The organism is Mycolicibacter nonchromogenicus (genome assembly GCF_002101775.1).
GTDB lineage: Bacteria > Actinomycetota > Actinomycetes > Mycobacteriales > Mycobacteriaceae > Mycobacterium > Mycobacterium nonchromogenicum.
Map to the genome: position 1 here is coordinate 1 of NZ_LQPI01000036.1, position 97,219 is coordinate 97,219.

The 97,219-nt window shown below is 67.9% G+C and carries 100 protein-coding genes and 1 pseudogene; 58 read left to right on the forward strand and 43 right to left on the reverse strand.

The features are described 5' to 3' along the window. Window positions 1-115 precede the first annotated feature (115 nt). The 10 genes from AWC18_RS07510 (at window position 116) to AWC18_RS07555 (ending at window position 9,814) form a co-directional block, all read left to right on the forward strand. Complete coding sequence (locus tag AWC18_RS07510) at window positions 116-544, forward strand: VOC family protein (protein WP_085138300.1); 429 nt, start codon at window positions 116-118, stop codon at window positions 542-544. Between the two features lie 44 nt (window positions 545-588). Then, window positions 589-1,041: a hypothetical protein gene (locus tag AWC18_RS07515; RefSeq protein ID WP_085138301.1), complete on the forward strand. Its 453-nt coding sequence runs from the start codon at window positions 589-591 to the stop codon at window positions 1,039-1,041. A gap of 10 nt (window positions 1,042-1,051) precedes the next feature. Continuing rightward, entirely contained in the window at window positions 1,052-2,584 is a 1,533-nt protein-coding gene (locus AWC18_RS07520; RefSeq protein ID WP_085138302.1) for a class I adenylate-forming enzyme family protein, read from the forward strand. A 36-nt stretch (window positions 2,585-2,620) separates the two neighbouring features. Then, complete coding sequence (locus AWC18_RS07525; RefSeq protein WP_085138303.1) at window positions 2,621-3,868, forward strand: DNA recombination protein RmuC; 1,248 nt, start codon at window positions 2,621-2,623, stop codon at window positions 3,866-3,868. Between the two features lie 9 nt (window positions 3,869-3,877). Next, window positions 3,878-4,534, forward strand: a complete 657-nt coding sequence (locus AWC18_RS07530) for a TetR/AcrR family transcriptional regulator (protein ID WP_085138304.1) — start codon at window positions 3,878-3,880, stop codon at window positions 4,532-4,534. A gap of 55 nt (window positions 4,535-4,589) precedes the next feature. Next, entirely contained in the window at window positions 4,590-5,411 is an 822-nt protein-coding gene (locus tag AWC18_RS07535; RefSeq protein WP_085138305.1) for an SDR family oxidoreductase, read from the forward strand. 13 nt (window positions 5,412-5,424) lie between these two features. Beyond that, complete coding sequence (locus AWC18_RS07540) at window positions 5,425-6,651, forward strand: acyl-CoA dehydrogenase family protein (RefSeq protein WP_085138306.1); 1,227 nt, start codon at window positions 5,425-5,427, stop codon at window positions 6,649-6,651. Beyond that, a complete protein-coding gene (locus AWC18_RS07545; protein ID WP_085138307.1) occupies window positions 6,648-7,433 on the forward strand; it encodes an SDR family oxidoreductase in 786 nt (261 codons plus the stop codon). Before AWC18_RS07540 ends, AWC18_RS07545 begins: the two co-directional genes overlap by 4 nt. Next, window positions 7,378-8,454 carry a phosphotransferase family protein gene (locus AWC18_RS07550; RefSeq protein WP_085138337.1) on the forward strand — a complete coding sequence of 359 codons (1,077 nt, stop codon included), beginning with the start codon at window positions 7,378-7,380 and terminating at the stop codon, window positions 8,452-8,454. The genes AWC18_RS07545 and AWC18_RS07550 overlap by 56 nt, the downstream gene beginning before the upstream one ends. 82 nt (window positions 8,455-8,536) lie before the next feature. Beyond that, a complete protein-coding gene (locus tag AWC18_RS07555) occupies window positions 8,537-9,814 on the forward strand; it encodes an MFS transporter (RefSeq protein WP_234806459.1) in 1,278 nt (425 codons plus the stop codon). A gap of 6 nt (window positions 9,815-9,820) precedes the next feature. On the opposite strand, the gene AWC18_RS07560 is transcribed toward AWC18_RS07555, so the two are convergent. Further along, the gene (locus AWC18_RS07560; protein WP_064996272.1) at window positions 9,821-10,558 is read right to left on the reverse strand and encodes an alpha/beta fold hydrolase; all 738 of its coding nucleotides are present in this window, start codon (window positions 10,556-10,558) and stop codon (window positions 9,821-9,823) included. A gap of 43 nt (window positions 10,559-10,601) precedes the next feature. On the opposite strand from AWC18_RS07560, the gene AWC18_RS07565 reads away from it, so the two are divergent. Genes AWC18_RS07565 through AWC18_RS07575 form a run of 3 tightly spaced genes read left to right on the forward strand, consistent with a single transcriptional unit; the run spans window position 10,602 to window position 13,101 of the window. Then, window positions 10,602-11,402 carry a thymidylate synthase gene (locus AWC18_RS07565; RefSeq protein WP_064996317.1) on the forward strand — a complete coding sequence of 267 codons (801 nt, stop codon included), beginning with the start codon at window positions 10,602-10,604 and terminating at the stop codon, window positions 11,400-11,402. Next, window positions 11,399-11,893 carry a dihydrofolate reductase gene (locus tag AWC18_RS07570; protein ID WP_085138309.1) on the forward strand — a complete coding sequence of 165 codons (495 nt, stop codon included), beginning with the start codon at window positions 11,399-11,401 and terminating at the stop codon, window positions 11,891-11,893. The genes AWC18_RS07565 and AWC18_RS07570 overlap by 4 nt, the downstream gene beginning before the upstream one ends. Next, on the forward strand, window positions 11,881-13,101 hold the full coding sequence (locus AWC18_RS07575; RefSeq protein ID WP_085138310.1) for a winged helix-turn-helix domain-containing protein: 1,221 nt from the start codon (window positions 11,881-11,883) through the stop codon (window positions 13,099-13,101). The genes AWC18_RS07570 and AWC18_RS07575 overlap by 13 nt, the downstream gene beginning before the upstream one ends. Here the strand turns inward: AWC18_RS07575 and AWC18_RS07580 are convergent. From AWC18_RS07580 to AWC18_RS07600, 5 genes are all read right to left on the reverse strand, one after another. Continuing rightward, window positions 13,088-13,870, reverse strand: coding sequence for a DoxX family protein (locus AWC18_RS07580; protein ID WP_085138311.1), 783 nt, complete (start codon window positions 13,868-13,870; stop codon window positions 13,088-13,090). The two genes, AWC18_RS07575 and AWC18_RS07580, sit on opposite strands and share 14 nt — an antisense overlap. Window positions 13,871-13,996: 126 nt before the next feature. Next, window positions 13,997-16,075, reverse strand: a complete 2,079-nt coding sequence (locus tag AWC18_RS07585; RefSeq protein ID WP_109560019.1) for an FAD-dependent oxidoreductase — start codon at window positions 16,073-16,075, stop codon at window positions 13,997-13,999. Beyond that, window positions 16,072-19,275, reverse strand: a complete 3,204-nt coding sequence (locus AWC18_RS07590; protein ID WP_085138312.1) for an adenylate/guanylate cyclase domain-containing protein — start codon at window positions 19,273-19,275, stop codon at window positions 16,072-16,074. Before AWC18_RS07590 ends, AWC18_RS07585 begins: the two co-directional genes overlap by 4 nt. After that, window positions 19,272-19,778 (reverse strand): hypothetical protein, encoded by a 507-nt coding sequence (locus AWC18_RS07595; RefSeq protein ID WP_085138313.1) that lies wholly within the window; start codon window positions 19,776-19,778, stop codon window positions 19,272-19,274. Before AWC18_RS07595 ends, AWC18_RS07590 begins: the two co-directional genes overlap by 4 nt. After that, the gene (locus tag AWC18_RS07600) at window positions 19,775-21,205 is read right to left on the reverse strand and encodes a hypothetical protein (RefSeq protein ID WP_133054987.1); all 1,431 of its coding nucleotides are present in this window, start codon (window positions 21,203-21,205) and stop codon (window positions 19,775-19,777) included. Before AWC18_RS07600 ends, AWC18_RS07595 begins: the two co-directional genes overlap by 4 nt. Window positions 21,206-21,320: 115 nt before the next feature. On the opposite strand from AWC18_RS07600, the gene AWC18_RS07605 reads away from it, so the two are divergent. Genes AWC18_RS07605 through AWC18_RS07625 form a run of 5 tightly spaced genes read left to right on the forward strand, consistent with a single transcriptional unit; the run spans window position 21,321 to window position 26,437 of the window. Next, window positions 21,321-21,989, forward strand: coding sequence for a hypothetical protein (locus AWC18_RS07605; RefSeq protein WP_085138315.1), 669 nt, complete (start codon window positions 21,321-21,323; stop codon window positions 21,987-21,989). Then, complete coding sequence (locus tag AWC18_RS07610; RefSeq protein ID WP_085138316.1) at window positions 21,986-23,035, forward strand: polyprenyl synthetase family protein; 1,050 nt, start codon at window positions 21,986-21,988, stop codon at window positions 23,033-23,035. The genes AWC18_RS07605 and AWC18_RS07610 overlap by 4 nt, the downstream gene beginning before the upstream one ends. 31 nt (window positions 23,036-23,066) lie before the next feature. Further along, a complete protein-coding gene (gene thyX / locus AWC18_RS07615; protein WP_085138317.1) occupies window positions 23,067-23,819 on the forward strand; it encodes an FAD-dependent thymidylate synthase in 753 nt (250 codons plus the stop codon). Between the two features lie 31 nt (window positions 23,820-23,850). Beyond that, a complete protein-coding gene (gene dapA, locus AWC18_RS07620; RefSeq protein ID WP_064996266.1) occupies window positions 23,851-24,753 on the forward strand; it encodes a 4-hydroxy-tetrahydrodipicolinate synthase in 903 nt (300 codons plus the stop codon). Window positions 24,754-24,760: 7 nt separating this feature from the next. Continuing rightward, entirely contained in the window at window positions 24,761-26,437 is a 1,677-nt protein-coding gene (locus tag AWC18_RS07625; protein WP_085138318.1) for a ribonuclease J, read from the forward strand. 149 nt (window positions 26,438-26,586) lie between these two features. On the opposite strand, the gene AWC18_RS07630 is transcribed toward AWC18_RS07625, so the two are convergent. Beyond that, on the reverse strand, window positions 26,587-27,420 hold the full coding sequence (locus tag AWC18_RS07630; protein ID WP_064996264.1) for a mycofactocin-coupled SDR family oxidoreductase: 834 nt from the start codon (window positions 27,418-27,420) through the stop codon (window positions 26,587-26,589). Beyond that, on the reverse strand, window positions 27,417-27,731 hold the full coding sequence (locus AWC18_RS07635) for a putative quinol monooxygenase (RefSeq protein WP_064996263.1): 315 nt from the start codon (window positions 27,729-27,731) through the stop codon (window positions 27,417-27,419). The genes AWC18_RS07630 and AWC18_RS07635 overlap by 4 nt, the downstream gene beginning before the upstream one ends. A 133-nt stretch (window positions 27,732-27,864) precedes the next feature. Here AWC18_RS07635 and AWC18_RS07640 point away from each other — a divergent pair, with 133 nt between their 5' ends. Next, window positions 27,865-30,453 carry an FtsK/SpoIIIE family DNA translocase gene (locus tag AWC18_RS07640; RefSeq protein ID WP_085138319.1) on the forward strand — a complete coding sequence of 863 codons (2,589 nt, stop codon included), beginning with the start codon at window positions 27,865-27,867 and terminating at the stop codon, window positions 30,451-30,453. A 31-nt stretch (window positions 30,454-30,484) separates the two neighbouring features. Here the strand turns inward: AWC18_RS07640 and AWC18_RS07645 are convergent, their stop codons facing one another. Further along, window positions 30,485-31,843 (reverse strand): wax ester/triacylglycerol synthase family O-acyltransferase, encoded by a 1,359-nt coding sequence (locus tag AWC18_RS07645; RefSeq protein WP_234806458.1) that lies wholly within the window; start codon window positions 31,841-31,843, stop codon window positions 30,485-30,487. Window positions 31,844-32,035: 192 nt separating this feature from the next. Between AWC18_RS07645 and AWC18_RS07650 the strand changes: the two genes are divergently transcribed. Further along, a complete protein-coding gene (locus AWC18_RS07650; protein ID WP_064996261.1) occupies window positions 32,036-32,545 on the forward strand; it encodes a DUF421 domain-containing protein in 510 nt (169 codons plus the stop codon). Here the strand turns inward: AWC18_RS07650 and AWC18_RS07655 are convergent. Beyond that, on the reverse strand, window positions 32,542-33,066 hold the full coding sequence (locus AWC18_RS07655) for an amino-acid N-acetyltransferase (RefSeq protein WP_109560020.1): 525 nt from the start codon (window positions 33,064-33,066) through the stop codon (window positions 32,542-32,544). The two genes, AWC18_RS07650 and AWC18_RS07655, sit on opposite strands and share 4 nt — an antisense overlap. 55 nt (window positions 33,067-33,121) lie before the next feature. On the opposite strand from AWC18_RS07655, the gene pgsA reads away from it, so the two are divergent. The 4 genes from pgsA to pspM all read left to right on the forward strand — a co-directional run bounded on the left by pgsA (window position 33,122) and on the right by pspM (window position 35,933). Further along, entirely contained in the window at window positions 33,122-33,718 is a 597-nt protein-coding gene (gene pgsA, locus AWC18_RS07660) for a CDP-diacylglycerol--glycerol-3-phosphate 3-phosphatidyltransferase (protein ID WP_085138320.1), read from the forward strand. Between the two features lie 98 nt (window positions 33,719-33,816). After that, window positions 33,817-34,167 (forward strand): transcriptional regulator ClgR, encoded by a 351-nt coding sequence (gene clgR / locus AWC18_RS07665; RefSeq protein ID WP_064996258.1) that lies wholly within the window; start codon window positions 33,817-33,819, stop codon window positions 34,165-34,167. A gap of 100 nt (window positions 34,168-34,267) precedes the next feature. Beyond that, entirely contained in the window at window positions 34,268-35,092 is an 825-nt protein-coding gene (gene pspA, locus AWC18_RS07670; protein ID WP_064996257.1) for a phage shock protein PspA, read from the forward strand. Window positions 35,093-35,096: 4 nt separating this feature from the next. Then, complete coding sequence (gene pspM / locus AWC18_RS07675) at window positions 35,097-35,933, forward strand: phage shock envelope stress response protein PspM (protein ID WP_085138321.1); 837 nt, start codon at window positions 35,097-35,099, stop codon at window positions 35,931-35,933. Here pspM and AWC18_RS07680 read toward each other — a convergent pair. Together AWC18_RS07680 and AWC18_RS07685 are read right to left on the reverse strand one after the other, a co-directional pair. Then, window positions 35,930-36,352, reverse strand: coding sequence for a DUF5313 domain-containing protein (locus tag AWC18_RS07680; protein ID WP_064996255.1), 423 nt, complete (start codon window positions 36,350-36,352; stop codon window positions 35,930-35,932). The two genes, pspM and AWC18_RS07680, sit on opposite strands and share 4 nt — an antisense overlap. A gap of 10 nt (window positions 36,353-36,362) precedes the next feature. After that, complete coding sequence (locus AWC18_RS07685) at window positions 36,363-36,809, reverse strand: limonene-1,2-epoxide hydrolase family protein (RefSeq protein ID WP_064996315.1); 447 nt, start codon at window positions 36,807-36,809, stop codon at window positions 36,363-36,365. A 42-nt stretch (window positions 36,810-36,851) separates the two neighbouring features. Between AWC18_RS07685 and AWC18_RS07690 the strand changes: the two genes are divergently transcribed. Further along, the gene (locus tag AWC18_RS07690) at window positions 36,852-38,024 is read left to right on the forward strand and encodes a glycosyltransferase (protein ID WP_085138322.1); all 1,173 of its coding nucleotides are present in this window, start codon (window positions 36,852-36,854) and stop codon (window positions 38,022-38,024) included. A gap of 9 nt (window positions 38,025-38,033) precedes the next feature. Further along, window positions 38,034-38,228, forward strand: coding sequence for a DUF3046 domain-containing protein (locus tag AWC18_RS07695; protein WP_064996253.1), 195 nt, complete (start codon window positions 38,034-38,036; stop codon window positions 38,226-38,228). Here AWC18_RS07695 and AWC18_RS07700 read toward each other — a convergent pair. Further along, entirely contained in the window at window positions 38,219-38,869 is a 651-nt protein-coding gene (locus AWC18_RS07700; protein ID WP_064996252.1) for a TetR/AcrR family transcriptional regulator, read from the reverse strand. The genes AWC18_RS07695 and AWC18_RS07700 overlap by 10 nt on opposite strands. 71 nt (window positions 38,870-38,940) lie before the next feature. On the opposite strand from AWC18_RS07700, the gene AWC18_RS07705 reads away from it, so the two are divergent. From AWC18_RS07705 to recX, 3 genes are all read left to right on the forward strand, one after another. Next, complete coding sequence (locus AWC18_RS07705) at window positions 38,941-40,167, forward strand: oxygenase MpaB family protein (RefSeq protein WP_085138323.1); 1,227 nt, start codon at window positions 38,941-38,943, stop codon at window positions 40,165-40,167. Between the two features lie 287 nt (window positions 40,168-40,454). Beyond that, complete coding sequence (recA, locus tag AWC18_RS07710; protein WP_208858337.1) at window positions 40,455-41,507, forward strand: recombinase RecA; 1,053 nt, start codon at window positions 40,455-40,457, stop codon at window positions 41,505-41,507. Next, window positions 41,476-42,012, forward strand: a complete 537-nt coding sequence (recX, locus tag AWC18_RS07715; RefSeq protein WP_085138325.1) for a recombination regulator RecX — start codon at window positions 41,476-41,478, stop codon at window positions 42,010-42,012. The genes recA and recX overlap by 32 nt, the downstream gene beginning before the upstream one ends. Window positions 42,013-42,021: 9 nt before the next feature. Here the strand turns inward: recX and AWC18_RS07720 are convergent, their stop codons facing one another. Beyond that, window positions 42,022-42,246 carry an Rv1893 family protein gene (locus tag AWC18_RS07720; RefSeq protein WP_064996248.1) on the reverse strand — a complete coding sequence of 75 codons (225 nt, stop codon included), beginning with the start codon at window positions 42,244-42,246 and terminating at the stop codon, window positions 42,022-42,024. 114 nt (window positions 42,247-42,360) lie between these two features. Here AWC18_RS07720 and miaB point away from each other — a divergent pair, with 114 nt between their 5' ends. Further along, window positions 42,361-43,851 (forward strand): tRNA (N6-isopentenyl adenosine(37)-C2)-methylthiotransferase MiaB, encoded by a 1,491-nt coding sequence (miaB, locus tag AWC18_RS07725; RefSeq protein WP_085138341.1) that lies wholly within the window; start codon window positions 42,361-42,363, stop codon window positions 43,849-43,851. Continuing rightward, window positions 43,848-44,441 (forward strand): Rv2732c family membrane protein, encoded by a 594-nt coding sequence (locus AWC18_RS07730; protein WP_085138326.1) that lies wholly within the window; start codon window positions 43,848-43,850, stop codon window positions 44,439-44,441. The genes miaB and AWC18_RS07730 overlap by 4 nt, the downstream gene beginning before the upstream one ends. On the opposite strand, the gene AWC18_RS07735 is transcribed toward AWC18_RS07730, so the two are convergent. The 3 genes from AWC18_RS07735 to AWC18_RS07745 all read right to left on the reverse strand — a co-directional run bounded on the left by AWC18_RS07735 (window position 44,407) and on the right by AWC18_RS07745 (window position 46,965). Further along, entirely contained in the window at window positions 44,407-45,108 is a 702-nt protein-coding gene (locus AWC18_RS07735; RefSeq protein WP_085138327.1) for a phosphodiesterase, read from the reverse strand. The genes AWC18_RS07730 and AWC18_RS07735 overlap by 35 nt on opposite strands. After that, the gene (locus AWC18_RS07740; protein WP_085138328.1) at window positions 45,105-45,560 is read right to left on the reverse strand and encodes an SRPBCC family protein; all 456 of its coding nucleotides are present in this window, start codon (window positions 45,558-45,560) and stop codon (window positions 45,105-45,107) included. Before AWC18_RS07740 ends, AWC18_RS07735 begins: the two co-directional genes overlap by 4 nt. A gap of 82 nt (window positions 45,561-45,642) precedes the next feature. Then, window positions 45,643-46,965, reverse strand: coding sequence for a DUF349 domain-containing protein (locus AWC18_RS07745; RefSeq protein ID WP_085138329.1), 1,323 nt, complete (start codon window positions 46,963-46,965; stop codon window positions 45,643-45,645). A gap of 190 nt (window positions 46,966-47,155) precedes the next feature. On the opposite strand from AWC18_RS07745, the gene AWC18_RS21630 reads away from it, so the two are divergent. The 9 genes from AWC18_RS21630 (at window position 47,156) to AWC18_RS07790 (ending at window position 57,966) form a co-directional block, all read left to right on the forward strand. Next, window positions 47,156-48,037, forward strand: coding sequence for a DMT family transporter (locus tag AWC18_RS21630; RefSeq protein WP_064996243.1), 882 nt, complete (start codon window positions 47,156-47,158; stop codon window positions 48,035-48,037). A gap of 83 nt (window positions 48,038-48,120) precedes the next feature. After that, a complete protein-coding gene (locus AWC18_RS07755; RefSeq protein WP_064996242.1) occupies window positions 48,121-49,038 on the forward strand; it encodes a DMT family transporter in 918 nt (305 codons plus the stop codon). Window positions 49,039-49,048: 10 nt separating this feature from the next. Next, window positions 49,049-49,717 (forward strand): class III extradiol ring-cleavage dioxygenase family protein, encoded by a 669-nt coding sequence (locus AWC18_RS07760; protein WP_064996241.1) that lies wholly within the window; start codon window positions 49,049-49,051, stop codon window positions 49,715-49,717. Further along, window positions 49,714-50,619 carry a tRNA (adenosine(37)-N6)-dimethylallyltransferase MiaA gene (gene miaA / locus AWC18_RS07765; protein ID WP_064996240.1) on the forward strand — a complete coding sequence of 302 codons (906 nt, stop codon included), beginning with the start codon at window positions 49,714-49,716 and terminating at the stop codon, window positions 50,617-50,619. The genes AWC18_RS07760 and miaA overlap by 4 nt, the downstream gene beginning before the upstream one ends. A gap of 4 nt (window positions 50,620-50,623) precedes the next feature. After that, window positions 50,624-51,502, forward strand: a complete 879-nt coding sequence (gene dapF, locus AWC18_RS07770; protein WP_064996313.1) for a diaminopimelate epimerase — start codon at window positions 50,624-50,626, stop codon at window positions 51,500-51,502. After that, window positions 51,499-52,920, forward strand: coding sequence for a GTPase HflX (gene hflX, locus AWC18_RS07775; RefSeq protein ID WP_207504672.1), 1,422 nt, complete (start codon window positions 51,499-51,501; stop codon window positions 52,918-52,920). The genes dapF and hflX overlap by 4 nt, the downstream gene beginning before the upstream one ends. Window positions 52,921-53,110: 190 nt before the next feature. After that, window positions 53,111-54,481, forward strand: a complete 1,371-nt coding sequence (locus AWC18_RS07780; RefSeq protein WP_064996238.1) for a DEAD/DEAH box helicase — start codon at window positions 53,111-53,113, stop codon at window positions 54,479-54,481. Window positions 54,482-54,562: 81 nt separating this feature from the next. After that, window positions 54,563-55,723, forward strand: coding sequence for an acyl-CoA dehydrogenase family protein (locus AWC18_RS07785; protein ID WP_064996237.1), 1,161 nt, complete (start codon window positions 54,563-54,565; stop codon window positions 55,721-55,723). Window positions 55,724-55,959: 236 nt separating this feature from the next. After that, entirely contained in the window at window positions 55,960-57,966 is a 2,007-nt protein-coding gene (locus tag AWC18_RS07790; protein ID WP_234784326.1) for an LGFP repeat-containing protein, read from the forward strand. Window positions 57,967-58,133: 167 nt separating this feature from the next. On the opposite strand, the gene lexA is transcribed toward AWC18_RS07790, so the two are convergent. Next, a complete protein-coding gene (gene lexA / locus AWC18_RS07795; RefSeq protein WP_064996235.1) occupies window positions 58,134-58,820 on the reverse strand; it encodes a transcriptional repressor LexA in 687 nt (228 codons plus the stop codon). A 213-nt stretch (window positions 58,821-59,033) separates the two neighbouring features. Here lexA and AWC18_RS07800 point away from each other — a divergent pair, with 213 nt between their 5' ends. From AWC18_RS07800 to AWC18_RS07810, 3 genes are all read left to right on the forward strand, one after another. Then, on the forward strand, window positions 59,034-59,534 hold the full coding sequence (locus tag AWC18_RS07800) for a LysM peptidoglycan-binding domain-containing protein (protein WP_064996312.1): 501 nt from the start codon (window positions 59,034-59,036) through the stop codon (window positions 59,532-59,534). 146 nt (window positions 59,535-59,680) lie between these two features. After that, complete coding sequence (gene nrdR / locus AWC18_RS07805; protein ID WP_064996311.1) at window positions 59,681-60,145, forward strand: transcriptional regulator NrdR; 465 nt, start codon at window positions 59,681-59,683, stop codon at window positions 60,143-60,145. Window positions 60,146-60,181: 36 nt separating this feature from the next. After that, window positions 60,182-60,676, forward strand: a complete 495-nt coding sequence (locus AWC18_RS07810; protein WP_064996234.1) for a peroxynitrite isomerase — start codon at window positions 60,182-60,184, stop codon at window positions 60,674-60,676. 9 nt (window positions 60,677-60,685) lie between these two features. Here AWC18_RS07810 and AWC18_RS07815 read toward each other — a convergent pair whose 3' ends face one another. Continuing rightward, window positions 60,686-61,663, reverse strand: coding sequence for a proteasome assembly chaperone family protein (locus AWC18_RS07815; RefSeq protein WP_064996310.1), 978 nt, complete (start codon window positions 61,661-61,663; stop codon window positions 60,686-60,688). Between the two features lie 187 nt (window positions 61,664-61,850). Beyond that, window positions 61,851-63,266, reverse strand: coding sequence for a Si-specific NAD(P)(+) transhydrogenase (gene sthA / locus AWC18_RS07820; RefSeq protein ID WP_064996233.1), 1,416 nt, complete (start codon window positions 63,264-63,266; stop codon window positions 61,851-61,853). A gap of 141 nt (window positions 63,267-63,407) precedes the next feature. Between sthA and AWC18_RS07825 the strand changes: the two genes are divergently transcribed. After that, complete coding sequence (locus AWC18_RS07825) at window positions 63,408-64,463, forward strand: DUF4192 domain-containing protein (protein WP_085138342.1); 1,056 nt, start codon at window positions 63,408-63,410, stop codon at window positions 64,461-64,463. Between the two features lie 10 nt (window positions 64,464-64,473). Here the strand turns inward: AWC18_RS07825 and AWC18_RS07830 are convergent, their stop codons facing one another. The 3 genes from AWC18_RS07830 to AWC18_RS07840 form a co-directional block, all read right to left on the reverse strand. Next, window positions 64,474-65,163, reverse strand: a complete 690-nt coding sequence (locus tag AWC18_RS07830; RefSeq protein ID WP_064996232.1) for an iron-dependent transcriptional repressor DtxR — start codon at window positions 65,161-65,163, stop codon at window positions 64,474-64,476. Between the two features lie 134 nt (window positions 65,164-65,297). After that, window positions 65,298-66,263: a sigma-70 family RNA polymerase sigma factor gene (locus AWC18_RS07835; RefSeq protein WP_064996231.1), complete on the reverse strand. Its 966-nt coding sequence runs from the start codon at window positions 66,261-66,263 to the stop codon at window positions 65,298-65,300. Window positions 66,264-66,391: 128 nt separating this feature from the next. After that, complete coding sequence (locus tag AWC18_RS07840) at window positions 66,392-66,817, reverse strand: DUF3099 domain-containing protein (protein ID WP_064996230.1); 426 nt, start codon at window positions 66,815-66,817, stop codon at window positions 66,392-66,394. A 65-nt stretch (window positions 66,818-66,882) separates the two neighbouring features. On the opposite strand from AWC18_RS07840, the gene AWC18_RS07845 reads away from it, so the two are divergent. Next, the gene (locus AWC18_RS07845; protein ID WP_064996308.1) at window positions 66,883-67,122 is read left to right on the forward strand and encodes a DUF3039 domain-containing protein; all 240 of its coding nucleotides are present in this window, start codon (window positions 66,883-66,885) and stop codon (window positions 67,120-67,122) included. Here the strand turns inward: AWC18_RS07845 and AWC18_RS07850 are convergent. Together AWC18_RS07850 and AWC18_RS07855 are read right to left on the reverse strand one after the other, a co-directional pair. Next, window positions 67,109-68,065 (reverse strand): YihY/virulence factor BrkB family protein, encoded by a 957-nt coding sequence (locus AWC18_RS07850; RefSeq protein ID WP_064996229.1) that lies wholly within the window; start codon window positions 68,063-68,065, stop codon window positions 67,109-67,111. The two genes, AWC18_RS07845 and AWC18_RS07850, sit on opposite strands and share 14 nt — an antisense overlap. Window positions 68,066-68,139: 74 nt before the next feature. Beyond that, complete coding sequence (locus tag AWC18_RS07855; RefSeq protein WP_046285837.1) at window positions 68,140-68,334, reverse strand: DUF7455 domain-containing protein; 195 nt, start codon at window positions 68,332-68,334, stop codon at window positions 68,140-68,142. A 119-nt stretch (window positions 68,335-68,453) separates the two neighbouring features. Between AWC18_RS07855 and AWC18_RS07860 the strand changes: the two genes are divergently transcribed. Continuing rightward, complete coding sequence (locus AWC18_RS07860) at window positions 68,454-68,819, forward strand: DUF952 domain-containing protein (RefSeq protein WP_064996307.1); 366 nt, start codon at window positions 68,454-68,456, stop codon at window positions 68,817-68,819. Here the strand turns inward: AWC18_RS07860 and AWC18_RS07865 are convergent. The 5 genes from AWC18_RS07865 to cei all read right to left on the reverse strand — a co-directional run bounded on the left by AWC18_RS07865 (window position 68,770) and on the right by cei (window position 73,369). Further along, window positions 68,770-69,057 (reverse strand): hypothetical protein, encoded by a 288-nt coding sequence (locus tag AWC18_RS07865; RefSeq protein ID WP_064996227.1) that lies wholly within the window; start codon window positions 69,055-69,057, stop codon window positions 68,770-68,772. The genes AWC18_RS07860 and AWC18_RS07865 overlap by 50 nt on opposite strands. Before the next feature lie 36 nt (window positions 69,058-69,093). After that, window positions 69,094-70,170: a methyltransferase gene (locus tag AWC18_RS07870; protein ID WP_064996226.1), complete on the reverse strand. Its 1,077-nt coding sequence runs from the start codon at window positions 70,168-70,170 to the stop codon at window positions 69,094-69,096. A gap of 9 nt (window positions 70,171-70,179) precedes the next feature. After that, the gene (locus AWC18_RS07875) at window positions 70,180-71,700 is read right to left on the reverse strand and encodes an RNA polymerase sigma factor (protein ID WP_064996306.1); all 1,521 of its coding nucleotides are present in this window, start codon (window positions 71,698-71,700) and stop codon (window positions 70,180-70,182) included. Window positions 71,701-71,885: 185 nt separating this feature from the next. After that, on the reverse strand, window positions 71,886-72,692 hold the full coding sequence (ppgK, locus tag AWC18_RS07880; protein WP_064996225.1) for a polyphosphate--glucose phosphotransferase: 807 nt from the start codon (window positions 72,690-72,692) through the stop codon (window positions 71,886-71,888). Between the two features lie 26 nt (window positions 72,693-72,718). Beyond that, on the reverse strand, window positions 72,719-73,369 hold the full coding sequence (gene cei / locus AWC18_RS07885; RefSeq protein ID WP_064996224.1) for an envelope integrity protein Cei: 651 nt from the start codon (window positions 73,367-73,369) through the stop codon (window positions 72,719-72,721). A gap of 170 nt (window positions 73,370-73,539) precedes the next feature. On the opposite strand from cei, the gene AWC18_RS07890 reads away from it, so the two are divergent. Further along, window positions 73,540-73,842, forward strand: coding sequence for a DUF4193 domain-containing protein (locus AWC18_RS07890; RefSeq protein ID WP_013829371.1), 303 nt, complete (start codon window positions 73,540-73,542; stop codon window positions 73,840-73,842). Window positions 73,843-73,912: 70 nt separating this feature from the next. Here AWC18_RS07890 and AWC18_RS07895 read toward each other — a convergent pair whose 3' ends face one another. After that, window positions 73,913-74,398 carry a DUF3093 domain-containing protein gene (locus AWC18_RS07895; protein WP_064996223.1) on the reverse strand — a complete coding sequence of 162 codons (486 nt, stop codon included), beginning with the start codon at window positions 74,396-74,398 and terminating at the stop codon, window positions 73,913-73,915. 25 nt (window positions 74,399-74,423) lie between these two features. Here AWC18_RS07895 and dut point away from each other — a divergent pair, with 25 nt between their 5' ends. Together dut and AWC18_RS07905 are read left to right on the forward strand one after the other, a co-directional pair. After that, a complete protein-coding gene (gene dut / locus AWC18_RS07900; protein WP_064996222.1) occupies window positions 74,424-74,888 on the forward strand; it encodes a dUTP diphosphatase in 465 nt (154 codons plus the stop codon). 36 nt (window positions 74,889-74,924) lie between these two features. Then, on the forward strand, window positions 74,925-75,746 hold the full coding sequence (locus tag AWC18_RS07905; RefSeq protein ID WP_474627598.1) for a DUF3710 domain-containing protein: 822 nt from the start codon (window positions 74,925-74,927) through the stop codon (window positions 75,744-75,746). Window positions 75,747-75,764: 18 nt separating this feature from the next. Here AWC18_RS07905 and AWC18_RS07910 read toward each other — a convergent pair whose 3' ends face one another. Continuing rightward, window positions 75,765-76,466, reverse strand: coding sequence for a serine aminopeptidase domain-containing protein (locus AWC18_RS07910; protein ID WP_085138330.1), 702 nt, complete (start codon window positions 76,464-76,466; stop codon window positions 75,765-75,767). 112 nt (window positions 76,467-76,578) lie between these two features. On the opposite strand from AWC18_RS07910, the gene AWC18_RS07915 reads away from it, so the two are divergent. After that, a complete protein-coding gene (locus AWC18_RS07915) occupies window positions 76,579-76,950 on the forward strand; it encodes an OB-fold nucleic acid binding domain-containing protein (protein WP_064996219.1) in 372 nt (123 codons plus the stop codon). Window positions 76,951-76,978: 28 nt separating this feature from the next. Then, a complete protein-coding gene (locus tag AWC18_RS07920; protein ID WP_064996218.1) occupies window positions 76,979-77,647 on the forward strand; it encodes a DUF3159 domain-containing protein in 669 nt (222 codons plus the stop codon). On the opposite strand, the gene AWC18_RS07925 is transcribed toward AWC18_RS07920, so the two are convergent. Further along, window positions 77,633-78,295: a potassium channel family protein gene (locus AWC18_RS07925; protein ID WP_064996217.1), complete on the reverse strand. Its 663-nt coding sequence runs from the start codon at window positions 78,293-78,295 to the stop codon at window positions 77,633-77,635. The two genes, AWC18_RS07920 and AWC18_RS07925, sit on opposite strands and share 15 nt — an antisense overlap. Further along, window positions 78,292-78,963, reverse strand: coding sequence for a potassium channel family protein (locus AWC18_RS07930; RefSeq protein WP_207504670.1), 672 nt, complete (start codon window positions 78,961-78,963; stop codon window positions 78,292-78,294). The genes AWC18_RS07925 and AWC18_RS07930 overlap by 4 nt, the downstream gene beginning before the upstream one ends. Window positions 78,964-79,066: 103 nt before the next feature. Here AWC18_RS07930 and AWC18_RS07935 point away from each other — a divergent pair, with 103 nt between their 5' ends. Both AWC18_RS07935 and AWC18_RS07940 read left to right on the forward strand, forming a co-directional pair. Further along, window positions 79,067-81,064, forward strand: a complete 1,998-nt coding sequence (locus AWC18_RS07935) for an APC family permease (RefSeq protein WP_085138331.1) — start codon at window positions 79,067-79,069, stop codon at window positions 81,062-81,064. Continuing rightward, the gene (locus AWC18_RS07940) at window positions 81,061-82,236 is read left to right on the forward strand and encodes a class I SAM-dependent RNA methyltransferase (protein WP_085138332.1); all 1,176 of its coding nucleotides are present in this window, start codon (window positions 81,061-81,063) and stop codon (window positions 82,234-82,236) included. Before AWC18_RS07935 ends, AWC18_RS07940 begins: the two co-directional genes overlap by 4 nt. Before the next feature lie 51 nt (window positions 82,237-82,287). On the opposite strand, the pseudogene AWC18_RS07945 reads toward AWC18_RS07940, so the two are convergent. After that, window positions 82,288-83,568, reverse strand: a pseudogene (locus AWC18_RS07945) (ArsB/NhaD family transporter); the annotation flags it as partial. 8 nt (window positions 83,569-83,576) lie between these two features. Next, complete coding sequence (locus AWC18_RS07950) at window positions 83,577-84,020, reverse strand: CBS domain-containing protein (RefSeq protein ID WP_085138333.1); 444 nt, start codon at window positions 84,018-84,020, stop codon at window positions 83,577-83,579. Window positions 84,021-84,068: 48 nt separating this feature from the next. Here AWC18_RS07950 and dxs point away from each other — a divergent pair, with 48 nt between their 5' ends. After that, complete coding sequence (gene dxs, locus AWC18_RS07955; RefSeq protein ID WP_085138334.1) at window positions 84,069-85,982, forward strand: 1-deoxy-D-xylulose-5-phosphate synthase; 1,914 nt, start codon at window positions 84,069-84,071, stop codon at window positions 85,980-85,982. 5 nt (window positions 85,983-85,987) lie between these two features. Here dxs and AWC18_RS07960 read toward each other — a convergent pair whose 3' ends face one another. From AWC18_RS07960 to AWC18_RS07970, 3 genes are all read right to left on the reverse strand, one after another. Beyond that, window positions 85,988-86,398 carry a PACE efflux transporter gene (locus AWC18_RS07960; RefSeq protein WP_064996212.1) on the reverse strand — a complete coding sequence of 137 codons (411 nt, stop codon included), beginning with the start codon at window positions 86,396-86,398 and terminating at the stop codon, window positions 85,988-85,990. A gap of 143 nt (window positions 86,399-86,541) precedes the next feature. After that, window positions 86,542-87,795 carry a ribonuclease D gene (locus tag AWC18_RS07965; protein ID WP_064996211.1) on the reverse strand — a complete coding sequence of 418 codons (1,254 nt, stop codon included), beginning with the start codon at window positions 87,793-87,795 and terminating at the stop codon, window positions 86,542-86,544. 1 nt (window position 87,796) lies between these two features. Further along, window positions 87,797-88,333: a DUF3000 domain-containing protein gene (locus AWC18_RS07970; protein ID WP_420093319.1), complete on the reverse strand. Its 537-nt coding sequence runs from the start codon at window positions 88,331-88,333 to the stop codon at window positions 87,797-87,799. 369 nt (window positions 88,334-88,702) lie between these two features. Between AWC18_RS07970 and hemE the strand changes: the two genes are divergently transcribed. The 3 genes from hemE to hemQ are packed head-to-tail and all read left to right on the forward strand — an operon-like array spanning window position 88,703 to window position 91,847. After that, window positions 88,703-89,752, forward strand: coding sequence for a uroporphyrinogen decarboxylase (gene hemE / locus AWC18_RS07975; RefSeq protein ID WP_064996209.1), 1,050 nt, complete (start codon window positions 88,703-88,705; stop codon window positions 89,750-89,752). Continuing rightward, window positions 89,749-91,110: a protoporphyrinogen oxidase gene (locus tag AWC18_RS07980; RefSeq protein WP_064996208.1), complete on the forward strand. Its 1,362-nt coding sequence runs from the start codon at window positions 89,749-89,751 to the stop codon at window positions 91,108-91,110. Before hemE ends, AWC18_RS07980 begins: the two co-directional genes overlap by 4 nt. Window positions 91,111-91,145: 35 nt before the next feature. Next, on the forward strand, window positions 91,146-91,847 hold the full coding sequence (gene hemQ / locus AWC18_RS07985; RefSeq protein ID WP_064996207.1) for a hydrogen peroxide-dependent heme synthase: 702 nt from the start codon (window positions 91,146-91,148) through the stop codon (window positions 91,845-91,847). Window positions 91,848-91,959: 112 nt separating this feature from the next. Here hemQ and msrB read toward each other — a convergent pair whose 3' ends face one another. From msrB to AWC18_RS08005, 4 genes are read right to left on the reverse strand one after another with little or no spacing between them, the layout of a single operon-like run. Continuing rightward, complete coding sequence (msrB, locus tag AWC18_RS07990; RefSeq protein WP_085138335.1) at window positions 91,960-92,367, reverse strand: peptide-methionine (R)-S-oxide reductase MsrB; 408 nt, start codon at window positions 92,365-92,367, stop codon at window positions 91,960-91,962. After that, the gene (gene aftC / locus AWC18_RS07995) at window positions 92,364-93,638 is read right to left on the reverse strand and encodes an arabinofuranan 3-O-arabinosyltransferase (protein ID WP_085138343.1); all 1,275 of its coding nucleotides are present in this window, start codon (window positions 93,636-93,638) and stop codon (window positions 92,364-92,366) included. The genes msrB and aftC overlap by 4 nt, the downstream gene beginning before the upstream one ends. A gap of 59 nt (window positions 93,639-93,697) precedes the next feature. Next, entirely contained in the window at window positions 93,698-95,281 is a 1,584-nt protein-coding gene (locus tag AWC18_RS08000) for an alpha/beta hydrolase (protein ID WP_420093318.1), read from the reverse strand. 10 nt (window positions 95,282-95,291) lie between these two features. Then, entirely contained in the window at window positions 95,292-96,074 is a 783-nt protein-coding gene (locus AWC18_RS08005; protein ID WP_064996205.1) for a pyrimidine reductase family protein, read from the reverse strand. Between AWC18_RS08005 and zapE the strand changes: the two genes are divergently transcribed. Then, entirely contained in the window at window positions 96,073-97,152 is a 1,080-nt protein-coding gene (gene zapE / locus AWC18_RS08010) for a cell division protein ZapE (RefSeq protein ID WP_085138336.1), read from the forward strand. The two genes, AWC18_RS08005 and zapE, sit on opposite strands and share 2 nt — an antisense overlap. The last annotated feature ends 67 nt before the right edge of the window (window positions 97,153-97,219 follow it).

Genomic DNA, 97,219 nt, shown 5'->3' on the forward strand with positions numbered 1-97,219 from the left:
CGCCGACCACACCCCCAAACAGGCCTACCTCAACCCGCCCACACCCCAAACCCTGCCAACTACTTGACTCAAGACACCTCTGTCCCGACAAGGCGCTGAGCCTAGGCTCGGCTGCATGGAGCAACAGGTGCACTTCGTCACCATCGCGGCAACCGATCTGGACGCGACCAGGTATTTCTACGGCGCATTGGGCTGGCAGTCATTGCTGGACGTCGAGGGTGAGATCGTCTTCTACCAGGCGGCGCCCGGTCAGGTGCTGGGCTTTTTCCAGGCCGACAAGTTCAACCAGGACCTGGCGCTGCCCGGCGATCATTCTCGGGTCTGCGGGGTCACCGTGGCACACAACGTCGACAGCCCCGACGCCGTCAGCGCGCTCGCCGATGCCATGGCCAACGCGGGCGGCATCGTGCTCAAGGCCCCCCAGCCCGGCCAGTTCGGTGGCGTGTTCCACGCCCACGTCCAAGACCCCAACGGACTGATCTGGGAGATCGCCCATAATCCCGGCTGGCGGATTGCGCCCGATGGCACGGTAAGTCTCGGCTGACGTCGTAGGGTGGCCGGGAATAACGGGAAAGGAACGGCACCACGATGCCCACACTGCTGAATGCGGCGCTGGGCGCGGCACCGATCTTCGGCGGAGCCCTGCTGACGGCGGCAGCCGGACAGCTCAGAGGCCCGGATGCACGCGCCCTGATCAAACAGGACCTCGACCTGCTCGACAGGCTTCCCGCCGAGCAGACGCAGCGCCGAGCAGATCTCCAGCGCACCATCAACGAACGCATCGACGACTTGGTGATGGCCTCCGATCGCACCAGAGCGCTGCGCGAGGCGGCGCTGTCCTACAAGGGCAACTGGCGCGACATCATCTTCTTCGTCTCCTCGGTGCTGTTCACCTACGTCTGGTGGCACATCAACCACGAGCGCGGCAATTGGCTGCCGATGTTCGTCGTGCTGATCCTCGCGTGCATCGTGTCGGCGATCTACGCCCTGCGCGGGACATTCCGGGTGGTGACTCACAGCTGGCGACGACGCCGGCGATGACGAGCCACTCATGACACACGTCGTTGAAATAGCGCGGCAGCACAACCCTTTTCCGGTGACCGGGGTGATCCGCGATCGCGACGGTGTCGCACACTACGAGCAGTTGCCGGCAACACTGCTCGATGTGCTGGCCGAGCAGGTCGAACAGCGACCGGACAGTGAAGCCGTGGTGGAACTGGGCGCCGACGGCCTGACCTACCGGCAGCTGTGGGAGCGTGCCGCCCGGGTGGCCGGTGGGCTGCGGGCAGGCGGACTGGCGCGCGGTGACCGGGTCGCGTTGCGCTACCCAGCCGGATTGGACTGGGTGCTGGGGTTCTGGGGCGCGTTGATGGCCGGTGGTATACCGGTGGCCGTCAACACCCGTTCGGCCGCACCGGAAGTCGACTTCGTGCTCACCGATGCCGGGGTGCAGGTGGACCTGGCGCCCGGTGCCGCGCTGCCCGATGGCCAACCCTATGTGGTGGACGGACTCGAGGCCGGCGACACCGCGGCGCTGTTCTACACCTCCGGCACCACCGGCAGTCCCAAGGGAGTGCCCACCAGCCACGAGGCGTTTGTGACCAACGCCGAGAACATGATGCGTGTCCTGGGCCAGTCACGGGCATTGGGCGAGCAATATCGCACGCTGATCACGGTGCCGCTGTTTCATGTGACGGGCTGCAACTCCCAACTGCTGGCCGCCGCGTACACCGGCGGCACGGCGGTGATCATGGGGGCGCTGGATCTTCCCGAGTTGATCGCAACGCTGCCCGCGCAACGGATCTCATCGATGGTGACGGTGCCGGCGATCTACGCGCTGCTGCTGCGGCATCCCGAGTTCGCCGGGGTCGACGTCAGCGGGGTGCGGTGGGTCGGCTACGGCGGGGCGCCGACAGCGCCTGCGCTGGTGCGCTCGCTGCGTGAGGCGTTCGGCGCGGCAACGGTGTTCAACGGTTACGGCATGACCGAGACCGCCTCGCTGATGACGGTGCTTCCGGACTCCGATGCGGTCGCGCATGCGGACTCGGTCGGCTATGCCGTGCCGTCGGGCGACATCGGCGTCGTCCCGCTCGGTGACGATCCCGGCACCGGCGAACTCGTGGTGCGCGGCGCGAATGTGATGCGCGGCTATTGGAACCGGCCCGAGGCGACCGCCGCCACGATCATCGACGGCTGGCTGCACACCGGCGATGTGGTGCGCGTCGACGACGCCGGCCGGGTGCACATCATCGACCGGCTCAAAGACATCATCAACCGCGGCGGCGAGAACGTCTCGAGCGTCGAGGTGGAAGCCGCCCTGCTGTCGGCTCCCGGCGTGACCGACGCATGCGTGCTCGCGGTGCCCGACGAAGTGATGGGGGAGAAGGTGGGCGCCGTCCTGTTCGGCGACCGCCACCAGATCGACGTGGCCGCCGTACTGAGTTACTGCCGCAGCCAACTGGCGGACTTCAAGGTGCCGCAGTACATCACCGTGGTGACCCAGGAGCTGCCGCGCACCGCCAGCGGCAAACTGCTCAAGGCGCAACTGCGCGAGCAGGTGCAATGGGGCTCGCCGCTGCGGTAACCCGGAGTTGTCGGTGGGGCGCGCTACCTTGCCGGCATGGACACAGCACTGCTGATCCTCCTCACCTCACTGGTACTGCTGGCGGTCATCCTGCAGGTGGTACTGCTCGTGCGCCCCGGCGGCGGGCCGCTCTCGCCGGAGCAGCTCGCCGCGCTGCGCGGCGACAGTGAGCGCGTGGAGCGAACCCTGCGCGAAGAGCAGCACGCCGGGCGAGCCGAACTCGCCCAGGCGTTTCACCAATGGCAGACGACCCTGCACCGGTTCGGATCGACCCTGCAGGCAACGCAGGACAGACTGGGCGCCACGCTGGATCACCAGCTCCGGAGCCTGCAGAGCGAGAACACCGCGCAACTGGAGAAGATGCGCGCCACGGTGGACGAAAAGCTGCAGGCAACGCTGGAAACCCGTCTGGCGCAGTCGTTCACACAGATCTCAGAGCGCCTGGAAGCGGTGCAGCGGGGTCTGGGGGAGATGCAGACACTGGCCACCGGGGTGGGTGATCTGAAGCGGGTGCTGACCAACGTCAAGACTCGCGGAATTTTCGGTGAGACACAGTTGGCCGCACTGCTGGCCGAGACGCTGACGCCTGAGCAGTACGCCACCAACGTCATCACCGTGCCGGGCTCGGCCGCCCGGGTGGAGTTCGCGATCCGACTGCCCGGCGCCACCGGCGCCCGTGAGGTGTTGTTGCCGATCGACGCCAAGTTCCCGCGGGAGGACTTCGAGCGCCTGCTCGACGCCCAGGAGCATGCCGACAGCGTGGGGGAGGCTGCTGCGCGCCAAGCGCTGGTTCGCCGGATCGAGGCTGAGGCCTGCGATATCCACGACAAGTACCTCGAGCCGCCGCACACCACGGACTTCGCCATCTTGTTCCTGGCCACCGAGAGTCTGTATGCCGAAGTGCTGCGCCAGCCGGGACTGTTCGAGCAGATTCAGGCCAAGTACAACGTCACCCTGGCCGGCCCGACCACACTGGCCGCACTGCTCAACAGTCTGCGCATGGGTTTTCGCACCCTGGCCATCGAACGGCGCAGCAGTGAGGTCTGGCAGGTGCTCGGTGCGGTCAAGGCCGAGTTCGGAAAGTTCGCGGCGGTGCTGGAGAAGACCCGCAAGCAACTCGACACCGCCCGCAACACCATCGATACCGCCGGCGTCCGCACCCGCGCCATCGAACGCAAGTTGCGGGCGGTGGAATCGCTGCCTGACACGGACGCTGACGACATGCTCGGCGAGTTCGGCGCCTGCGCCGACGAAGTCAGTGAAGTTGACATCGACTTCAGTTAGTCTGCCCGGATGGACGCCGTCCCGGCCGCGCCGGCCCGCCCGTTGCCGGCGACGGTTCGCGGGGCGCGTACCCGGGCGGGGCTGATCGCCGCAGCCCGCAAGGTGTTCGAACGTGACGGCTACCTCGACGCCAAGCTGACCGATATCACCAAGGCCGCCGGCTGTGCGACCGGATCGTTCTACACGTACTTCGCGAACAAAGAGGAGATCTTCGCCGCGGTCCTCGAACAGGCCCAGCAGGACATGATGCATCCGGGCATGGGCCGGGTCAGCGATTCCGAGGACCCGTATGCGGTGCTGGAGGCGAGCAATCGGGCCTACCTGGAGGCGTATCGGCGCAATGCCCAGTTGATGGGCCTGCTCGAACAGGTGGCCCAGATCGATCCGAAGTTCCGGGCTTTTCGTGCGCGACGAGCCGACGCGTTCGTGCAGCGCAATGCCGCCGGCATTGCTGATCTGCAGGCCCGCGGCATCGCCGGCGCCGATGTCGATCCGCTGCTGGCGTCGCGGGCGCTGTCGGGGATGGTCAGCAGACTCGCCTACGGCACCTTCGTCGGCGAGGAGGCCGCGCACGGCTCGGTCGCTGACTTCGAGAACCTGGTCGCCACGGTCACCCGGCTGTGGGCCAATGCACTGCAATTCCGCACCGTCAACAAACAAACATGAGATCGGATTCAAGAATGTCACTGGTGTCGCGTACTCAAGAACGGGGACGTTGCTGATGAAGGTTGCCGATCGGGTCGCGATCGTCACCGGTGGTGGTGGCGGCATCGGGGGAGCACTGGCCGCGGCGCTGGCCGAGGCCGGAGCCAAAGTGGTGGTGGCCGACCTCGACGCGCAGGCCGCGGCAGCGGTCGCCGAGCAGATCAACGCCGCGCAACCCGGCGCCGCGATCGGTCGCGGCGGCGACGTCTCTGACACCGCGACCATCGGAGAGCTGATCGCGCTGGCGCAGGAGCACTACGGCCCGGTCGACTTCTACTTCGCCAACGCCGGGACCGCCGGCGCCCTCGGACTGGCCAGCGACGCGGATTGGGATCAGGCCATCGACGTCAACCTGCGCTCGCACGTCCGCGCCGCACAGCTGTTGATTCCCGATTGGGTACAGCGCGGGGAGGGATATTTCGTCTCCACCGCATCCGCCGCCGGCCTGCTCACCCAACTCGGCGCCGCCGCCTACTCGGTCACCAAGCACGCGGCCGTCGGCTTCGCCGAGTGGCTCAACATCGCCTACGGCGACCAGGGCGTGCGGGTCAGCTGCCTGTGTCCGATGGGTGTCAACACCAAGTTGCTCTACGCCGGTGAGCAGTCCGGTGATCCGTTGGGCGATCTGGCGACCCGCGCGGTCACCACCGCCGGTGCGGTGCTGGAGCCCGCGGACGTCGCCGCGGAGGTGCTCGCCGCCGTCGATGAGGAGCGTTTCCTGATCCTGCCGCACCCGGCGGTGCTGGAGATGTTCCGGCACAAGGCAGGCGATTACGACCGCTGGCTGAGCGGCATGCGCCGTTACCAGCGCGGCCTGCGCGAATCCGAAGTGTCCTAGGTGAGGAGCCTGTATGTCCCTGTTTGAAATGTCCGAGCGCGCAAAGAAATACCAGACCGATCTGCTGGAGTTCATGGACGAGTGCGTCTATCCGGCCGAGGCGGTCTACGAGACACAGATGGCCGAATCCGGCAACCCACACTTCCAGCCCCCGATCCTGGAGGAGCTGAAAGCCCAGGCCCGTGAACGCGGATTGTGGAATCTGTTCCATCCCCATCCGGAGTGGGGCCCTGGGCTGACCAACCTCGAATATGCGCCGCTGGCCGAGATCATGGGCCGTAGCCCGCATCTGGCGCCGGAAGCCTGTAACTGTAGTGCGCCGGACACCGGCAACATGGAGGTGTTCACGCTGTTCGGCAGTGACGAACACAAGGAGAAATACCTCAAGCCACTGCTGGACGGCACCATCCGCTCGGCCTTCGCGATGACCGAGCCGCAGGTGGCCAGCTCCGATGCCACCAATGTGCAGCTGTCGATGGCGAAAGATGACGCAACCGGTGACTACATCCTCAATGGTCGGAAGTGGTTCGCCTCCAACGCTTTGCACCAGAACTGCAAGGTGATGATCGTGATGGGCAAGACCGATCCGAACACCGCCACCCACCGCCAGCAGTCGATGATGGTGGTCCCCATCGATGCCCCGGGCGTCACGGTCGTGCGCGGACTGCCGGTCTTCGGCTACCAGGACCGCGAGGGCCACGCCGAGATCGACTTCAAAGACGTCCGAGTGCCCGCCAAGGATGTGCTCAAGGGCGAAGGCGAGGGGTTCGCGATCGCCCAGGCCCGGCTCGGTCCCGGCCGCATCCACCACTGCATGCGGGCCATCGGCATGGCCGAGCGGGCCCTGGAGCTGCTGTGCAAGCGCGCCCAGTCGCGGGTCGCCTTCGGCCGTCCGGTCTCCGACAACGCCAATATCCGCGACTGGATCGCCGACGCGCGCATCGAGATCGAGATGATCCGGCTACTCACCCTCAAGACCGCTTACCTGATGGACACCGTCGGCAACAAGGCGGCGCAGGTCGAGATCGCGGCGATCAAGGTGGCAGCGCCCAACATTGCACTGAAGATCGTCGACCGGGCCATCCAGGTGCACGGCGCCGGCGGAGTCACCGAAGACTTCCCGTTGGCCGGCTTCTGGGCCCACCTGCGCACCCTGCGACTCGCCGACGGCCCCGACGAGGTGCACAAGCGTGCCATCGCCCGCCAGGAACTGCGTAAGTATCGCGAGCACGCCGGATGACCACACCGGACTTCACCGGGCGCACCGCGATCATCACCGGTGGGTCGCGGGGGATCGGGCTGGCGATCGGGCAGCGGCTGGCCGAAGCAGGCGCCAACGTGGTCCTGACCTCGCGAGACCAGGACAGTGCCGACGCGGCGGCGGCCCAGATCACGGGCAACGCGCTGGGCGTGGCGGCCCACGTAGCCGACGAAGACGCGGCCCAGCGCTGCATCGAGACCACGCTGGAACGGTTCGGCAGTATCGACATTCTGGTCAACAACGCCGGAACCAATCCCGCGTTCGGACCGCTGATCGACCAGGACCACGCCCGGTTCGCCAAGATCTTCGACGTCAACCTGTGGGGGCCGCTGCTGTGGACCTCCCGCGCGGTCAAGGCCGGGCTGGGGGAACGAGACGGACACAGCGGCGTGGTGGTCAACACCGCGTCCATCGGCGGAATGAGTTTTGCGCCGCGGATGGGCATGTACAACGCCACCAAGGCGGCGCTGATCCACATCACCAAACAGCTTGCGCTGGAACTGTCGCCGGGGATCCGGGTCAACGCGATCTGTCCCGGCGTGGTGCGCACCAAGCTCGCCGAGGTGCTGTGGAAGGAACACGAGCAGGGGCTGGCCGCGAAGTTGGCGCTGGGCCGAATCGGTGAACCGGTCGACGTGGCCGAGGCCGTGTTATTTCTCGCATCCGATGCGGCGAGCTGGATCACCGGGCAGACTCTGGTCATGGATGGAGGTCAGATCCTCGGTGACGCAACCGGATTCCGGGGAGGTTTCGGTGGCTGACGACCCGCTGGGTATCGACCCGGCGGCAGCGACCGCGTGGATCACCGAACTGGGCCTGCCCGTCCGCGGATCGCTGAGCTTCGAGCGAATCGGGCTGGGGCAGTCCAATCTGACCTACCGGGTGTTCGACGAGGCCGGCCACAGCTGGGTGCTGCGCCGGCCCCCGATGGGAACACTGCTGGCCTCGGCCCATGATGTGGCCCGGGAGGCGCGAATCCTTGCGGCGCTGGGCGACACCGACGTCCCCACCCCGAAGGTGTACGGGCTGACCCGCGACCACGAGCGCACCCCCCTGCTGTTGATGGAGTTCATCGACGGTGTGGTGGTAGACCGGATGCCGGTGGCGCAGTCGCTGTCGCCCGAGCGTCGCCGACAGATCGGGCTGTCAATGCCCAAGACCCTGGCCAAGATTCACGCCGTCGACATCACCTCGGCGCACCTTGACGATCTGGCCCGCCACCAGCCGTACGCCCAGCGTCAGCTCAAACGCTGGGCCGGGCAGTGGGAGAAGTCCAAGACTCGCGAGCTGCCCGCACTCGACGATCTGACCCGGCGCCTGACCGCCGCCGTGCCCAAGCAGCGGGAACTGACCCTGGTACACGGCGACTTCCACCTGCGCAACGTGATCACCTCACCGCAGAACGGCGAGGTGATCGCGGTACTGGATTGGGAGTTGTCCACCCTCGGCGATCCACTGGCCGACATGGGCAGCCTGCTCGCGTACTGGCCCGAAGCCGGGGAGGAGAACATCGCCGGGGAGTTCATCCTCAGCACCCTGGAGGGCTTCCCCGACCGGGCAGAATTGGCTCGGGTTTACCTGGAAGAAACCGGACGTGACGCGGCGTCACTGCAGTACTGGCATGCTCTCGGGCTATGGAAAGTCGCGATCATCGTCGAGGGCATCCTGCGGCGGGTAATGGACAACCCGGAGAACAGGGCAGCGGCAGGCGGCCCAGTTGCCGAGTGGGTCGATGCTCTGGTGGGCAAGGCGCGTGAGGTCGCCGACGAGGCGGGGATCTGAGCTGAGCACCGCATATCACCCCGGCGTGAACGACGCCGACCTTGTCGCCGGGGTTCCGCGCCGCAGGATCGCGGTAGCGGCGATGGTCGGCACCACGATCGAGTTCTACGACTTCTACGTGTATGCGGCCGCCGCGGTCACCGTCTTCCCACACCTGTTCTTCCCGACCGGCAACCCCACCGCGGCACTGTTGGCCTCGTTGGCAACGTTCGGCTTGGCATTCGTGGCCCGACCGCTGGGCTCGATCCTGTTCGGTCACTTCGGCGATCGGCTGGGCCGCAAATCCACCCTGGTGGCCTCCTTGTTGCTCATGGGTATCGCCACCTTCCTGATCGGGGTGCTGCCCACCTACCACCACATCGGCCTGCTCGCCCCCGTGCTGCTGGCCACCCTGCGGTTCTGCCAGGGACTGGCGATCGGCGGCGAATGGAGCGGTGCTGCGCTGCTGGCCACCGAAACCGCCAAGCCGGGCCGGCGTGCGACAGCGGGAATCTGGCCGCAATTGGGCGCGCCCCTGGGCTATCTGCTGGCCACCGCGATCTTCCTGATCCTGTTCGCCTGGCTGGGATCGGCGACCGCCGACGGGACCGGACCCTTTCTCGCCTGGGGGTGGCGGATTCCGTTCCTGCTGAGCGCCGTCATGGTGGTTGTCGGACTGTATGTCCGGCTGCGGCTCACCGAAACTCCGGTCTTCGCGCAGGCCAAGGCAACCGGTGCGCCGGTGAGCGCCCCCATCGCAGCGCTGCTGCGGGGAAGCTGGCGCCGGCTGATCATCGGCACGTTGGTGATGGTGGTGCCCTACACGCTCTTCTACACCGTGACGACCTGGAGTCTGAGCTACGGGACGGCGAAGGCTCCACCCGATGGCATCGGGCTGGGTTATGGCTACGCCGAGTTCCTCGGACTGCAGCTGGTCGCCGTGCTCTTCTTCATCGTTGTGCTGCCGGTCGTCGGCAGGCTGGCCGACCACTTCGGACGGCGCTCGCTGCTGCTGTTCTTCATCGCCGGAATCATGGTGTACGGCACCACCTTCGGCCTATTCCTGAAGCCGAGCGCCTCCGTGGGTTCGATGCTGGCCTTCCTGATCGTCGGGATGATATTGATGGGATTGGCGTTCGGGCCGATGAGCGCGGTGTTGCCCGAGCTGTTCCCCACCAATGTCCGCTACACCGGTTCGGGTGTCGCCTACAACGTGGCCAGCATCCTGGGAGCGGCAGTGGCGCCGTTCATCACCACGTGGCTGGTCACCAGCCACGGCGTGACGTGGGTGGGCGGCTATCTGTCGGTTGTGGCGGCGTGCTCGTTCGTGGCGCTGCTGGCGATGCACGAGACCCGCGACGCTGAACTCGTGGACGTCTGACCGGCACTAACCGAGCGCACTGCCGAAGACATCGCGCATCGCCGCCCAGTGCCGGGCCGCGGCGTCGGCGTCAAACGGCGCGTTGTCGGGCACTGCGAAGCCGTGCGCGGCCGGATAGAACTCGACGGTATGGCTGACGCCCGCGGTGCTCAGCGCCTCGTCCAGGGTCGCGGCATGCTCTTTCGTGAACGACGCGTCGTTCTCGGCGCCGGCCACATAGACGGTGGCCCTCATGCGATCGGCCAACAGATGGGGGCTGTCCGCGGAGTCGGCCACCAGCCCGCCGCCGTGGAACGAGGCCGCCGCTGCCACGCGCTCGGGCACCCGCCCCGCGAGAATGACCGAGGTGCGGCCACCCATGCAGTAGCCGCACACCCCGAAGGAGTCCCCGCGCACTTCGGGCCGGCCGGCCAGGTAGTCGAAGAACGCCTGGGCGTCGGTGGTCATCCGGTCCGGGGTCACGTCGCCGATCATCGAGAACAGCCGGTTGCGTTCCTTGGCGTCGCTGAACACGGTCGCCATCTCGAACGGCGCCCAGCCCGGCTGCCGGTAGTAGACGTCGGGAAGCAGCACGGCATAGCCGTAGCCGGCCAGTTGGGCGGCCATCTCGTCGAAGGTCGGTCGGACCCCGCCGGCGTCGGGATACATCACGATGCCGGGCCAGGGCCCGGAGCCCTCCGGCGTGAACAGGCGAACGGGGCAGTCGCCGTCGGGCGTGGCAATGGTGTCGGTGATCGTGGGCATGGCCTCCGTTGTACTACGCGGTGCGCGTCGTAAGCTGGGCGACGTGCCGATCGCGACCCCGTACGAGGACCTGTTGCGGCTGGTTTTGGCGGAAGGGACCCCGAAGTCGGACCGCACCGGTACCGGCACTCGCAGCCTGTTCGGCCACCAGCTGCGCTATGACCTGGCGGCCGGATTCCCGCTGATCACCACCAAGAAAGTGCACCTCAAGTCGGTGATCTACGAGCTGCTGTGGTTCCTGCGCGGTGACTCCAACATCGCCTGGCTCAACGAGCACGGTGTCACCATCTGGGATGAATGGGCTTCGGAAGAAGGAGATCTCGGTCCGGTCTACGGGGTGCAGTGGCGCTCATGGCCGACTCCGTCGGGCGAGCACATCGACCAGATCTCCGCGGCGCTGCACCTGCTGCGCACCGACCCTGACTCTCGCCGCATCATCGTTTCGGCCTGGAACGTCGGTCAGATCGGCCAGATGGCGCTGGCTCCCTGTCACGCGCTGTTCCAGTTCTACGTCGCCGACGGCAAGCTGTCCTGCCAGCTCTATCAGCGCAGCGCCGACCTTTTCCTCGGTGTGCCGTTCAACATCGCCAGCTACGCGCTGCTCACCCACATGATGGCGGCCCAGGCCGGGCTGGGTGTCGGAGAGTTCATCTGGACCGGCGGCGACTGCCACATCTATGACAATCACGTCGAGCAGGTCACCGAACAGCTGAGTCGCGATCCGCGGCCGTATCCGCATCTGGTTCTGGCGCCGCGTGAATCGATCTTCGACTACACCTACGAGGACATCGAGATTCGCGGCTACGACCCGCACCCGGCGATCAAGGCGCCCGTGGCGGTATGACGATCAGTCTGATCTGGGCGCAGTCGACGTCCGGGGTGATCGGCCGCGCCGGCGGCATCCCGTGGCGCGTGCCGGAGGATCAGGCCCGCTACAAGCAGCTCACCGTGGGCCACACCGTGGTGATGGGCCGGCTCACCTGGGAATCGCTGCCCGCCAGAGTCCGGCCGCTGCCGGACCGGCGCAATGTCGTGTTGACCCGGGACCCCGACTATGTCGCCGACGGCGCCATCGTCGTGGCGACCCTGGAGCAGGCCCTGCAGGGCGACGACATCTGGGTGGTCGGGGGATCGGAGATCTATGCGCTGGCGCTGCCGCTGGCCGATCGCTGTGAAGTGACCGAGGTCGACATCGACCTGCCGGTGCGCGACGGTGACGCCCTGGCGCCGGTGCTTGACCAGTCCTGGCAGGCCACTACGGGGGAGTGGCTGACCAGCCGAACCGGTCTGCGTTACCGCTATCTGACCTACCACCGGACTTCGTGCCAGCCCTGACCGCCGCGCAGGCGCGCCGGATCGCCGTTGCCGCACAGGGTTTCGCCGAGCCGAGACCCAGCGCCGCAGTCACAAGGGCACACCTGAGGCGGCTTATCTCCCGCATTCACGTGCTGCAGCTCGACTCGGTTTCGGTGGCGGTACGCGCCCATTACGCGCCAGTGTTCAGTCGGCTCGGACCGTATGACCGCACCGTGCTGGACCGAGCCGCGTGGAGCCACAGCGCCCGCTCGCCACGGTTGTTGGTCGAATACTGGGCGCACGAGGCCGCGCTGATGGCCGTGGAGGACTGGCCGCTGTTGCGCTGGCGGATGCGGCAGTGGCCCCACGGCCGGTGGGGCTCGGCCATTGTGCGGGCCAATCCCCAGCTGGTCACCGACGTCACCGCCGCGGTCGCCGAACTGGGCCCATCGACCGCCGGTGAGATCGAAGCGCACCTGGCGGCCGCGTCCGGGCGGGCCGGCAAGGGACCGTGGTGGAACCGCAGTGACACCAAATGGGTGGCCGAAGCACTGTTCGCCGCAGGGGTGCTGACCACCGCCACCCGGGTCGGGTTCGCCCGGCATTACGACCTGGTGGAGAACGTGCTGCCACCGCAGGTGCTGGCGGTCGAGGTCGACGACGACGAGGCGATCCGGCAGCTGGTCCTGCGGGCGGCAGGCGCCCTGGGCATCGCCACCGAAGCCGACCTGCGCGACTACTTCCGGCTCTCAGCCGGCCAGGTCAAACCGGCGATAGCCACCTTGGTGGCAGCCGGTGAGCTGGAACCGGTGACCGTCGACGGCTGGGACGCAGCCGCCTATCTTCGTGCCGGACAGTCGATTCCGCGAACCGATCGCGGCACCGCGCTCCTCTGCCCGTTCGACCCGCTGATCTTCTTCCGGCCGCGGGTGCAGCGGCTGTTCGACTTCCACTACCGCATCGAAATCTATACCCCGGCCGCCAAACGCCAATACGGCTACTACGTGTGGCCATTCCTGCTGGACGGGCAACTGGTCGGCCGGGTCGACCTCAAAGCCGACCGACAGCAGGGGGCATTGCACGTGGTGGGTGCGTTCGCCGAAGAAGGCCAGTCGCGAGGACGGGTGGCGCAGGCGCTGGCCGGCGAACTCCGCCTCATGGCGTCGTGGCTCGGGTTGAGCCAGGTCAGGGTCGGGCAGCGCGGGGATCTGGCGGCGCAACTGCGCCGGGTGCTCAGAGACTCCTGATCCGTCGGCGGGCACGTCCGGCGAGGGTGGTGGCGCCTTCCCGCGCCACCTGCGCCAGTTCGGTTCCGCGCTCAACGGCGACTTCCGCGAGCTGCGATCCGCGCTGGGCGGCGACTTCGGCCAGCTGTGCACCGCGTTCGCCGGCGACTTCGGCGAGTTGCGCGCCGCGTTCGCCGGCCGACTCCAGCAGCGGTCCGGCTTTTTCGCCCACCAACTCGGCCAGTTCGCGGCCGTGCTCGACGCCGGCCGACAGGCCCGTGCTCACCCGTTCGCCGACCGTCTCCAGTGCGCCGTTACTGGCCGTGGGCAGGGCGTCGGCGGCACGACGGTAGACGCGACGGGCCCGCCACCCCAGCGAGGGCCTTCCCTCGGTGTCAGCGGCGGCGATCAACAGTCCGCCGATCAGGCTCACGTCGGTCAGAAATGCTGCGCGCTTTTCGCTTCTGCGCTGCGGGTCGGGCTCCGTCCAGAACATGTGCGCCCCGGCGTTACCGGGGACGACTGTGCAGGCCAGTACGCCGGCCGCGACCCGTGGCAGCCTGCCGCTCGCCAGCAAGATGCCGCCACCGATCTGCGCCAGCGCGTTGGCCTTGGCGAATGATTCGACATCGGAGGGCACCTTGGCCGATATCTCATCGGGAAGCTGTTTGAGTCCGTCGAACGCCGGACGGGCCGCCTGCCCGGCTTGTTGCGGACGGCGCAATGCGTCCACACCTTGACCGATGAACGCTGCCGCGAGTAGCGGACGTGCGATCTTCCGTAATAACACTGGGCCCCCTAGCGCCGGGTCGGTTTTCTGTGCGGCCCGCTCTTTGCGTAGCGGCCTTGGCTCGGGAATACCCGCGGAGGATGACAACGCAAACGTTCGATTCGTCGTCGGCGCAGCGCAGGGGCGTCAGGGCAGGTACAGCCCGCGAATGCGGTGGAACCGGTGCCGTCCGGCCAGGGCGTTCGCCGCCTGCAGGCCCGATAAGACCGCTGCCTCGATGCAGCCGGCGTTCATTCCGGAGTCGGTCCAGTCGCCGGCCAGAACCAGATTGTCGTAGCCGCTTTCGTCGGCGCGCAACCGGTATCGGTCGGAGCCGGGAACCGACTGCACGTATCGGTCGGAGGGGTCGACATTGACGCTGATGTGCTGGGAATCCACTGCAGCACAGGTAGTTTCGCCGTCGGCTCCGCACAGCAGCCGCCAGTCGAACCCCGCTTCGCTGACGGCGCCGGGAAGGAACCGATACAGGTGCTGGTCGAGGTGCTCGACGACCTGCCGGCGAACCAACTGCTGGTGTCGGCGCAGGTAGCCGGGGCCCACCTCCTGCGTGGGCCAGGCCGCATCCAGGGTGCCGCAGAAATAGGCCACCGTGGCGGGGTCGTCGTGCTCGGGCCAGTCCTCAGCCCACAGCGTCTGCGGCATGGACGCCCAGGTCTCGAACGGCGGGACGTAGGCACTGAGGGTCACGCCCGGATCGTTCCAGCCCAGCGCCGGTTCATCCGGTCGCAACCAGATCTGGAAGGCCTGGGTGGCGACGGTACGCACCTGCGTGGTCATTCGGCGCCACTCGGGCCGGTCTTCGATCAGCTCGGCGGCGACCACCGGCAGCATGCCCAGGGAAACGGCCAGGACGACGTGGTCGAAGTCGACACCTCGGCGCAGCACCCGGGTCTCGGCGTCGGCGTAGTCCGCCCAATGCGTCTCCAGCGCATGCCAGCCCCCGTCGGGGACCTGGTCGGGTGCCGCCAATTGGTCGGTCAGCGGCGCGCTGGGGAATACCGGCAGGCCGTGCACCGTGGTCAACGGCTCGTAGCCGTCGCGGCCGTCGGCCAGGTGCACCTGCCGGCCCAGGGTGATGGCGTCGACAGCCTGCCGCGCGGCGTCCAGATGCAGAGCGTCGAGGCGGTGGAAGAACTCAAACGTGACACCGCGTCGCCGCAACACCTGGTAGAGCGGCGCGATGACGACGTCTCCCATACCCGCCGTCATCTTCCAGAAGATCGATCCGTGGTAGCCGAACAGCACCTGACCGGTGAGAAAGACCGCCAGTCCGGCGGCGAACGCCGGACGTTCGGGATCGCCGTCGCGATATCCGAACACCAAGTCGTACATGCCACGCACCAGCGCGAATCCGGTGACATCCGGGTGCGCGCCATGGCGCAGGATCCAGTCGTTGAAATCTTCGTCGTTGATCGCCCGCATTCCGCGCGGGTCGGTGACCAGCTGGTCGGCGAGAATCCCGCGGATCACCGCGGTCATCAGGGAGAGCAGCAGCCAGGACCGCCGGTGATCGGGCCGCCGCTCATAGTCCAGTGCGGCGCGCACCGCCGCCACCGCGCCGTCGATCACCGCGGGCAGGGCCGCGCCGACGGGATGCCGACCGCTCAGGACCAGCAGCACCGCCAGCGCCGCATCGATGACCGTGTCGATCCATCGCTGCGTGGGCGGCGGCTCTGGGTGCACGGACAGTGAGACTCCGGGTGGGGCGGCCCCGCGCAGAGATTCGGCGAAATCACGCACCAGGCGCAGCGCCCGGATGGTGAACTCCACGACGGTCATCTCCCGGCCTGCGCCCTCGGGATCGCCGGGCAGCCCGTCGGTCCGCGTGAAGGTGCCCAGCCAGACCAGCCAATCGTCGCCGAACCGGTCGGCCAGACCGACATTGTCAGCCGGAATCAACGCCTGCTCCCAGGTGGTGATCGGTGCTGCCGGATCGGTTGTGGCACGGTCGAGTTCGGCGTAGCACTCGCGCAGCAGAGCGAAGGCGTTCTGGTAGGAACCCAGCCAGATGTGCAGACCGTGCTCTTCGATGCGGCCGTACCGGCCACGGCTGGACGCCCCCTTTCCGCCGAGGCGCCAACCACGTTGATAGACGGTGATGGAGTCGAAGCGGTCTCGCCAGCCGGGCTCACTCAGCCGCCAGGCGGCGGTCAGTCCCGCCATGCCGCCGCCGACGATGGCCACCTTGCCGCCCGGCGGACTCACCCGAGCAGCGCCCTGGCTCGATCCAGCTCCGGCCAGTCGCCGTCGGCGTCGAAGTGCGTCATCGCAGCGGCCAACACCTCACGTGCGGAATCCCCCTGCAGGTCGACCAGATCCATCGCCGCGCGCAGTTCGTAGACGTGGGCCGCCTGCCGTCGCGCCGTGTCGATGGCACAACGCAGGTCGCTGTCGCGGTCCGCGGCATCACCGTGGGTGTGGGAGCGTATCCGCAGCAATTCGGCTCGGTAGAAGTTCACCGCGGTCTCATCGGCCAGCGCCAGTGCGCCGTCGAGGCATTCCTGGGCCGAAGCGGTGTCGCCTGCGGCGATCAGCAGCCGCGCCAGCATCCCGTCGTAGTAGGTGGAGAACAGCTTGACCTCGGCCGCCCGCAAGGTGGAACCGACCTCGGTCATCGCCGAGATGTGGGGTGCCAACCGGGCGGGGTCGGCGTCCTCGCTCGCCAGCGCCGCCAGCGCGTCGATCGCGCCGCGCTGAGTGGCCGCGATCATGGTCCAGTACTCGAAGCCGTGCCGCTCGGCCTGCGCGGCCAATGCTGTGACCATCCCGTCGGCGCGGTCGAGCAGTCCGGCCTCCATGCACATGAAGATCTCGGTGAATTGCTGGTAGCAGTGGCTGAAGGGGCCTTGTGGGAACCCGATATCTTTTGCCCGGCTGACCGTTTCGGCGAACTGCTCATCGGCGCCAGCGAGGTCGCCTTGGATGAATCGTGCCATCGCCAGATGCAGGTGCATGGACGCCAGCGCATCGCTGGGGATGTACCACAGCGATTCGAAATCGGGCAGGGGTGCTTCTGTCATCGCCGTGACTGCCTGCTCCAGCAGTGCGCGGGCCTTGCCGAAGTCACCGAGGAACCAGGCGACCATGCCGAACGCGGCGGCATTGGTCGGCCCGAACCACTTCTGCTCGTTGGGGCGTTTCGACCTGGCGTACTCGGCGACGCGAAGGGCGCGGCGCAGGTCGCCGCGCGGCAGGTAGTAGGCCCACAACGCCGTCATCGTCGACATGAAGCCGTCCTGGCGGGGATCGGTGGCCCCGAGCTTGAGACAGCGTTCGAAGTCCTTGGCCGCATTCGGGCTGGCAGTGCCCTCCACCGCCGAGGTGAGGAAGCCACGCCGAAGCCGGCACAGCACTTCGCGGCGATCGCGAGACGGCCCCTCCGGTGCCAGCCGGAGTTGTTCGATGGCCTGGGTGAGACAGACCCGGGCCTCATCGAGGGCACCTCGCTGGCGGGCGTCGTACGCCGCCTTCTGATGGGCCTCAGCGGCAGCCTCGAATCGCTCTGCGATGCGATAGTGCAGGGCGACCAGATGCCAATCCGGATTGTCTGAGTCGCTGACCAGGGTGTCGGCAACTCGACCGTGCAGCTGGCGCCGAACGCTGGGCGGCGGCAACTCGTAGGCGACTTCGCGGAGTAGCTCATGCCGGAACCGCCAGCGGTCCTTGGTCACCGGTTCGAAGACCCGAGCCGCAACCAGGGCGGCAACAGCATCCCCGAGATCACTCGCCGTCATGTCGAGGGCGGCGTCGAGCATGGGGCGATCGAACTCCCGGCCGATGGTGGCGGCAGCTTCGACCACCTGAATGGTGTTGCTGCTGGCGCGAAGCCGAGAGAACAGCGGCTCATACAGGGCGTCGGGCACCCGCGCCCACCCCACCGCATCCTGCGGCTGCTCATGCAGTTTGGCGACCACCTCTTCGATGTAGAGCGGCACGCCGTCGCAGCGCCGCCGAACATCGGAGCGTTCGGCGCCGGACAGGCCCGGATTCAGCGCCGCTATCAACTCATCGGTCTGCGCCGCCGTCAACGGTGCGAGCTCAAACACCTTGAGCTGGGGAAGATCCGGCAGCGATCTGAGCTCGCGGGCGGTCAACACCACCAGCAGTGTTCCCGGGGCGCTCGCCAGCAGCGACGTGACCACATCGCGCGTCGATGGATCGAACCACTGCAGATCTTCGGCCAACAGAACCGCCGGCGCCCCACCGGTACAGGCCAGCAGGTATTCGACGGCGGCCTCGATGACCTGCCGGTAGAGTTTGGCGCCCTCGGCTCGGGTGGGCTGATAGCCGCCTTCGGCCGGAATCTCCAATGCGGCCGCCAACAAGGGGACCATCGTGACCGGATCCAGGCCGTGGGCTGTGACCTCTTCTTCGAGCAGTCGCAGCCGATCGGACTGCGCGGTCGTCCGTTCGATCCCGGCGCGCTGCTCCAGCAAGGTGCGAATGGGGTAGAGGCCGGCATCGGCGTGAAACGGCGATCCGATTAGGGCGAGCACCGGCCTTCCGGCCTGCTCGGCCAATTCTGCTGCGGCGGTGGCCAGCCGGCTCTTGCCCATGCCCGCCTCGCCACTGAAACAGATCCCCGGAACACTCAGCGCACCCTGCCGGGCCTGACTCCAGGACTCCTGCAGGTAGGTGAGTTCGAGATCGCGTCCCACCAACCGGCCCAGCGCGACCCGGGAGCGCCCGAGTTGCTCCTTGACGACGAGGTAGTGCTCGACCGGCTCGTCGATGCCCTTGACCGGCTGGGCTGTTTGGGCCTCGAGTTCGAAATGGCCGGCCACCAGCGGTGCCACCGCCGCCGACACCACGACACCGCCGGGCGGCGCCAGGCCCGACACGCGTGAGGCCAGGTTGGCGCCCAGTCCGTAGACGTCGTCCTGTGCCACATCGAGATAGACCATGCCGCGATGGACGCCCACCCGCACTGCGATGTCGAAGCCGAACCGCGCGCGTACCCGATCGCTGAGCCGGTCCACTTCGCGGGTGATGTCGAGGCCCGCCTGTACCGCTCGCCGCACGTCGTTCTCGTGGGCGCTGGGGTGGCCGAACACGGCAAGCAGGCCGTCGCCCTTGGTGGAGAAGACGTGCCCCTCGTAGCGGTTGATGATCTCGTCGACCTGCTGTCGGTAGCGGCCGATCACCGTCCGGTAGATCTCCGGCTCGATGCGGGTCGACAGCGCGGTTGAATTCACCACATCAGCGAAAAGTATTGTCAGTCGCCGCAATTCACCCGAGCCCGCGCGCGGCGCGCAGAGCAGATCTTCGGCGTCCTGGTTCCCGTTGTCGACTGTGAGCACCTGCTCGGCGAGCGCGCTGGCGGTGGCACGGTCACCGCTGTTCGCTGCCGCGATCGCGTGATCCAGCAGTTTGTCGATCTCGTCGGGCTCGTCGGTTAGACTCATAGGTCGACGATGATGTCCAGATGCTGGTCCGGTGCGGTGGCGGGCGGCAAGCTGGTGAACCGAATCCGGCCGCGATAGGTGCCGCTGACGTAAGCCTGCCCACGTACCCCCACCCGGAATCGCGTGGCGAGGGGCTGCAGCGCTGCCGGCATCAACACCAGTGCCTGCGGTGGGATCGCATACGAGGTTCCCTCAGCGACCAAGGTTGCGGCCACCGACAACAGCCGCTCGCATCCGGAACTCGGCGGCGCCTCAAGATATTCGGAGAACTCGATGTCGTCGTCGCTCTGGGCGCCGCACTGCGCCATCAGGGCGTCGGACATGTCGTAACCTGCCGTGGCCACCAGGTTGATCACCTGGCGGGCCGATTGCGCCCACTGTTCCGAACCGAACGTGCCCTCGGCGCTTCGGTGGTCCGCGTCGAGGACGATGGCGCCGACATCATTCACCAGCTGCCGCGACCTCTGGGCGTACTGGAAAATGCCCTGGTTGAGGTCTTTCATGTGTCACCGTCCTGGGGGCGAGTGCGAATCCGCTGCAGGTAGCGCCATGGGTCGGTCGCCAATCGGGCGGTCAGGTCGGCGGCGAAACCGATCGACTCCTCGACCGGTATCACGCCGCTCGCGTATTTGGTGGCCAAGGCCGCGCTGCGCTGCGACATTTCGTCGATGCACTCGTTGAGCATCTCGATGGCCACGGTGATCGCCCGCTGTGTCGGGTCCGGCTCCACGGGCAGTGTCGGGCTGTCCTGCTTGCTGCCGGTCGGGGTGGACGGTTTCCACGGCGTCCAGCCTGTCCCGCCCTGCTGAGCCTGCTTGGCAACCCCGCCCTGCAGCATCTCGACGCTTTGGTCGGCGTAGCCCAGCACGCAGGCGAATAGGGCGGTGGGGAACCAGCTCAGGTTGCGGAAACTCACGACTTTCTTGGTGCGCACCCGCACGCCGTGCAGGTTCGCATCACCGACCGTGGACGTCATCCGGATGAAGCCTTCGTCGACCAGGACGGCGCCGTCGCCGTGCCCCCCGGGTGCCGGGTCGTCGTCGAGCAGGTAGTTGACCCATGCCGTGGGTTGGGGCGCCGGCGGGCCCGCCTCGGCGCCCTTCCAGTACTTCAGCGGCGTCCGCATCTGGGGCGTGCCCTTGATTCCGCAGGTGGTGCTGAAGCGTTCGAGTACGCGACTCCAGCCGTCCGGGCGGATGGGCATGGCCTCCATCGCACAGAAGAACGGCAGGCAGTGCGCCCAGTTCAGCGGATCGACAACGCCTTTCACCTCATCCAGTGACACCTTTGTGCTGGTGAATTCGGTGGTCAGCACCACGCACGGATAGCCTCGCACCCACTTGAATTTGGCCTGGCACAGCGGAACCACGGCGACGTCGGTTTTCAACGAACCGGACAGCACCACCTGTGTCCAGTCGTCGCGGCCGCCGAACTTGTCGCGCAGGGTTTCCAGCAGGTCGCCTCCGCCGCCGGCTGCGGCCAACGCGAGGGTCTCGGCGAATTGCGCGTCCCACTCACTCGGCCGGTAGTACGACGGCAGGTGACTCAGCGCACCGATCGCATAAACCATGCGGGACAACTGAACCGACGTCAGCTGCGCGGCCTGCGGCTCGTCGGCGGCGACGGAGTCGGCGTCGGTCATGTGCGCAGACGATGCTGTTGAGGTCACTTGGTTGCGCAAGACGGTCAATGCCTCGGCCAAATCGGGCACTACCGCCACATCGGGTCGTTCGGGATTGGGTTCGAGTGACTGGCCCAGGAAGCCGAGCAATTCCTCATACCATCCGGCATTAGCTCCCGTGCTGCCGGGAAGATAGCGCTCTACGGTCGCTTCGATATCGGGGTCGCGGGAGTTGATGACCGCTTGATCGAGAGCGCCGTAAAGCGCCAGCAGAGATTGAGCAGCAGTTCCCACATCGGTTGCCGCCATTGCGCCTCCGATCACCCAAGTAAGCAGGTAGTATACGGCGGCCGGGACGATTCTCGGCAGTCCCGAAAGAGAATTCTTTTACAGAAACCCAAATGATTTCCTAAGGACGGAATCGGTGGCTGACAAAGCGCTTGGTGACGGCACCATCGACGACTTACCGTGGGCGTCTATATTTGATCCCGCCGCGAATGCGCGAGCGCTCAATGCGATCCAGGCTGAGGGCTTCCGTGCCGCCCGCCGAATCATCGATGAATTCGCTCAAGCGGCGACCGCGGCGACCGCGGCGCCCGAGGGTGCCACCGCTGACGCGGCCGACTCCGCCGGCCCGCCGGACCTGGAACGGTTCACCCGGGCCTGGTGGTCGACGGCCGGACAATTCCTGCTTCGGTCGCGGCCGGCGACGCGACCGCACGACGACGGCGGGCCGGTGGCTCTGGACGTCAACGATCCGGCCTCCAAAGACGCCTTGACGCTGCGCGTCACCGGGCCGGGTTCGGCCGCCGGCGAGGTGTGGCTGCACAACCGGGAGGGCGAGGACCGCCCGGCAGTCCGGCTGCGCTGCAGCGCGTTGCTCGGTCACGGTGGCCAGGTGATCGATGCCGGCGCGGTGCGGATCGACCCCGTCACGGTGCCGATGCCGCGCCGGTCCAGCAGGGGCGTGCAGATCAGCGTCGACGTGGGCGCCGAGATCTGCCCGGGCACCTATCGCGGCACTCTGCTGGCCGACGATTGCCCGGATCTCTGGCTTCCGGTGGTGCTCACCGTCGCGGCGCAGGAGTCGTGACCGACACCGCCGACCGCGCCTCGGTGTCCGCGGTCGATGAACGCCTGGGCGAGGTCGCCCGGATTGTTCGACGGGCGATGCTCGACGCGCTGCCCGACGGTGAGCCCAGCAAGTGGCTCTATGCACCGCTGCGGGCGTATCCGCAGCGGCCGGGTAAGGCGCTGCGGCCCGCGCTGTGCCTGTCGGCCGGCCGGGCTTTTGGCGCCGACACCGATGCGTTACTCGGCATCGCCGTGGCGATCGAGTTGCTGCACAACGCCTTTCTGGTGCATGACGACGTCGCCGACGGCAGCGAGATGCGCCGGGGCAGACCGACTCTGGGCGCTATGTATGGGATGGCGACGGCTATCAACACCGGCGACGCGCTGGCATTGGTCGCCGGGCAGGTACTGCGCCGGGCGACCCGGCAGCTTGACCGTGATCTGGGCGAACTGGTCTGGTCGGAGTTCGACACCATGGCCCTGCGGACTCTGGAGGGCCAGGCGATCGAGGTGGGCTGGCAGGCCGACAACATCGACGACCTGGCGCCCGATGACTACCTGAATCTGATCCTGCACAAGACCTGCTGGTACACCACCATCCATCCGCTGCGCGTGGGGGCGATCGTGGGGTCGCACGGTACCGCGGAGCTGGGGTCGCTGGTCCGATTCGGTTTCCATTTCGGAGCGGCATTCCAGATCCGCGACGACCTGCTGAACCTGGTGGGCGACGAACGGATCTACGGCAAGGAGATCCTGGGCGATCTCTACGAAGGGAAGCGGACGCTGCCCCTGGTTCATCTGCTGTCCGTGGCGCGGCCATCCGACCGGGACCTGCTGGCGGACTATCTGCACCGCACGCGAGCGCAGCGCTCGGCTGCTCTGGTGCAGCGGGTGCGCACGATGATGGACGACTACGGCAGCATCGCGTTCACCCGCCACTACGCCGAGGGCATTCTGCTGGCGGCCGAGGAGTACTTCGAGCACGCGTTCGCCGACGCCCATCCCGGTCCTGATCTGGAGTTCCTGCGGTCGCTGGTGCCCTACGTGTGGGCGCGGTGGCGCTGACACCGGCCCGGCACGCCTTAAGGTGAGAGCCGTGGCCGAGACGGCGCCGCTGCGCGTGCAACTGATTGCCAAGACCGACTTCATCGCACCGCCGGACGTGCCGTGGAGCACCGACGCCGACGGCGGCCCGGCGCTGGTCGAGTTCGCCGGGCGGGCCTGCTATCAGAGCTGGTCGAAACCCAACCCGCGAACCGCCACCAACGCCACCTACCTGAAGCACATCATCGACGTCGGGCACTTCTCGGTGCTGGAGCACGCCTCGGTGACCTTCTACATCACCGGTGTCTCCCGGTCGGCCACCCATGAGCTGATCCGGCACCGCCACTTCTCGTTCTCGCAGCTGTCGCAGCGCTACGTCCCGGAACCTGACTCACGGATCGTGCTACCGCCCGGCGTCGAGGACGACCCGGAGCTGCAGCGGATCCTGACCGAGTCCGCCGATGCCAGTCGCGCCGCCTACGCCGAGCTGCTGGCCCGCCTCGAGGCCAAGTTCGCCGATCAGCCCAATGCGACACTGCGCCGCAAGCAGGCCCGGCAGGCCGCCCGTGCCGTGCTGCCCAACGCCACCGAGACCCGCATCGTGGTGACGGGCAACTACCGGGCGTGGCGGCACTTCATCGCGATGCGGGCCAGTGAGCACGCCGATGTCGAGATTCGCCGGCTGGCCGTCGAGTGCCTGCGACAGCTTGCCGACGTGGCTCCGGCGGCGTTCGGCGATTTCGAGATCAGCACGCTGGCCGACGGCACCGAAGTCGCGACCAGCCCGCTCGCCACCGAGGTCTGAGCAACTCCGGGGGCCAGGTAATCTTGGGGCCGTGAGCAGCAGCGGATTCGACGCCAAGGCGCAGTTCGGCACCGTGCTGACCGCCATGGTGACCCCCTTCGGCGCGGACGGCTCGGTGGACACCGACGCCGCCGTGCGCCTGGCCAATCGCCTCATCGACGCTGGTTGCGACGGTTTGGTGATCTCGGGAACCACTGGCGAGTCGCCGACCACCGCGGACTACGAGAAGCTCACGCTGCTGCGCGCGGTGGTGGAGGCGGTCGGCGACCGGGCCCGCATCATCGCCGGCGCCGGCAGCAACGACACCGAGCACAGTGTGCGGTTGGCCGAGGCCTGCGCCGGGGTCGGCGCACACGGCCTGCTGGTGGTGACGCCGTATTACTCCCGGCCCTCCCAGGCCGGCCTGTTGGCGCACTTCACCGCTGTCGCCGACGCCAGCGCACTGCCGGTGATGCTCTATGACATCCCGGCCCGCTCGGTGGTGCCGATCGCGCCGGACACCATCTTCGAGTTGGCCGAGCACCCCAACATCGTCGCGATCAAGGACGCCAAGGGGGATCTGCACGCCGGAGCGCAGATCATGGCCGAGACCGGACTGGCCTACTACTCCGGCGATGACGCCCTCAACCTGCCCTGGCTGGCCATGGGCGCCACCGGCTTCGTCAGCGTCATCTCGCACTTCGCGGCCTCCCAGTTGCGCGACATGCTGGCCGCCTTCACGTCCGGCGACGTCGAGACGGCCCGCAAGATCAATGTCTCGATCGCCTCGCTGTCCAACGCGATGGGTCGCGTCGGCGGGGTGACCTTCGTCAAGGCGGGCCTGCGGTTGCAGGGTTTCGAGGCGGGCGACCCCCGGTTGCCGATGGTGCCGGCTACCGCCGCCGAAGTCGACGAACTTGCCATCGACATGCGCGCCGCGTCCGTTCTCGGGTGAGGCGCACGTGACTGAGGATCTTTCCCCGCCGGGCCCGCTGACCGAAGGCGGGCTGCGCGTCACCGCGCTCGGCGGCATCAGCGAAATCGGCCGCAACATGACCGTTTTCGAGCACCTCGGCCGGCTGCTGATCATCGACTGCGGCGTGCTGTTCCCAGGCCACGACGAGCCCGGCGTCGACCTGATCCTGCCGGACATCCGCCACATCGCCGACCGGCTCGGCGACGTTGAGGCGCTGGTGCTGACCCACGCCCACGAGGACCACATCGGTGCCATCCCGTTCCTGCTCAAGCTGCGGGCGGACATCCCGGTGGTCGGGTCGAAGTTCACCCTGGCGCTGGTCGCGGCCAAGTGCCGGGAACACCGAATCAAGCCGGTCTTCGTTCAGGTGGCAGAAGGTCAGCGCAGCACCCACGGAGTGTTCGAGTGCGAGTACTTCGCGGTGAACCACTCCATCCCGGATGCGCTGGCGATCGCGGTACACACCGGCGCGGGCACCGTCTTGCACACCGGCGACATCAAGCTCGACCAGTTGCCCCCGGACGGGCGCCCCACCGACCTGCCCGGCATGTCGCGCCTGGGCGACAAGGGCGTGGACCTGTTCCTGTGCGACTCGACCAATGCCGAGATCCCCGGGGTGGGCCCGAGCGAGAGCGAAGTCGGCCCCACCCTGCACCGGCTGATCCGCGGCGCCGAGGGCCGGGTGATCGTGGCCTGCTTCGCCTCGAATGTGGATCGGGTGCAGCAGATCGTCGATGCCGCGGTGGCATTGGGCCGCCGGGTCGCGTTCGTCGGCCGGTCGATGGTCCGCAACATGGGCATCGCCAAAGACCTGGGCTTTTTGCGGGTGGCGGACTCAGATCTGGTGGACATCGGGGCCGCTGAGATGATGCCGCCGGAGAAGGTGGTGCTGGTCACCACCGGTACCCAGGGCGAACCGTTGTCGGCGCTGTCGCGGATGTCGCGGGGCGAGCACCGGTCCATCACACTGACCGCCGGCGATCTGGTGGTGTTGTCGTCGTCGCTGATTCCGGGCAACGAAGAGGCCGTCTTCGGCGTGATGGACGCCCTGGCCAAGATCGGCGCCCGGGTGGTCACCAACGCCGCCGCCCGCGTGCATGTGTCCGGGCACGCCTACTCCGGCGAACTGCTGTTCCTCTACAACGGGATTCGGCCGCGCAATGTGATGCCGGTGCACGGCACCTGGCGGATGTTGCGGGCCAACGCCGCCCTGGCCGCACGGACCGGAGTGCCGGAGGAGTCGATCCTGCTGGCCGAGAACGGGGTCAGCGTCGATCTGGTTGCCGGGCAAGCCCGCATCGCCGGCGCGGTGCCGGTCGGCAAGATGTTCGTCGACGGGCTCGTCGACGGCGATGTCGGCGACGCGACACTGGGGGAGCGGTTGATCCTGTCCAGTGGATTCGTCGCGATAACGGTGGTGGTGCGCCGCGGGACCGGCAAGCCGGTGGCCCCGCCGCACCTGCATTCGCGGGGCTTCTCCGAAGACCCGAAGGCCTTGGAGCCGGCTGCCCGAAAGGTCGAGGCGGAGCTGGAATCCCTTGTCGCAGAACAGGTCACCGATCCGGTCCGGATCGCTCAGGCAGTACGGCGCACGGTGGGCAAGTGGGTAGGCGAGGTCTACCGGCGTCAGCCGATGATCGTTCCGACGGTGATCGAGGTCTGAGCCTTCCCTGGCGCGACCAGACACGAAAGCCCCCGAAACTGGGTGTTTTTAGGGGCTTTCACGTCTGCTCGCGGTGGAAAAGTCACATCTTCTCGGCGTACACCGACCATTTCATAGGCCGTCTGAGCCACCGGGTTGCGTGCCGCGGGCTACCTCTTGTTGATGAACCCGGCGTCGACGGGCAACGTGATGCCGGTGATGTAGCGGGCCGCATCGGATACCAGCCACGCCACCGCATTGGCGATGTCCTCCGCTTCCAGCACCGCCACCGGCAGCGCATTGCCCATATCCGGCGGCGCGCCCGTCGCGGCGGTGAGCTCAGCCAGCCAACCCCGCACGTAGTCGTTGTTGATCATCGGGGTGTCCACCCCGGCCGGGTGCACCGAGTTCACCCGGATGCTGTGCGGCGCCAGTAGATTCGCGTAGACGCGCATCAGTCCGACCAGCCCGTGCTTGGCCGCGGTGTAACCGATGGCCCCGGCGTCGTGGCTGCCGATCCCGGCCAGGCCCGCGGCCGAACTGATCAGCACGATCGACCCTCCGTCGCCCTGGTCGATCATCGTCGGTATCGCCGCTTCGATGGTGTGGTAGGCCCCGGTCAGGTTGACATCGATGACGTCCTGCCAGCCGTCGGCGGCGGCCATCGGTGCGATGCCGGCATTGGCCACCACGATGTCGATCCGGCCCAGCTCGCGCAGACCGGCCTGCACCGCGGCGCCCAGCGCCGCCTGATCGCGCACGTCGGCCCGGTGGGCCACGATGCGCGCACCGGTGCGTTCGACCAATTCGACGGTCGTCGCCAAGTCCTCGGCGCCGGCCAGCGGATAGGGCACGCTGTCGATCTGTTCGCACAGGTCGACAGCGATGATGTCGGCGCCGTCGGCGGCCAAGCGCAGGGCATGGGCCCGGCCCTGGCCGCGGGCCGCGCCGGTGATCAGCGCGACCTTCCCGCGCTGGGCCCCGTCGGACGGTCGGGCCGTCACGGCCGCAGTTGGCCCTTAGCCGGGTCGCCGGCGGGGACAGCGTTGAGCAGCTTGATCTCGGGTGCGCCGGCCAGGTGCTCGCCGAGGCTGCCGAACAGCTCGCCGGAGGCCGGCGACGTCGAGTGTGCCTTGAGCGCCTCGTGGTCGGCCCACTGCTCGATGAAGACGAAGGAGCCGTCGGCTTCGTGCAGGGAGTACAGCTGGCAGCCCGGTTCTTCGTGGACCTGCGCCACCGCCTTGGTGCAGATTTCGCGGACGGTTTCGACCGATTCCGGCTTGACGGCGAAGGTGGCGATGACGACCACGGGCATGTGCGACTCCTTGGCAGGTAGGGGATTCACCGGTCACCCTACCCAGCGCTGCGCCGGACGTGCGGCAAACCCGTCCCACGGGGCCCGTGTGGCTTATGGTGCAGATGGGGTAGTTGCGACTAGGATTGCCGATATGGCTGGTAAGACCGCTAGTAGGGCCCCCGCGCGTTCCGGCACCCGGACTACCAGGGCTAAAGCCGGTTCTAAGGCGGCTCCCAAGGGGGGACCGCGCAACGCTCGGCCTCGCCCGGCAGCCAAGCCACGTCGGTCCGCGCGACAGCATTCGGGCCCGGTGGCGCTCGGGATGGCCTGCGGACGGCTCGCCCGCGCGACCTGGCTGATGGTCGCCAAGGGCGCCGGCAGCGCGGCACGCTCGGTGGGCCGGGCCCACGACATCGACCCGGGCCACCGCCGGGACGGCATCGCGCTGGCCCTGCTGGGATTTGCCGTGGTCACGGCCGCGAGTTGCTGGCTGGATGCCGCCCGTCCTGTCGGCGCCTGGATCGACACCGGTCTGCGCACCGTGGTCGGCGGGGCCGTGGTGCTGCTGCCCATCCTTGCCGCCGCCGGCGCGGTGTTGTTGATGCGCACCGAACCCGACCCGGAGAACCGTCCCCGGCTGGTCCTCGGATCGGCCATGATCGCGCTGCCCATTCTGGGCCTGTGGCATCTGTGGTCGGGCTCGCCGCAGACTCCCGACGGCCGCCTGTACGGCGCCGGCTTCGTGGGATTCGCGATCGGCGGGCCGCTGGCCGACGGACTCACCGCGTGGATCGCCGCGCCGTTGTTGTGCATCGGAGTGCTGTTCGGCGTGTTGTTGCTGACCGGGACCACCCTGCGGGAGGCGCCCGAGACCTTACGAACGTTGTTCCGCGGCGAGTACGACGACGGCTACTACGACGACGAGTACGACGGTTACGACGACTACGACGATTCGGACTACGACCAGGACTACGGCGACCAGGGCCACGGCGGCGTCGAAGACGATTCCTACGGCTCCACCGGCGTCAGCGCCCAGGCCGGCGGCACCAGCCGGTTCGGCGCGCTCGAGTCGGACCTCGCCGACGACACCCCGGACTGGCAGTCGCGCACCCCGCTGGACAACTACCCGCTCGATGAAGAGCCCGCCGCGGCGCCCCCGCCGGTCAAGCCCGCACGCCGCAAGGCGTCCAAGGCGGCCAAGCCCGCCGACACCGTCGTCCTGGACCGGGTGGTGGAGGGTCCCTACACGCTGCCCCCGCTGAGCCTGCTGGTCGCCGGGGATCCACCCAAGCGACGCACCGCCGCCAACGACCAGATGGCCGACGCGATCACCTCGGTGCTGGAGCAGTTCAAGGTCGACGCCGCCGTCACCGGCTGTACTCGCGGACCCACCGTCACCCGCTACGAGGTGGAACTGGGCCCCGGGGTGAAGGTCGAGAAGATCACCGCCCTGCAGCGCAACATCGCCTATGCGGTCGCCACCGAGAGCGTGCGGATGCTTGCCCCGATCCCGGGCAAGTCCGCCGTCGGCATCGAGGTGCCCAACACCGACCGTGAACTGGTGCGGCTGGCTGACGTGTTGACCGCCCCGTCGACCCGCGGCGACCACCACCCGCTGGTGATCGGGCTGGGCAAGGACATCGAAGGCGACTTCATCTCCGCCAACCTGGCCAAGATGCCGCACCTGCTGGTGGCGGGGTCCACCGGTTCGGGCAAGTCCAGCTTCGTCAACTCGATGCTGGTGTCCCTGTTGGCCCGCGCCACCCCCGAAGAGGTCAGGATGATCCTGATCGACCCGAAGATGGTGGAACTCACGCCGTACGAAGGCATCCCGCACCTGATCACGCCGATCATCACCGAACCCAAGAAGGCCGCCGCGGCGCTGGCCTGGTTGGTGGAGGAGATGGAGCAGCGCTACCAGGACATGAAGGCGTCCCGGGTGCGCCACATCAACGACTTCAACGACAAGGTCCGCTCCGGGGAGATCACCACGCCGCTGGGCAGCGAACGGGTCTACCGGCCCTACCCGTACATCCTCGCGGTCGTCGACGAGTTGGCCGACCTGATGATGACCGCGCCCCGCGACGTCGAGGACGCGATCGTGCGGATCACCCAGAAGGCCCGTGCCGCCGGCATCCACCTGGTGCTGGCCACCCAGCGGCCGTCGGTGGACGTCGTCACCGGCCTGATCAAGACCAACGTGCCGTCCCGACTGGCGTTCGCCACGTCCTCGCTCACCGATTCCCGGGTCATCCTGGATCAGCCGGGCGCCGAGAAGCTGATCGGCATGGGCGACGGGCTGTTCCTGCCGATGGGCGCCAACAAGCCGATCCGGCTGCAGGGCGCCTACATCTCCGACGAGGAGATCCAGGCCGTGGTCAGCGCCTGCAAGGACCAGGCCGAGCCCGAGTACACCGAGGGCGTGACCGCCGTGAAGCCCAGCGGCGATCGCGGCGACGTCGACCCCGACATCGGCGACGACATGGACGTCTTCCTGCAGGCTGTCGAACTGGTGGTGTCCAGCCAGTTCGGTTCCACCTCGATGTTGCAGCGCAAGCTGCGGGTGGGATTCGCCAAGGCCGGCCGGTTGATGGACCTGATGGAGACCCGCAGCATCGTCGGTCCCTCCGAGGGCTCCAAAGCCCGACAGGTGCTGGTCAAGCCCGACGAACTGGCCGCGACGCTGATGGCCATCCGCGGTGGCGGCCCCGACGACGACGGCGGCGGCGACGAGTTCTAGACGAGTTCTAGACGAGTTCTAGGCGCCGCCGCTACGCGCTGTGCACCAGAGCCAGACCATGCCAGTCGCGCAGCGGCCGGCGGCGTTTGCTGCGCGCGACCAGCCGGGCGACCGCGGCCTCCAAGCCGCGGGCCAGTTCGTCCACCGCGGCGAACTCGAAGTCGGCCAGCACTCCGATGAACAGTTCCCCGGCGTAGCTGAGGACCGACACACCGGTGCGCAGCTGCATGGCGATCGGCGGCACCGGCAGCACCGCAACCACATCGCATCCCATGATCTGCAACGGCTCTGACGGGCCGGGCACAGTGGTCGCCAACGCCGCCACGCCCCGCTGACGGAGTTGTCCGAGCAACCGCGCCGCCCAGGCCGACCACGCGACCGGCAGCAATCCCGCGGCCGACATGACTGCGCGTCCGGCGTCGCGCTGCCCGGATTTGGCCTCCGCCAGCCGGGAACGCACAGCCAGCAGCCGTTTCACCGGGTTGGACTCCTCGATCGGCAGCCGCGGCAACAGCAACGAAGCCCGGTCATCGGGGCGTGCCGGTGCATCCGCGGTCACGGGAGATCCCGGCACCAGGGTGCGCAGCGAATCGGGTTGGGGAACTTGACCACGACGGATCATGAAGTCGCGGTAGCTCTCGGTCAGCGCCGCCAGGACCACGTCATCGACGGTCACGTCGAAGACCCGACAGACCTGCTGGATATCGGCGAGCGGCACGCGGGCCGCGCTGTAGCGGCGGCGGCTGGTGATCGGACCGTTCAGCGCCGACGCGCCCGGTTGCAGCAAGCCGGTCGCGAGTTCCACGACACCGCGCAGGGCATCGATCCAATGCAGCGGGTTGAGGTCCACGGCGAGCCGGCCGTGCGGCGGCTGTGGTACTTCGTGTGGCGCAGCGGCGTGGGCCGCCAGCTGGGCGAATCCGTTGTCGGACAAGCCGGTCAGCATGTGTGCGGCCGCGGTGCCGTCGGCGATGCAGTGGTGGACCTTCATCAGCAGGGCCCACCGGTCGCCGCTGAGCCCGCTGATCACCCAGATCTCCCATAGCGGGCGGTCGCGATCCAGCCGCCAGGACATCACATCGGCGACCAGTGCGTGCAGCTCGGCGTCTGAGCCGGGGGAGGGCGCTGCGACCCGGCCGATGTGATGGGCCACGTCGAAGTGCGGGTCGTCCACCCATTCGGGTGCGCTCAGGGTCAAAGCGTGGCGCACCAGTCGCTGCCCGAACCTCGGGCATCCGCGCAGGCGTTCGGCGAGTGTTCTCTGCAGCGAGGCCTGGTCGGGAACCGGACCGTCGAGAACGGCCAGTGTCCCGGTGGCCATGCTGACGTTGTGGTCGGAATCCTCGACGCCCAGGAAACCGGCGTCCAGAGGGGTCAGGTGCTCGGCCACGGCTACCTCCAGTTGTCTGCAACTGTCAGTACCACTATCTCCTGTCCGGGTGGCATGCGGCAGGGCCGGAAGTCCCCAGTTCGGCCACCGGGAAACGTGCCCGACACGCGCCCGACACGCACAGGATACGGACCGGATACGGACCGGGAACCAGCGGTTTTCCAAACCGGGATAAGCGCGTAATCTCGCCACGTGGAGTGGGCCGGACTTTTCGCATTCGATACGCCGCCATCGGAGATTTTCATCCGGGGAACCGTGGTCTATATCGCGATCTATGCGCTGCTGCGGGTGGTGCTGAAACGCGAGGCGGGTACCAACGGAATCACCGATCTGATCGTCGTGGTGTTGATCGCCGACGCGGCGCAGAACGGCATGGCCGGTAGCTATCACTCGATCAGCGACGGTGTTCTGCTGGTGGGCGTGATCATCGGCTGGTCATACCTGCTGAACTGGGCGGGGCATCGTTGGCCGGCGGTGGCGCGGATCCTGCGGCCGGGGCCGTTGTTGGTGATCCACGAGGGCCAATTCCTCTACGCCAATATGCGCAAAGAGATGATCACCGAGGAGCAGGTCCGCGAGCAGGCGCGCAAGCAGGGAATCGCCGACCTGTCCGTGGTCCGGGAGGGCCGGATGGAATCCGACGGACAGTTCAGCTTTCTCGTCGGCGCGGTTCGCCGATCACGCGACCTGATCGTCGATTAGAGGATCAGCAACATCCTGGTGTTGCCCAATGTATTGGGCTTGACGTAGCTCAGATCCAAGAATTCGGCCACGCCGACGTCGTAGGAGCGTTGCATCTCCTCGAACACCTCGGCGGTCACCGGCGTTCCCTCGATCTCGGTGAAGCCGTGCCGGGCGAAGAACTCGGTCTCGAAGGTCAGCACGAACAGTCGCTCCAACTCCAATTCCCGCGCGACCTGCAGCAGGCGGTCGACGATGGCGTGTCCGATACCGCGACCGGTCAGGCGGGGGTCCACTGCGATGGTGCGCACCTCACCGAGGTCTGACCACAACACATGCAGGGCGCCACAGCCCACCACCTGGTGGTCGGCGTCTTCGGCAACCCAGAATTCCTGGACCGCCTCATACAGCGTCACCAGGTTCTTTTCCAGCAGGATCTTGCCGGCGTAGACGTCCACCAGCTTCTTGATCGCCGGGACGTCCGAGGTGCGGGCGCGCCGGACCACGGGCTGCCCGGCCGGTTGCTCCGCCGCAACATTCACAGCTGCACAGTATCGGTTTCTCGTTTCGGGGCAGGCAACAGATATTCTGACCTCCGTGTCGGGACAGCCAAAAACCGGTCCAACGGTGACGCATGTCCCCGTACTCAATCTTGCGAACGCGCTGACCGTCGTGCGGATGGGGCTGGTCCCCGTCTTCCTGCTGGCGCTGTTCGCCGAGGACGGCCACGATCCGAAGGCCCGCGTCGTGGCGTTCGTCATCTTCGCCGTGGCCATCATCACCGACCGACTTGACGGCACCCTGGCGCGCAATTACGGCATGGTGACCGAATTCGGGACACTGGCCGACCCGATCGCCGACAAGGCGCTGATCGGCGCGGCGCTGATCGGCCTGTCGATGCTGGGCGATCTGTGGTGGTGGGTGACGGTGCTGATTCTGGCCCGCGAAATCGGAATCACCCTGCTGAGGTTCGCGGTGCTGCACCGCGGGGTGATCCCGGCCAGCCGGGGCGGCAAACTCAAGACCCTGGTACAGGCGGTCGGCATCGGGCTGCTCATCCTGCCGCTGTCCGGCCCCTGGTTGGTGACGGCCTGGACGGTGATGACCGCGGCAGTGATCTTGACGGTGCTGACGGGCGTCGACTACGTCGTTTCGGCGGTCACCGACCTGCGCGGTGGCCCGGTTCGCACCTGATCCGAATCGCGCCGCCGAATCCGGGAACCCTTTGGGGCATCGCGTGCGTTGACCTTGGTGACTGTCGGTTTCCAAGGTTGAACCAAGGGGAGTGCACGATGACGACATTGCTGCGGGAGTCGGTGGGCGAGGTGCTGCGCCAAGCCCGGACCGCCCAGGGCCGCACGCTGCGCGAGGTTTCGGATGCGGCGCGGGTCAGTCTCGGCTACCTCTCGGAAGTCGAACGGGGCCGCAAGGAAGCCTCGAGCGAGCTGCTCAACGCGATCTGCGCGGCGTTGCAGATTCCGTTGTCCTCGGTTCTCTTCGACGCCGGAACCCGGCTGGAGCAGGCCGAGCGGGCCCAACTGAGTGCGCGGACCGCCCACAGCGGTGCGGTCACCCGCATTGACGTCGGCACCAAGGTCGTGATCCCGCCGATTCGGACGCTGGCATCGGTAGCCTCGGCATGACGCGCCCGGGCTGAAGACCCACCCGATACCCGCTGACCCGATAAATTGATCACCGGTGGTAGCGCGACAACACTGGAACCCAAGCAGACGGAGCTGACTGATGGCCAACCCGTTCGTCAAGGCGTGGAAGTACTTGATGGCGCTGTTCAACTCGAAGATCGACGAGCACGCCGATCCCAAGGTGCAGATCCAGCAGGCGATCGAAGAGGCGCAGCGTCAGCACCAGGCCCTGACCCAGCAGGCCGCGCAGGTGATCGGCAATCAGCGGCAGTTGGAGATGCGGCTCAACCGGCAACTCGCCGACATTGAGAAGCTCCAGGTCAATGTGCGCCAGGCTCTGACGCTGGCCGACCAGGCCGTGGCCGCCGGAGACGCCGCGAAGGCCACCGAGTACAACAACGCCGCGGAGGCGTTCGCGGCTCAGCTGGTCACCGCCGAACAGAACGTGGAAGACCTCAAGACCCTGCACGATCAGGCGCTGTCGGCGGCGATGCAGGCCAAGAAGGCCGTGGAGCAGAACGCCATGGTGTTGCAGCAGAAGATCGCCGAGCGAACCAAGCTGCTCAGCCAGCTCGAGCAGGCCAAGATGCAGGAACAGGTCAGCGCCTCGCTGCGTTCGATGAGCGAGATCGCCGCTCCGGGCACCACGCCGAGCCTCGACGAGGTGCGCGACAAGATCGAACGGCGCTATGCCAACGCGATCGGGGCAGCTGAGCTGGCGCAGGGCTCGGTACAGGGCCGAATGCTCGAGGTTGAGCAGGCCGGTGTGCAGATGGCCGGACACTCCCGCCTGGAGCAGATCCGGGCATCCATGCGGGGCGAGTCCCTACCTGCCGGTGGCGCTACCAACGCCCCCGGCCAGGCCACCCCGGCAAGCCCGCCGCCATCGGCCAACCCCACTCCCGAGAATCCGCTGGGGCGGTAGTCCGGTGGCCGCGACACTGACGGGCAGCGCGCGGCATCCCCTGCTGCAGCGTGCCGTTGACCGAGCCAGCGAGGTCGCTGACCTGCTCGCCGACAAGCTCGGCGCCATCGCCGACCCGAGGGCCAGGATGCTGCGCAAGCGCCGGTGGGCGTTGCGCCTGGGCCTGTTCTTCACTGCCACGTGCGGATTCTGGACCCTGGTGACCGCCGTGCTGGCGTCCTGGTCGACGCCGGTGTGGGTGTTGCTGATCACCGGGCTGGTGGCCGCAGGCGCGGCTGCCCCGGCGACGTTGTTGCTGATGCGCTATCGCTGGCTGCGCGCGGCGCCGCTGCCGGCCGCGCGCACCACCGCGGTGCGGCGCCTGCCACCGCCCGGGTCGGCGGCTCGGCCGGCGATGTACGCGCTGGGTGCCTCCGAGCGGGGGATGGTCTCGCTGCTGGCCGTACTCGAGCGGGGCCGGCTGCTGCCCGCCGATGAGATCAGCGAACTGACGGCCGCGGTCAACCGCGCCGCGTCGACCATGGCGGCCACCGCCGCCGAGGTGGTGTCCATGGAGCGTGCCGTGCAGACCAGCGCCCAGTCGCGCCAATACCTGGTGCCCACCATCAACGCGTTCACCGCACAGCTCAGCGCCGGTGTTCGCCAGTACAACGAGATGGTCACCGCCGCAGCGCAACTGGTGGCAGTGGCCAACGCCGGCTCGACGACGCCGGCCGGCGATCCGGCGAATTCCCCGATGTCCCAGCGGCGCTACCGCGAAGAACTGGCAGGTGCCACCGAAAAGATGCTGGGCTGGGCGCAGGCCTTCGACGAACTGGCCGAGTTGCCCCGGGTCGTCTAAATGTCGTCGCTGCGCTGATCCACCGATTCCGGCCGGGGACCGTAGCGTTCCTCGTAGGCCCGGTGAATGTGGGCCTCACGTGCGCGCTTGCGTGCGTTGGCGAGGTCGGGGTCCAGGCCGTGCATCCGCAACATGTGCGTGCGCCACACCTTGTTGAGCGCGTGCGCGAACAGAATCACCATGAACCAGATCGGAAACGTCATGGTGAAGTGCGTCATGAAGTCCGCCGGCAAGAACCAGAACGGGATCAGGATCAGCGTCGTCGGCACGACGGCGCGCATGATCATCCGGATGGTGGCCCCCCGACCCGCCAGGTCATTGCGGACCCAGTCCAGCAGCTCGGGCGGCAGGGGGCGCCCGTAGCAGTACCGGAGGTATTGGATCGGGTTCGGGCGGGCGGGCTTAGGACTTTGACGCACGGCGCAGACTCTAAAGCGTCGGCCGCAGCGCCGGGAACACGGTGGCCGCCACCGCGCGCAGCGTCGCCTTGAACATGTCCAGGAAGTCGAAGTAGTCGCGCCACAGCGTGATACGGCCGTGGTGCACCTCGAAGACGCCGCACACCCAGAACTGCAGGCGCAGCGGTCCGAACGTCAGGACATCGGTGCGTTCGGTGAGCACCGCCGGGCCCTCGGCGGCGATCCGGTGGATCTTCACGTCGAAGGCCCCACGGCCGGCCAACCGCCGGAACACCTTGATGGTGGCGCTGCGGCCGTAGATGGTCGGCAGCCCGACGTTTTGGTACACCACGTCCTCGGCGAGTGCCGCCGCCGCGGTGTCGAGGTCTTCGTCGCGCAGGGCATCGAGGAAGGTCTCGACGATGCCGATGTTGGTGGCGGACTCAACAGCGCTCGGCTGGCCAGTCAGTTCGGTCATGCCTGCCACCCTAAGCCTGCGGGGCTGTGGCACGGTAGGCCGATGCGAGTCGTAGTGGTAGCCGGCCCAGATCCCGGTCACGCGTTCCCGGCGATCGCGCTGTGCAAGCGCTTCGCGGCGGCCGGCGATACACCGACACTGCTGACCGGCGTGCAGTGGCTCGACGCCGCGCGCGGCGCCGGGGTGGACGCCGCGGAGCTGCTGGGACTCGATCCCACCGCCGCCGATGACGACGCCGACGACGGCGCCAAGCTGCATCACCGCGCGGCGCGGATGGCGGTGGAGAACCGCGATCAGCTGCGGGCTCTGGCACCGGATCTGGTGGTCTCCGACGTCATCACGGCCTGCGGGGGAATGGCCGCCGAACTGCTCGACATCGGGTGGGTCGAACTCAGTCCGCACCCGCTGTACCTGCCGTCGAAGGGACTGCCGCCGATCGGCAGCGGGCTGGCGCCGGGCACCGGGGTGCGCGGCCGGCTGCGGGATGCACTGATGCGCTCGTTGACGGCACGCTCGATACGCGCGGGCCTGCGGCAGCGCGCCGAGGCGCGGGTGGGTATCGGTCTGCCGGCCGACGATCCCGGGCCAATGCGACGGCTGATCGCCACGCTGCCCGCACTCGAGGTGCCCCGACCGGACTGGCCCGCTGAGGCAGTCGTGGTGGGACCACTGCACTTCGAGCCGACCGAGCAGGTGCTCGAGCTGCCGCCCGGGTCGGGCCCGCTGGTGGTGGTGGCGCCGTCCACCGCCGCCACCGGAGCCGCCGGGCTGGCCGAGCTCGCCCTGGAGCATCTGGTTCCCGGTGCTGGCCTTCCCGAGGGCGCCCGGCTGGCGGTTTCGCGGCTGGGCGGCCCGCCCCTGGAGCTGCCCCCGTGGGCCGTCGCCGGGCTGGGACGCCAGGACGAACTGCTGACACACGCCGACGTGGTTGTCTGCGGCGGCGGGCACGGCATGGTGGCCAAGACTCTGCTGGGTGGGGTGCCGCTGGTGGTGGTGCCCGGCGGGGGCGATCAGTGGGAGATCGCCAATCGTGTGGTGCGCCAAGGCAGTGGGCGCTTGATCCGGCCATTGAGCGGGCCGGCGTTGGCCGAGGCGGTAGGCTCGGTGTTGGCGTCGCCGAGCTTCCGCGACGCCGCGCGGCGGGCCGCTGACACCGCCACCGATGTCGCCGATCCGGTACGGGTGTGCCATGAAGCACTGTCCGGCACTCGGTAGGTTGGGTGTGTGCGGCTGACCGAATTCCATGAACGGGTCACGATGCGTTTTGGTGCCGCGTACGGCGCCTCGGTGCTGGCCGACCACGTGCTGGCCGCCGTCGGCGGACGGACCGCGGTGCAGGCCATCGAGGACGGTGTGGAGCCGCGTGACGTGTGGTGGGCGCTGTGCTCGGACTTCGACGTGCCGCGCGATCAGTGGTGAAGCTGATCGCTGCGCGCCACGATGCTTCGCACCAGGGCGACGGAGAGGTCTGAGCAGATCGCGGCCAGTTCGGCGGTGGACTCGACCGGATTGGCCAGCCACGTCTCGATGATCTGGTTGACTCCGCCGACGATGAACAGCGCGCCGCGGCGCAACTCTTCCGGTGCGAGGTTCTGACCGTCGAGAACGTCCGGCGCATGTTCGACGATCGCGTCGGTGATCATGTCGAGGATGCCCGCGCGGTGCTCATTGAGCCCCGGAATCGCTGAGAGGTCGCTGGTGGCGATGCGGTGGATGCAGGGGTCGGCGGCGATCAGGTCGAGAAACGCGGTCAGCGCGGAACGGAGTTTGTCCGCCAGGGTGCCGGGATCGCCGATGCCGGCGGTGACCATCGCTTCGAGCAGTTGATCGCGGACGTCGTCGGAGACCGCGAAGAACAGCGCGTCACGATTGGGGAACTGCTCGTAGAAATAGCGCGGGGTGAGCCCGGCGGCGGTACAGACGCCGCGGACCGTGACCTCGCCGATGCCGGATTCTCCCCAGATCTGGCGACCGGCGGCCAGCAGCTTGCTCCGGCGCTCGGCACGGCGGTCCACCGCGCTGATCCCGCCGTAGTCACGCACCACCTCAGGGCGTTTCATTGACATCACACTACTAGCGAACGTAGATTCGGAATACGGATGTTATCCAAAATAGCGCTGGAGGCCGCCCGATGAACGCGCCTGCACCCACCGTGCCCGCCCGCCACCCCACCGGACCGGGTGCCGTGCCGGTCAGCATTCGGCTGCTGGCGACCGCGTTGGCGATCGGTCGGCCCACGCCGCAGCGGTGGCGCAAGATCGGTGAGGATCTGACCGCCGGCGACGAACCGATGCAGCGGCTGGTCGAGTGGATGGTGAACACCGGAACGGCCGAGACGCGGCCGATCTTCGATCAGGTACTGGCCCACGGCCTGGACAGCGTTCCCGACGCACCTGCGCCGCTGCGGGAGTTCTTCGGCGAGTTCGAGCCGATCCCAGACTGGGTCGATGTGGCCCGGTTGCGCCGCGGCCAGCGAGCCCTGCGCCGTGGCGGCGCCGACGGTACCTACATCGCGCGGGACGTGTCGTTCCTCGGCGGCTACCAGTTCTCCTCGTTCAACAAGACGCTGTTGCGCACCGGTGTGCTGGAGAAGGGCTCGAACAAGCGCTTCGCCGAGACCCTGCAGTGGGCGCTGGACGTCAGCGCCGAAGGGGGACTGGAGCCGCTTGGCGTCGGCTATCAGGCCACCATCCGCGTTCGGCTGATCCACGAATTCGTTCGCCGGCACGTGTCGGCGCTACCGGACTGGCGTGGTGACGAATGGGGCCTGCCGGTCAATCAGACCGACATGGCCGCCACCCTGGTGGGGGCGCTGATCGCGCCTCCGGCCGGCGGGCTGGCGATGGGAATCGTGATGTCCCCGGCCGAACTGGAGGACATTGCGCACCTGACCCGCTATGTCGGCTGGCTGATGGGGGTCCGCGAGGACTGGCTGCCTCACAGCTTCCGGGACGGCATCCGCATCCTCTATCAGACCCTGGGCGCACTCTCGGCGCCCGACGAGACCACCAAGCAGCTGGCCGCCCCGATGGCCGACGATCCGCTGGAATGGCGGTTCGGTGCCATCGCCGGTGTGCGGCGCCGTATCGCGCGCTCCCAGCATCTCTCGGTGACCAGCAGCTTTCTCGGGCCGCGCACGATGCGAAAGCTGGGACTGCCGGCCTTCGTACTGCCGTGGTATCCACTGCTGCGGATACCGGTCAACCTGGCCCGCAGCGCCGCTGCTCTGACCCTGCCCGGCGGCCTGGATCGCGCCGCGCGGCGGGGACGGCAGGAGCAGGAGGCGTTCATGCGCACCATGATGGGCTCGAACGACACCACCATCGGGGCATCCGCGCACGTCATGGCGGTGGCGTAGCTCGGCTGTTGCCCGCGAGCCGGCCCGAGGTTGCCCGCGAGCCGGCCCGTGAGTTGCCCGCGAGCCGGAATTCCACGACGCGACCCGCCCATGTCACGTCGTCAGATTCCGGCTCGGCTGTCACACCTCACGCGCCGACACGCGGCGTGTCTGACTTGATTCGAACATTCGTTCGCCTACTGTGGAGGAAGTTCGTTCGGCCTGACGGGTTTGTCAGACCCCGTCGCTAGCGTCACGGCCAACCGACCGAGAACCGGTCAACCGAACTACCGAACCACAGGAGAGACATCATGGCGCAAGCGCCCGATCGCGAAAAAGCACTCGAGCTGGCGATGGCCCAGATCGACAAGAACTTCGGCAAAGGCTCGGTGATGCGCCTCGGGGACGAGGTGCGCCAGCCGATCTCAGTCATCCCGACCGGCTCGATCGCCCTGGACGTGGCGTTGGGCATCGGCGGCCTGCCCCGGGGCCGGGTCGTCGAGATCTACGGCCCGGAGTCCTCCGGTAAGACCACCGTGGCACTGCACGCGGTGGCCAATGCCCAGGCCGCCGGCGGGATCGCGGCGTTCATCGACGCCGAGCACGCCTTGGACCCCGAATACGCCCGGAACCTCGGCGTGGACACCGATTCGCTGCTGGTGTCCCAGCCCGACACCGGGGAGCAGGCGCTGGAGATCGCCGACACGCTGATCCGCTCCGGCGCGCTGGACATCCTGGTCATCGACTCCGTGGCCGCCCTGGTGCCGCGCGCGGAGATCGAAGGCGAGATGGGGGACAGTCACGTCGGTCTGCAGGCCCGGCTGATGAGCCAGGCGCTGCGGAAGATGACCGGTGCACTGAACAATTCGGGCACCACCGCCATCTTCATCAACCAGCTGCGGGAGAAGATCGGCGTCATGTTCGGCTCGCCCGAAACCACGACGGGCGGAAAGGCTTTGAAGTTCTATGCCTCGGTACGCCTGGACGTTCGGCGGATCGAGACCCTCAAGGACGGCACCGACGCGGTCGGCAACCGCACCCGGGTCAAGGTGGTCAAGAACAAGGTGTCGCCGCCGTTCAAGCAGGCCGAGTTCGACATCCTGTACGGCCGGGGCATCAGCCGCGAGGGTTCGCTGATCGACATGGGCGTGGACCAGGGTTTCATCCGCAAGTCCGGCTCCTGGTTCACCTACGACGGCGAACAGCTGGGGCAGGGCAAGGAGAACGCCCGCAACTATCTGCTGACCAACGTCGACGTGGCCAACGAGATCGAGAAGAAGATCAAAGAGAAGCTCGGTATCGGAGCCGTATTGACCGATGAGCTGGCCGATGAAGTCCTGCCCGCCCCCGTCGACTTCTGAGCCGGTCGAGCTAGCAGGGCCCACCCGCGAGGAGCAGGCGAAGACGCTGTGCCTTCGCCTGCTCACCGCGCGGGCCCGCACCCGCGCCGAGCTCGCCGGTCAACTGGCCAAACGCGGCTACCCCGACGACGTCAGTGACCGGGTGCTGGATCGACTGACCACCGCTGGGTTGATCGATGACAGCGACTTCGCCGAACAGTGGGTGCGATCCCGCCGCGAACACGCGGGTAAGGGACGCAAGGCGCTGGCCGCCGAGCTACGCACCAAAGGTGTCGACGACGACGTGATCGCCGCAGCGCTGGAGGGCATCGATGCCGCCGCCGAACGCGATCGCGCCGAGCAGCTGGTACACGCCAAGCTTCGCCGGGAGACCCTCGGCGACGACGACGTGAAGGTCACCCGTCGGCTGGTGGGGATGCTCGCCCGGCGCGGCTACCATCCGTCGATGGCCTACGACGTGGTCAGCACCGAATTGGCTGCTGAACGCGAACGTCGCCGGGTGTGAGGGATCGGGTCAGACGTCTTCCGCGGCCCCGTCGTTGCCGGTGAAGACTTCCTTGGTCCGCTCGACGGCGTGAGTCGCGATCGCCACGGAGTCCTGGACGATCGCGCTGACGCCGCCGGAGATGTCCCCGCGAATGATGTCGCCGGCGTCCTCGACGATGTCCGAGGCCTTCTCGACGGCGTGTGCGGCGATGTCGCGCGCAGCGTCGAATGCGTCTTTGGGGGTGATCGCCATCGGAGTCTCCTGTCGTCGGCTGTCGAATTCGACTGTAGACGGCGCACACCGTGCGTGCAGGGCCTAAATCGACCCGGGAGCCCGGGCCGCTATCGGCCTGGTCATTCCGAACGAATCAGCCGCCGTACCATAGACCGGGTGAGTTTGCCGGTGATTTCCGAACAAGTGCGTACCTACGAGGTACGCACCTACGGCTGTCAGATGAACGTTCACGACTCCGAACGCATCGCCGGCATGCTCGAGCAGGCTGGTTACCGCCGGGCACCCGCGAACGCAGACGCCGACCTGGTGGTGTTCAACACCTGCGCGGTGCGCGAGAACGCGGACAACAAGCTCTACGGCAACCTCAGCCACCTGGCCCCCAACAAGCGAAGCAACCCCGACATGCAGATCGCCGTCGGAGGCTGCCTCGCGCAAAAGGACAAAGACAGCGTGCTGAGCCGCGCGCCGTGGGTGGATGTCGTCTTCGGCACGCACAACCTGGGCTCATTGCCGGCGTTGTTGGAGCGCGCCAGGCACAACCGCAGCGCCCAGGTCGAGATCGTCGAATCGCTGCGCGAATTCCCGTCGTCGCTGCCCGCCGCGCGGGACTCGGCCTATTCAGCGTGGGTTTCCATCTCGGTGGGCTGTAACAACAGCTGCACCTTCTGCATCGTGCCGTCGCTGCGCGGCCGCGAGGTGGATCGCAGCCCGGACGACATCCTCGCCGAGGTGCGAGCGCTGGCCGCCGAAGGCGTTCTCGAGGTGACCCTGCTAGGCCAGAACGTCAACGCCTACGGTGTCTCGTTCGCCGACCCGGAACTGCCGCGGGACCGAGGTGCATTCGCATCGCTGCTGCGCGCCTGCGGGGACATCGACGGCCTGGAGCGGGTCCGCTTCACCTCTCCGCATCCGGCCGAATTCACCGACGACGTCATCGAGGCGATGGCCCAGACCCCCAACGTGTGTCCCACCCTGCACATGCCGTTGCAGTCCGGCTCGGACAGGGTGCTGCGGGCGATGCGCCGCTCCTACCGGGCCGAGCGTTACCTGGGCATCCTCGATCGGGTCCGGGCCGCCATTCCCGACGCAGCCATCACCACCGACCTGATCGTCGGGTTCCCCGGTGAGACCGAACAGGACTTCGAAGAGACCCTGCAGGTGGTGGCAGCCGCGCGGTTCTCGGCCGCGTTCACCTTCCAGTACTCCAAGCGGCCGGGAACACCCGCCGCCGAACTTCCCGACCAGGTCCCCAAAGAGGTTGTCCAGCAACGCTACGACCGGCTGATCGAACTGCAGGAACAGATTTCCTGGGACGAGAATCGGGCCCAGATCGGGCGCACCGTCGAACTGCTGGTGGCCGTGGGTGAGGGCCGCAAGGACGCCCAGACCTCGCGGATGAGCGGCCGCGCCCGCGACGGACGGCTGGTGCACTTCGCTCCGGGGTCCGCGCAGGTGCGTCCCGGCGACGTGGTCACCACGACGGTCACCGGTGCGGCGCCGCACCACCTGCTGGCCGATGGGCCACTGCTGAGCCACCGGCGTACCAGGGCCGGTGACAGCCATGCCGAACCAGCGCCCGGTGTCGGACTGGGCATGCCGAAGATGCCGGGGGTGACGCGATGAGCGGCAAAAGGGATCAGCACAACCTGGAGGCCTACCGGGCCGACATCGAAGCCGCCGAGCGGCGCGTCGCCGGCGAAATCGATCCCGGCGGCAGGGGGCCCGTCGTTGCGATCTGCGTCTTCGTGCTGCTCGGGTCATTCCTGTTGCCGCACACCGGTTCCGTCCGCGGCTGGGATGTCCTGTTCCCCGGGGAACGCACCGACGAAGCGCTGGTGACGCTGCCGTCGCAGGTGTTCATGTGGCTGGCGTTGGTGTTCGGGGTCGGGTTCTCGATATTGGCCCTGGTGACGCGACGCTGGACGGTGGCCTGGGTGGCACTGGCGGGTTCGGCGGTGGCCGCCGCCACCGGACTGCTGGCCGTGTGGTCCCGGCAGACCGCGATAGCGGGCGACCCGGGTCCGGGCATCGGACTGATCCTGGCCTGGATCACGCTGATCGTGCTGGCGTTTCACTGGGCCCACGTGGTGTGGTCACGCACCGCCCTGCAGCTCGCGGCCGAGGCCGAGCGCCGGCGCAGCACCGCGCAGCTGCAGTCACGAAACCTGTTGGACGATCTCAGCCGCCCCGAGGACCCGCCACCGGGGGAGTAGCCGGAGCCTGCGCCCGGCCTTCTCGGCTTCCCCGATAGGCGCGTGCTCGCAACTCGGCGAGCCACCCCGGACGCAGTTGGACCCCCGGCGCGGTGTGCATGACCGGGTCGAACGAAACGTCGCGGTCCGCGCCGGCGCCGTTGATGACGAGGTGGGCCAACGGGCGGAATTCGCCTGTGCCGCAGGCCTGGTCGATTTCGAAGCGAATGTGCCCGCCGGCGAGTTGCCGACGGATGTCGCTCAACGCCAATCCATAGCCGTCGATCCGCGTCGTCAGCCGCGCCCGCAGCCACCACAACTGTTCTCGATAATGCAGCGGCATGAGCGTGGTCATCTGCAGCCCCGACCACGACACCACCGGCCGTAGTCCCACCGCCCGGCCGATCACCCCGGAGCCCGCGGAGACCAGCAAGACATCCCAACTTCGGTGATCGTACGGCGGCACCGGTATCTGAATCGCCAGCCCGACGGCGTCGGGCAGTCGACCAGGCGTGCCGGTGGCTTTGGAGATGCGGGTGATGACGGCGGCTGACGGCACCGGCAGACCCTCGTCCGGTGGTGCGTCTCGTTCCAGAAAGCCCGTCGCCAGCACCCCGTCGGGGTGGAAAACCCGACGATGCCGCAGCGCGGAACCCCAGCGAAAGGGCCACCCGGCGGGGTCGGTCATTGCCGCGGCACGTCGCCGCGCCAGGCACCGGTCTCGGTGGGTTGGCTCTCGATGAAGTCCTTGAACCGCTTGAGGTCCGCATGGACACGGTGGTCGAGGATATTCAGCTTGTCGGCCACGTTCTCCAGAACACCGTCGGGGTCGATGTCCATCTGCGTGGTCACCCGGGTGGTGGCGTCATCGATCTTGTGGAAGGTGACCACGCCGCCGTGATTCGGGCCGCTGTCGGAACGCCACGCGACCCGTTCTTCCGGGTGCTGCTCGGTGATCGTGGCGTCGAATTCACGCGATACCGGGCCCACCTTGATCTTCCAGTGCAGGTGGGTGTCGTCGCGTTGCAGTACCTGTTCGACACCCTCCATGAACTGCGGAAACGACTCGAACTGGGTCCATTGGTTGTAGACCGTCCGAATCGGGCGCTTGACGTCGAGTGCTGCGGTGATATTGCTCATGGGTCATCTCCAGTGAGTTGATCTGTCTGCTCTCACTGGGGGTGGTAGCCCGCGGATGCCGATGCTCAAACATCGGCCGGCATCAGCGCCGGTTGAGCGCCCGCTCGGCGGCCTGGGCCCACTGCCGCCACTGCTCGGCGTTGGCGGTGGCCTCGGCGGCCTCCTTGTCGCGACCCGCGGCCTGGGCTTTGAGCGCCTGGCGTTCGAACTGTTCGGCACGGGTGCGGAATTGGGCGGCGCGGGCCTCGGCTTCGGGGTCCACCACGGCCGCCTCGGCGGCGGCACCGGCGTCGCGCACCTTCTTCTCCACCGCCCGCAGGCGCCGCTCCAACTCGGCGGAACGCTCGCGGGGCACCTTGCCCAAGGCATCCCACTTCGTGACAATCGAGCGCAGCGCAGCGCGCGCGGCGTTCTGATTGGTCGGGTCGATCCGCTCCGCCTCGACCAGCAGCGCCTCCTTGGCGGCGGCGTTGGCCTCCAACTCGGCGTCACGCTCGGCGTTGGCGGCATTCCGTGCGGAGAAGAACGTGTCCTGGGCGGCCTTGAACCGTTGCCACAGCGCCTCATCGACGTCCTTGGACGCCCGTCCGGTCGTCTTCCAGGTGGCCAGCAGTTGCCGGAACGCGGCGCTGGTCGCTGCCCAGTCGGTGGAACTGGACAGCTCTTCGGCCCGTTTGCACAGCCGGTCCTTCTCTTCGCGCGCCCCGGCCCGACCGCGATCGAGTTCGGCGAAGTGCGAGCCGCGCCGCCGGTTGAAGCTGTCGCGAGCCGCCGCGTAGCGCTTCCACAGCGCGTCGTCGACTTTGCGGTCCAGGCCGGTGATCGTGCGCCATTCGTCGAGAATGGCGCGCAGCCGGTCGCCGGTGGCCTTCCACTGCGTGGAGTTCGCGGCCAATTCCTCAGCTTCGGCGGCCAGGGCCTCCTTGCGCGCGGTCGCCGCCGCCCGCTGCTCGTCGCGCTGCGCGCGGCCGGCTGCAGCAACACTGTCGGCGTGCTCGATGACCGCCGCGATCCGCGCCGCCAGCGCCTCGACGTCGCCCAGGACGCTGGCTGTCGGCAACTGGTCAGCCAGTGCCGTCGCCGATGCCTTGATCTTGCGGGCGTCGCCGCTGCCGGAGGACAACCGCTCCTCGAGCAGGGTCACCTCGGTGCTCAGGTCGTCGTACCGGCGACCGAAATGGGCGAATGCGGCCTCGCGGTCACCGGCCTGCCAGGAACCGATCTGTCGCTCACCGGCCGGCGTGATCAGCCACACCGTGCCGTCGTCATCGACTCGCCCGAACTGATGCGGGTCAACGGTGGGCGGCGGCAGGATGACGGCCGGTGCAGGCCGGGCACCTGGCTTGGGCCCGGGACGCGGCCCCGGACGGGGGATGGGGGCGGACGAACCGCTGTCAGTGGTCATCGCTGTCGTCACCTAACCCTTCGCGGGGCAACCCGCGCATCTGCCGCGCACCGCGGCGCCTTCGATCTGCTAGAAGCATTCAAGAGTATTCAAGCAGTTACCCGCCACGCCGCGCGGCCAACTCGGCTGTAGCCTGTCCGATCGCCACCGGATTTGCCCGCGACGCCCGCAGACCTGTAGGAGGCCGGCATTGGAGAAAGAGACCATCGCCGTACTGTTCGCGCTCGGCGCGGCGCTGTTCAGCGCGATCAGCGACGTGGTCCAACAGCGCAGCGCGCACCAGGTCGGTGACCATGGGATGGGGCCCGTCGCGCTGTTCGCCCGGCTGTTGACCGACCGGCGGTGGTGGCTGGGCACGCTGTCGGGTCTGGTGGGTTTGGGGCTGCAGGCCGTGGCGCTGGGCCTGGGGTCGGTGCTGCTGGTGGAGTCCTTGCTGGTGACATCGCTGCTGTTCGCGCTGCCCCTGGGCGCCCGCCACTCCGGCCAGCGACTCGCGCGCTCGGTCTGGATGTGGGCGGCGTTGCTGGTGGCCGCCCAGTTCATCATCATCACCGTCGGTAATCCCACCGCCGGCCACGAGAGGGCCTCGCTGGAGTCCTGGGTGTGGGTGATCGCGGTGCTGGCGCCGACGGTGCTGCTGTGTCTGGTCGGGGCGCGGGTGTACGCGGGGCGGGCGGCGGCCGCCGTGCTGCTGGCTGCGGTGTCTGCCATCTCGTGGGGCATCTTCGCGGTGCTGACCAAGGGGGTGGTCGATCTGATCGGCCATGGGCCGCGGGCGATGTTCGCCGCGCCGGAACTGTATGCGTGGGGAGCGGTCGCGCTGGCGGGCGCGATCTATCAGCAGGCGGCGTTTCGAGCCGGGGCCCTGACGGCCTCGCTGCCCACGATCACGGTGCTCGAGCCGTTGGTGGCCGCGACGCTGGGCGTGGTGTTGCTCGGTGAGGTGCTCAAACCCGGCCGCGGTGCGGCGTTCATCCTGGTGCTGGCGGTGGCGGCGCTGGTCGCCGCCGTCGCGGCGCTCTCGCGGGATCAGGCGGTCAGCGCGGGCGAGCCGGCCGTCGCGGCGGCCTAGCGGCGGGCCCGCCACCAGGCCTTGCTACCCAGCGAGAACCTGAACTGCGGGTATCGTTGCGCCTCTGAGGAGGGGGTCCGGGTATGTCGACGGCGAATATTCTGGCGGCGCTACTCGCGCTGTGCGCCGCGATGGCGTCCGCGATAGGTGACGTGATCCGCCAGCGCTGCGCGCAGGAGGTCACCGATCAACAGGTCGGCCATCTGGCGCTGTTCTGGCTGTCGGTGCGCGACCCGCGGTGGTGGGGCGGCGGTGCGGCCGCGGTGGCCAACTACGCCCTGCAGGCGGTGGCGCTGGCGGTGGGGTCGGTGATGCTGGTGACCGGGTTGCAGGTGACCGCGTTGCTGTTCGCACTGCCGATGTACGCCTGGCTGACCCATCGCCGGGTGAGCAGATGGGAGTGGGTGTGGGCGGTGCTGCTGGCCACCGCTCTGGCGGTGGTGGTCATCGTCGGGGATCCGACCGAAGGTAAACAGCACGCACCGGCCAGCACCTGGATCGTGGTGTCTGTGGTGTTGACGTCGGCGCTGGTGGTCTGCGTGTTCGCCGCCCGGCGGTTCAAGGGCCGCCCGGCGGCGGCGGTGCTGTTGGCGGTGGTGGCCGGCACCTCGCTGGCGGTGTTCGCCCTGCTCACCAAGGTCCTCGTCGAGGTGATGAAGGCTGATGGGTTTGACGCGGTCCTGCAGTCGCCCGCGCTGGAGCCCTGGCTGGTGGCGACGCTGGCCGGGATGATCTTCCAGCAGTCGGCGTTTAGGGCCGGGGCGCTGACCGCGTCCATGCCGACGATGATCGTGGCCAAACCGCTGGTGGCCACCGCGCTGGGTGTGTTGCTGCTCAACGAGACCATTCAGGCCGGCGGGGCAGAGGACGTCGCGGTGGTCATCGGGGTGGTGCTGATCGTGATCGCCACGGCGGCACTGGCCCGCGGTGAGGCCGCCACCATCGTCGCCGAAGCCGGCGCCGACCTGCCCGAGCCGGTGGCTGCGCCGACCACCAGCTAGCTTTGGTGCCGTGCTGGGACCGATTGCGATCATGCCGTCGGCGCCGGTGCTGGTGCCCGAGTTGGCCGGTGCCGCCGCCGAAGCCGCCGAGTTGCGGGCCGCGGCGCTGACCGCCGCCCGCGAGCTGCCGGCGCGCTGGGCGGTCCTCGGCGCCGGACCGGACGCGGTGTACGGGGCCGAGAGCGCCGGCAGCTTTGCCGGATTCGGCGCCGACGTCGCGGTCGCGCTGGGACCAGGCGCCCGCCGGACCGTCGATCTGCCGTTGTCCGCGCTGGTCGCCGGATGGGTGCGCGGTCAGGTCGCACCCGAGGCCGCGGTCGTGGTGCACTGTTGCGCCGATCCGGACACGGCGCTGGCCACCGGCAGGCGCCTCCGCGCCGAGATCGACCAAGGTGACGAGCTCACCGGTGTGTTGGTACTCGCCGACGGCGCCAACACCTTGACCCCGTCGGCCCCGGGTGGCCACCACCCCGCCGACGTCGAGTGCCAGCGCGCCTTGGACGAGGCCCTGGCCGGCGGCGACGTCGCCGCACTGACCGGGCTGCCCCCGCAGGTTGTCGGTCGCGCGGGTTACGCGGCCCTGGCCGGGCTGGTCGGGACAGCGCCGCGCGCAGTCACCCAGCTCTATCGCGACGCCCCGTACGGCGTCGGTTACTTCGTGGGGGTCTGGCGACCGTGAGGCCGATCGCGGTGGTCGGGCCCACCGGGACGGGCAAATCACAGTTGGCGTTGGATCTGGCGGCGCGGCTGGGCGGCGAGATCGTCAACGCCGACGCCATGCAGCTGTACCGCGGCATGGACATCGGCACCGCGAAACTGCCGCCGGAGCAGCGTGGCGGCATCCCGCATCACCAGCTCGACGTGCTCGATGTCGTCGAGACCGCGACGGTGGCCCGCTATCAGCAGGCGGCGGCGGCGGACGTCGAGGCGATCGCCGCCCGCGGTGCGGTGCCGATCATCGTGGGCGGATCGATGCTGTACCTGCAGGCCCTGCTCGACGATTGGTCGTTCCCGGCCACCGACCCGGTGGTACGGGCGCGCTACGAGCAACGGTTGGCCGAGGTCGGCGTCGCCGCGATGCATGCAGAACTGGCCGGCGTCGATCCGGCTGCCGCCGCGGCGATCCTGCCCACCGACGGCCGGCGGATCGTTCGGGCGCTGGAAGTGGTGGAACTGACCGGAGCACCGTTCGCCGCTTCGGCGCCCACCATCGGAGCGCCGCGCTGGGACGCCGTGATTCTCGGCTTGGACTGCGACACAACAATTCTCGATGAGCGACTGGCCGCCCGCACCGACACGATGTTTGCCCAGGGACTGGTCGCCGAGGTCCAGGGACTGCTGCAGTCGGGACTGCGGGACGGGGTCACCGCCGCCCGGGCGCTGGGCTATGCCCAGGTGATCGCCGACCTCGATGCCGGCGGCGACGGCGACGGGGCCCGGGAACCGACGTTCATCGGAACCCGCCGCTATGTGCGCCGGCAGCGATCCTGGTTCCGGCGCGACCATCGCATCCACTGGCTCGATGCGGCCGGCGCCGGCCTGCTCGACGCGGCGCTGGCTGCGCTTCGGCACGTATCCTGAGCACATGCTTTTCGTCAAGGGTCACGGCACCCAGAACGACTTCGTGTTGCTGCCGGACCTCGACGCGGCACTGAAGCTGACCCCTGCCGCGGTGGCCGCGCTGTGCGATCGTCGCCGCGGCCTGGGTGCCGACGGTCTGTTGCGGGTGACCACCGCCGGGGCCGCAGCGAGCGCAGGAGTGCTCGACCAGCTGCCCGAAGGAGTCGCGGCGGGCGACTGGTTCATGGACTACCGCAACGCCGACGGCTCGGTGGCCGAGATGTGCGGCAACGGAGTCCGGGTGTTCGCGCACTATCTGCGTGCCGCCGGCCTGGAATCCCGCGACGAGTTCGTGGTCGGTTCGCTGGCCGGGCCGCGGCCGGTGACCGTGCACCACGCCGACGAGGTGCACGCCGAGGTCACCGTCGATATGGGTAAACCGAACCTGCTCGGTAGTTCCGGACCGGCATTTGAGGCACTGGTCGGGGGCCGGCGGTTCGCCGGCCTGGGGGTTGACGTCGGCAACCCGCACCTGGCCTGCGTCGATCCGGGGCTGTCCCGGGCAGAGCTGGCCGCCCTGGATGTCGGCGCCCCGGTGTCCTTCGACGCCACGCAATTCCCGAACGGGGTGAACGTGGAGATCCTGACCGCTCCGCAGGACGGCGCGGTGGCCATGCGGGTGCATGAGCGCGGGGTCGGGGAGACCCGCTCGTGCGGCACCGGGACGGTGGCCGCCGTGGTGGCGGCCCTGGCGCATACCGGAGCCTCCACCGGCGCGCTGCGAGTCGACATCCCCGGCGGAGCGGTCAGCGTCACCGTCACCGAGGCGGGCAGCTACCTGCGCGGCCCGTCGGAGCTGGTGGCACGCGGCGACATCGCACCGCGGTGGTGGGCGGCCCAGTGAACTATTCCGACTCGAGGCCGCAGCCCAGCACGGGTGAGCTGAACCTCGACGACCGCGCGGCGCTGCGCCGCGTCGCCGGTCTTTCCACCGAACTCGCCGACATCTCCGAGGTCGAATACCGCCAACTGCGGCTGGAGCGCGTGGTGCTGGTCGGGGTGTGGACCGAGGGCACCGCCGCCGAGGCCGACGCCAGCATGGTCGAACTTGCGGCGTTGGCCGAAACCGCCGGTTCGCAAGTGCTCGAAGGCCTGATCCAGCGACGCGAACGGCCCGACCCGGCCACCTACATCGGTTCCGGCAAGGCCCAGGAACTGCGGGAGATGGTGCTGGCCACCGGCGCCGACACCGTGATCTGCGATGGCGAGCTGTCCCCGGCGCAGCTGAACGCGCTGGAGAAGGCGGTCAAGGTCAAGGTGATCGACCGCACCGCGCTGATTCTCGACATCTTCGCCCAGCACGCCACCAGCGCCGAGGGCAAGGCGCAGGTGGCGCTCGCGCAGATGCAGTACATGCTGCCGCGGCTGCGTGGCTGGGGCGAGTCGATGTCACGGCAGGCCGGTGGCCGGGCCGGTGGCGCCGGCGGCGGGGTGGGCACGCGCGGTCCCGGTGAGACCAAGATCGAGACCGACCGGCGCCGCATCCGGGAGCGGATGTCCAAACTGCGCCGCGAGATCAAGGCGATGAAGCAGGTGCGGGACACTCAGCGCAGCCGCCGCCGGCACAGCGATGTCCCTTCGGTGGCGATCGTCGGTTACACCAACGCGGGCAAGTCCAGCCTGCTCAACGCGCTGACCGGTGCCGGGGTGCTGGTTCAGGATGCGTTGTTCGCCACACTGGAACCCACCACGCGCCGTGGGCAATTCGACGATGACCGCCCGTTTGTGCTGACCGACACAGTCGGTTTCGTGCGGCATCTGCCCACCCAGTTGGTGGAGGCGTTCCGTTCCACGCTGGAGGAGGTGGCCGACGCCGATCTGCTGGTGCATGTGGTCGACGGCTCCGACCCGGCGCCGCTGGCGCAGATCAGCGCGGTGCGCGAGGTGATCTCGGAAGTGATCGCCGAACACGATTCCGGGCCGGGTGGTCAGCGTGCTCCGGAACTGTTGGTGGTCAACAAGATTGACGCGGCCGGAGATCTCGCGCTGGCGCAGCTGCGGCGTGCTTTGCCCGAAGCGGTGTTCGTCTCAGCGCACACCGGCGAGGGCATCGACGCGCTGCGTCAACGGATGGGGCAGTTGGTGGCGCCGGTCGACACCGCGGTTGATGTTGTCATCCCTTACGGGCGTGGCGATTTGGTGGCCCGCGTGCATGAGCACGGTCGCGTGCAGCAGGCTGAGCACGGCGAGGGCGGTACCCGCATCCGCGCCCGCGTGCCCGCGGCATTGGCGGCCAGTCTGCGGGAATTCGCCGCGTTTTAGGCAATGTGGCGCCGGTGCGATAGGCTGGTGCTCACGCGTCGTGGAACGCTTACTCACCGCCGTCATGGCCGTGAAGCTCTTCTCGCGGCGATCGCTATTGCCACCAGGCAATCTCGCCAACTCTGTGTTGCAGACAGATCTGTGCCGTCTGACGGCCGCTGCGGCACAGCCTATGCCCGAAAGGCATCTCATGACTACCAATTCATTTGCCGACCTCGGCGTGCCCGCTGACCTTGTCGGTGTGCTCGCCGCGAGCGGTATCGCCGCTCCCTTCCCCATCCAGGTCGCGACCCTGCCGGACAGCCTGGCCGGCCGCGATGTGCTCGGCCGGGGCAAGACCGGCAGCGGCAAGACGCTGGCGTTCTCACTGCCGCTGGTGGCCCGGCTGGCCGGCGAGAGGCGACGTCCCGCGCGGCCGAGTGGCCTGGTGCTGGCACCCACCCGGGAGCTGGCCACCCAGATCGCCGCAACGCTGGAGCCGTTGGCGCAGGCCAGTGGGCTGAAGGTGACCACCATCTTCGGCGGGGTGTCGCAGAACCGTCAGGTGGCCGCGCTCAACGCCGGCGCCGACATCGTGGTGGCCTGCCCGGGCCGTCTCGAAGACCTGATGAAACAGCGGCTGATCACACTGGACGCGGTGCGCATCAGCGTGCTGGACGAAGCCGACCACATGGCCGATCTCGGATTCCTGCCGGGAGTCACCCGCATTCTGGCCGCGACCGCGGAAACCGGTCAGCGACTGCTGTTTTCGGCGACCCTGGACAATGGGGTCGACAAGCTGGTCCGGCGCTTTTTGCGGAACCCGGTGTCGCACTCCGTCGATGAACTCGACGCGCCCCCTCCGGCAATGACCCATCACGTGTTCCACGTCTCCGGTCTTCAGGACAAGAAGGACTTGGTGCAGCTGTTGGCATCGGGCACCGGGCGCCGGATCCTGTTCCTGCGCACGAAGCATCAGGCACGGAAACTGGCCCGCCAGCTCACCGAGTCCGGTGTGCCGTCGGTCGATCTGCACGGCAACCTGTCCCAGCCCGCCCGCGAGCGCAACCTCGCGGCATTCTCCGACGGGGATGTCCGAGTCCTGGTGGCCACCGACATCGCCGCGCGTGGCGTTCACGTCGACGAGGTGGAGCTGGTGGTCCACGTGGACCCGCCCGCCGAGCACAAGGCCTACCTGCACCGGTCCGGCCGGACCGCACGGGCCGGCAGCGCCGGAGATGTCGTCACCGTGGTCCTGCCCGAGCAGCGCCGCGAGACCCAGGTGCTGCTGCGCCGCGCCGGGATCAGCGTCGCCCCCCAACAGGTGGCCGTCGATTCCGCTTCGGTGCTCGCGCTGGTGGGGGAGGTGGCCCCGTTGCGGGCGCCCGCGCCGGTGGCCCCGAAGGCCGCTCCGCCGGCCCGCGCCAAGCTTTCACCGGGCCAGACCTCGCCGGGCCAGTCCGGTCGCCCGCGGCGCCGTCGCGGCGGCGGCGGGACTGCGCAGCCTGCCTCGCAGGCCGATGGCCGGGGTCGCCAGCGCGCCGGCGCCGGATCGCGGCGACAGAGTGCGGCAGTGCGTTAGCACCGACACCCACCAGTGCGTCGCCCAACCATCCGGTTGGTCTATTCTCGTCCCAAAGTTCCGTCGACCGGAGGTCAGGCAATGAGTGCCGCAGTCAAGTACCAGCGAACCCTGTTCGAGCCCGAACACGAACTGTTCCGGGAGTCGTTCCGCGCCTTCCTGGATCGGCACGCCGCGCCTTACCAGGAGGAGTGGGAGAAGGCCAAGATCGTCGACCGCTCCGTGTGGCTTGAGGCCGGCAAGCAGGGCTTCTTGGGCATGGCGGTGCCCGAACAGTACGGCGGCGGCGGCAACCCGGACTTCCGCTACAACACGATCATCACCGAGGAAGTCACCGCCGGCCGCTACAGCGGCTTGGGTTTCAGCCTGCACAACGACGTCTGCGCGCCGTACCTGCTGGAACTGTGCAATGAAGAGCAGAAGCAGCGCTGGCTGCCCAAGTTCTGCACGGGCGAGCTGATCACCGCGATCGCGATGACCGAGCCGGGCACCGGCAGTGACCTGCAGGGCATCAAGACCCGGGCGGTCCGGCAGGGCGACCACTATGTGCTCAACGGTTCCAAGACGTTCATCACCAACGGCATCCACTCCGACCTGGTGATCGTGGTCGCCCAGACCGACCCCGAGAAGGGCGCCCAGGGCTTCTCCCTGCTGGTCGTGGAGCGCGGGATGGAGGGCTTCGAGCGCGGCCGTCACCTGGACAAGATCGGTTTGGACGCCCAGGACACCGCCGAGCTGTCCTTCACCGACGTCCATGTCCCGGTGGAGAACCTGCTCGGAGAAGAGGGCAAGGGCTTCATCTATCTGATGCAGAACCTGCCGCAGGAGCGGATCTCGATCGCGATCATGGCCGCCGGCGCGATGGAGGCGGTGCTGGAGCAGACGATCCAGTACACCAAGGAGCGCAAGGCGTTCGGTAAGCCGATCGGCAGTTTCCAGAACAGCCGGTTCCTGCTGGCCGAGCTGGCCACCGAGGCCACCGTGGTGCGGATGCTGGTCGACGAGTTCGTGCGGCTGCACCTGGACAAGAAGCTCACCGTCGAGCAGGCCGCGATGGCCAAGTGGTATGCCACTGAGAAGCAGGTGCACCTGATCGACCGCTGCCTGCAGCTGCACGGTGGATACGGCTACATGCGCGAATACCCGGTTGCACGGGCTTATCTGGATGCCCGTGTTCAGACCATTTACGGTGGCACCACCGAGATCATGAAAGAGATCATCGGCCGCAGCCTCGGCGTCTAGCGACGCTTTCGGGAAGGATTTGGCGCCCATTGCGGCGCTGCAAGGGGCGCTACCTGCACGTTTGGTAGCGCCCCTTGTTCCGTTCGGCGCAGCCGGTTTGGCATCATTTCAGCATCGGCTGGGTATCTGTTTCCGCAATATCGGTGACACGGCTTCGAATCTCGGGCCGATTGCGGGAAAGTCTAAGCCGGAAACATTTGCGTCGATAATGTCGATAATGATGCCTGGGAGGGCTGGTGACTAGTCGGAAAGATCGGTTCGGCAACACGGCGGTGCGCATGGCGCTCGGCCTGGCGGCGACGGTCACCGTGCTCTTGTCGGTGCAGACCGCTGCTGCGACGCCCGACAGTGATGCCCACGACGCCATTACGGCGGCATGGGAGGCGGCAGGTGGCGATGGGTCGCCGCTGGGTCCGCCCAAGGGCGACGTGCACCCGGCCGGGGTCGGATTCGCCCAGGACTTCGCCGGTGGCACCGTTTTCTTCACCCCGGAGACCGGCGCGAAGGCGCTGTACGGTGCGATCCTCGACAAGTACGAGGCGCTGGGCGGCGCGGCCGATAACGGCCTCGGATTCCCCAGCAGCGATGAACTGCCCGGGCTGGTTCCGGACAGTCGGGTGGCCATCCTGTCCGGCGCCGACAACCCGGTGATCTTCTGGACACCCGAACACGGCGCCCACGTGGTGCGCGGACCCATCAACGCAGCATGGGACAAGCTGGGCAGCTCCACCGGCGCGCTCGGGGTTCCGGTCGAGGACGAGAGCTACGACGGTGCCGTGGTCACCCAGAAGTTCAGCAATGGTGCGCTGTCCTTCGACAGTGCGACCAGGACGTTCACCTCGGTTCCGCCGGAGCTGGCGGAGCAGCTGGCCGATCTGCAGGTTCAGGTCGACGCGGCGGCCGCCATCGACCAGGCCTGGCGCAGTGCCGGCGGTCCCGCCGGAGCGCTGGGGGCCAAGCAGGGCGATCAGTACCCCGTCGGCGACAACGGCGGCGTGGGCCAGGACTTCGCCCACGGCAAGGTCTACTTCAGCCCGGTGACCGGCGCCAATGCCGTCCTGGGTGAAGTTCTGGCCAAGTACGAGTCACTGGGCGGTCCCGCCGGCAGTGACCTCGGCTTCCCGATCACCGGCACGGCTGACGGTGCGATCCCGGGCAGCAAATTCAATTCGTTCGCCGCTGACGACGAGCCGGTGATCTTCTTCAGCCCCGACAACGGTGCCTTCGTGGTGCGCGGCGCGGTGAAGGCGGCGTGGGACAAGCTCGACGCAGCCGCCGGAAAGCTGGGCGCCCCGGTGGGTGATGCGACCGTCGAAGGTGACGTGGTGTCGCAGAAGTTCACCGGCGGGTTGATCGCCTGGAACCAGGCGAACAGCACGTTCAGCACGGAACCGGCTGAGTTGGCGGAATCGCTGTCGGGCCTGCAGATTCCCGGGCTGATCCTGCCCGACGGCAGCAAGGCGACGTCGACTGGGCCGGCCAAGGAAACGCACTGGAACTGGATGTGGGTCTTGATCCCGGTTGCCGTACTGGCGGTGCTGGGCGCCCTCGGCGGCGCGGCTATGTGGTGGCAGCGGCGTCGTCCGGCCGCCGTCCTGCCCGACTCGCCGGCTGCCGGGCCGGCCCCGGTCGCCGACGACTACGACGACGGCGCCGAGCAGTGGGCCCACCACGAATCGCGCGACGACCACCGCGACGACTCTCGTGAGCACGAGGGCACGGTTCGACTGCCGAGTCGCTACGGCGCTTCCGCATCGCCGTATGTGTCCGAGCCTGAGCTGCCCGTCTCCTCACCCCCGGATGCGCCGTGGCTGCACTATGGCGAGCACGAGAGCGAGGCGGAAGTCGACGACGATGACGACACCGACACCGCCCCCACCCGGGTGGTGACCGAAGAAGAGTTCGGCACCGGCCGGCACGCCGTGGGTCAGGCCGGCGCGGGGTCGGACCCGCGCGGCTTCGGCGGCGGCGCGGAGCCCCGCCGGTTCGGCGGCGGCACGGACACTCGCACGGTGGGCGGCGGCGAATCGCGCACCTTCGGCGTCGACGAATCGGCGCACCCGGTGATGCACCTGCCGCTGGACGACCCGTACCAGCAGCCGAAGGGCTACCCGATCAAGGCGAACATCGGCTCGGGGCTCTACTACACCCCGCAGAACGCCCTGTATGACGACACGCTCGCCGAGATCTGGTTTGCCACCGAGGACGCGGCACGGCTCAACGGCTTCACTCGGGCCGGCTGATCACCGGCGGGTTTCGTACCCGCTGCGGGCCGGCCCGATGGTGCGTCACTGCGCTGCGGTAGGCCGGCATGCGTGCGGGCTGCGTTGTGTTCCAGGTGCTTTCGGACAGCCTTGGCTGATGTCTGGCGCCGACAGCTCGTCGAACGGTGGGCGCGGCGCGGGCGTGATCAGATCTTTCGGATGACGGTCACGACCTTGCCCAGCACCACCGCGTCGTTGCCGGGGATGGGGTCGAAAATCGGGTTGTGCGGCATCAGCCACACCTGGCCGCCAGTGCGTTTGAACGTCTTGACGGTGGCCTCGCCGTCGATCATGGCGGCCACGATGTCGCCGTTGTCGGCGACGTTCTGCTGACGCACCACAACCCAGTCGCCGTCGCAGATCGCGGCGTCCACCATCGATTCGCCGACCACCTTGAGCAGGAACAACTCTCCTTCGCCGACCAGCTCGCGGGGGAGCGGGAAGACATCCTCAACGGCCTCCTCGGCCAGGATCGGCCCACCGGCCGCGATCCGGCCCAGGACCGGAACGAAAGTGGGCTCGGGCAGTGCATCCGAGCCGGCAAAGTCGGTGCGCTGCACGGCCTCGGCGGCGCCGGCCACGTCGTCCTGGCTACGCACATCGACAGCACGGGGACGGTTGGGGTCACGCCGCAGGTAGCCCTTGCGCTCGAGCGTGCGGAGCTGGTGGGCCACCGAGGACGTCGAAGTCAGCCCGACGGCGTCGCCGATCTCGCGGATGCTCGGCGGATAACCACGCTCGTTGACCGAGGCGCGGATGACGTTCAGGATCGTGCGCTGCCGGGCGGTCAGCGCTGAGTCCGGGCCCGTCGAGTTACTGCTGCTGTCACTCATGGGGGCGAATCTAGTCCCACGACGGGGATTAATCAAACATGTGTTCGAGGTGTGTCGCGGGACGTTCGAAACTGTCGGCGACTTGTCGGACCCCTTCGCTAATGTTTTCGACAACGATTCGATCACATGTTCGGACTTCGAACATACAATCGATTAGTATTCGAACAGTCGAGCGAACAGGGTCGCCGACGCCGAGTGAGGGAGAACCGCAACATGATGCTCATCGACACGATCGCTCCGACATTCGAGCCGGCCGGAAACGAGCGGACGCAGGCGCATCGCGGTTCCCGGACGTCGGGCCGCGCCTACCCGATCCGCACCCAGCCGGCACGGCTGGTCCGGCAGCGGCCGGGCGGCGCCCCGCTGCGCCACCGCGGCGCCGGGGTGCGGATGTCGCGGGCACCGCACCGGCCGCAGCCGGCGAAAGCCATCACCCCGGCGACCACCGTCATGCTGGCCCTGATCGCCGCCGGGATCACCGTGTGGCTCGGGTTGATCGCCCAGTTCGGGGCGGCGGCGGCCGGCAGCACGTCGGCGGTGCCCGACCAACTCGGCGTAGTGCGGGTCCAGAGCGGGGAGACACTGGCGCACCTGGCGGCCCGTGTCGCACCGGACGCGCCCGCCGGACAGGTCATCGAGCGCATCCGTGAGCTCAACAGTCTGGAATCGGTGGCCCTCGACGCCGGTCAGACGCTGATCGCGCCGTTGGGCTGAGGCGGCAGGTGTCGGTTCGGTCGCCGTCTGCGGCCACTGCTGAGCGCCGGCGGCAACCCGCGCAGGTAGGCTCACAGTTGTCCCAGTGGTCCACGGAGCCCCAGCTGTCTGAGGGCCTGGGCTCCCGGCACGGCGAAGGAGCGGCGTTGCACTGTCCGTTTTGTCGCCATCCAGACTCCCGGGTGGTGGATTCCCGCGAAGCCGATGACGGTCAGGCGATCCGCCGGCGGCGTTCCTGTCCGGAATGCGGTCGTCGGTTCTCCACGGTGGAGACCGCGGTGTTGGCAGTGGTGAAACGCAGTGGCGTGACCGAGCCGTTCAGCCGGGAGAAGGTCATCCGCGGCGTTCGCCGGGCCTGCCAGGGGCGTCAGGTCGACGACGACGCGCTGAACCTGCTGGCGCAGCAGGTGGAAGACGCTGTGCGCGCGGCGGGTTCGCCGGAGATTCCCAGTCACGAGGTGGGTCTGGCGATCCTGGGCCCGCTGCGCGAACTCGACGAAGTCGCATATCTGCGATTCGCCTCGGTGTACCGGTCCTTTTCGTCGGCCGCCGACTTCGAGCGGGAGATCGAGGCGCTGCGCGAACATCGCGAGATGCCCAGTACCAGTTGAGCCGTGCGGTGAATCGCGGCGCACTACGCTTGCGGCATGGCACCCGAGTTGCATCCAAACCTGGTGGAGCTGGCCCCGCTGTTGGGCACCTGGTCAGGTCGGGGCTCCGGGGTGTATCCCACGATCGCGTCGTTCGACTACCTCGAAGAGGTGGTTTTCTCGCACGTCGGCAAGCCGTTTCTGGTCTACGGCCAAAAGACCAAGTCGCCCGATGAGGGCCTGCCCCTACATGCCGAGACCGGCTACCTGCGGGTGCCGCAGCCCGGTCAGATCGAGTGGGTGCTGGCGCATCCCAGCGGCATCACCGAGATCGAGGTCGGCAGCTATACGGTCACCGCCAAGGGTGTGGACCTGCAGATGACCGCACCGACGATCGGGCTGGCGCCGACAGCCAAAGAAGTGACCGTCCTGAGCCGCCACTACCGTCTCGACGGCGATGAGTTGTCCTACACCCTGGACATGGGCGCAGTCGGCCAGCCCGCGCAGAACCACCTCACCGCCACGCTTTGCCGAACCACCGGCCCGGCATAGCCCCACCGATCAGTCGTCGCCGTCGAGGTTCTTCTTGGCCTCTTGGGCCAGGAAGCGTTCGAACTCGGCACCGAGTTCGTCGGCACTGGGCAGCTCCTCGTCGCGTGACAGCAGCGACCGGTTTTCCTGGGCGGTGATGAATGCGTCGTACTGACGTTCCAGGGCCGCCACCACTTGGGCCACCTCGGCACTCGCTTCGACCTGCTGATCGATCTTGGCCCGGATTTCGGCCGCGGAGTCGCGAAGCTGGGCCAGCGGCAACTCCAGCGAGCCGGTCTGGGCGGCCTGCTTGAGCAGCGCCTCGGCGGCTTCGGGGTAGTCGGTCTGAGCCACGTAATGCGGCACGTGCACGGTGAAGCCGACCACCTCGTGGCCGTGTTGGGCCATCCGGTACTCCAACAGGTTGGATGCGCTGCCGGGAACCTGGACCTCAGTGATCCACGGCGTGAATTCGCTGATCAACTCGCGGTTGTTGGAATGCGCGGTCAACGTCACGGGCCGGGTGTGCGGTACCGCCATGGGGATCGTGCCCAACCCGATAGTCCGGCGCACCCCGAGCTGCTCGGCCAGCAGTCGCACCGCGGTGATGAACCGCTCCCACTTCAGGTCGGGCTCCATGCCCGCCAACAGCAGGAACGGGGTGCCCGCACTGTCCCGCAGGGCGTGCAGGTTCAGCTCGGGTTCGGTGTAGTGGGTGAAGTGGTCGGACTTGAACGTCATCAGCGGCCGCCGCGACCGGTAGTCCAGCAGGTCGTCGATCGCGAACGATGCCACCAGCTCGCTGTCCAAGCTGTTCTTGAGGTGTTTGGCGGCAAGGCGGATCGCGTGGCCGGCGTCGGAGAAGCCCTCCAGGGCATGAATCAGGACCGGGCCCTCGCCGTTCGCCGACATCAGCTGTGGTGCCGGCACCTCCAGCTCGTACATGCCGTTCTGCTCGACGTGGTAGTGCCGGTCCCGGTCGGAACCGTTGTCCGGGTAGTCGGGCATCGCCTTCGCCTCCTCGTTGTGTGTATCGCAACGGATCTCGCAACGGATCGCACTGTCCATTTTCCCCCACCGGGGAAGGCACGCCGAAAACGGTGTGCACTTGTTTTCCACAACGTACGGGGTGCTCCCCGGTGTTCCGCGGCGCCGACGGCGTTCGCTGAGCGAGTAAAGGGCCCGCGCCCGTATCTCAGCTGCGGAATTGTTGCAGGGCCCGCATTTTATTCATGACGTCCAATGCGGCGTTCTTGTATGCCTCGGAGAAGGTCGGGTAGTTGAATACCGCATCCACGAGGTATTCCACCGTGCCGCCGCATCCCATGACGGCCTGGCCGATGTGCACCATCTCGGTCGCGTTGGTACCGAAGATGTGCACGCCGAGCAGCGTCAGGTCGGTGGTCGACACCAGCAGCTTGAGCATGCCGTACGAGTCGCCGGCGATCTGCCCGCGGGCCAGCTCGCGATACCGGGCCACCCCCACCTCGTACGGGATCGCGTTGCGGGTCAGCTCCGATTCGGTCGCCCCCACATAGGAGACCTCGGGGATCGAGTAGATCCCGATCGGCTGCAGTTCGGTGATGCCCACGGTCGGTTCGCCGAAGGCATGGTAGGCGGCCAGGCGGCCCTGCTCCATCGATGTCGCCGCCAGCGCCGGGAAACCGATCACATCGCCGACGGCGTAGATGTGTTTGACCGAGGTCTGGAACATCTCGTCGACCACGATGCGGCCTCGCTCGTCGGCGGCCAGGCCCGCCTTGGCCAAGTCGAGGTGGGCGGTATGGCCTTGACGCCCGGCCGAGTACATCACCGTCTCGGCGGGGATCTGTTTGCCGCTGGCCAACGTGGTGACGGTGCCGCTGGCGCTGACGTCGACGGCGGTCACCTCCTCGCCGAACCGGAAGGTGACGGCCAGGTCGCGCAGGTGAAAACGCAGGGCCTCCACGACTTCCGGGTCGCAGAACTCCAGCATCGACTCGCGCTTTTCGACCACCGTCACCCTGGTGCCCAGCGCGGCGAACATCGAGGCGTACTCGATTCCGATCACACCGGCGCCGACGACCACCATCGAGGCCGGGATGAATCGCAGGTCGAGGATCCCGTCGGAGTCCAGCACCCGTTCCTCGTCGAACGTGACGCCGGAGGGGCGGACCGGCTTGGTTCCGGTGGCGATGACGATGTAATCACCGGTGATCGTGGTCGTTTCGGCGCCGTCATGGCCGTCGACGACAATCGTGTGCGGGTCGATGAATCGCGCGTGTCCCAACAGTAGGTCGACACGGTTGCGCATCAGCTGGTTGCGCACCACATCGATCTCCTTGCCGATCACGTGCTGGGTGCGCGCCAGCAGATCCGCGGGAGTGATCTTGTCTTTGACCCGGTAGCTGGCGCCGTAGAGGTCGCGCTGGTTCATCCCGGTCAGGTACAGCACCGCCTCACGCAGCGTCTTGGACGGGATGGTGCCGGTATTGACGCAGACGCCCCCGATCATCCGGCCGCGTTCGACCACCGCGACCGATTTGCCGAGCTTGGCCGATGCGATGGCGGCCTTCTGACCCCCCGGACCTGAACCGATCACGATGATGTCGTACTCGCGCTTGGAACCCATGACATTAGACAATTGCGCAAATTCGGACGGTCCTGCACCTCGGCAACCATTTCTTAACAGTTTCCGGTTCATCCCCAACCTGGCGGGCGACCACGCGTGCTCGAGCCCTCGATGACGGTGGTGGTCGTCAACGTTGCTGCCATGACAACCAAGCAATCGGAATTCACGCTGAATCGGCCCGGAGCCCTCATCGCTGCGCTGCCGGCCATCCTCGGCTTCGTGCCGGAGAAATCCCTGATCCTGGTGGCACTCGACCGGGGCGAATTGGGCTCGGTGTTACGGGTCGATCTGTCGGACGCGCTGGTGGACACCGTGGGGCGGCTGGCGGATGTCGCCGCGGCCGCCGCACCCGCGGCGGCCATCGCGGTGATCGTCGACGCCGCGGGGGCGGGTTGCCCGGTCTGCAATGACCAGCACCGCCGGCTGATCGCCGCGCTGTCGCAAGAGTTGTCGGGCCACGGCATCGTGCTGCTCAGCGCCCACGTGGTGGACCAGGTGGCCCACGGCGGGCGGTGGCACTGTGCCGACGGGTGCGGCGCCGGCGGCCCGGTCGACGATCCAGCGGCCTCGCCGCTGGCAGCCGCCGCGGTGTTGGAGGGAAGGCGGCTGTATGCCCGGCGAGCCGACCTGCAGGCGGTCATCACACCCGATGACACGGCACGGTGCGCCGCGGTGGCCGCGGCGATCGAAGACTGTGCGGCACAGTGGGCGGCGGGGGAGGGCGATACCCGGGACCGGGCCCGCCGCGACGTCGAGCAGACGGTGGCCGCCGTCGTCGCACTGGCGGGCGGCCGGGAACCCACCGCGATGGAGCTGGCGCGGCTGGGCTGCCCGCTCACCGACGTGTTGGTCCGGGACACCCTGTGCGGGTTGGCGATCGGGGAGCGCGCAGATGAAGCCGAGCGGCTCTGGTCGGCGTTGGCACGGAATCTCCCCGAACCGTGGCGGGCGGAGGCACTGGTCCTGCTGGCGTTCAGCGCCTATGCCCGTGGCGACGGGCCGCTGGCCGGGGTATCGCTGGAGGCTGCGTTGCGCGGCAAACCGGGGCATCGGATGGCCGGTCTGCTCGACACCGCCCTGCAGTCGGGGCTGCGGCCGGAGCGCATCCGCGGACTGGCGGACACCGGCTATCGACTGGCCCAACAGATCGGGGTGCAGCTGCCCGCGCGGCAGGGGTTCGGCCAGCAGGCCGGCTGAGACGGGGGTGTCAGACCTTCTGGACCTTGACGGCGTGCGCCATCTCGTAGGGCAGGCTGACGTCGGTGTGGCCGGGGATCACGATGGTCACACCGTCGTCCCCTTCGGCCTGCACGGTCACCCTGGCGCTGGGCACCACACCGGCCTCCTTGAGCCGCATGATCAGCTCGATGTCGCCTTGAACGTGCTCGGTGAGCTGACGCACCACCACCGCCACCGGGGAACCGGCCGGCAATTCGGTCAGCCGCACCAGGTCGGAATCGCCGGACGAGCCCATGCCGAAGCCGAGATCGAGCAGGCCGGGAATGGGGTTGCCGAACGGGGAGGTGGTCGGGTTGTCGAGAACTTGGATCAGGCGCCGCTCGACGTCCTCGCTCATCACGTGTTCCCAGCGACAGGCCTCGGCATGCACCTCTTCCAACGGCAGTCCGATGATGTCAACGAGCAGGCGCTCAGCCAGCCGGTGCTTGCGCATCACCGAAACGGCCAGGGTGCGGCCTTTCTCGGTCAGTTCGAGGTGACGGTCGCCCGCCACCCTGAGCAGGCCGTCACGTTCCATCCGGGACACCGTCTGGCTGACGGTCGGACCACTTTGTTCCAGTCGCTCGGCTATCCGCGCGCGCAGGGGGGTGACACCCTCTTCCTCAAGGTCGTAGATCGTCCTGAGGTACATCTCGGTGGTATCAACCAGGTCATTCATTCGGCACCTTCCGTCGCAGCTGAGTCTACTTCGGCAGCCCAGGACACGGTTAGAGCGACGTCCGCACGACGCAACTCCGGCGGGCCACCGATATCGGCGACCCGCCGGAGCGGAACTGTCGGTCCTGGGCCGGGTCAGCTGGCGTACGAGCGCAGGCGGTCGGCGCGCTCGCCGTGGCGCAGCTTGGCCATCACCTCGCGTTCGATCTGGCGGACCCGCTCGCGCGACAGACCGAACAGCTTGCCGATCTGGTCCAGCGTGCGGGGCTGCCCGTCGTCGAGGCCGAACCGCAGGCGGATCACCTGATGCTCGCGTTCGTCGAGGGTGGCCAGCACACTGCGGATGTCGGTGTGCAGCAGTTCGGAGATCACCGCGTTCTCCGCCGACATGGCCTCGGAGTCCTCGATGAAGTCGCCCAGCGGCGCCTCCTCGTCGGAACCCACCGGCATGTCGAGGCTGACCGGGTCGCGGCTGTGCTCGAGCAGGTCGTTGATCTTCTCCGCCGGAATTCCGGACTCGGCGGCCAGCTCCTCATCGGTGGCCTCGCGGCCCAGATGCTGGTGCATCTCGCGCTTGATCCGGGCCAGCTTGTTGACCTGTTCGACCAAATGGACCGGCAGTCGGATGGTGCGGCTCTGATCCGCCATCCCGCGGGTGATGGCCTGGCGGATCCACCAGGTCGCATAGGTGGAGAACTTGAAACCCTTTGCGTAGTCGAACTTCTCCATCGCGCGGATCAACCCCAGGTTGCCTTCCTGGATCAGGTCCAGAAGGGGCATGCCCCGGCCGGTGTAACGCTTGGCCAGTGAGACCACCAGGCGCAGGTTGGCTTCCAACAGGTGCTGCCGGGCGGCCTCGCCGTCTCGTACCACCGCGGCGAGTTCGCGCTTGCGCTTCTCACCGAAGCGCTTACGGGTGTCGAGCAGGTGCTGGGCGTACAGTCCTGCTTCGATCCGCTTGGCAAGCTCGACCTCGTCGGCGGCGTTGAGCAACGCGGTCTTGCCGATCCCGTTGAGATACACGCGCACCAAGTCTGCGGCTGGGCTCTGCGCGTCCAGATCGCCGTCGATCCGACTGGTGGTGGCATCTGCCTTTGCCATTGCGGCCTCCCGTTCATCGGCTTCTGCTGTCACACGTGTCAACGTCCGACACGTATGCAGAGTTCCCGGCCGATCGCATTTCCACACCACCTGACGTGCGGAAATACGGGGATGACCTTGAGAATGTGCTAAGAACCGGTACCGTGTGGCGCTTCGCCGGCGGTGTCGCCGCCCGATTCCGGGCGTTGGGGCCGCTCCAGGGCTGGGCGTGAGCCGGTGGGAAACAGCGGGGTACGAGTGGGCGCCGCCTCATAGCGGCGGGGCTCATCGGCGCTGCGAGGAGGCCGGTCGTTGGCGATCAGCACGGCCATCCAGGGCAGCGGGATCGATGCCACCAGGATCAGCAGGGAAATCAGCCCGTTGTGCCAGATCCCGTAGGCGACCGAGGCCAGGATCAGCGCAGGCACCCGAAACGCCATCAAGGTCAGGTACTTGCGTACCCGATCGCGGTGCTGCTGCTCGTAGGACGGGGCCGCCGCAGTGATCAGGACCGGTCGGCCATCGTCGTCGAAACCCAGCTCGGGGCCGTGCTTCATCACTCCACTGTCCCACACGAGCGATTTGGTGGCACGAGGGGTTTTGGAAGATCTCCGGATCTGGGCACAATGGGGACATGGGAATACAGACCGACACCCTCGAACGCACCGATTCCGAGGAACGCGTCGATGACGGGACCGGCGGTGACACCCCGAAGTACTTCCACTACGTCAAGAAGGACAAGATCGCCGAGAGCGCGGTCATGGGCACGCACGTGGTTGCACTGTGCGGCGAGGTCTTCCCCGTGACCAAGTCGGCCAAGCCCGGCTCCCCGGTCTGTCCGGACTGCAAGAAGATCTACGCGACGCTCAAGCGGGCTTGACCGGATCGGTGGCGTCATTGTCGGGGTCGGTCCGACCCCGCCCCGCCACCACCCAGGTACGCAGCTGGTGCAGGTGGGTGGCCTGCGCGGGCCACTCCTCTTGGACCGCCGCGTTCAGCTCGGCGCCCAGCATGATGGCGAAGCCGAGCAGGAACGCGAACAACAGGAACGCGATGGGTGTCGCCAGCGCGCCGTAGGTGTAGCCGGTGCTGGTGATGTAGCGCAGGTAGATCCGCAGCCCCATCGTCGCCACCACGAACACGGTGGTGGCCAGCAGTGCGCCGAACACCAGACGATGCGAGGGCAGGGGTTTGGGCAGCGAGACCCGGTAGAGCACGGTGACTGCGACCAGCAGACCCAACACCAGTGCCGGGTAGTAGCCGAACCGCAGCACGTCGGTCCAGCCGGCCGGGAGGCGCTCGGCCACCGCGTGCGGTCCCAATGCGGCGAACGGCGCGGTGGCCACGGCGATCACCAGCATTGCGACGTAGAGACCCAAGGCAAAGAAGCGCTGGCGCACGGGATGTCGCAGCGGAGTCTGATCGTGCGCCTCGACCACCGAGTCGACGAACGCCGAGATCGCCGAGGAGCCGGCCCACAAGGAGATCACGAATCCCAGCGACACGACCTCGCCGCGGGCATTGGCCACGATGTCTCGCACGGTGGGCTCGATGATCTCCACCACGACGTTCTTCGAGAAGAAGCTGCTGGCCATGCTGATCAGCCGGTCCTGGATGGTGGCCAGTGTGTTCGGTCCGAACAGTGGCGCCACGTAGGACAGGCTGCCCAGCATTCCCAACAGCAGCGGTGGCAGTGACAACACCGACCAGAACCCCGCCTGGGCCGATTCGGCGAAGATGGAATCGTCCCAGCTCTTGACCAGAGTGCGGCGGGCAATACGCAACAGGTGATGTCGGGAAGGCTTCGGAATCTGGTCACTCATGACCAGCCCAGCATCCCTGACGGGCGCTGCTATTGCACAATTGCGCAGACGGGCGTGTTGGCTGCCCGCTCGCGTTAGGCCTCAGTCGCTGCGCTCACCTGAATCACGGCGGCCAGCTCGATCAGCTTGGCTTCGTGTTCGTTCGCGTGGTGTTGGCAGAAAAGCAATTCGGCGCCGGAGGGCAGCGTGGCTCGTACCCGTGCGGCGGCACCGCACCGGTCGCATCGATCAGCCCGGGTCAATTCGGGACTGGTCAGAGTCGCGTTCATGGGCTCCTCCGTTCTCGCGGTTGCTCTCAAGTGTGTCAGACGCCGGCGGGTTCGGCGTTGTTCCCGGGTTCGGCTGTGTCGTGTCTCACCCCGGCGACGCGTACGGCAGGATCGGTGCCATGACCTCATCCCCGATCCCGTCCGGTGTGTTGGTGCACCTGTGCAGTGCCGGCGACTGGGCCCGGGCGCAGGCGGTTGGGGCGCTGCGTCCGGAGTCCTTGGACAGCGTGGGATTCGTGCACCTGTCGACCCCGCAGCAAGTGCATCTGCCCGCGAACCGGTTATATCGGGGCTGCGCGGATCTGGTGTTGCTGCAGGTTGATCCGGCCAAAGTCGGCGCACCGGTGCGCTGGGAGCCGGGCGTGCCGAGCGATCCGGAGGCAATGCTGTTCCCGCATCTGTACGGGCCGTTGCCCGTGGAGGCGGTGATCAGTGTCAGTGATTATCGGCCCGGCCCGGACGGCGTATTCGGCCCGGCTGGTTGAGGTTGATCGGGGTGGTCGGTTTGGCTGCCGACGCCCGGGTGAGTTCGCTACGGGCGAACGTGCTCTGCGCCTTATTGATCAAGGCGGCGGGCACCCGCGGCCAGGCGGCGGCGACCGCGTTGATCGCGTCGAGCACAGCGGGATTCAGATCGGCATCCGGCGGCACCCGGTGGCCGTGGGTGGCGGCACGCTTCAACAACGCGGCGAAGGTCGCCCGCGACGCGTCATCCGTCGGCATGCTGGGCGATCCTACGCCGCGGCCGCCGCGGACGCCTCAGACCGCTCGCGCCTCGACGATTGCCAGCGGGCTGGTGGTGGGCACGACACGCTTCAACTCGAAGCCTGCCTGGGACAGCAACTCGCCGTACTCCCGTCGGGTGCGTTCCTGCCCACCGGCCGAAACCAGCATCTCCAGATCGAGTACCAAACCCAGGTGAGCGGGCGCGCCCTCGGGCAGCACCATCTCGAACAGCAGTACCTTGCCACCGGGCGCGATGGCCCTGCGGACAGAGCGCAGAATCGCCAAGGACTGTTCGTCGTCCCAGTCGTGGATGACGGTCTTGAGCAGATACGTGTCGCCGCCGGCGGGGACCGACTCGAAGAACGACCCGCCCTGGATATCGCAGCGTGATGCCACGTCCGCGATCGTCGGGCCGGCGCCGGCCACCACCTGTGGCAGGTCGAACAGCACACCGCGAGCATGCGGTGCCTGACGCAGCACAGCGGCCAGCAGCGCGCCGTGGCCGCCGCCCACGTCCACGATCAGCTTGCTGCTGCTGAAATCGTATGCAGGCACGGCGCTTTCGATAGCCACGGCGGACGCTCCGGTCATGGCGTCGTTGAACACCTGCGCCAGCTCGGGGTCAAGGTCCAGATAGGAGAAGAAGGGCATTCCGCGAACCTTGCCGACGCCGGTCTCGCCGGTCCGTACGGAGTGCTCCAGGTGCGACCAGTGTTCCCGATGAGCCGGGTGGCCGATGAACGCGACCATCGGGGCCACGCTGTTCGCACTGTTCGAGGCCAGCGCACGCCCGGTGCGGGTCAACGCGAATCGGCCGTCACGGCGCAGTTTCAGCACGGACTGGCTGGCCAGTGCGCGCAGCAGCCGGAACGTGGCGCGCGGGTCGGTGCCCACTCGGTGGGCGACCTCGTCGGCGGTCAGTGGGCCGTCGGTGAGCGCATCGATGATCCCGAGTCGTACCGCGGCAGCAAGCGCCTGGGCAGACCAGGCGCTGAACCCCAGTTCCAGGACGGCGACGGAGGCGGGCACGGTGGCCTGGAGCAGACGCTGTAAGCCACCACGAAAAGCGTTGACGGCGTTGAGTACCGCCGTGGGAGGAGTTTTTGCCATGTCGCTTTCTTAGTCGAGGTAGTCGCGCAGTACCTGGGACCGGCTGGGGTGGCGCAACTTCGACATCGTCTTCGACTCGATCTGGCGGATGCGCTCGCGGGTGACACCGTAGACCTGACCGATCTCGTCGAGGGTACGGGGCTGGCCGTCGGTGAGGCCGAACCGCAGCCGCACCACGCCGGCCTCACGCTCGGAGAGCGTCTCGAGGACCGACTGCAGCTGGTCTTGGAGCAGGGTGAACGACACGGCGTCCACCGCCACGACGGCTTCACTGTCCTCGATGAAGTCACCGAGCTGCGAGTCGCCTTCGTCGCCGATGGTCTGGTCCAGAGAGATCGGCTCGCGGGCGTACTGCTGGATCTCCAGCACCTTCTCCGGGGTGATGTCCATCTCCCGGGCCAATTCCTCGGGGGTGGGCTCGCGGCCCAGATCCTGCAGCAGCTCGCGCTGGATGCGGCCGAGCTTGTTGATCACCTCGACCATGTGCACCGGGATGCGGATGGTGCGTGCCTGGTCGGCCATGGCACGTGTGATGGCCTGGCGGATCCACCAGGTCGCGTACGTGGAGAATTTGTAGCCCTTGGTGTAGTCGAACTTCTCCACCGCGCGGATCAGACCCAGGTTGCCTTCCTGGATCAGGTCCAGGAACGCCATCCCGCGGCCGGTGTACCGCTTGGCCAGCGACACCACCAGGCGCAGGTTGGCTTCGAGCAGGTGGTTCTTGGCGCGGTCCCCGTCGCGGCAGATCCACGCCATGTCCCGGCGGTAGGCGACCGCCAGCTTCTCGCCCTTTTCGGCGTGCTCGGCCATCTTCTGGGTGGCGAACAGTCCGGCCTCGATCCGCTTGGCCAGCTCGACTTCCTCTTCGGCGTTGAGCAGCGCGACCTTGCCGATCTGCTTGAGGTAAGCGCGCACCGAGTCGGCGGAGGCGGTGAGCTCGGCGTCCTTGCGAGCTTGACGCAGCGCCTCGGATTCCTCTTCATCCCAGACGAAGTCGCCGGAGGCCTTGTCCTTCTCGCTGGGCTCGGCGATCTCGTCGTCGTCGCCTTCCTCGGCGTCCTCGGCCGCGTCTGCCGCCGGAGTGACGACGGCGCCGTCGTCCCCGGCGACCGCTTCGGTGTCGTCGTCGAGTTCGTCCAGGCTCAGGTCGGCTTCGTCGATGTCTTCCACACCGGGTTCGCCGTCCAGCTCAACATCGGTCTCGAGGTCCTCGGGCGCCAAGTCGGCGCCGGTGGTCTTCGCGCTGGCCTTGGTGGCCTTGGTCGCTTTGGTGGCCTTCTTCGCCGGGCCTCGAGTCGCGCGGGTCGCGGGCTTAGCCGCGCCGTCCGCGGCAGCGGCGCGTGCCGTCGATTTCGTGGCCTTCTTGGCGGGCGCTGCTTTGGTGGCCTTGGCCGCGGTCCGCTTGGCGGGCGCTGCGGCGGCTTTGGCGGGAGCCTTGGCAGGCGACTTCGCGGCGGCTTTGGCGGGTGCCTTGGTGGCACTGCCCTTCTTGGGCTCCTCAGTCGCCGGCTGTGCCTTGCTCGCTGCCACGTCCATCCCTTCGGTCGGACTGACTTTCAGGTTGCAGGGTCGTGCGCAACCGAAAGTGTCGGGTATATCGAATGTCGGCTCTATTTCAGTTGGTGATCAACTGGGATAGTCGCCGCTATCGGTAGGCGGCCGCCGTCGACCATTGTAACGACAGGGTGAGGCGGGAATCGCCGAGCGGGCATTATTCAGCGGGTCACGTCGGTTGCGGACGCCATCGCGGCCCCCACGATCCCCGCGCTGTTCTGCAGTGTCGCGGCGACCACCGGGGTCCGGTTGCCCAGCAGCGGCACCCACTGATCAGCTTTGCGGCTGATACCGCCCCCGACGATGATCAGGTCCGGGCAGAGCGCATTCTCGATCGCAATCAGCACCATGGTCACCTGTTTGGCCCATTTCTCCATGGACCACTTCTTGCGCTCCTTGACCGAGGCGGCGGCCCGGTGTTCGGCTTCCTTGCCGCCCACCTCGATATGGCCGAGTTCGGTGTTGGGCAGCAGCTTTCCGTTGTGGATCACCGCCGAGCCGATCCCGGTCCCGAAGGTGAGCAACACAACCACCCCGCTGTTGCCCTTGCCCGCACCGAAGCGCTCTTCGGCCAGCCCGGCGGCGTCGGCATCGTTGAGGATGACGACTTCCTGGCCGTCGAGTTCGGCGGCGATGGTCTCCTGCGCGTTCAGCCCGATCCAGGACTTGTCCACGTTTGCGGCGGTCCGCACCACGCCGTCGACCACGACACCGGGATAGGTGACACCCAGTGGGCCGGTCCACCCGAAGTCCCGGACCACCGCAGCAACGGTCTGGGCGACCGCGACCGGTGTGGCCGGGCTCGGTGTCGGCAACTTGAAACGCTCGCCGATCAGTGCGCCGGTGTCCAGGTCGACGACGCCGCCCTTGATGCCGCTGCCGCCCACATCGACGCCGAAGCCGCGTCGTTGCCGGTGTGCACCGGCGATCGGACGGTCCCCGATCGGGGAGGGAGCGGGGTCGGTCATCGAGTCTCCTCTTCGGCGATCGGTCGTCAGCAGGTGCCGGAATGAATCTTGGTCAGCAGTGCGGGGTCGGGCAACCCGGTGGCGTCCGGACGCAGGCCGGCCAGCGCGGCCTCGATGTCGTCGCTGTGGGACAGGCCGACGAAATCGCTGCCGACGGCCAGGTCCACCGAATCGTCGGTGCGGTCGTCGCGGAACAGTTCGGTGCACGGCGCCACCAACCACAGCGCCGCCGCGGCGGCTTGGCCCGCCGGTCCGAAGCGAATCTGGCCCTGGCAGTCCAGCCGGTCGTCGGCGTAGATGGGGTCGTTGGCGGCGGTCGGCTGGGCGAAGCCGTCGTCGCGCAGCGCGTCGGCGACATCGGCGGCCTGGCCCGCGCGGCCGCTGGCGTTGAGGACGCGGGCTTTGACGTCGGCCAGTTTCGCCGGGGTGCTGTTGATCATCGCGGCGCGTGGCACCTGAGTGCCCAGTCGCGGCTGGTCGGGCTCGGTGGGTGCCGGTGGGGCATTGCACACCGCGACCTCATGGACATCGACCGGCCGGGTGAGTGCCACCCCCCATGCGACGGCGGTCAGCGACACGAGTCCGGCCAGCGCGTAGGCGGCCGGCCGGTTGTTGCGTCGCCGGAACGGCCGACCGTGCTTGTCGAACTCGGTACCGGTAGTGATTTGCGCGACCACGTACGCACTCTAGAGGGCGCTCTCGAGGGTGATCACCGTGGTCAGCAATGTAATGTGACGTAAATCACACTTGATCTGACGGCGATCCGGGCACGAATCATTTGGTTGATGCGTTCGACGCTGGTACAAAGCTCGCGCAGGGTTTCGAGGGGACTTGAGGGGAGAAGACCATGGCTACCGATTACGACGCCCCGCGGCGCACCGAGACCGACGACGTTTCCGAGGATTCGTTGGAGGAACTCAAGGCGCGGCGTAACGAGGCGCAGTCCGCTGTGGTCGACGTCGACGAGTCCGAATCGGCCGAGTCGTTCGAGCTGCCGGGCGCCGACCTGTCCGGCGAAGAGTTGTCGGTGCGTGTCGTTCCGAAGCAGGCCGACGAATTCACCTGCTCAAGCTGCTTCCTGGTTCAGCACCGCAGCCGTCTGGCCAGCGAAAAGAACGGTGTGATGATCTGCACCGACTGCGCGGCCTGATCGGCCCCGCCCCGCCCTGCTTCGGCGCCCGCGAGCAGCGGGTGCCCCCAGCGCCCCACTGCGGTAGTCGCTAAGCCTGCAAGGCCGCCAGCATCCGCTTCGGATTGCGGCAGCTGACCAGCCAATACGGTGTCGGATCGTCGGGATCATCGAGAACGACCAACATCATCGGCCCCACCCAGCCGCGATGGACCACGTATGCCGCCGGATCCAGCTGGCGGCCCAGTGCTGCCGATTTGGCCGAACGCGGGACCTCGGCGCTGCGCGCGATCGCCGATACCGGCAGATGGGCGTCGCCCACCCACAGCTGCGTTTCCCCGCCGCTTTCGACGACCCGGACCTTGATCCGTCCCAGCCACAGCAGGCCGAAGACGGTGATCGCGAAGAACACCGCGAACGGCAGCCAACCCGGCAGGTTGCGCAGACCCAAACGCACTTCATAGGCCATCAGGCCGTTACCGAAAAACCCCAGCGGCCACCACCACCACGGCACCCACAACTGTTCGCTGTAGCGCACCGTTGGCGATGCCCGATGGTTCAGGCGCGATCCCGACACGCGGTTAAGAGTAGTCTTGCGCCTCGTGTCACCCAGTCTTGCGGTTGTTCGCCTGGATCCGGATCTTCCACTGCCGAGCCGCGCTCATGCCGGCGATGCCGGGGTCGACCTCTACAGCGCTGTCGATGTCGAGTTGGGCCCAGGTCAGCGTGCTCTGGTGCCCACCGGGATCGCGGTGGCGATTCCTTTCGGCATGGTGGGCCTGGTCCACCCCCGGTCGGGTTTGGCTGCGCGGGTGGGGCTTTCGATTGTCAACAGTCCTGGCACCATCGATGCGGGCTATCGTGGTGAGATAAAGGTCTCGTTGGTCAACCTGGACCCGACCACGCCGATCGAAATCAACCGCGGCGACCGCATCGCCCAGTTGCTGGTGCAGCGGGTCGAGCTTCCGGAACTGGTGGAGGTGACCTCGTTCGATGAGGCCGGGCTGGAACCGACCACCCGTGGTTCCGGTGGACATGGGTCCTCCGGCGGGCACGCGAGCCTGTGATGGCTTGCAACGAAGAATCGATGAAGATGGGCGGCTGTGATGGCATTCGGTAGGGGTAAAGGCAAGCGCGCGGCCGAGACGCCGGCGAGCGCCGAGCCGGAAGCCTCCGGGACCGCGGACGAGTTCGTCACCGACTCAGAGGACCTGGAGGAGCTGGAGGGCCCCTTCGACATCGACGATTTCGACGACCCCGCGGCGGCGGCGACCGCCCGACTCGACTTGGGTTCGGTGCTGGTGCCGATGCCGCCGGGCGCTCAGGTCCAGGTCGAGCTGAGCGAGGCGGGTGTCCCCAGTGCGGTGTGGCTGGTGACCCAGGTCGGCCGGTTCAACATCGCCGCCTATGCCGCGCCGAAGTCGGCGGGTCTGTGGCGTGAGGTGGCAGGCGAGCTGGCCGAAGCGCTGCGCCGGGACAACGCGATGGTCAGCATCGTCGACGGTCCGTGGGGTCGGGAGGTGCACGGCTCGGCGAAAGGCGCAGTCCGGTTCATCGGTGTCGACGGCTATCGGTGGATGGTGCGCTGCGTGATCAACGGTCGGCCCGAGAGCATGGATGCGCTCGCTCAACTGGCGCGACAGGTGCTGAGGGACACGGTGGTCCGGCGCGGGGACACCCCGCTGCCGGTGCGTACCCCGTTGCCGGTGCGGCTGCCCGAGCCGATGGCCGAGCAGTTGCGGCAGGCTGCGGCGCAGCAGGCCGCCGCCCAGCAGGCGGCAGCGCAGCAGGCCGCGGCTCAGCAGGCGGCAGCTCAGCAAGGTGTCGTGTTCGGTGGCGGCGGCGACGTACCGCCCGCGTCGGCCCCGCGCCGCAGCGTGGAGGGCTCCGCGATGCAGCAGTTGCGCACTATCACCGGCGGGTAGCGAAGCTGGGCCGCCGAATCAGCCCGCGGCGGCTATCAGTGCGCTGACGCACGCGCTGCCCAATGCGGTCGGGTCGGCGCCGATCTGGTCCAGCGTGACGGTGTGCAGCACCGCGCGCGGAGCGGCGTTAGCCCACTCGGATGCCGCCTGCAGCGGATGAACCGCGTCGTCGACTGCGGCGGTCACGCCCATCGGAACGGTCAGCGCCGCCAGTTCAGCGTGCGTCGGCGCGACATAGGCGGCTGCTTCTTCCAGGGCGTTCGGCAGCTGCGGCCACTGAGCCGTCCAGGAGCGGGTCAACTCGTCGCCGAGCCACGGTGGGCTCGAAGCCCGCATCTGGGCCACCACAGCGTCCAGACCGTCGTTTCGCAACTGCTCGGCGCTGTAACGCGCGGCCTGGGCAGCGGGGGCGTTGTCGGGGGAGCCGGTCCAGGCCGGCAGCGCGGCCAGCACCCCGACCACCTGCGCGGGATGGCGAAGCGCCCATGCGGCGGCCACCGCCGCGCCGATCGAGACCCCGCCGGCCAATATCGGGCCAGATCGCGTGGCAGCCGCGTCCAGCGCCTCCAGGTAGTCCTCGATGAGCCGCTCGGGCTGCGGACGATGGGTGACCAATTCGGCCCCTACGTGCTGTAACGGGGAGTCGAACGCCCTGCGGATGTAGTCGTCGTCGGACCCGGTCCCCGGCAGCAGGACGGCCGTCACGCCGTGCAGAACCATGCCACCTCTTGATCGTGTTGGGTGTTGTCCGCCACGCCGTGGGCAGGTCATGTGGCATTAGGTATTCAACAGGTCTACCGTAGCGTGCGCATAACGATTGAGGGAGAGAGCAATGGCTGCTCCGAAAGGGTACCTGCGCCGCCTGACTCGGCGATTGACAGAAGACCCCGAGCTGCGTGACGTCGAAGAGTTGTCCGACGAGGCGCTCAATACCGGCGCGCAGCGGGCGATCGACTGCGAACGCGGCCAAGAGGTCACCATGGTCGGGGTGCTGCGCAGTGTCGAAGCCAACGCCAAGGGCTGCGTCGGCGGCGTCCGTGCCGAACTCTTCGACGGCACCGACACGGTGACGCTGGTATGGCTGGGGCAGCGACGCATCCCCGGAATCGACTCCGGCCGCACCCTGCGGGTGCACGGCCGGATCGGCAAACTCGAAAGCGGCTGTAAGGCCATCTACAACCCCCACTACGAAATCCAGCAGTGACCGCGCCCCCCTTCGGGTCGGTGCAGGTATGAGCGAGGATTACAGCGCCGAGGGCGCCCAGGGTCCGCAGCGGCTGTTGGAGCAGATCGGCGGGGTGTCCGGGGTGATCTACTCCTCATTGCCGATCGTGGTGTTCGTGCCGACCTCCAATCTCTTCGGACTGCGCGTCGCCATCGTGGCGGCGTTGGGTGTGGCGGCGGCGGTGCTGGTGTGGCGCCTGGCCCGCAGGCAATCCAGTCAGCCGGCCATCTCGGGTTTCTTCGGGGTCGCCGTCTGCGCCCTGATCGCCTACCTGGTGGGGGAGTCCAAGGGCTACTTTCTGCTCGGAATCTGGTCGTCGCTGGCGTGGGCGGTGGTGTTCGCCGCGTCGATGGTGATCCGCCGCCCGGCCGTCGGCTACATCTGGTCATGGGCCAGCGGTCAGCCCCAGACCTGGCGTGAGCTGCGGGCAGCCGTCTACGCCTACGATCTGGCAACGCTGACCTGGGCGCTGGTGTTCGCTGCCCGATTCGTGGTCCAGCGACTGCTGTACAACGCCGATCAGACCGGTTGGCTGGGCGTGGCGCGCATCGCCATGGGCTGGCCGCTGACCGCGGCGGCGGCGGTGGTCACCTATCTGGCCGTCAAATACGTGCAGCGCGCACTGGATGAGCGGCCGGCCGAGGCCGAGCGCGAGCCGCGCTCAGTGGGCGGGTAGCACCAGAGCGCGCAGTTCGTCCTCGACGCCGCTGGACGCGACGAACAGCAGCTCGTCGCCGCCCTCAAGGGGCTCGTCGTCCTGCGGCACGATCACCCGGGTCCCGCGCAGGATCGTCACCAGCGCGGCGTCGCGAGGCAGTGTCAGCTTGCGCACCGGTTTGCCGCCCCACGGGGTGTCGTCGGGCAGGGTGATTTCCAGCAGGTTGGCCTCGCCTTTGCGGAACTCCATGAGCCGCACCAGGTCTCCCACTGCGACGGCCTCCTCGACCAGGGAGGCCAGCATGCGTGGGGTGGACACCGCGACGTCCACACCCCAGGCGTCGGTGAACAGCCACTCGTTGCGGGGATCGTTGACGCGGGCCACCACTCGCGGTACTGCGAATTCGGTCTTGGCCAGCAGGGCCAGCACCACATTGGCCTTGTCGTCACCGGTTGCGGCGATCACCACGTCGAAGGACTCCAGGTGCACCGCCTCCAACAGGCTCAGCTCGCAGGCGTCGCCCAGGTGCCACTGCGCGTCGGCGATGTCCTCGGTGTCGACGTGGTCCGGGTTGCGCTCGATCAACGTCACGTCGTGGTCGCTGTCGAGCAGCTCACGGGCAATCGATCGTCCGACCGCGCCGGCGCCGGCTATCGCGACTTTCATTTGTCCAGGTCCTCGCTCGGCGGCAGCGCGGCGATCGCGATCGCCTCGGCGACCCGGCCGGACACCGCCACGATGTACACCTGGTCGCTGGCCTGAATCACCGTCCTGGGCTCAGGCAGAATGCCGATCCCGAAGCGGATCAAGAAGGCCACCCGGGCGTCGGTGGCGACCTCCAGGTCGGTGACGGGGCGACCGATCCAGTCCTCGTGCAGGACCACCTCCGCGACGGCGACGGTGCCGGTGGGGTCACGCCACTTCGTGGTCTCGCTTTCCCGGGTCAGCGCGTCGAGCAGCCGGTCGGTGGTCCACGGCACCGTGGCGATGGTGGGAATGCCCAGGCGCTCATAGACCGCGGCGCGCTTGGCGTCGTAGATACGGGCGACCACCCGCGAGACGCCGAACGTCTCACGGGCCAGCCGCGCCGCGATGATGTTGGAGTTGTCACCCGAAGACACCGCGGCGAAGGCAGCGGCGTCCTCGATACCCGCTCGCAGCAGCACATCGCGGTCGAAGCCCATGCCGAGGACCCGCTCCCCGTTGAACTCGGGGCTGAGCCGGTTGAACGCGGTGCTGTCTCGGTCGATGATGGCGACCTCGTGACCGATCCGGGACAGCCCGTCGGCAAGCGAGGCTCCCACGCGTCCGCAACCCATCACAACTACCCGCACGTGCAAGGTCCTTTCGGCCGGTTTCGGCTGCTTATCGATTGCAATAGTGCCTGTATTCGGTGAACGCTACCGCCAAAGCCCACCTGGCTTACCCTTGGCTCTCGTGTCGAAGATTTCCACCGCTGCGCGGCGGCTGGTTCTGGGCCGGCCGTTTCGCAGCGATCGGCTCAGCCACACGCTGCTGCCCAAGCGCATAGCACTGCCGGTGTTCGCCTCCGACGCATTGTCCTCGGTGGCCTACGGGCCCGAAGAAGTCTTTCTGGTGTTGTCGGTGGCGGGCCTGGCGGCCTATCGGATGACGTTGTGGGTCGGACTGGCTGTCGCCTTCGTATTCATCACGGTGGTGGCCTCCTACCGCCAGAATGTGCACGCCTATCCCTCCGGAGGTGGTGACTACGAGGTGGTCACCACGAACCTAGGCGCCACCGCAGGCTTGACCGTTGCCAGCGCATTAATGGTGGATTACGTTCTGACGGTTGCCGTTTCGATCTCGGCCGGGGTCGCCAACATCGGATCGGCGATACCCTATATCGCCGATCACAAAGTGGCGTTCGCGGTGGGCACGGTGGTCGTGGTGGCGGCCGCCAACCTGCGGGGCATTCGAGAGTCGGGCACCGCGTTCGCCGTGCCGACGTATGCGTTCATGATCGGTGTCTTCGCCATGCTGGGCTGGGGGTTGGTCCAGATCTTCGTGCTGGGCCACCCGCTGCAGGCCGAATCGGCGGCATTCAAGATCCACTCCACCCAGGGTGAGGTGGTCGGCGTGGCCCTGGTGTTTCTGGTGGCGAGATCGTTCTCCTCGGGATGTGCCGCACTGACCGGGGTGGAAGCGATCAGCAACGGCGTGCCGGCTTTCCGCAAACCCAAGTCACGCAACGCCGCCACCACCCTGCTGATGCTGGGTGCGATCGCGGTGACGTTGATGATGGGAATCATCGTGCTGGCTCGCGAGACCGGCGTGAAGATCGCCGCGCGCCCGCACGAGCAGCTGATCGGCGCGCCGGCGGACTACGACCAGAAGACCCTGTTGGCGCAGCTGGCCGAGACCGTGTTCCGGGGCTTTCCGCCCGGTCTGTGGATCATCGCCGGGGTGACCGCGCTGATCTTGGCGCTGGCCGCCAACACGGCGTTCAACGGCTTTCCGGTGCTGGGTTCCATCCTGGCGCAGGACCGTTATCTGCCGCGTCAGCTGCACACCCGCGGCGACAGGCTGGCATTCTCCAACGGCATCGTGTTCTTGGCGGTGGTGGCCATCGCCTTCATCGTGGCATTCGGTGCCGAGGTGACCGCGCTGATCCAGCTCTACATCGTCGGGGTGTTCGTCTCCTTCACGCTGAGTCAGATCGGTATGGTGCGGCACTGGAACCGGTTACTGCGCAACGAAAGTGATCGATCAGCCCGCGTCAAGATGAAGCGCTCCCGAGTGGTCAACACCATCGGATTCGTGGCCACCGGTGCGGTGCTGATCGTGGTGATCGCCACCAAGTTCGTGGCCGGCGCATGGATCGCGATCGTCGTGATGTCGGTGCTGTTCGCCGTGATGAAGATGATCCGCCGGCACTACGACACCGTCAGCCGCGAGTTGGCCGAGCAGTCAGCCGCCCTGGACGACCACGCGGTGTTGCCCAGTCGCAACCACGCCCTGGTCTTGGTGTCCAAGCTGCACCTGCCGACCCGGCGTGCGCTGGCCTACGCGCGGGCCACCCGCCCGGACGCCCTGGAGGCGATCACCGTCAATGTCGACGACACCGAAACTCGCGCCCTGGTGCGCGAGTGGGAGGATAGCGATATCACCGTTCCGCTCAAGGTCATTGCATCGCCCTACCGTGAGGTGACCCGGCCGGTGCTCGAATACGTCAAACGCATCAGCAAGGAGTCGCCGCGCACCGTGGTGACCGTTTACATCCCCGAATACGTGGTGGGCCACTGGTGGGAGCAGTTGCTCCACAACCAGAGCGCGCTGCGGCTCAAGACCCGGCTGTTGTTCATGCCGCAGGTCATGGTCACCTCGGTGCCGTGGCAGCTGAACTCCTCGGAGCGCCGCAAAGTCTTGGCGCCGCACCACGCGCCCGGCGACACCCGGAGAGGCTTCTTAGAGTGATCGACCAGGAATTGGTCCTGACGACCGGGGCGCCGGCGAACGGCGGCAGTTGTGTGGCCCGCCACGACGGTCGAGTCGTTTTCGTGCGCTACGCACTGCCCGGCGAGCAGGTGCGGGTGCGGATCACCGCCGAGCGGGGTTCGTATTGGCACGGTGAATGCATCGAGGTGCTCACCCCCGCGGCCGGCCGGATCGACTCGCTGTGCCCGATCGCGGGTGTGGACGGTGCCGGCTGCTGTGACCTGGCGTTCGCCGACCCGGCCGTGGTTCGTGCTCTCAAGGGCGAGGTGGTGGCCAACCAGTTGGCCCGGCTCGGCGGGCATGAGTGGCGGGGTGAGGCCGAGCCGCTCGGTGATGACGGTGCGACGGGGTGGCGCAGCCGGGTCCGGCTGGAGGTCGGGGCCGATGGGCGAGCCGGATTTCACCGTTACCACAGCGAGGAGCTGGTGACCGACCTGCGATGCGGTCAGCTGCCGGCCGGGATGACGAAGGGTCTGGCCGAGCAGAGCTGGCGGCCCGGCGATCACCTGCACGTGGTGGCCGACGACGACGGCGTCCGGCATGTGGTCAGCACCGGACGTGACCATCGCCCGGAAGTCGTCGAGGGCGACTACCATGCCACCCAGTGGGTGGGCCGGCGCCGCTGGCAGATCCCGGTGACCGCGTTCTGGCAGGCACACCGTCGCGCGGCCTCGCTCTACAGCGCACTGATCGCGGAATGGGCGCAACCCGAATCCGGAAGCACCGCTTGGGATCTCTACGGCGGGGCGGGGATCTTCGCCGCAGCGCTGGCCGAATCGGTGGGGGAGTCCGGCCGGGTGATCAGCGTTGACACCTCGCGCGCTTCGACGGGCGCCGCGCGGACGGCACTGGCCGATCTGCCGCAGGTGTCAGTGCGCACCGACTCCGTGCGCCGCGTGCTCGGTGCGGAGCGCGCCGCGGCAGATGTCGCGGTGCTGGACCCGCCGCGCGCCGGTGCCGGCCGCGAGGTGATCGATCTGCTGGCGGCCGCGGGTGTTCCGCGCCTGGTGCACATCGGTTGTGAAGCGGCGGCGTTCGCCCGTGACATCGGCCTGTACCGCGGCCATGGGTACAGCGTCGAGCAGATCCGGGTATTCGATGCGTTCCCGCTGACCCATCACGTGGAGTGTGTGGCGCTGCTCACCCGCTGAACTCCCGCTGTGCTGCGTGGCGAACAACGCCACGGCTGACGGCCAGCCGAAAACGAAGTAGCGCAACCACAGATACAGCGCCGACAGTGCGACCGACATCGTGGTGACCACTATGCCCTTGCGGGTGAACTCCCAGAAGGAGATGGGACTGCCGGCGCGACGGGCGATTCCGAGCATCACGACGTTGGCACTGGCCCCGATGGCGGTCAGATTTCCGCCGAAGTCGGCGCCGAGCGCCAGGGCCCACCACAGCGCGTCGGGGTGCAGTGCATCAGGCACGGTCGCGCTCAGTTCGGCCACGATCGGGGTCATGGTGGCCACGTAGGGAATGTTGTCGATGATCCCCGACACCGGGGCGGAGATTCCGAGGATTCCCATCGTGGTCAGCATCGCATCACCGCCGGTGAGCTCGGTCGCGGCTTTGGCCACGGCGCCGATCGCGCCGGTTTCCACCAGGGCGCCGACCATCACGAACAGACCGACGAAGAACAGCAGGGTCTCCCATTCGACCCCGGACAGGTAGTCGTCGCGCTCCATTCGCGAGGCCACGATCAGCACGCCGGCGCCCAGTAGCGCCACCACCGACGGCTCCAGATGCAGTGCGCCATGGCTGATGAAGCCCGCGAACACCGCTGTCAGCACCACTCCGCACTTGATCAGCAGGCCCCGGTCGCGGATCGCTTCGCGTTCCTCGAGCGCCATCACGTCGGCGACCCGGTCGGGTTCGACGGCGAACGATCCCGGAAACAGGCGGGGCAACATGACGATGAATACGACGATGACCAAGGCCACGATCGGCGCCAGGTGGATCAGAAAGGCGTTGAACGTCAAGCCCGCTCGGCTGGCGATGATGATGTTGGGCGGATCACCGACCAAGGTGGCCGCCCCGCCGATGTTGGAGGCGAACACCTCGGCCATCAGGAACGGCACAGGGTTGATCTCGAGGCGGTCGCACACCAGCAGGGTGACCGGGGCGATCAACAGCACCGTGGTGACGTTGTCCAGCAGCGCCGACGCGACCGCCGTCACCAGCACCAGCAGGATCATGATCCGCAACGGAGATCCCTTGGCGCGCTTGGCGGCCCAGATCGCGATGTACTCGAACACGCCGGTCTGGCGCAGCACACCGACGATGATCATCATGCCCAGCAGCAGAAAGATGACGTCCCAGTCGATCCCGGTCTCGTGGGAGTAGAAGATGTCATCGGAGTTGATCACCGGCAGGATCACCACCGCCGCGGCACCGGTCAGGGCCACCAGGGTCTTGTTGATCCGGTCAGCAGCGATGAACCCATACGCGATCACAAAAACCGCGACCGCGAAGAATGCCATCCGCGGGATCAGACGTTCAAGGCAGCGGCGAGCAACCGCGACGCGGTGATGACTCCGTGCAGTTCCCCGCCCTTGACGACGGCGACGAGCGGGCTATGCATTCTGGCCATCGTAGTGGCGACCTCGATGATGGTCGCATCGGCTTCGGCGGCCGGTACGTCGTGGAAATGCTCCGGCAGTACGTCGCGCACGGTCTTCCCACCGAGCTTCTCGGCGGCACGGTCGGCCATCGACTCGCTCAGGACACCGGCCAGCGATGGATCGTCCTGGACGTATCCCGGCACGATGAAGCGCACCACCTGGGAGGCGGGCAGCACCGCATAGGGCTTGCCCGCTTCGTCGGTCACAACCAGCCCCGGCAGTCGATGCTGGGCCAGCAACCGGGCGGCGTCCAAGGCGTCGGAGTCGATGGACACCACGGGGAATTCCTCGGCGATCTCCTCGGCGTGCACACCGATGACGATAACCGGGCTGCCAGCCGCCGTGCGTAGACTGGCCGGATGCTTGAAGGGATCCGCGGCCCCGCCGATCTGCAGCACCTCTCGCAGGCTGCGCTGACCGATCTGGCGGCGGAAGTCCGTGAGTTCCTGATCCACAAGGTCGCCGCGACCGGCGGGCATCTGGGGCCCAACCTGGGTGTGGTGGAGCTCACGTTGGCCCTGCACCGGGTGTTCGACTCGCCACACGACCCGATCATTTTCGACACCGGGCATCAGGCCTATGTGCACAAGATGCTGACGGGGCGCAGCCGTGACTTCGACACGCTGCGCAAGAAGGGCGGGTTGTCGGGTTACCCGTCGCGCGCCGAGAGCGAGCACGACTGGGTGGAGTCCAGCCATGCCAGCGCGGCGCTGTCCTACGCCGACGGCCTGGCCAAAGCCTTCGAGCTGACCGGGCACCGCAACCGGCATGTGGTGGCAGTCGTCGGTGACGGCGCCCTGACCGGCGGGATGTGCTGGGAGGCCCTCAACAACATCGCCGCAGGCAACCGCCCGGTGGTGATCGTGGTCAACGACAACGGGCGCAGCTACGCGCCCACCATCGGTGGCTTCGCCGATCATCTGGCCGCCCTGCGGCTGCAGCCCGCCTATGAGCGCCTGCTCGAGCGGGGCCGCACCGCGATCCGCGGGATGCCGGTGGTCGGCGAACTCGGCTACCAGGTGATCCACAGTTTCAAAGCGGGCCTCAAAGACGCGCTGGCGCCGCAGGCGCTGTTCACCGATCTGGGCCTGAAATACCTGGGCCCCATCGACGGTCACGACGAGGCCGCGGTGGAGTCCGCGCTGCGCCGGGCGCGGGGCTTCGGCGGGCCGGTGATCGTGCATGTGGTCACGCAGAAGGGCAAGGGCTACGGTCCGGCCGAGAACGACGAGGCCGAGCAGATGCACGCCTGCGGGGTGATCGATCCGCTGACCGGCTACGCCACCGAAACCGCCGGGCGGGGCTGGACGGCGGTGTTCTCCGACGCGCTCATCGAGTACGGCACCAAGCGTCGTGATGTCGTCGCCATCACCGCGGCCATGGCCGGCCCCACGGGCCTCGCCCCGTTCGGGGAGCGTTTTCCGGATCGGATGTTCGACGTCGGGATCGCCGAGCAGCACGCGCTGACGTCGGCGGCCGGGTTGGCGATGGGCGGCCTGCACCCGGTGGTGGCGGTCTATTCGACCTTCCTCAACCGTGCCTTCGACCAGCTCGTCATGGATGTCGCGCTGCACAAGCTGCCGGTCACGCTGGTGTTGGACCGGTCCGGGATCACCGGACCCGACGGTGCCAGCCACAACGGCATGTGGGATCTGTCCGTGCTGGGGATCGTGCCGGGCATTCGCGTGGCCGCACCCCGTGACGGTGTCCGATTGCGCGAAGAGCTCGGGGAAGCGCTCGACATCGATGACGGTCCGACTGCACTGCGGTTCCCCAAAGGCGATGTGGGCGAAGACATTCCCGCCCTGGAGCGGCGGTCTGGGGTGGACGTGTTGGCGGTACCGGCCGACGGGTTGCCCCATGACGTCCTGCTGGTCGCGGTCGGGGCGTTCGCGCCCATGGCGCTGGCGGTGGCCGACCGGCTGCACAACCAGGGCATCGGGGTGACGGTGATCGACCCGCGCTGGGTGCTTCCGGTGCCGGAGGTGCTCATTGAGATGGCCCGCGAGCACAAACTGGTGGTCACCTGCGAAGACAACGGCGTGGCCGGTGGTATCGGCTCGGCGGTGTCGGCGGCGCTGCGGCGTGCCGACCTTGATCTGCCCTGCCGTGACGTCGGTCTTCCGCAGCGTTTCTACGATCACGGCTCACGGGGTGAGCTGCTGACCGAGGTCGGCCTGACCGCACAGAACGTGGCCCGCCAGATCACCGGCTGGGTGGCGGCGATGAACAGTTGCACCTCTGTCGAAGAGGTCAGCGAGCGGCTGGACTAGCTGCGCTATGTCCTGATCGGCGGCCACACCGCGTCGAACAGCCACGCGAACACAAACGTGTAGACCAGGAAGAACGCCAACAGGCCGATCTCCAAGCCTAAGGCCTCCAGCAGCGACACCTTCAACAGCGCGGCCACGATCGGCAACAGCAGCACGACCAAGCCGCCTTCGAAGCCGACGGCGTGCACTATTCGGCGTGCCACCGTGCGCGTCGCGGACTCCTGCCGACGCTCCCAGGCCTCGAACATGGTGGTCCAGGCGTAGTTCCACACCACCGCGACCGTGGACGCCGCCACGGCCACGGCGCCGGAACCGGAGCTGCCGAACCCCACCACGGTCAGAAGCACCGTGGTCAGCCCGATGGCGACAAGCTCGTAGCTGATGACGTAGACCACCCGGCGAAATGCTGGTGACATGAGTCCTCCCAAGGAAATCAACCATGGGAAGTCCTTGACGGTTTCGCGTCCACGGTCAGCATGACGTGAAGCACTGGCCTGATAACGGCTGCTCCGTCGGCAGTCTAGCAACGGCGGCGCTGAGCAGCCCGGAGCCAAGGGCGCTAGGTGCCGCCGAGCGCCTGAGTCAGCGCCGGCACCGTCAGCTCACGCTGCCACGGACGTGCGCCCCCGGCGACCAGGAACTCCTCGATCACCACCGCTGTGTCCGATGCCGCCGGTTTCCAATCCCAGCACAGCCGGCGCACCAGCTCGGGGGTGAGCAGGTTCTCGGTGGGCACGTGCACTCGCTCGGAAACGGCGCCCAGCGCGGCGCGGGCGGCCTCCAGCCGTGCGGCCGCCTCCGGCTTGCGCCGCGCCCAGCGCGAGGGAGGCGGTGGACCACTGGAGGTTTCGCCGGCTTCCGGTGGCTCCGGATTCTCGCGCGCCGCGGCCAGGGCCGCCAGCCAGGTCGCCGCGCTGCGGCGTTGCTTGGGCCCGCCGAAGACCGGCAGGGCGAGCAGCTCCTCGACGGTGGTGGGATTGGCGACGGCCGCGGCGATGATCGCCGAGTCGGGCAGGATGCGACCGGGCGCGATGTCCCGGCGCGCCGCGATCTGGTCGCGTACCGTCCAGAGCTCCCGGACGGCGGCCAAGCCGCGCCGATCGCGCACCTTGTGAATGCCCGACGTACGGCGCCAGCGGTCCCGGCGCGTCGTGGTGGTGAAGTCGGTCACCCGGAGGTGATTGAATTCCTGTGCCGCCCAATCGGTTTTGCCCTGCTCGTCGAGCTCCTGGGCGACCGCGTGGCGCAACTCGATGAGCACCTCGACATCGAGTGCCGCATAGTTGAGCCAATCCGCGGGCAGCGGTCGCTTCGACCAGTCGGCAGCACCGTGGCCCTTGGCCAGACCGAGTCCCAGCAGCCGCTGCACCATAGCGGCCAGGTTCACGCGTTCGAAGCCGGCCAGGCGCCCGGCCAGTTCGGTGTCGTAGAGCGCCTTGGGCCACATACCGACCTCGGCCAGGCAGGCCAGGTCTTGGTCGGCGGCGTGCAGAATCCACTCGTCGTCGTCGAGCACCTCGGCAACCGGGCGCAGCAGGGCAGCCGGGTCCTCGCCGGCCCCGACCGGATCGATCAGCACCGTTCCGGCGCCCGCTCGACGGATCTGGATGAGGTAGGCCCGGTTGGAGTAGCGGAAACCCGACGCGCGTTCGGCGTCGACCGCGAACGGGCCGTGTCCGCCCGCCAGCAGATCGGCGGCGGCACCTAACTGCCTGCGGGTGACCGACACCTCGGGCACCCCGTCGGCGGGATACGGCAGCGGTGTCGGCTCGGGCTCTTCGATGGCGGCCGGTTCGGTGGTCTGCTCGGACATCTCAGACGCGGGTTCGCGAGCTCAGATCGGTGATCCCGACCGGGGGTAGCCCCGCGGCGCGCTCCAGCACTTCACAGAACGCCTGGACATGTGTGCCCAGATCCGGGGTGGTCGCGGTCCACGACGCGCGCAGCTCCAACTGGTGCCCCCGCGGCGGGCCGGAGATGTCGCCGTACCGCACCGACGTGGTGGCGGTGACGGTCCCACCCAGGGCCGTGACGTGCTCGGTGCGGGCACCCAGTGCTTCGACCAGCCAACTCCAGGCGACCTCGGGCAGCAGCGGGTCGATGGCCTCGTGTGGATCAAGGTCGGCCTGGATGAAGGCCACCATTCGCATGGTCCCGTCCCAGGCGTCGGTGCCGTCGGGGTCATACAGCAGGATCAACCGGCCGAAGGCGTCGCCGTCGGAGTCCTGGGGGATGAAATCGGTCTCGGGGTGTTTGACCTCGGCCCCCAGCGCGTAGCTGTAGGGCGCCAGACGCTGCGGCGGCCGGATCGGGCCCAACTCGATTTCTGACCGCACGGTTGCGGCGTGCATCGTTGCCACCGCTTCCCTGAAGGGGGCAGGCTCGGCTGATGTCACGGGTGCCGCTCCTTAACTGATCGCTGTGCGCCGCATCGCCAGCGGTCGGCACCCAGGGTTCCCTTGTGCACCGCCGCGACGCGGGTCACCGATTCTCACGCTAACCCCCGGCGACGGTCGGCGCAGACAGGCGCGCCGATCGGCAGCGTTCGGCGAGGTTCGCCGGAGGTGGCCCGCAGGGGCGGCGGAGGGGAGGGGAAGCCGGGACGGCCGGGGGAACGAGCAGCGTTCGGCGAGGCTCGCCGGAGGTGGCCCGCAAGGGCGGCGGAGGCTCAATCGGTACGGTTCGGCCCGCAGCAACCCGGCGTGGCAGCATTGAGCACGATGAGCGCCCGTCGTGAACTGCCTGATTCCCCGTACCTTGCTGCCGCAACCGGCCGGCAACCCAACCGGCCGCCGGTCTGGTTCATGCGCCAGGCGGGCCGATCCCTGCCCGAATACCGAGCACTGCGTGCCCAGCACAGCATGCTGGAGGCCTGCTTCGACCCTGAGCTGGTCTGCGAGATCACCCTGCAGCCGGTGCGCCGCCATGACGTCGACGCGGCGATCCTGTTTTCCGACATCGTGGTGCCGCTGCTCGGCGCGGGGGTGGATCTGGACATCGTCCCCGACGTCGGGCCGGTAATCGCCAACCCGGTGCGCACCTCGGCCGACGTCGCCGGCCTGCGGCCGTTGGACCCGCAGCAGGTGACGGCGGTCGCCTCTGCGGTGTCGCTGCTGGTGGACGCGCTCGGATCGGTGCCGCTGATCGGCTTCGCCGGTGCGCCGTTCACCATGGCTTCCTACCTGGTCGAGGGCGGGCCCAGCCGCACCCACGCCCGCACCAAGGCGATGATGCTGGCCGAACCCGACACCTGGCATGAGTTGATGACGCGGCTCACGGATCTGACCATCGCCTTTCTGACGGTGCAGATCGACCACGGCGTAGACGCCATTCAGTTGTTCGACTCCTGGGCGGGAACGCTGAGCCTGGCCGACTACCGGCGCTTCGTCGCGCCGCACAGTGCCCGGGTGTTCGCCACCCTCGCCGACCGAGAGGTGCCCATGACGCACTTCGGCGTGCAGACCGGCGAGTTGCTGGGTGAGATGGCGGCCGCCGGAGCCACCGTCGTCGGCGTGGACTGGCGCACCTCGCTGGCCGACGCAGCCGCCCGGGTGGGCGCGGGCCGGGCCCTGCAGGGCAACTTGGACCCGGCGGTGCTGCTGGCGGGCTGGCCGGCGGTGGAGCGTGCCGCCAAGGGCGTCGTCGCCGACGGGCGCGCCGCCGTAGCTGCCGGAGCGTCGGGGCACGTGTTCAACCTCGGACACGGCGTACTGCCGGAGACCGACCCCGGGGTACTGACCGACCTGGTATCGCTGGTTCATTCACTGTGACCACGTCGTACTGCGTCGTCGGGGGCGGCATCTCCGGTCTGGCCGCCGCCTACCGTCTGCGGGCGACACTCGGCGACGCAGTCGACATCACCATCTTTGATCCGTCCGATCGACTCGGCGGGCTGTTGCGCACCGAGTCCATGGGCGGCATGAACGTGGACGTGGGTGCCGAGGCATTCATCGCCCGCCGGCCCGAGGTACCGGCCCTGCTGGCTGAGCTGGGGCTGGCCGATCGGCAGCGCAGCACCACCGGCGTCCGGCCGTTGCTCTACAGCCGCCGGCTGCTGCATCGGTTGCCGCCGGACACCCTGAGTGGGATCCCCTCGAGCCCGCAGTCGATGGCCGGGCTGGTCGACAACGAGACCCTCGCCCGCATCGCCGGCGAGCCCAGCCGCCCGTTGACGTTTGAACCCGGCAGCGATCCGACACTGGGTGCTCTGGTGGCCGATCGGTTCGGGCCGCAGGTGGTCGCCTGCTCGGTGGATCCGCTGATCGGCGGGGTGTATGCGGGTTCGGCGGCAAGCATCGGGCTGCGCTCGGCGGTCCCGGCGCTGGCCAATCTGCTCGATGAAGGCGCGTCCAGCCTCACCGAGGCGGTGCGGCGGGCACTGCCCGCGACCACCGGCCTGCCCGTGTTCGGTGCGATCGCCGGCGGGTATCAGGTGCTGGTCAACGCGCTGGTGCACAGCGCGAGGCCGCGCTGGGTGCAGTCGGCGGTGACCCAGATCGACCCGGCCGGCGACGGGTGGCTGTTGCGGGACGCCAGTGGAAGTCATCATCGCGCCGATCGGCTGATAGTCGCGGTGCCGGCCCCCGTGCTGGCCCGGCTCGCCACCGGGTTCGCACCGCGCGCCGCGGCGGCGGCCAGCCGGATCGGCAACGCGTCATCGGTGGTGGTGGCGATGGCGGTTCCCGCCGGCGCGGCGTTCCCGAACAACTCCGGAGTGCTGGTCGCCACCGGGGAGCGGCTGCACTCCAAGGCGGTCACCCTGACGTCGCGCAAATGGGGCGACCGGGGACACGGCGGCAGGGTCGAGGTGCTGCGGCTGTCCTTCGGCCGGTTCGGCGATCCCCGCACCAGCGCGTCCGACGCTGAGCTGGTGGCGTGGTCGGTGCAGGACCTGGAGGCGGTCTTCGGCGTCACGGTGGACCCCATCGACGTGCGCGTGCAGCGCTGGCCTGCGGCGATGCCGCAATACCGGCCCGGTCACGCCGCGCTGGTCACCGGTCTGCGCGCCGCGCTGCCCCCGACTGTGGCGGTGGCCGGGAATTATCTCGACGGCATCGGGGTGCCGGCCTGCATCGCTGCGGCCGACCGGGCCGTGGCGGCCGTGATCAGCGCAACCCCGGCGCCCTAGCAACCTTCACAGGGCATCGTGGCAGCATAGGGGCCATGGCTCACCTCGACTACGACAAGCTGAATTCGACCCTCCGCTACCTGATGTTCTCGGTGTTCTCGGTGAATCCGGGCGGGCTCGACGCGGTCGGTGAGACGCGCGAGGCGATCGCCGACCAGGTCGCCACCTACTTGAAGCAGCAGGAAGAGCGCGGTGTGGTGGTCCGCGGGGTGTACGACGTCGCGGGTCTTCGCGCCGACGCCGACTTCATGATCTGGACTCACGCCGAGCGCATCGAGGACCTGCAGGCCACCTACGCCGGGTTCCGCCGCACCACGCTGGGCCGGGCCTGCAAATCGGTGTGGAGCAGCGTGGCGTTGCATCGGCCGGCGGAGTTCAACCGGAGTCACCTGCCGGCGTTCATCGCCGGCGAACCCGCAGGCGCCTACGTCTGCGTGTACCCCTTCGTGCGTTCGCTCGAGTGGTATGTCCTGCCCGACGAGGACCGCCGCCGGATGCTGGCCGAACACGGCATGGCGGCCCGCGACTACAAGGATGTGCGGGCCAACACCGTGCCCGCGTTCGCACTCGGCGACTACGAGTGGATCTTGGCGTTCGAGGCGCCCGAACTCGACCGGATTGTCGACCTGATGCGCGACCTGCGCGCCACTGAGGCCCGGCTGCATGCCCGGGAGGAGACCCCGTTCTTCACCGGGCCCCGGGTCGAGGTCGAGCAGTTGGTGGCCTCGCTGCCGTAGCGGTCCGGCTCATGGGCCGGGTCGTCCCTTGGACCGGCCCCGAGCCGGAAATCCACGACGCGGCACCGGCGTGTCCTGTCGTCAGATTCCGGCTCGGGGAATGACGGGGCCGCTAGGACGACGGGACCAGGCGCAGGCAGATCGAGTTGATGCAGTAGCGCTGGTCGGTGGGGGTGGGGTAGCCCTCGCCGGTGAACACATGGCCCAGATGGCTGTGGCAGGACGCGCAGAGCACCTCGGTGCGTTGCCGGCCCAGGGAGTTGTCCGGTCGCAGGATCACCGCGTCGGAGTCGGCCGGGTCGAAGAACGACGGCCACCCGCAGTGTGAGTGGAATTTCTCTGTGCTGCGGAACAATTCGGCACCACACGCCCGGCACTCGTAGATACCTTCGGTGGTGGTGTCGGTGTACTCGCCGGTGTTGGGCGGCTCGGTACCGGCGCGGCGCAACACCGCGAACTCTTCGGGGGTCAGCTTCGCGCGCCACTCGTCGTCGGAGAGCGACACTTTGGGAGACGTCATGCTTCCACGTTAATGCGCTTGGGCTCGGCCGTCAGCCACGCCGGATCGATCCCGTCGTCCAGGCGGCCTTCCTCCTTGGCGTCGAGGTAGCGGTAGCACAGCACCGTGCAGATCACGATCACCAGCAATGACCAGCCATAAGTGATCTTGAGGTAGTCCAGCGGCCGGCCGATGTTCATCCACCGGAAGATGAGCCACTTGTCCAGAGTCATGAAGCCGTAAATACCCAGCCATGCCGGCCAGTTGCGCAGCACCGAGTTCGGCAGCACCACGGTCATCAGGAACGGGAACAGCACGATCGAGTAGTAGCCCTGCCCCAGCGAGAGCACCAGGAACGACGTGGTCAGCAGCACACCCGAGGAGGTCAACATCCAGAACAGGGGGTCGCGCGTGCGGTAGTAGCGGTAGAGCAGCCACAGGCTGACGGCGGCCAGCACGGTGAACAGCACTCGAATGAACAGGATCAGGCCCGAGGGCAGGCCGAAGTAGACGCCGTTGCCCAGGATCGAGGAGTTGAAGTAGTCGCGGGTGCCCATGATGTAGGGCACCGTCTGGGTGAAGTAACTCTTCGGATCGCTGGCCAGCGGGAACGCCACCGCGTTGAACAGTGCCGGTACCGCGATCGCACCGACGAACGGTCGCCACTGCCGGCTCAGCAGCGGCAGCAGCAGCAGCGGAATCAGGACGGGCTTGACCACCACTGTCAGCCCGATCGCGACGCCGGCCCACCACTGACGGCTCTCCCGGCCGTCCAGCAACCAGCGCAGGAACAGCACTTCGGCCAGCAGGATCACGCCGTTGATATTGGTGAACACCAGTGTGCTGCTGACGCTCTCGGTGAGGAACATCGCCGCCAGCAGAGCCGGCGCCGCAACCGAGCTGAGCCCGAATCCGAACATCCGCAGCAGCAGGTAGGCGGCGAGCACGATCGCGATCGTGTTGGTGGCGATGAACGTGTAGCGCGACAAGGTCTCCGGCAGATACCCGAACGGCGACATCAGCAGAGTGCCGCCGGGGGAGTACAGGTAGTGCGGATCGACGTAGTCGAAGTGCTCGTTGTAGATGTCCAAGCCGTGCCGGAAGTTCAGTACCGCCCGGTACACCGGTTTGAAGTCATCGGTGATGTTGCCGTTCAGCGGCAACACGATGGAGCGATGGATCATTGACATGATGGCCACCGGCCACAGCACCGAACGCAGTACGGTCGCGGTGCTCGGCGGGGACGTGGGGGGCCGGAATGCGGCCTGGAGGGCGCTGCTCGCCCGGTGCATCAAGGAGTCGGCTGCCGTCACCAGCGAACCGTACCTCGAAGCGGTCCCAGGCCCAGGGATCAGGCCGGGCAGTACACGTCGGTCTCGGGCAACTTGCCGCTGTCGAGGTAATCGACCAGGGGCGGCAGCGTGCACGCCGAATAGATCGAGGCGCCATGTCCGATGCCCTGCCACATCACCCGCTTGCTGGCCGACCCGGCGTTGATGACAGCCGCGGCGGTGGCCGCCACGCCTTCCTCGCCCACGATCGGATCGTTCTGCACGCCCAGGAGCAGCACATCGATCGCGAGTTCCTTCGGCAGGTCTGGGGTGCTGCTGCTGGGCCAACTCAGGCACTGCGCCATGTCCATTGCACCGACCGCGCCGAACTGGGGGTACTCCTTGCCCCAGGCGACCACCAGCTCGCGGACCCGATCGGGCGTCGGGCGGTTGAGCGCGTCGGCGCAGAAGTTGATGAAGCGTCCGTCGGTGCCGGTGGTGCCTTGGGCCCGGTTGATCAAGTTGTTCAACAGGTTGGCGTCTCCGGAATTGGCCGAATCCAGCGCCCTGGCCAACTCGTTGGTGGTGTTGACCCGGTCGCCGGTGGGATAACCCAAGGCCGTCACGATCGCATGGGTCACCGCGGCCACCGAGGCGCCGCCCGGGCCATTGCCGGAGCGGGCGGCGTCCAGTACCGCGTTGACAGCGCCCTTCGGGTCCGGGCCCAGCGGACAGGCCACCGCCACGCACTGCGCGGCAAACGCCTCGAATGCCGCCTGCTGGCCCTTGACCCGTTCCTCGGCGGCAGATTCGGCGGCGACGCCGAGGGGGATGGGGGAGTCCAGGGCCAGCCTGGCGACCTTGCCCGGATGCGAGGCGGCGTATGCCAGGGCGACCTGCGCGCCATTGCCGATACCGATCAGCGACAACGCCGGGATGTCCCAGACGCTGCGCAGCCGTTCGAGATCGGTGGCGGCATGGGTGTTGTCGTAGGAGGACTCACCCGGCGAGATGGAGTCGGTGCAGTCGGTGGTGGCTTCCATCGTGACCTTGCCCAGACTGGCCACCGGGTCGTCGCCGGGGATGAATTGCGCCTGATTCCACATTTCCTCACGCTGGCTTCGATCGCGGCAGTCCACCGGGCTCGACATTCCGGTACCGCGGCGGTCGATGGCGACGATCGGGTGGCTCTTGAGCACGTCCGCACCGGCCCGCGCCAGCCAGATCGGCAATTGCAGCGACGACGGCAGATCCCAGCCGGTGGTGAACACCACGGGGCCGGCGTCGCCGGGGGTCTCTACCGACCGGGCCCGCACCGCCCCGATGCTGATCGACCCCGAACCGCCGCCGAGTGGGTCGACGTCGGAGTCGTAACTGGCGCATTCCAGCCGTACCCCGGGCGTGGCGGCGACCGCGGCGTCACCGAAGACCCGAGCGGTGCAGTCGTGCCACGGCAGGTCGTTCTTGGGCACCTCCACCGATGGCGGGCCGGCCTGGTCGGTGGTGGTCTCGGGTTGCCCCTGGGGTCCGGCGCCGGAGTTGGTCGCAAAACGCGGGTCGGCGGCCAGCCCGGGCGCGCAACCGGCCAGCAGGGGCGCGGACCCGGCCAGGGCGGCGGCAGCCATCACCACCGCGATTCGGGCGAACCTCGAAGAGCTGGTCATGCCTGTCACCTTATAGGCGCGCGCTTTTGACGTAGCGGCCGTAGAGATAGCCGGATTCGTCGGTGAGCAGATGCGCACAGCGCATGGGTGTGTTCAGCTCGCCCGGACCAGTGGCGATGCGGCGGGCAAGGCCACCGACCAGATATGGCGCCATGGTCAGACACAGCTCATCGAGCAGCTCGCGCTCGATGAACGCTCCCAGCAGGGTCGGTCCGCCTTCGGTGAGAATCCGGAACTGCTCGCGCTGCGCCAACTCGGCCAGCACCACGGCCTCGTCCACCCGCCCCGGGTCATCGCCCGAGCAGTCCAGCACCTCGGCATAGCCGGCCAGTCGCCGCCGCGTGTCGTCAGCGGCGGCCGAGCAGGTCAACACCAGTGGCGTCAGTTCAGTGTCGTTGAACACCCGCAGGTCTCGGTCCAGTTGCCCGGACTGGGACACGATCGCCAGCCGGGGCACTTCGGACTGTCCGCGGTCACGCCGGCCCTGGCGCTGGGCGACACTGAGCCGTGCTCCGCCGTAATTCTCCACCCGGACTGTGCCCGCTCCGACCAGCACGACGTCGGCCAGTGCCCGCAGCAGCATGAACAGCGACCGATCGCCGGGCCCGCCCAGCCCCCCGGAGGTACCGGCCACTGTCGCCCCGCCGTCGATGCTGGCGATGAAATTGGCCCGCACCCACACGCGCGGCACGTCGGTTTCCGGATAGCCGTACAACCGGCCCAATTCGGCGTCGTCGACGGGTGCCGTGGAACCCAGCAGGGTGAATCCCGGGTCTGCGCTGAGGTCGGACATGGCCTCGATTGCACCATGTGACTACAGTTCGTGCGTGCCCAATCCAGCCACCGAGTCGATTGATCACCTGGTGGACCGGCATCCGGCGGTGTCCCCGGAACGGTTGATCGCGCAGCTCAAGCCGCCGCCGACGTTCGCCGGCGCCCGGTTTGCCAGCTATCGACCTGACCCGGCGCAGCCCAGCCAGGCCGCCGCCGTGACCGCGTGCACCGAGTTCTGCGCGCAGGCGCTGACGCGTCGTGCCGGACGTCGCAAGCTGCTGGGCAAGCGCGAGGTGTTACCGGGCGTGGGTATCTACCTCGACGGCGGTTTCGGAGTGGGCAAGACGCACCTGCTGGCTTCGATCTACCACGAGATCACCGAAACCGCGGGTGCTGAGCCGCATCAGACGGCGTTTGCGACGTTTATGGAGCTGACCCAGTTGGCCGGGGTGTTCGGGTTCACCGAGTGCATCGAGTTGCTCGGCGGCTACACCGTGCTGTGCATCGACGAGTTCGAACTCGACGATCCGGGTAACACCACCTTGGTGTCGCGGTTGTTGTCCGAGTTGGTGGCGCGCGGGGTCTCCGTTGCCGCGACATCCAACACGTTGCCCGAGCAACTCGGCGAAGGCCGTTTCGCAGTACAGGATTTTCTGCGCGAGATCGCAGCGCTGGCAAGCATTTTCACCTCGGTACGTGTTGACGGACCTGACTATCGGCACCGGGATCTGCCGCCGGCGCCCGAACCGCCCTCAGCGGACCAGGTCGCCCAGCGCGCAGCGGCGCAGCCCGGTGCGACACTGGACGACTTCGACGGGCTGTGTGTCCACTTGGCCACCATGCATCCGTCGCGCTATCTGACGCTGATCGAGGGCGTCACCGCGGTGTTTCTCACCGGCGCGCACCCCATTGACGATCAGAATGTGGCGCTGCGGTTGGTCGCACTCACCGACCGCCTCTATGACGCGGGCATCCCGGTGGTGGCTTCGGGCACCAAACTCGACCAGATCTTCAGCGCCGAAATGCTGGCGGGCGGTTATCGCAAGAAGTATCTGCGGGCCACTTCCCGACTGCTCGCGCTGAGCAGCGGCGGTTAGCTGGCTGTAGGTCGAGTCAAGGGGGTGTGTGGTCGTGGTCGGTCGGCGTCCCGTTTGGGGCGTTGGT

Excerpts from the sequence above, each read along its gene's own strand:
- AWC18_RS07510 (WP_085138300.1), top strand. The coding sequence starts at position 116 with ATGGAGCAACAGGTGCACTTCGTCACCATCGCGGCAACCGATCTGGAC.
- AWC18_RS07515 (WP_085138301.1), top strand. The coding sequence starts at position 589 with ATGCCCACACTGCTGAATGCGGCGCTGGGCGCGGCACCGATCTTCGGC.
- AWC18_RS07520 (WP_085138302.1), top strand. The coding sequence starts at position 1,052 with ATGACACACGTCGTTGAAATAGCGCGGCAGCACAACCCTTTTCCGGTG.
- AWC18_RS07525 (WP_085138303.1), top strand. The coding sequence starts at position 2,621 with ATGGACACAGCACTGCTGATCCTCCTCACCTCACTGGTACTGCTGGCG.
- AWC18_RS07530 (WP_085138304.1), top strand. The coding sequence starts at position 3,878 with ATGGACGCCGTCCCGGCCGCGCCGGCCCGCCCGTTGCCGGCGACGGTT.
- AWC18_RS07535 (WP_085138305.1), top strand. The coding sequence starts at position 4,590 with ATGAAGGTTGCCGATCGGGTCGCGATCGTCACCGGTGGTGGTGGCGGC.
- AWC18_RS07540 (WP_085138306.1), top strand. The coding sequence starts at position 5,425 with ATGTCCCTGTTTGAAATGTCCGAGCGCGCAAAGAAATACCAGACCGAT.
- AWC18_RS07545 (WP_085138307.1), top strand. The coding sequence starts at position 6,648 with ATGACCACACCGGACTTCACCGGGCGCACCGCGATCATCACCGGTGGG.
- AWC18_RS07550 (WP_085138337.1), top strand. The coding sequence starts at position 7,378 with ATGGAGGTCAGATCCTCGGTGACGCAACCGGATTCCGGGGAGGTTTCG.
- AWC18_RS07555 (WP_234806459.1), top strand. The coding sequence starts at position 8,537 with ATGGTCGGCACCACGATCGAGTTCTACGACTTCTACGTGTATGCGGCC.
- AWC18_RS07560 (WP_064996272.1), bottom strand. The coding sequence starts at position 10,558 with ATGCCCACGATCACCGACACCATTGCCACGCCCGACGGCGACTGCCCC.
- AWC18_RS07570 (WP_085138309.1), top strand. The coding sequence starts at position 11,399 with ATGACGATCAGTCTGATCTGGGCGCAGTCGACGTCCGGGGTGATCGGC.
- AWC18_RS07590 (WP_085138312.1), bottom strand. The coding sequence starts at position 19,275 with ATGAGTCTAACCGACGAGCCCGACGAGATCGACAAACTGCTGGATCAC.
- AWC18_RS07595 (WP_085138313.1), bottom strand. The coding sequence starts at position 19,778 with ATGAAAGACCTCAACCAGGGCATTTTCCAGTACGCCCAGAGGTCGCGG.
- AWC18_RS07600 (WP_133054987.1), bottom strand. The coding sequence starts at position 21,205 with ATGGCGGCAACCGATGTGGGAACTGCTGCTCAATCTCTGCTGGCGCTT.
- AWC18_RS07635 (WP_064996263.1), bottom strand. The coding sequence starts at position 27,731 with ATGCCCGTGGTCGTCATCGCCACCTTCGCCGTCAAGCCGGAATCGGTC.
- AWC18_RS07640 (WP_085138319.1), top strand. The coding sequence starts at position 27,865 with ATGGCTGGTAAGACCGCTAGTAGGGCCCCCGCGCGTTCCGGCACCCGG.
- clgR (WP_064996258.1), top strand. The coding sequence starts at position 33,817 with ATGACGACATTGCTGCGGGAGTCGGTGGGCGAGGTGCTGCGCCAAGCC.
- pspA (WP_064996257.1), top strand. The coding sequence starts at position 34,268 with ATGGCCAACCCGTTCGTCAAGGCGTGGAAGTACTTGATGGCGCTGTTC.
- AWC18_RS07685 (WP_064996315.1), bottom strand. The coding sequence starts at position 36,809 with ATGACCGAACTGACTGGCCAGCCGAGCGCTGTTGAGTCCGCCACCAAC.
- AWC18_RS07690 (WP_085138322.1), top strand. The coding sequence starts at position 36,852 with ATGCGAGTCGTAGTGGTAGCCGGCCCAGATCCCGGTCACGCGTTCCCG.
- AWC18_RS07700 (WP_064996252.1), bottom strand. The coding sequence starts at position 38,869 with ATGAAACGCCCTGAGGTGGTGCGTGACTACGGCGGGATCAGCGCGGTG.
- AWC18_RS07705 (WP_085138323.1), top strand. The coding sequence starts at position 38,941 with ATGAACGCGCCTGCACCCACCGTGCCCGCCCGCCACCCCACCGGACCG.
- recX (WP_085138325.1), top strand. The coding sequence starts at position 41,476 with ATGAAGTCCTGCCCGCCCCCGTCGACTTCTGAGCCGGTCGAGCTAGCA.
- AWC18_RS07720 (WP_064996248.1), bottom strand. The coding sequence starts at position 42,246 with ATGGCGATCACCCCCAAAGACGCATTCGACGCTGCGCGCGACATCGCC.
- AWC18_RS07730 (WP_085138326.1), top strand. The coding sequence starts at position 43,848 with ATGAGCGGCAAAAGGGATCAGCACAACCTGGAGGCCTACCGGGCCGAC.
- AWC18_RS07735 (WP_085138327.1), bottom strand. The coding sequence starts at position 45,108 with ATGACCGACCCCGCCGGGTGGCCCTTTCGCTGGGGTTCCGCGCTGCGG.
- AWC18_RS07740 (WP_085138328.1), bottom strand. The coding sequence starts at position 45,560 with ATGAGCAATATCACCGCAGCACTCGACGTCAAGCGCCCGATTCGGACG.
- AWC18_RS07745 (WP_085138329.1), bottom strand. The coding sequence starts at position 46,965 with ATGACCACTGACAGCGGTTCGTCCGCCCCCATCCCCCGTCCGGGGCCG.
- AWC18_RS07755 (WP_064996242.1), top strand. The coding sequence starts at position 48,121 with ATGTCGACGGCGAATATTCTGGCGGCGCTACTCGCGCTGTGCGCCGCG.
- dapF (WP_064996313.1), top strand. The coding sequence starts at position 50,624 with ATGCTTTTCGTCAAGGGTCACGGCACCCAGAACGACTTCGTGTTGCTG.
- AWC18_RS07780 (WP_064996238.1), top strand. The coding sequence starts at position 53,111 with ATGACTACCAATTCATTTGCCGACCTCGGCGTGCCCGCTGACCTTGTC.
- AWC18_RS07785 (WP_064996237.1), top strand. The coding sequence starts at position 54,563 with ATGAGTGCCGCAGTCAAGTACCAGCGAACCCTGTTCGAGCCCGAACAC.
- lexA (WP_064996235.1), bottom strand. The coding sequence starts at position 58,820 with ATGAGTGACAGCAGCAGTAACTCGACGGGCCCGGACTCAGCGCTGACC.
- AWC18_RS07800 (WP_064996312.1), top strand. The coding sequence starts at position 59,034 with ATGATGCTCATCGACACGATCGCTCCGACATTCGAGCCGGCCGGAAAC.
- AWC18_RS07810 (WP_064996234.1), top strand. The coding sequence starts at position 60,182 with ATGGCACCCGAGTTGCATCCAAACCTGGTGGAGCTGGCCCCGCTGTTG.
- AWC18_RS07815 (WP_064996310.1), bottom strand. The coding sequence starts at position 61,663 with ATGCCCGACTACCCGGACAACGGTTCCGACCGGGACCGGCACTACCAC.
- sthA (WP_064996233.1), bottom strand. The coding sequence starts at position 63,266 with ATGGGTTCCAAGCGCGAGTACGACATCATCGTGATCGGTTCAGGTCCG.
- AWC18_RS07825 (WP_085138342.1), top strand. The coding sequence starts at position 63,408 with ATGACAACCAAGCAATCGGAATTCACGCTGAATCGGCCCGGAGCCCTC.
- AWC18_RS07830 (WP_064996232.1), bottom strand. The coding sequence starts at position 65,163 with ATGAATGACCTGGTTGATACCACCGAGATGTACCTCAGGACGATCTAC.
- AWC18_RS07835 (WP_064996231.1), bottom strand. The coding sequence starts at position 66,263 with ATGGCAAAGGCAGATGCCACCACCAGTCGGATCGACGGCGATCTGGAC.
- AWC18_RS07850 (WP_064996229.1), bottom strand. The coding sequence starts at position 68,065 with ATGAGTGACCAGATTCCGAAGCCTTCCCGACATCACCTGTTGCGTATT.
- AWC18_RS07855 (WP_046285837.1), bottom strand. The coding sequence starts at position 68,334 with ATGAACGCGACTCTGACCAGTCCCGAATTGACCCGGGCTGATCGATGC.
- AWC18_RS07860 (WP_064996307.1), top strand. The coding sequence starts at position 68,454 with ATGACCTCATCCCCGATCCCGTCCGGTGTGTTGGTGCACCTGTGCAGT.
- AWC18_RS07865 (WP_064996227.1), bottom strand. The coding sequence starts at position 69,057 with ATGCCGACGGATGACGCGTCGCGGGCGACCTTCGCCGCGTTGTTGAAG.
- AWC18_RS07870 (WP_064996226.1), bottom strand. The coding sequence starts at position 70,170 with ATGGCAAAAACTCCTCCCACGGCGGTACTCAACGCCGTCAACGCTTTT.
- ppgK (WP_064996225.1), bottom strand. The coding sequence starts at position 72,692 with ATGACCGACCCCGCTCCCTCCCCGATCGGGGACCGTCCGATCGCCGGT.
- AWC18_RS07890 (WP_013829371.1), top strand. The coding sequence starts at position 73,540 with ATGGCTACCGATTACGACGCCCCGCGGCGCACCGAGACCGACGACGTT.
- AWC18_RS07910 (WP_085138330.1), bottom strand. The coding sequence starts at position 76,466 with ATGGTTCTGCACGGCGTGACGGCCGTCCTGCTGCCGGGGACCGGGTCC.
- AWC18_RS07915 (WP_064996219.1), top strand. The coding sequence starts at position 76,579 with ATGGCTGCTCCGAAAGGGTACCTGCGCCGCCTGACTCGGCGATTGACA.
- AWC18_RS07920 (WP_064996218.1), top strand. The coding sequence starts at position 76,979 with ATGAGCGAGGATTACAGCGCCGAGGGCGCCCAGGGTCCGCAGCGGCTG.
- AWC18_RS07925 (WP_064996217.1), bottom strand. The coding sequence starts at position 78,295 with ATGAAAGTCGCGATAGCCGGCGCCGGCGCGGTCGGACGATCGATTGCC.
- dxs (WP_085138334.1), top strand. The coding sequence starts at position 84,069 with ATGCTTGAAGGGATCCGCGGCCCCGCCGATCTGCAGCACCTCTCGCAG.
- AWC18_RS07960 (WP_064996212.1), bottom strand. The coding sequence starts at position 86,398 with ATGTCACCAGCATTTCGCCGGGTGGTCTACGTCATCAGCTACGAGCTT.
- AWC18_RS07965 (WP_064996211.1), bottom strand. The coding sequence starts at position 87,795 with ATGTCCGAGCAGACCACCGAACCGGCCGCCATCGAAGAGCCCGAGCCG.
- AWC18_RS07970 (WP_420093319.1), bottom strand. The coding sequence starts at position 88,333 with ATGCACGCCGCAACCGTGCGGTCAGAAATCGAGTTGGGCCCGATCCGG.
- hemE (WP_064996209.1), top strand. The coding sequence starts at position 88,703 with ATGAGCGCCCGTCGTGAACTGCCTGATTCCCCGTACCTTGCTGCCGCA.
- hemQ (WP_064996207.1), top strand. The coding sequence starts at position 91,146 with ATGGCTCACCTCGACTACGACAAGCTGAATTCGACCCTCCGCTACCTG.
- msrB (WP_085138335.1), bottom strand. The coding sequence starts at position 92,367 with ATGACGTCTCCCAAAGTGTCGCTCTCCGACGACGAGTGGCGCGCGAAG.
- aftC (WP_085138343.1), bottom strand. The coding sequence starts at position 93,638 with ATGCACCGGGCGAGCAGCGCCCTCCAGGCCGCATTCCGGCCCCCCACG.
- AWC18_RS08000 (WP_420093318.1), bottom strand. The coding sequence starts at position 95,281 with ATGACCAGCTCTTCGAGGTTCGCCCGAATCGCGGTGGTGATGGCTGCC.
- zapE (WP_085138336.1), top strand. The coding sequence starts at position 96,073 with ATGGCCTCGATTGCACCATGTGACTACAGTTCGTGCGTGCCCAATCCA.
- AWC18_RS08005 (WP_064996205.1), bottom strand. The coding sequence starts at position 96,074 with ATGTCCGACCTCAGCGCAGACCCGGGATTCACCCTGCTGGGTTCCACG.